105 protein-coding genes, 4 tRNA genes, 11 pseudogenes and 1 riboswitch (1 of these 121 running past the window's edge) are annotated in these 114953 nt (G+C 67.8%); of the genes and pseudogenes, 33 read left to right on the top strand and 87 right to left on the bottom strand.

The annotated features are described in order from the left end of the window. The 3 genes and pseudogenes from L1066_RS00675 to recC all read right to left on the bottom strand — a co-directional run. On the bottom strand, positions 1-1287 hold the 5' portion of the coding sequence (locus L1066_RS00675) for a 3'-5' exonuclease (protein ID WP_235734445.1). The gene continues 507 nt to the left of window position 1, outside the view; 1287 of the gene's 1794 nt are visible here — the first part of the coding sequence; its start codon is at positions 1285-1287; its stop codon lies beyond the left edge, outside the window. After that, positions 1173-2822: pseudogene (locus tag L1066_RS00670) on the bottom strand (UvrD-helicase domain-containing protein). Before L1066_RS00670 ends, L1066_RS00675 begins: the two are co-directional and overlap by 115 nt. A 25-nt stretch (positions 2823-2847) precedes the next feature. Next, entirely contained in the window at positions 2848-6213 is a 3366-nt protein-coding gene (gene recC, locus L1066_RS00665; RefSeq protein ID WP_235734444.1) for an exodeoxyribonuclease V subunit gamma, read from the bottom strand. 131 nt (positions 6214-6344) lie between these two features. Between recC and L1066_RS00660 the strand changes: the two genes are divergently transcribed. The 3 genes from L1066_RS00660 to L1066_RS00650 all read left to right on the top strand — a co-directional run bounded on the left by L1066_RS00660 (position 6345) and on the right by L1066_RS00650 (position 8444). Further along, positions 6345-7127, top strand: a complete 783-nt coding sequence (locus L1066_RS00660; protein ID WP_235734443.1) for a hypothetical protein — start codon at positions 6345-6347, stop codon at positions 7125-7127. A gap of 67 nt (positions 7128-7194) precedes the next feature. Further along, entirely contained in the window at positions 7195-7839 is a 645-nt protein-coding gene (locus tag L1066_RS00655; protein ID WP_235734442.1) for a copper resistance CopC family protein, read from the top strand. Continuing rightward, positions 7836-8444: a TetR/AcrR family transcriptional regulator gene (locus L1066_RS00650; RefSeq protein WP_235734441.1), complete on the top strand. Its 609-nt coding sequence runs from the start codon at positions 7836-7838 to the stop codon at positions 8442-8444. The genes L1066_RS00655 and L1066_RS00650 overlap by 4 nt, the downstream gene beginning before the upstream one ends. A gap of 11 nt (positions 8445-8455) precedes the next feature. Here L1066_RS00650 and L1066_RS00645 read toward each other — a convergent pair whose 3' ends face one another. From L1066_RS00645 to paaA, 5 genes are read right to left on the bottom strand one after another with little or no spacing between them, the layout of a single operon-like run. Then, a complete protein-coding gene (locus tag L1066_RS00645) occupies positions 8456-9490 on the bottom strand; it encodes a 2Fe-2S iron-sulfur cluster-binding protein (RefSeq protein ID WP_235734440.1) in 1035 nt (344 codons plus the stop codon). A 1-nt stretch (position 9491) separates the two neighbouring features. Continuing rightward, complete coding sequence (gene paaD / locus L1066_RS00640) at positions 9492-10028, bottom strand: 1,2-phenylacetyl-CoA epoxidase subunit PaaD (protein WP_235734439.1); 537 nt, start codon at positions 10026-10028, stop codon at positions 9492-9494. Then, positions 10025-10930 carry a 1,2-phenylacetyl-CoA epoxidase subunit PaaC gene (gene paaC, locus L1066_RS00635; protein ID WP_235734438.1) on the bottom strand — a complete coding sequence of 302 codons (906 nt, stop codon included), beginning with the start codon at positions 10928-10930 and terminating at the stop codon, positions 10025-10027. The genes paaD and paaC overlap by 4 nt, the downstream gene beginning before the upstream one ends. A gap of 7 nt (positions 10931-10937) precedes the next feature. Further along, the gene (paaB, locus tag L1066_RS00630) at positions 10938-11228 is read right to left on the bottom strand and encodes a 1,2-phenylacetyl-CoA epoxidase subunit PaaB (RefSeq protein ID WP_446499884.1); all 291 of its coding nucleotides are present in this window, start codon (positions 11226-11228) and stop codon (positions 10938-10940) included. Continuing rightward, the gene (paaA, locus tag L1066_RS00625; RefSeq protein ID WP_235734437.1) at positions 11225-12148 is read right to left on the bottom strand and encodes a 1,2-phenylacetyl-CoA epoxidase subunit PaaA; all 924 of its coding nucleotides are present in this window, start codon (positions 12146-12148) and stop codon (positions 11225-11227) included. The genes paaB and paaA overlap by 4 nt, the downstream gene beginning before the upstream one ends. Before the next feature lie 120 nt (positions 12149-12268). Here paaA and L1066_RS00620 point away from each other — a divergent pair, with 120 nt between their 5' ends. From L1066_RS00620 to L1066_RS00605, 4 genes are all read left to right on the top strand, one after another. Beyond that, positions 12269-13057 (top strand): SDR family oxidoreductase, encoded by a 789-nt coding sequence (locus tag L1066_RS00620; protein ID WP_235734436.1) that lies wholly within the window; start codon positions 12269-12271, stop codon positions 13055-13057. 15 nt (positions 13058-13072) lie between these two features. Beyond that, positions 13073-13252: riboswitch (cobalamin riboswitch) on the top strand. A 53-nt stretch (positions 13253-13305) separates the two neighbouring features. After that, positions 13306-14328: an ABC transporter substrate-binding protein gene (locus tag L1066_RS00615; protein WP_235734435.1), complete on the top strand. Its 1023-nt coding sequence runs from the start codon at positions 13306-13308 to the stop codon at positions 14326-14328. Positions 14329-14347: 19 nt separating this feature from the next. Then, the gene (locus L1066_RS00610) at positions 14348-15412 is read left to right on the top strand and encodes a FecCD family ABC transporter permease (protein ID WP_235734434.1); all 1065 of its coding nucleotides are present in this window, start codon (positions 14348-14350) and stop codon (positions 15410-15412) included. Next, a complete protein-coding gene (locus tag L1066_RS00605) occupies positions 15409-16167 on the top strand; it encodes an ABC transporter ATP-binding protein (RefSeq protein ID WP_235734433.1) in 759 nt (252 codons plus the stop codon). Before L1066_RS00610 ends, L1066_RS00605 begins: the two co-directional genes overlap by 4 nt. Here the strand turns inward: L1066_RS00605 and L1066_RS00600 are convergent. Beyond that, the gene (locus L1066_RS00600; RefSeq protein ID WP_235734432.1) at positions 16162-16833 is read right to left on the bottom strand and encodes a DUF998 domain-containing protein; all 672 of its coding nucleotides are present in this window, start codon (positions 16831-16833) and stop codon (positions 16162-16164) included. The genes L1066_RS00605 and L1066_RS00600 overlap by 6 nt on opposite strands. Positions 16834-16985: 152 nt before the next feature. Here L1066_RS00600 and L1066_RS00595 point away from each other — a divergent pair, with 152 nt between their 5' ends. Then, positions 16986-17648, top strand: a complete 663-nt coding sequence (locus L1066_RS00595; RefSeq protein WP_235734431.1) for a class I SAM-dependent methyltransferase — start codon at positions 16986-16988, stop codon at positions 17646-17648. Positions 17649-19108: 1460 nt separating this feature from the next. On the opposite strand, the gene L1066_RS00585 is transcribed toward L1066_RS00595, so the two are convergent. After that, a complete protein-coding gene (locus L1066_RS00585; RefSeq protein ID WP_235734430.1) occupies positions 19109-20548 on the bottom strand; it encodes an oxygenase MpaB family protein in 1440 nt (479 codons plus the stop codon). A 62-nt stretch (positions 20549-20610) separates the two neighbouring features. Between L1066_RS00585 and L1066_RS00580 the strand changes: the two genes are divergently transcribed. Next, positions 20611-21207, top strand: coding sequence for a TetR/AcrR family transcriptional regulator (locus L1066_RS00580; RefSeq protein WP_235734429.1), 597 nt, complete (start codon positions 20611-20613; stop codon positions 21205-21207). Positions 21208-21240: 33 nt separating this feature from the next. Here the strand turns inward: L1066_RS00580 and L1066_RS00575 are convergent, their stop codons facing one another. From L1066_RS00575 to L1066_RS00560, 4 genes are all read right to left on the bottom strand, one after another. Further along, on the bottom strand, positions 21241-22182 hold the full coding sequence (locus L1066_RS00575; RefSeq protein WP_235734428.1) for a calcium/sodium antiporter: 942 nt from the start codon (positions 22180-22182) through the stop codon (positions 21241-21243). Positions 22183-22227: 45 nt separating this feature from the next. After that, a complete protein-coding gene (locus tag L1066_RS00570) occupies positions 22228-23478 on the bottom strand; it encodes an arginine deiminase (RefSeq protein ID WP_235734427.1) in 1251 nt (416 codons plus the stop codon). A 46-nt stretch (positions 23479-23524) separates the two neighbouring features. Beyond that, positions 23525-24979: a basic amino acid/polyamine antiporter gene (locus L1066_RS00565; protein WP_235734426.1), complete on the bottom strand. Its 1455-nt coding sequence runs from the start codon at positions 24977-24979 to the stop codon at positions 23525-23527. A gap of 61 nt (positions 24980-25040) precedes the next feature. Beyond that, a complete protein-coding gene (locus L1066_RS00560) occupies positions 25041-25379 on the bottom strand; it encodes an SHOCT domain-containing protein (RefSeq protein ID WP_235734425.1) in 339 nt (112 codons plus the stop codon). Between the two features lie 257 nt (positions 25380-25636). Here L1066_RS00560 and L1066_RS00555 point away from each other — a divergent pair, with 257 nt between their 5' ends. Both L1066_RS00555 and L1066_RS00550 read left to right on the top strand, forming a co-directional pair. Next, positions 25637-27469 carry a hypothetical protein gene (locus L1066_RS00555; protein ID WP_235734424.1) on the top strand — a complete coding sequence of 611 codons (1833 nt, stop codon included), beginning with the start codon at positions 25637-25639 and terminating at the stop codon, positions 27467-27469. 573 nt (positions 27470-28042) lie between these two features. Next, a complete protein-coding gene (locus tag L1066_RS00550) occupies positions 28043-28546 on the top strand; it encodes a hypothetical protein (protein WP_235734423.1) in 504 nt (167 codons plus the stop codon). 121 nt (positions 28547-28667) lie between these two features. On the opposite strand, the gene L1066_RS00545 is transcribed toward L1066_RS00550, so the two are convergent. Then, a complete protein-coding gene (locus L1066_RS00545) occupies positions 28668-29051 on the bottom strand; it encodes an ATP-binding cassette domain-containing protein (RefSeq protein ID WP_312006644.1) in 384 nt (127 codons plus the stop codon). On the opposite strand from L1066_RS00545, the gene L1066_RS00540 reads away from it, so the two are divergent. Beyond that, complete coding sequence (locus tag L1066_RS00540; protein WP_235734422.1) at positions 29035-29364, top strand: hypothetical protein; 330 nt, start codon at positions 29035-29037, stop codon at positions 29362-29364. The two genes, L1066_RS00545 and L1066_RS00540, sit on opposite strands and share 17 nt — an antisense overlap. Here L1066_RS00540 and L1066_RS28275 read toward each other — a convergent pair. Together L1066_RS28275 and L1066_RS00530 are read right to left on the bottom strand one after the other, a co-directional pair. After that, positions 29354-32110, bottom strand: a pseudogene (locus L1066_RS28275) (FAD-binding and (Fe-S)-binding domain-containing protein). The gene L1066_RS00540 and the pseudogene L1066_RS28275 overlap by 11 nt on opposite strands. Before the next feature lie 54 nt (positions 32111-32164). Then, positions 32165-32252, bottom strand: a tRNA-OTHER gene (locus L1066_RS00530). 434 nt (positions 32253-32686) lie between these two features. Between L1066_RS00530 and L1066_RS00525 the strand changes: the two genes are divergently transcribed. The 3 genes from L1066_RS00525 (at position 32687) to L1066_RS00515 (ending at position 34562) form a co-directional block, all read left to right on the top strand. After that, positions 32687-32896: a DUF4062 domain-containing protein gene (locus L1066_RS00525; protein WP_235734421.1), complete on the top strand. Its 210-nt coding sequence runs from the start codon at positions 32687-32689 to the stop codon at positions 32894-32896. Positions 32897-33115: 219 nt separating this feature from the next. Next, entirely contained in the window at positions 33116-33511 is a 396-nt protein-coding gene (locus L1066_RS00520) for a hypothetical protein (RefSeq protein ID WP_235734420.1), read from the top strand. 496 nt (positions 33512-34007) lie between these two features. Beyond that, positions 34008-34562 carry an IS630 family transposase gene (locus tag L1066_RS00515; RefSeq protein ID WP_283095224.1) on the top strand — a complete coding sequence of 185 codons (555 nt, stop codon included), beginning with the start codon at positions 34008-34010 and terminating at the stop codon, positions 34560-34562. A 94-nt stretch (positions 34563-34656) separates the two neighbouring features. Here the strand turns inward: L1066_RS00515 and ltrA are convergent, their stop codons facing one another. Further along, entirely contained in the window at positions 34657-36099 is a 1443-nt protein-coding gene (gene ltrA, locus L1066_RS00510) for a group II intron reverse transcriptase/maturase (protein WP_235734418.1), read from the bottom strand. A gap of 607 nt (positions 36100-36706) precedes the next feature. Between ltrA and L1066_RS00505 the strand changes: the two are divergent. Further along, positions 36707-37273: pseudogene (locus L1066_RS00505) on the top strand (IS630 family transposase); the annotation flags it as partial. Between the two features lie 9 nt (positions 37274-37282). After that, the gene (locus L1066_RS00500; RefSeq protein WP_235734417.1) at positions 37283-38212 is read left to right on the top strand and encodes a hypothetical protein; all 930 of its coding nucleotides are present in this window, start codon (positions 37283-37285) and stop codon (positions 38210-38212) included. A 165-nt stretch (positions 38213-38377) separates the two neighbouring features. Here L1066_RS00500 and L1066_RS00495 read toward each other — a convergent pair whose 3' ends face one another. The 7 genes and pseudogenes from L1066_RS00495 to hutH all read right to left on the bottom strand — a co-directional run bounded on the left by L1066_RS00495 (position 38378) and on the right by hutH (position 46558). Next, complete coding sequence (locus L1066_RS00495) at positions 38378-38965, bottom strand: tyrosine-type recombinase/integrase (RefSeq protein WP_235734416.1); 588 nt, start codon at positions 38963-38965, stop codon at positions 38378-38380. Between the two features lie 159 nt (positions 38966-39124). Continuing rightward, the gene (locus L1066_RS00490; protein ID WP_235734415.1) at positions 39125-39358 is read right to left on the bottom strand and encodes a hypothetical protein; all 234 of its coding nucleotides are present in this window, start codon (positions 39356-39358) and stop codon (positions 39125-39127) included. A gap of 288 nt (positions 39359-39646) precedes the next feature. Further along, a pseudogene (gene hutI / locus L1066_RS00485) lies at positions 39647-40844 on the bottom strand (imidazolonepropionase). Further along, complete coding sequence (locus tag L1066_RS00480) at positions 40841-42124, bottom strand: formimidoylglutamate deiminase (RefSeq protein WP_235734414.1); 1284 nt, start codon at positions 42122-42124, stop codon at positions 40841-40843. The pseudogene hutI and the gene L1066_RS00480 overlap by 4 nt, the downstream one beginning before the upstream one ends. Then, on the bottom strand, positions 42121-43344 hold the full coding sequence (locus L1066_RS00475; protein ID WP_235734413.1) for an allantoate amidohydrolase: 1224 nt from the start codon (positions 43342-43344) through the stop codon (positions 42121-42123). The genes L1066_RS00480 and L1066_RS00475 overlap by 4 nt, the downstream gene beginning before the upstream one ends. A 2-nt stretch (positions 43345-43346) precedes the next feature. Further along, positions 43347-45002 (bottom strand): urocanate hydratase, encoded by a 1656-nt coding sequence (gene hutU, locus L1066_RS00470; protein ID WP_235734412.1) that lies wholly within the window; start codon positions 45000-45002, stop codon positions 43347-43349. After that, on the bottom strand, positions 44999-46558 hold the full coding sequence (gene hutH, locus L1066_RS00465) for a histidine ammonia-lyase (RefSeq protein WP_235734411.1): 1560 nt from the start codon (positions 46556-46558) through the stop codon (positions 44999-45001). Before hutH ends, hutU begins: the two co-directional genes overlap by 4 nt. Positions 46559-46621: 63 nt before the next feature. On the opposite strand from hutH, the gene L1066_RS00460 reads away from it, so the two are divergent. After that, positions 46622-47404 (top strand): IclR family transcriptional regulator, encoded by a 783-nt coding sequence (locus tag L1066_RS00460; protein ID WP_312006637.1) that lies wholly within the window; start codon positions 46622-46624, stop codon positions 47402-47404. 37 nt (positions 47405-47441) lie between these two features. On the opposite strand, the gene L1066_RS00455 is transcribed toward L1066_RS00460, so the two are convergent. The 21 genes and pseudogenes from L1066_RS00455 to L1066_RS00360 all read right to left on the bottom strand — a co-directional run bounded on the left by L1066_RS00455 (position 47442) and on the right by L1066_RS00360 (position 69762). Beyond that, positions 47442-48320, bottom strand: coding sequence for an ABC transporter permease (locus tag L1066_RS00455; protein WP_235734579.1), 879 nt, complete (start codon positions 48318-48320; stop codon positions 47442-47444). Positions 48321-48429: 109 nt separating this feature from the next. Next, complete coding sequence (locus L1066_RS00450; RefSeq protein ID WP_235734409.1) at positions 48430-49998, bottom strand: ATP-binding cassette domain-containing protein; 1569 nt, start codon at positions 49996-49998, stop codon at positions 48430-48432. A 1-nt stretch (position 49999) separates the two neighbouring features. Beyond that, complete coding sequence (locus tag L1066_RS00445; protein ID WP_235734408.1) at positions 50000-51061, bottom strand: sugar ABC transporter substrate-binding protein; 1062 nt, start codon at positions 51059-51061, stop codon at positions 50000-50002. 11 nt (positions 51062-51072) lie between these two features. After that, on the bottom strand, positions 51073-52653 hold the full coding sequence (locus L1066_RS00440; RefSeq protein WP_235734407.1) for a hydantoinase/oxoprolinase N-terminal domain-containing protein: 1581 nt from the start codon (positions 52651-52653) through the stop codon (positions 51073-51075). Next, positions 52650-53738 carry an S-methyl thiohydantoin desulfurase family protein gene (locus L1066_RS00435; RefSeq protein WP_235734406.1) on the bottom strand — a complete coding sequence of 363 codons (1089 nt, stop codon included), beginning with the start codon at positions 53736-53738 and terminating at the stop codon, positions 52650-52652. The genes L1066_RS00440 and L1066_RS00435 overlap by 4 nt, the downstream gene beginning before the upstream one ends. A gap of 310 nt (positions 53739-54048) precedes the next feature. Next, positions 54049-55304, bottom strand: a protein-coding gene (locus tag L1066_RS00430) for an IS3 family transposase (protein ID WP_235734405.1) whose coding sequence is annotated in 2 segments (ribosomal slippage) — positions 54049-55019 and positions 55019-55304 — 1257 coding nt in all. Because the reading frame shifts where the segments join, the coding sequence is not laid out codon by codon here. An 85-nt stretch (positions 55305-55389) separates the two neighbouring features. After that, positions 55390-56082 carry an aspartate/glutamate racemase family protein gene (locus L1066_RS00425; RefSeq protein WP_235734404.1) on the bottom strand — a complete coding sequence of 231 codons (693 nt, stop codon included), beginning with the start codon at positions 56080-56082 and terminating at the stop codon, positions 55390-55392. Between the two features lie 101 nt (positions 56083-56183). Further along, complete coding sequence (locus L1066_RS00420; RefSeq protein WP_235734403.1) at positions 56184-57728, bottom strand: helix-turn-helix domain-containing protein; 1545 nt, start codon at positions 57726-57728, stop codon at positions 56184-56186. Beyond that, complete coding sequence (locus tag L1066_RS00415) at positions 57725-58759, bottom strand: DUF917 domain-containing protein (RefSeq protein ID WP_235734402.1); 1035 nt, start codon at positions 58757-58759, stop codon at positions 57725-57727. Before L1066_RS00415 ends, L1066_RS00420 begins: the two co-directional genes overlap by 4 nt. Next, positions 58743-60236, bottom strand: a complete 1494-nt coding sequence (locus L1066_RS00410) for a hydantoinase/oxoprolinase N-terminal domain-containing protein (protein ID WP_235734401.1) — start codon at positions 60234-60236, stop codon at positions 58743-58745. The genes L1066_RS00415 and L1066_RS00410 overlap by 17 nt, the downstream gene beginning before the upstream one ends. Further along, complete coding sequence (locus tag L1066_RS00405; RefSeq protein ID WP_235734400.1) at positions 60163-60483, bottom strand: DUF6092 family protein; 321 nt, start codon at positions 60481-60483, stop codon at positions 60163-60165. The genes L1066_RS00410 and L1066_RS00405 overlap by 74 nt, the downstream gene beginning before the upstream one ends. Next, positions 60483-60935, bottom strand: a complete 453-nt coding sequence (locus L1066_RS00400; protein ID WP_376707625.1) for a nitroreductase family protein — start codon at positions 60933-60935, stop codon at positions 60483-60485. Before L1066_RS00400 ends, L1066_RS00405 begins: the two co-directional genes overlap by 1 nt. Positions 60936-61234: 299 nt before the next feature. Then, on the bottom strand, positions 61235-61828 hold the full coding sequence (locus tag L1066_RS00395) for a nitroreductase family protein (protein WP_235734398.1): 594 nt from the start codon (positions 61826-61828) through the stop codon (positions 61235-61237). A 730-nt stretch (positions 61829-62558) separates the two neighbouring features. After that, positions 62559-63920: pseudogene (lpdA, locus tag L1066_RS00390) on the bottom strand (dihydrolipoyl dehydrogenase); the annotation flags it as partial. Positions 63921-63992: 72 nt separating this feature from the next. Further along, positions 63993-64910: pseudogene (gene lipA, locus L1066_RS00385) on the bottom strand (lipoyl synthase); the annotation flags it as partial. Positions 64911-64923: 13 nt separating this feature from the next. Further along, positions 64924-65244 (bottom strand): hypothetical protein, encoded by a 321-nt coding sequence (locus tag L1066_RS00380; RefSeq protein WP_235734397.1) that lies wholly within the window; start codon positions 65242-65244, stop codon positions 64924-64926. Continuing rightward, the gene (locus L1066_RS27345; protein ID WP_312006628.1) at positions 65241-65912 is read right to left on the bottom strand and encodes a 2-oxo acid dehydrogenase subunit E2; all 672 of its coding nucleotides are present in this window, start codon (positions 65910-65912) and stop codon (positions 65241-65243) included. The genes L1066_RS00380 and L1066_RS27345 overlap by 4 nt, the downstream gene beginning before the upstream one ends. A 74-nt stretch (positions 65913-65986) precedes the next feature. Next, positions 65987-66556 carry a biotin/lipoyl-containing protein gene (locus L1066_RS27340; RefSeq protein WP_312006626.1) on the bottom strand — a complete coding sequence of 190 codons (570 nt, stop codon included), beginning with the start codon at positions 66554-66556 and terminating at the stop codon, positions 65987-65989. A gap of 14 nt (positions 66557-66570) precedes the next feature. Then, entirely contained in the window at positions 66571-67545 is a 975-nt protein-coding gene (locus L1066_RS00370) for an alpha-ketoacid dehydrogenase subunit beta (RefSeq protein ID WP_235734396.1), read from the bottom strand. A 1-nt stretch (position 67546) separates the two neighbouring features. Then, the gene (locus L1066_RS00365) at positions 67547-68671 is read right to left on the bottom strand and encodes a thiamine pyrophosphate-dependent enzyme (protein WP_235734395.1); all 1125 of its coding nucleotides are present in this window, start codon (positions 68669-68671) and stop codon (positions 67547-67549) included. Continuing rightward, complete coding sequence (locus tag L1066_RS00360) at positions 68668-69762, bottom strand: Glu/Leu/Phe/Val dehydrogenase dimerization domain-containing protein (RefSeq protein ID WP_235734394.1); 1095 nt, start codon at positions 69760-69762, stop codon at positions 68668-68670. Before L1066_RS00360 ends, L1066_RS00365 begins: the two co-directional genes overlap by 4 nt. Before the next feature lie 184 nt (positions 69763-69946). On the opposite strand from L1066_RS00360, the gene L1066_RS27335 reads away from it, so the two are divergent. After that, positions 69947-70480, top strand: coding sequence for an Lrp/AsnC family transcriptional regulator (locus L1066_RS27335; protein ID WP_235734393.1), 534 nt, complete (start codon positions 69947-69949; stop codon positions 70478-70480). A 124-nt stretch (positions 70481-70604) separates the two neighbouring features. Here L1066_RS27335 and L1066_RS00350 read toward each other — a convergent pair whose 3' ends face one another. The 21 genes and pseudogenes from L1066_RS00350 to L1066_RS00260 all read right to left on the bottom strand — a co-directional run bounded on the left by L1066_RS00350 (position 70605) and on the right by L1066_RS00260 (position 90247). Next, entirely contained in the window at positions 70605-71558 is a 954-nt protein-coding gene (locus L1066_RS00350) for an ABC transporter permease (protein WP_235734392.1), read from the bottom strand. Then, positions 71558-73140, bottom strand: a pseudogene (locus tag L1066_RS28270) (ATP-binding cassette domain-containing protein). The gene L1066_RS00350 and the pseudogene L1066_RS28270 overlap by 1 nt, the downstream one beginning before the upstream one ends. Positions 73141-73165: 25 nt before the next feature. Then, positions 73166-74233, bottom strand: a complete 1068-nt coding sequence (locus tag L1066_RS00335; protein ID WP_235734390.1) for a sugar ABC transporter substrate-binding protein — start codon at positions 74231-74233, stop codon at positions 73166-73168. 216 nt (positions 74234-74449) lie between these two features. Next, on the bottom strand, positions 74450-75973 hold the full coding sequence (locus L1066_RS27330; protein ID WP_235734389.1) for a PucR family transcriptional regulator: 1524 nt from the start codon (positions 75971-75973) through the stop codon (positions 74450-74452). 176 nt (positions 75974-76149) lie between these two features. Further along, the gene (locus L1066_RS00325; RefSeq protein WP_235734388.1) at positions 76150-76527 is read right to left on the bottom strand and encodes a RidA family protein; all 378 of its coding nucleotides are present in this window, start codon (positions 76525-76527) and stop codon (positions 76150-76152) included. Continuing rightward, a complete protein-coding gene (locus L1066_RS00320; RefSeq protein WP_235734387.1) occupies positions 76524-77372 on the bottom strand; it encodes an amidohydrolase family protein in 849 nt (282 codons plus the stop codon). The genes L1066_RS00325 and L1066_RS00320 overlap by 4 nt, the downstream gene beginning before the upstream one ends. Beyond that, a complete protein-coding gene (locus L1066_RS00315) occupies positions 77255-77698 on the bottom strand; it encodes an amidohydrolase family protein (protein ID WP_235734585.1) in 444 nt (147 codons plus the stop codon). Before L1066_RS00315 ends, L1066_RS00320 begins: the two co-directional genes overlap by 118 nt. Before the next feature lie 103 nt (positions 77699-77801). Beyond that, a complete protein-coding gene (locus L1066_RS00310) occupies positions 77802-79358 on the bottom strand; it encodes a hydantoinase/oxoprolinase N-terminal domain-containing protein (protein ID WP_235734386.1) in 1557 nt (518 codons plus the stop codon). After that, positions 79355-79957 carry an S-methyl thiohydantoin desulfurase family protein gene (locus tag L1066_RS00305; RefSeq protein ID WP_376707624.1) on the bottom strand — a complete coding sequence of 201 codons (603 nt, stop codon included), beginning with the start codon at positions 79955-79957 and terminating at the stop codon, positions 79355-79357. Before L1066_RS00305 ends, L1066_RS00310 begins: the two co-directional genes overlap by 4 nt. Beyond that, positions 79958-80233, bottom strand: a pseudogene (locus L1066_RS28265) (S-methyl thiohydantoin desulfurase domain-containing protein); the annotation flags it as partial. It lies immediately after the preceding gene. A 26-nt stretch (positions 80234-80259) separates the two neighbouring features. Beyond that, a pseudogene (locus L1066_RS28260) lies at positions 80260-80433 on the bottom strand (S-methyl thiohydantoin desulfurase domain-containing protein); the annotation flags it as partial. Between the two features lie 100 nt (positions 80434-80533). Then, positions 80534-80773: a biotin/lipoyl-containing protein gene (locus L1066_RS00300; protein ID WP_235734385.1), complete on the bottom strand. Its 240-nt coding sequence runs from the start codon at positions 80771-80773 to the stop codon at positions 80534-80536. Positions 80774-80775: 2 nt separating this feature from the next. Then, entirely contained in the window at positions 80776-81486 is a 711-nt protein-coding gene (locus L1066_RS00295) for a 2-oxo acid dehydrogenase subunit E2 (RefSeq protein WP_235734384.1), read from the bottom strand. Next, positions 81483-82493: an alpha-ketoacid dehydrogenase subunit beta gene (locus tag L1066_RS00290; protein WP_235734383.1), complete on the bottom strand. Its 1011-nt coding sequence runs from the start codon at positions 82491-82493 to the stop codon at positions 81483-81485. The genes L1066_RS00295 and L1066_RS00290 overlap by 4 nt, the downstream gene beginning before the upstream one ends. 2 nt (positions 82494-82495) lie before the next feature. Next, entirely contained in the window at positions 82496-83452 is a 957-nt protein-coding gene (locus tag L1066_RS00285) for a thiamine pyrophosphate-dependent dehydrogenase E1 component subunit alpha (RefSeq protein ID WP_235734382.1), read from the bottom strand. 177 nt (positions 83453-83629) lie between these two features. Continuing rightward, the gene (locus L1066_RS00280) at positions 83630-84472 is read right to left on the bottom strand and encodes a fumarylacetoacetate hydrolase family protein (protein ID WP_235734381.1); all 843 of its coding nucleotides are present in this window, start codon (positions 84470-84472) and stop codon (positions 83630-83632) included. A gap of 85 nt (positions 84473-84557) precedes the next feature. After that, on the bottom strand, positions 84558-86492 hold the full coding sequence (locus L1066_RS00275) for a thiamine pyrophosphate-binding protein (RefSeq protein WP_235734380.1): 1935 nt from the start codon (positions 86490-86492) through the stop codon (positions 84558-84560). 121 nt (positions 86493-86613) lie between these two features. Next, positions 86614-86835, bottom strand: a complete 222-nt coding sequence (locus L1066_RS28255) for a ferredoxin (RefSeq protein ID WP_376707622.1) — start codon at positions 86833-86835, stop codon at positions 86614-86616. Positions 86836-86887: 52 nt separating this feature from the next. Further along, positions 86888-88249 (bottom strand): hypothetical protein, encoded by a 1362-nt coding sequence (locus L1066_RS00270; RefSeq protein ID WP_235734379.1) that lies wholly within the window; start codon positions 88247-88249, stop codon positions 86888-86890. Further along, entirely contained in the window at positions 88242-89363 is a 1122-nt protein-coding gene (locus L1066_RS00265) for an aromatic ring-hydroxylating oxygenase subunit alpha (protein WP_235734378.1), read from the bottom strand. The genes L1066_RS00270 and L1066_RS00265 overlap by 8 nt, the downstream gene beginning before the upstream one ends. Positions 89364-89890: 527 nt before the next feature. After that, positions 89891-90247 (bottom strand): aspartate/glutamate racemase family protein, encoded by a 357-nt coding sequence (locus L1066_RS00260; RefSeq protein WP_235734377.1) that lies wholly within the window; start codon positions 90245-90247, stop codon positions 89891-89893. Between the two features lie 32 nt (positions 90248-90279). Here L1066_RS00260 and L1066_RS00255 point away from each other — a divergent pair, with 32 nt between their 5' ends. Then, complete coding sequence (locus L1066_RS00255; protein WP_235734376.1) at positions 90280-90423, top strand: hypothetical protein; 144 nt, start codon at positions 90280-90282, stop codon at positions 90421-90423. Continuing rightward, on the top strand, positions 90420-91085 hold the full coding sequence (locus L1066_RS00250) for a toprim domain-containing protein (protein ID WP_249223888.1): 666 nt from the start codon (positions 90420-90422) through the stop codon (positions 91083-91085). Before L1066_RS00255 ends, L1066_RS00250 begins: the two co-directional genes overlap by 4 nt. On the opposite strand, the gene L1066_RS00245 is transcribed toward L1066_RS00250, so the two are convergent. The 3 genes from L1066_RS00245 to L1066_RS00235 form a co-directional block, all read right to left on the bottom strand. After that, positions 91042-91713, bottom strand: a complete 672-nt coding sequence (locus L1066_RS00245; RefSeq protein WP_235734375.1) for a hypothetical protein — start codon at positions 91711-91713, stop codon at positions 91042-91044. The genes L1066_RS00250 and L1066_RS00245 overlap by 44 nt on opposite strands. Before the next feature lie 66 nt (positions 91714-91779). Next, positions 91780-91974, bottom strand: a complete 195-nt coding sequence (locus L1066_RS00240) for a hypothetical protein (RefSeq protein ID WP_235734374.1) — start codon at positions 91972-91974, stop codon at positions 91780-91782. Positions 91975-92282: 308 nt separating this feature from the next. Beyond that, a tRNA-Arg gene (locus L1066_RS00235) sits at positions 92283-92355 on the bottom strand. A 119-nt stretch (positions 92356-92474) separates the two neighbouring features. Between L1066_RS00235 and L1066_RS00230 the strand changes: the two genes are divergently transcribed. Beyond that, positions 92475-93497 (top strand): phospholipase D-like domain-containing protein, encoded by a 1023-nt coding sequence (locus L1066_RS00230; RefSeq protein WP_235734373.1) that lies wholly within the window; start codon positions 92475-92477, stop codon positions 93495-93497. A 121-nt stretch (positions 93498-93618) separates the two neighbouring features. Here the strand turns inward: L1066_RS00230 and L1066_RS00225 are convergent, their stop codons facing one another. The 3 genes from L1066_RS00225 to L1066_RS00215 form a co-directional block, all read right to left on the bottom strand. Further along, complete coding sequence (locus L1066_RS00225; RefSeq protein WP_235734372.1) at positions 93619-93756, bottom strand: hypothetical protein; 138 nt, start codon at positions 93754-93756, stop codon at positions 93619-93621. 185 nt (positions 93757-93941) lie between these two features. Beyond that, positions 93942-94032, bottom strand: a tRNA-Ser gene (locus L1066_RS00220). Between the two features lie 56 nt (positions 94033-94088). Then, on the bottom strand, positions 94089-94523 hold the full coding sequence (locus L1066_RS00215; RefSeq protein ID WP_235734371.1) for a hypothetical protein: 435 nt from the start codon (positions 94521-94523) through the stop codon (positions 94089-94091). 103 nt (positions 94524-94626) lie between these two features. Between L1066_RS00215 and L1066_RS00210 the strand changes: the two genes are divergently transcribed. Both L1066_RS00210 and L1066_RS00205 read left to right on the top strand, forming a co-directional pair. Further along, positions 94627-95001, top strand: coding sequence for a hypothetical protein (locus tag L1066_RS00210; protein ID WP_235734370.1), 375 nt, complete (start codon positions 94627-94629; stop codon positions 94999-95001). Positions 95002-95063: 62 nt separating this feature from the next. Further along, a tRNA-Ser gene (locus L1066_RS00205) sits at positions 95064-95151 on the top strand. 141 nt (positions 95152-95292) lie between these two features. Here L1066_RS00205 and L1066_RS00200 read toward each other — a convergent pair. The 3 genes from L1066_RS00200 to L1066_RS00190 all read right to left on the bottom strand — a co-directional run bounded on the left by L1066_RS00200 (position 95293) and on the right by L1066_RS00190 (position 97444). Further along, positions 95293-95520 carry a biotin/lipoyl-binding carrier protein gene (locus L1066_RS00200; RefSeq protein WP_235734369.1) on the bottom strand — a complete coding sequence of 76 codons (228 nt, stop codon included), beginning with the start codon at positions 95518-95520 and terminating at the stop codon, positions 95293-95295. A gap of 66 nt (positions 95521-95586) precedes the next feature. Continuing rightward, on the bottom strand, positions 95587-96615 hold the full coding sequence (locus L1066_RS00195) for a hypothetical protein (protein ID WP_235734368.1): 1029 nt from the start codon (positions 96613-96615) through the stop codon (positions 95587-95589). Between the two features lie 10 nt (positions 96616-96625). After that, positions 96626-97444 carry a carbon-nitrogen hydrolase family protein gene (locus L1066_RS00190; RefSeq protein ID WP_235734367.1) on the bottom strand — a complete coding sequence of 273 codons (819 nt, stop codon included), beginning with the start codon at positions 97442-97444 and terminating at the stop codon, positions 96626-96628. Positions 97445-97506: 62 nt separating this feature from the next. Between L1066_RS00190 and mobA the strand changes: the two genes are divergently transcribed. From mobA to L1066_RS00170, 4 genes are all read left to right on the top strand, one after another. After that, positions 97507-98091 (top strand): molybdenum cofactor guanylyltransferase, encoded by a 585-nt coding sequence (gene mobA, locus L1066_RS00185; RefSeq protein ID WP_235734366.1) that lies wholly within the window; start codon positions 97507-97509, stop codon positions 98089-98091. 67 nt (positions 98092-98158) lie between these two features. Further along, complete coding sequence (locus tag L1066_RS00180) at positions 98159-98497, top strand: DUF6457 domain-containing protein (RefSeq protein WP_235734365.1); 339 nt, start codon at positions 98159-98161, stop codon at positions 98495-98497. A 46-nt stretch (positions 98498-98543) separates the two neighbouring features. Then, positions 98544-99530, top strand: coding sequence for an NAD(P)H-quinone oxidoreductase (locus L1066_RS00175; RefSeq protein ID WP_235734364.1), 987 nt, complete (start codon positions 98544-98546; stop codon positions 99528-99530). A 68-nt stretch (positions 99531-99598) separates the two neighbouring features. After that, positions 99599-100396, top strand: a complete 798-nt coding sequence (locus L1066_RS00170; protein WP_312006605.1) for a bacterial proteasome activator family protein — start codon at positions 99599-99601, stop codon at positions 100394-100396. 542 nt (positions 100397-100938) lie between these two features. Here L1066_RS00170 and L1066_RS00160 read toward each other — a convergent pair. The 4 genes and pseudogenes from L1066_RS00160 to serS all read right to left on the bottom strand — a co-directional run bounded on the left by L1066_RS00160 (position 100939) and on the right by serS (position 104375). Continuing rightward, entirely contained in the window at positions 100939-101751 is an 813-nt protein-coding gene (locus L1066_RS00160) for an HAD family hydrolase (RefSeq protein ID WP_235734362.1), read from the bottom strand. Then, the gene (locus L1066_RS00155; protein ID WP_235734361.1) at positions 101748-102260 is read right to left on the bottom strand and encodes a GNAT family N-acetyltransferase; all 513 of its coding nucleotides are present in this window, start codon (positions 102258-102260) and stop codon (positions 101748-101750) included. Before L1066_RS00155 ends, L1066_RS00160 begins: the two co-directional genes overlap by 4 nt. Beyond that, a pseudogene (locus L1066_RS28250) lies at positions 102250-103057 on the bottom strand (HAD family hydrolase). The gene L1066_RS00155 and the pseudogene L1066_RS28250 overlap by 11 nt, the downstream one beginning before the upstream one ends. A 23-nt stretch (positions 103058-103080) precedes the next feature. Further along, positions 103081-104375 (bottom strand): annotated as a pseudogene (serS, locus tag L1066_RS00135) (serine--tRNA ligase). 90 nt (positions 104376-104465) lie between these two features. Here serS and L1066_RS00130 point away from each other — a divergent pair. Together L1066_RS00130 and L1066_RS00125 are read left to right on the top strand one after the other, a co-directional pair. Further along, positions 104466-105332 (top strand): phosphatase PAP2 family protein, encoded by an 867-nt coding sequence (locus L1066_RS00130; RefSeq protein WP_235734357.1) that lies wholly within the window; start codon positions 104466-104468, stop codon positions 105330-105332. Then, positions 105224-106051, top strand: a complete 828-nt coding sequence (locus L1066_RS00125) for a diacylglycerol/lipid kinase family protein (RefSeq protein WP_235734356.1) — start codon at positions 105224-105226, stop codon at positions 106049-106051. Before L1066_RS00130 ends, L1066_RS00125 begins: the two co-directional genes overlap by 109 nt. Before the next feature lie 170 nt (positions 106052-106221). Here L1066_RS00125 and L1066_RS00120 read toward each other — a convergent pair whose 3' ends face one another. Next, a complete protein-coding gene (locus tag L1066_RS00120) occupies positions 106222-108024 on the bottom strand; it encodes a DEAD/DEAH box helicase (protein WP_235734355.1) in 1803 nt (600 codons plus the stop codon). Positions 108025-108177: 153 nt separating this feature from the next. Further along, positions 108178-109146, bottom strand: a complete 969-nt coding sequence (locus L1066_RS00115) for an alpha/beta hydrolase (protein WP_235734354.1) — start codon at positions 109144-109146, stop codon at positions 108178-108180. A 146-nt stretch (positions 109147-109292) separates the two neighbouring features. On the opposite strand from L1066_RS00115, the gene L1066_RS00110 reads away from it, so the two are divergent. Continuing rightward, complete coding sequence (locus L1066_RS00110; protein ID WP_235734353.1) at positions 109293-109880, top strand: hypothetical protein; 588 nt, start codon at positions 109293-109295, stop codon at positions 109878-109880. A gap of 89 nt (positions 109881-109969) precedes the next feature. Continuing rightward, positions 109970-110563 carry a YceI family protein gene (locus L1066_RS00105; RefSeq protein WP_235734352.1) on the top strand — a complete coding sequence of 198 codons (594 nt, stop codon included), beginning with the start codon at positions 109970-109972 and terminating at the stop codon, positions 110561-110563. 65 nt (positions 110564-110628) lie between these two features. On the opposite strand, the gene L1066_RS00100 is transcribed toward L1066_RS00105, so the two are convergent. Beyond that, the gene (locus L1066_RS00100) at positions 110629-111396 is read right to left on the bottom strand and encodes an SDR family oxidoreductase (RefSeq protein ID WP_235734351.1); all 768 of its coding nucleotides are present in this window, start codon (positions 111394-111396) and stop codon (positions 110629-110631) included. Further along, positions 111380-111742 (bottom strand): thioredoxin, encoded by a 363-nt coding sequence (gene trxA / locus L1066_RS00095; protein ID WP_235734350.1) that lies wholly within the window; start codon positions 111740-111742, stop codon positions 111380-111382. Before trxA ends, L1066_RS00100 begins: the two co-directional genes overlap by 17 nt. Positions 111743-111775: 33 nt before the next feature. Here trxA and L1066_RS00090 point away from each other — a divergent pair, with 33 nt between their 5' ends. After that, the gene (locus tag L1066_RS00090; protein WP_235734349.1) at positions 111776-112429 is read left to right on the top strand and encodes a pirin family protein; all 654 of its coding nucleotides are present in this window, start codon (positions 111776-111778) and stop codon (positions 112427-112429) included. Between the two features lie 50 nt (positions 112430-112479). On the opposite strand, the gene L1066_RS00085 is transcribed toward L1066_RS00090, so the two are convergent. From L1066_RS00085 to L1066_RS00075, 3 genes are read right to left on the bottom strand one after another with little or no spacing between them, the layout of a single operon-like run. Further along, positions 112480-112866 carry a hypothetical protein gene (locus L1066_RS00085; protein WP_235734576.1) on the bottom strand — a complete coding sequence of 129 codons (387 nt, stop codon included), beginning with the start codon at positions 112864-112866 and terminating at the stop codon, positions 112480-112482. Beyond that, a complete protein-coding gene (locus L1066_RS00080; protein ID WP_235734348.1) occupies positions 112755-113375 on the bottom strand; it encodes a diacylglycerol/lipid kinase family protein in 621 nt (206 codons plus the stop codon). Before L1066_RS00080 ends, L1066_RS00085 begins: the two co-directional genes overlap by 112 nt. Continuing rightward, the gene (locus tag L1066_RS00075) at positions 113372-114931 is read right to left on the bottom strand and encodes an FAD-binding oxidoreductase (RefSeq protein WP_235734347.1); all 1560 of its coding nucleotides are present in this window, start codon (positions 114929-114931) and stop codon (positions 113372-113374) included. Before L1066_RS00075 ends, L1066_RS00080 begins: the two co-directional genes overlap by 4 nt. Positions 114932-114953: the final 22 nt, after the last annotated feature.

Genomic DNA, 114953 nt, shown 5'->3' with positions numbered 1-114953 from the left:
GATCCGGTCGACCGGATAGTCGGCGTCGTCGCCACCGGCCAGCGGCAGCTCGAACTCCATCTCACGCAACCGCCGCTGCAACCCGATGTCGACCAACCGCCGCCCGTGCGCGAGCGGGCCGAGCGGACTCTCACAGACCGTCACCAGCGCCGCGGCGAGTGCCTCGGGCTCCACTGGTGCCGGCCAACGTGGCAACTCCTCCTGCACCCGCGTCATCAGCTCAGTGGTGAAGTCGGGTGCTTCGGGGTCGGCGTGCTCCAGCACGGCGTGCACCAACGAGCCGAAGCCGGCACCGACCGGCAGGTCGGCCATCGGAGACGGCACGTCGGCCCCAACGGCGAGCCGCGCGACCTCCGACGCACCGGCCACCACCTCGACGGTGTCGGGCTCGTCGTCGCGCGGCGCCTGTTCCGGCTCGGAGTCGACCCCCGGCCTGGCCGCTGCGGCCGCGGTCTCGGCCGCCTTGCTCAACGCCGAGTAGGAGGTACGCCGCCACGTGGTGTCCACCTCCCGGGTGAACTGCCGCACCGAGAGCGCAGGAGGCGCGCCTGCAGGCAACGGCTCCGGCGGTGTCTGCGCGGTGGCCAACCGCCACACCGGCCCACCTCGCTCTCGCCACGCCTCGAAGAACTGGTGGGCGTCGGCGTCGGAGGGCAGCATCGACACGTCAGGGACCACAGCGGTGCCCGGGCCCCGGCCGATGAGCATGCGGTGCAACGGCGAACCCTGCGTGTTGTTGGTGGGGGCCCACCAGGCGACCAGTTGGCTCTTGGCCCGAGTCATCGCCACATAGAGCAATCGCAACGACTCACCGGCCTCCTCTGCCAGGTGGCGGGCGGAGTCGTCCTTCCACCGCGAGCCCTGGGGACCACCGACGTCGAGGCACCGCTGGTCGTCTGCCGTGTCATGGAAGCGCGGCATGTCGGGCTTCGGGGTCCACCTGTCGGCGATGAAGGGCAGGTGGACGATCGGGTACTGCAGGCCCTTGCTGCCGTGGATCGTGACGAGTTGCACGGCCGCCGCATCGCTGTCGAGGCGTCGGGTGCGTTCGGATCCGACCTCAGGCGCGTCATCGGCGATCTGCTCCCGCAGCCACTGGACCACCGCGACCAGACCGAGCCGTTCAACGGTGACCAGTTGGTGCAACGCCTGGCCCACGTGCCGCAGATCGGTCAGGTGTCGCTCACCCGCACTCCACCCGAGCACGCGCTCATGCAGCCCACCGACCACTGCCGCCTCCAGCACCGCGGCCACGCCACGGCGGGTGAAGAACCCGGCCCACTCCACGAACTGCTCGGAGAGCTGGTCGGTGAGGTTGGGATCGGCGTCGAGCTCGGTCGCTCCCCGACCGACGAAGGGGTGAGCGCCGCCGAGCGCACCCGGCTCGAGCGATGGGGTTGCTCCATCGCCTCCAGCAGCGCGAGCCACTCACGGGCGGCTGGGGTGCGGAAGACACTGCCTCCTCCGGCGATCACGGCAGGCACCCCCATCTCGGTGAGTGCCTCGTGCACCAACTGGAGCTGTGCTCCGGTGTGAGCCAGTACCGCGACGTCTCCCGGCTCGACCGGCTCGCCGTCGACTCGGGCGCCGGAGGCGAGGAGCGCCTTGATCTGCGCCGCGCAGTCGCGGGCGATCAGGGGTCTCACCATGCCGACCGCGAGGCCCTTGGCGCCAAGCTTTCCGAACATCGACCGGGTCGCCACCCGCACCGTGAACGGTTCGGTCTCGGGGGCGCCGACCAACCGTGACTCGGTGTGGGCGGCTCGCACGGGACGCACCAGGATCTTCGGGTCGCCGAGGGCAGCCCCTTCGAGCAGGACCTGCATGCGATCGAGCAGCGGCTGGTCGGAGCGCCAGTTGGTGGCCAGGGTCCGGCTCTGCGTCGCGGTCGCGGCGGCGGCGAGGTAGGTGACGACGTCACCTCCGCGGAAGGCGTAGATCGCCTGCTTGGGGTCACCGATCAGCACCATCGTGGCGTGGCCGGAGAAGGCCCGGTCGAGCACCTGCCACTGCACCGGGTCGGTGTCTTGGAACTCATCGACCAGCACGACCTTCCAGCGCTGCCGCATCCGCGCCCGGGCCGGCGCATCCGGTTGCGCCAGCGCGTGGGCGAGCTGGCTCAGCAAGTCGTCGTAGCCGAGTACGCCGAGGCGCCGCTTGCGTCGCGCGAGCTCGTTGCGCACCGCGCGCGCGAAACCGACCCGCCGTCCCGCGGGCGACGACGGATCGTCGGCGCCAGGCTCCAACCTGGCCTGCGGGTCGCCCACCGCACCGCGGGCCAGCTTGAGCGCCTCTCCGCGGGTGAAGAGCGGCTTGTCGTCGGAGTCGGCGAAACCACGGAGGTAGAGGTCGTCGACGACCTCCACCAACAAGTCGTCGAGGTCTTCGACCAACGTGGCATCGGCATCGGTGTCACCAGCCACCCCCAGGCTGCGCAGGACCAGCTGGCAGAACTGATGGGTGGTCGCGATCGTCGCCGCATCGAACTCCGCCAAGGCGTCCCGCACCCGTCGGCGCCGTCGCAGTCGCTCGTCGGCGTCGACGTCGAGCAGCAGGTCGACCACTTCGTTGGGCCGGCGCGGTGCCGTCGGGTCTGCGTAGGCCCGGTCGAGCTCGACCAACTGGGCGCGCACGCGTTCGCGCAGCTCCTAGCTCGCGGCGCGACCGAAGGTGACCACCAGCATCTCGTCGAGGCGCGCCTCTCCCTCGGCGACGAAACGGGCCACCAAGGCCCCGATCGTCCAGGTCTTGCCGGTGCCCGCACTCGCTTCCAGCAAGGTGGTGCCGGTCGGCAGCGGATCGCTGATCCGGAAGGGTTGCATGTCGTCGATCACGGCCTCTGATCGCTCACCAGCGCTCGGTCCGGTCACAGCGGACCCACCTTCCGAGGCCCTGCACCAGCAGCGGCCCCCACACCTGCCGGGAGAGCTGGTCGAGGCGGTGCACGGAGTCGGCTTCCGGCTCGTCGGGCACCACCGGCGCGGTGAGCCGTTCGAACGGTGCCGCGTCACCCCACACCAGCTTGTGGAAGGGATCGTCCTGGTCGCCGCTGGGGGCGTTGCCGCGGTTGCGGTCGGTCTCCCACTCGCGGCGGGCAGAGACCTCCGGATCAGCAGGGGCACCGGAGTCTGCGCGCGCCCGGGCCTCCGCCCACGCCATGCCGGTGCGCAGTGGCAACGGCAACGGGGCACACAGGCCGCGGTCGCGGATCTCGACCAAGGTGCGCAGCCACTCCACCGCCCGGTGGTCGACCGGACCGGCCAGGCTGCGTGCCGGGGCACCCTTGCCCTTGCCGACCACCATCGCGGTCCAGTGCTGGTCGGGGTGGCCGGCAGAGAGGGCCAGCAGGTTGATCCAGTTGTCGAGGCGCTGTCGAGCTCGCACCCCCGAGTAGCCGACGACCAAGCGCTGGTGCCCGCGTACGTCGGTGACCGTGCCGGTGAGTCGCCGCCCACCACCCAGGTCGATGTCGACGTCGACCGTCCGCGCCTCCTCGGCGCGCAGGCCGTGGGTGCTGGTGACGATCTCCTGCACCTTGGTCGTGACCTCGCGCAGGGTGCGGACGCCGAGCTGGCCCGGCGGCAGGAAACCGCGCAACTGCTCGGCGAACATGCTCGCCGAGGGGTCGCGGCCCTCGAGCACCGCCCGCAACAACCGGTCGCCGATGCCCCACGTGGCCAGGGCGTCGAGCTCGATCGGGATGGCCACCTCGGCCAGCTCGGCCTCCAGCGGCGTGGTGACGTCGAGCCGGTGTCGCAGGAACTCTCGCACCGGGTGGGTGTGGAAGCCGATCAGCTCGTCCAGCGACACGTCACCGGCGGGCAGCGCCGGAAGCGGGTCGGTGAGCAGCGGCGGGCGTTGCACCCGGTCGCGCACCGCCACCCGGGCTCCGGCGAGCGCTGCTGCATCGAAGCTGAACGGCCGGTCGCTTCCCGGCACCAGCCCGGGCACCAGGTTGCGGCGGTCGAACGACTGCAACGGGTGGTCGATGCGCACCTGCGCCTCGGGCGCGGTCAGCTCGGCGGCGTCGAGCAGCTCGCCGACAGGCACGGCGGGAGGACGCTCCGAGCCGGTGTGCTCGTTGGCGCCGCTGTAGGTGATCACCAGCTTCTCCGTGGCTGCCAGGACCGCATCGAGGAGCAGCTGCCGGTCTTCGCTGCGCAGGTCACGTTCTCCGGTCAACGGGTCGCGGCCGAGCAGGTCGTCGCCGTCGATCGTGCCAACCCGTGGAAAGGCCCCGTCGTCGAGTCCGACCAGGCAGATCACCTTGTGGGGCACCGAACGCATCGGCACCATCGTGGAGACGGTGAGGGTGCCGGTGCGGAAGTTGGCTCGAGTCGGTCGGCCAGCCAGCCGGTGCTGGAGCAGCGAGCGCACGTCGGTGAGCCGCAGCGCCGTCGTCCCGGAGGCGGCCGCCTGCCTGATCGTCGCCAGCTCGCGCTCGAACTGGGTCGCCTGCCAGGCCCGGTCGGCAGGAACCTTGGTGAGAGCACTGACTGCCTCCCCCAACGCGGCAGCCCACTGCTCCACGGCGTGTGCCGTCTGCAGGGCCTCGAGGGCAGCAGCGATCCGGTCGACATATTCCGTGACCTTGCCGACCAGGTCGATGTCACCGGAGGAGACGTCGTCGAGCGGCAGCGCGACCCCGAGTCGGCCATGATCGTCGTCCGCCATCGCGACGCCCAGCAACAACCGGTCGATGCCGGCGCGCCAGGTGTTCTGTCCGAAACGGTCGAGGTGGTAGTCGGCACGGGCTGCGGCGTCGATGCCCCAGCGCACCCCGGCGTCGGCAATCCAGCGGGCGATGCGGGAGTGGTCGTCGGTCTGCAAACGGAACCGCTCAGCGACTGCCGGGTTGGCCAGCAGATCGAGCACGTCCGTCGCGGTGACCCGGCCGCCGGCGAGCTCGACGAGCCGGGCAGCGACTGCAAGCAGCGGGTTGGTCGCGGCCAGGGAACGGTCGGCCAGGCGCACCCTCAACCGGTGGGCGGGGTGACCCTCGTCTGCGATCTCACCCAGACCGAAGCCGGCCTGGATCAGCGGCGCGTAGGTCTCGATGTCGGGACACATCACCAACACGTCGCGGGGCTCGAGATCGCGGTCGTCGGCAAGCAGCCCGACCAACACCTCGCGCAACACCTCGACCTGGCGCGACGGGCCGTGGCAGGAGTGCACCTGGAAGGAGTCGTCGCCTTCGACGACCGGGCCCGGACGCGGTGCCCGGTTGGCGCGGATGTCGGCCTGCAACCTTCCCAGCAGTGTCTGCGGGGCCTCGTCGGCGAGCGGGAGCGCGTGATCGTGGATCTCCCCGGCCTCGGCGAGGGTGCGTTGCAGCTCGCGGGAGTCGCGCCCGAGGCTGGCCAGCACCGGATTCTGCACGGACTCGGCGCTGTGGTCGTCGCGGCGGGGCACGGGCCCTGCAGCGGAGAGTTCACCGAGTTGCTCCCACAGGGCCAGCGACGGTTGCGGAAGCCAGAGATGCACGTCACGCACTCGGGCGAGCGCGCCGATGATCCGCACCTCGCTGCGCGTCAACCGGGTGTGACCGAAGAGGGAGAGCCGCCCGGGCAGATCGAGCGCATCGCCTCCGCGCGCAAGGCGCTCCAACGTGTCGCTCAGTCGGACGCCCGGCGAGGGCGCCCTGACCCGGTCCACCACCCGACGCCACAGCTCCGGTTGCCAGGCCAGGTCGTCGGGCAGCACCCGACCGGCACCGTCGGTCTCGTCGCCACGCTCCCAACCGACGAGCATGTCGGGCCGCTGCCCCGCCGCTGCGGCCAGCAGACCAGCCAGTCGGCGTGCGACCGAGTAGCGGCGGTTGCTCCGCACCTCCGCCTCCGGCCCCTCGAGTCCGTGGCCGAGGTGGGTCGCGAGGGTGTGGGCCCACGGTTCCCCCATCGCCTCGTCGATGGCTGCCAGCAGCGGCCAGACCAGACGGTCGGGGTCCCACGGATCGTCGCGGTCACGGTCGAGCAGCATCGACACCAGGGAGTGGGGCGACACGAAGCGCACCCCGGCGCAGACTCCGTCACCTCCGCGGGCCCCGACCCCGAGCCGGTGCGAGAGTCGCTGCCCGAGCCACCGCTCCACCCCGCGCGCCGGCACCGCCACGACCTCGTCGGCGAACGGGTCGGCAAGTGGAGTGCGCAGCACCTCGGCCAGCCCGTCGGCGAGCCGATCGGTGCGTTCTGCGCGGTGGAGCAAGAGAGCCATGGGTTGAGGTATACCTGCCCGGGCCGACAGACACGCCGTGGGACACCCTCGACCAGGCTCCGACGAGCGGTGTCCACGAGCCGTTAGCGCGGGCTCGCGGGGCGACGTACGCCGACGAGTAGCGTGCGCCCATGCGCTTCCGACGCCTCGTCCCCGCCGTGGCCTCGCTCCTGCTCGCCGTCTCCGTGACCGCGTGCTCCGACGGCGACGACGCCAGCGGCCGGCCCGACCAGGCCTGGCTCGAGCCGGCCCTGCTCACCGTGGAGGACCTGGGCTCCGGCTTCCAGGTCGCGCCCGACGACGAGCGCGACGGCGGTGGCGCCCCCGACTTCGGGTGCCTCTTCGACTTCGACGTGCCTGGTGCCGGCCAACGCGACAGGGACAACGATGACGGCGAACCTGAGGCGGAGTTCCAGGCCGTCGACGACCCGCAGCTGCCGATGGTGCTCCACAGCATCACTGACAGCGGCGACGGCGACAAGGCAGCCGAGCTGCTGCAGAAGCTGGGCGAGCAGACCGGGAAATGCACCGAGGTCGACGAGACCGACGAGTCGGGCATGCGTTGGCAGTTCGACGTCGAGCAGGACGAGGAGACGTGGGCCCCGGGAGCCGATCAGCAGCTGACCGTCACGGCATCGGGAACGGCTGCCCTCGCCCCGATGACGATCCCGATCTCCTTCGCGTTGACCATCGTGCGTACCGGCGACGTACTCACCTTCGTGATGTTCTTCGACATGGCCGACGACGTGACCGACGCCCATCGATCGTTGGTCGAGCGAGCGTGCGAGCGAGTCGACGCGGTCATCGCCGGTGGTCCGCTCCCCGACCGGGAGCCGTTGCTCGAGGACTACCCGATCGGCAAGTTCCTCAGCGATCTCCTCGGCGGCACGGCGACCGGCCCGCAGACCGCCTGAACCACTGCCCGCGGGCGACGTACGGCCGGGCGCCCGCGCACTTTCTCGGGTGGGCACAATGGGAGCCATGCGTCTGCAACCATCTCGTCGTCGCGGTCTCCGCGCCTCACTCCGAGCGGCGGTGCCGACCGCGCTCGCCGTCGGCCTGCTCGCCCTGGCGATGCCGGCCCAGGCCCACACCACGCTGCTCGACTCCGGGCCCGCTTCCGGCCAGGAGGTGAACGTCGGCACCGAGCTGATCGCCCTGCAGTTCGGTGAGGTGATCGATCCCAGTGGTGATCTCGAGGTCGCGGTGCTCGACAAGGACGAGAGCCCGCTCGAGGTCAGTGCCAGCCAGGCCGGTGGCGACGGAAGCTTCGTCTGCACCCGCGTCGAGCCTCTGGAGCCCGGCGTCCACACGGTCCGCTACGAGGTGACCTCTGCCGACGGGCACGTGGTACGTGGCAACTACCAGTTCAGCGTCGCCGAGGGCGGCGAGGCGGCCGACCCGCTGGCCTGCGAGATCGACGCGCTGCCCGAGCCGAGCGAGGCCAAGTCGCTCTCCGACCAGGACCAGAGCGACTTCCCCGAGTGGGCGCTGTGGACCATCGGTGGTGTCGTCGTGGTGACCGCCGCCCTGGCAGTCGTCGCCGTCATGCGCAGCCGCCGCGACGAGGACGAGGAGTCCGACTCCGACGACAACGCCTCCGGCGGCACCGGCCCGAACGCGTGAGCATCGACCCCGTGCCGCGCCGCGGCCGCCCAGGTCACGACCGGGCCGCGGTGCTGCGCGGGGCGATCGACCTCTTCACCGAGCGGGGCTACGACGCCACCTCGATGGGAGACCTCGCCAAGCGCCTCGGCATCAGCAAGGCCACTCTCTACCACCACGTGGACAGCAAGGAGCAGTTGCTGGTGGCCGCGCTCGAGGACGCGCTGACGGAGGTCACCGAGGTCGTCGCCGCGGCCGGTCGGCGCCTCGAGACCGGCGACGACCCGCTCGAGGTGCTCACCGACGTCCTGCGCCACAGCGTCGAGGTGCTCGTCGCCCACCAGCCGGCGGTCACGCTGCTGCTTCGGGTGCGCGGCAACAGCGAGGCAGAGGCCATCGCCCTCGAGCGCCGCCGTGACCTCGACCACCAGCTCGCCTCGTTGGTGCGCGCCGCCCGCGACTCCGGTCAGCTGCGCGGCGACGTCGATCCTGATGTGGTCAGCCGGCTCCTCTTCGGCATGGTCAACTCCCTGGTCGAGTGGTACCTGCCCGAGGGCGCGTACGACGCCTCCGCCATCGCCGAGACCGTCGTGGCGGTCAGCTTGGGCGGCCTCCTCCCCCGCTGACGGCCCGCTCGTCAGGCGTCGAAGTCGACGGTGACCCGCGCTCCTGTGGGCACGGCCTGACAGGTGAGCACGAACCCGTCCGCGAGTTCGGACGGATCGAGCGCGTAGTTGCGCCGCATCTCCACCTCGCCCTCGACGAGCTTCGCGCGACAGGTGCCGCACACGCCGCCCTTGCAGGCGAACGGGAGGTCGGCCCGAGTCGCCTGCACCCCGTCGAGCACCGTGGTGCCCGGCGCCACCTGCGTGGAGGTACGACGCCCCTCGAGCACCACCTGCACCTCGACGCTGTCGGTGGCGGGCGACTGCTGGACGCGGACCGGGGGCGGTGGCGGCTCGTCGACGAAGAACAGCTCCGCATGGGTGCGCTCACGCGAGACGCCGTGCGCCGCCAGCACCTCCTTGGCAGCCTCGACCATCGGCCACGGTCCGCACAGCCACGCGTGGTCGAATCTCGGCGGCACGATGTCGGTGAGCAAGCGCGCAAGCCGCTCGGCATCGATGCGCCCGGAGAAGAGCTCGGGGTCACGCGGCTCGCGCGAGAGCAGGTGGACCAGGTGGAACCGGCTCGGATGGGCGTCCTTGAGGTCGGAGAGCTCCTCGGCGAACATCACCGAGTCCACGCCACGATTGCCGTAGAGCAGCGTGACGGACCCGCCCGCGGCCAAGACCGTCGCGGCGATCGAGAGGATCGGAGTGATGCCCGAACCGGCCGCCACGCACAGGTGGCTGCCCTTCGGCTCGATCAACGCGAACCGACCGCTCGGCGCCATCGCCTCCACCTGGTCGCCGGGTCGCACCTCACGCACCAGCCACGGACTCACCGTCCCACCGGGCACCTCGCGCACCCCGATCCGCGGTTGCGCGTCCTCGGGAGAGCAGAGCGAATAGGTACGACGGTGCTCCACCTCGTCGACCGTCCTGCGGACGGTGAGCGACTGGCCGGCGACGAAGTCGAACCCCGGTGCCTCGTCGAACTCCACCGCCACCGCGTCGTCGCAGAGCCGGTCGACCCGGGCCACGGTCAGCGTTGCGAATCCCGTGGGCACCTCAGTGCTCCTTCACGTGCTCGAAGGGCTCTGCGCAGCCGAGGCAACGGGCCAGCATCAGGCACGGGGTGGGCCCGAACTCCGAGAGCACCTCGACCTCCGACGAGCCGCACCGCGGGCAGGTCAGCGCCGCCTCCGCCTCGGAGCTCGCCGCGAACCGCGTCGGCCCCAGCTCCAACCCCGTCGACTCGACACCTTCTGCCTCCTCGCGCCCGCCGACCGGCCCCGGTGGCGCGATCCCCGCCTCGCGCAACGCCTCCCGGCCGCGAGCGCTGATCAGGTCGCTGGTCCAGGCAGGCGTCGGATCGATCCGCACCTCGGCGTCGATGCCCGCCTCCGCAAGTGCCCGGACCACGTCGGCCCGGATCGCCCCCAGCGCCGGACAACCGGCATGGGTCGGAATGAGCCCCACCCTGATCCGGTCACCTGACTCCTCCACCCGCTGCAGGACGCCCAGGTCAGCGAGCGAGAGCATCGGCAGCTCCGGATCCGGTACGGCGCCCGCCACCTCCCAGGCCCGACGCAGCCGCGCGTTCACCAGACCCCCAACGGATGGGCGCGCGCGACCGACTGCATCTCCGCCAGCATCCGGGAGAGCGCCTCCGTGTGCGTTCCCGACCTCCCGCGCGCCCCGAACAGGGGCGCCGCGTCGGGCACCACGAGACCGCACGCGGCGACGAGACGCTCGAGGTCGGCGTACACCTGGGCGCCGCCGGCGGCGGGATCGACACCGAGGCCGGCGACCAGCACCGGATCTGGTGCGACGAGTTCGTCCAACCGGGGCCAGAGCATCTCGAGTGCCCCGGCAACGCGCCGGCGCGACTCCTCCGTGCCACCGGCGAGCACCCGGAACCAACGCGCTGCGAAGCCCTGGTGGTAGCGGACCTCCTTGCTCGCCCTGGCCGCGAGGCCAGCCAGCACCGGATCGGGGTTGGTCCGCAGCGCACCCAGCAACATGCGCCTGCTGGTGGCGAAGAGCAGCACCTTGACCACCACGTCGGCGAAGTCGCCGCGTGGCAGCTCGACGAGTTGCACGTTGCGGAAGTGGGGCGCATCCCGGAAGAAGGCAAGCCGGTCCTCGGGCGGCGCCGGGGAACCGTCGGGTACGTCGCGGGTCAACTCCGCGACATGGTCCGGGTCTGCTGCAGCGGCCCGGCCCAACAGCACCCGGGCCTGGCCCAACAGGTCGAGCGCGATGTTGGCGAGGGCGATGTCCTCCTCCAGGTCGGGGGCTCGGCTGCACCACTCGGACAGCCGGTGGGCGAACACCAGTGCGTCGTCGCCCAGCGCCAGGCATGCGACCGCGAACTCCCGCCGCTGACCGTCCGGGACCGTGACCGGCCGGTCTCCCAGCTCACTGACCGGGTCGACGAAGTCGGTGCCGAACGCCCAATGGCTCGGGTCGGTGCCGAGGAGGCCGGCATAGACGGAGTCGCTCACGCCGACCTCACAGGTGCGGGACGTCGTCGGGGATGTCGTAGAACGTCGGGTGGCGATAGACCTTGTCGCCCGACCGTTCGAAGAAGGCGTCCTTCTCGTCGGGGCTGCTCGCCACGATCTCGGCGGAGCGCACCACCCAGATGCTCACGCCCTCGTTGCGCCGGGTGTAGACGTCGCGAGCATGCCGTACGGCCAGCTCGGCGTCCGGCGCGTGCAGCGAACCGACGTGCACGTGGTTGAGACCGCGGCGCGCCCGCACGAACACCTCCCACAGCGGCCACTCCTCGGGCACCGTCACGCCGCACCTCCCCGCTCAGCCGCGTGGGCGGCGTACGCCGTCGCCGCTTCCCGCGCCCAGGCTCCCTCGTCGTGGGCAGCCTGCCTGTGGGCGATCCGCTGACGGTTGCACGGTCCGTGTCCGGAGACGACCTGGCGGAACTCCTCCCAGTCGGGCCGTCCGAAGTCGTGGTGGTCCCGGTCGGGGTTCCACCGCAGATCGGGGTCGGGCAACGTCACTCCGAGCGCGGCAGCCTGGGGCACCGTCATGTCGACGAACTTCTGCCGCAACTCGTCGTTGGTGTCGCGCTTGATGCCCCAGGCCATCGACTGGGCGGTGTTGGGCGAGTCGGCGTCGGGCGGACCGAACATCATCAATGCCGGCCACCAGAACCGATCGACGGACTCCTGCACCATTGCGCGTTGCCCTGCGGTGCCCGACATCATCGTGAACAGCAGCTCGAAGCCCTGCCGTTGATGGAAGGACTCCTCCTTGCAGATGCGCACCATCGCCCGCCCGTAGGGTCCGTAGGAGGTGCGGCACAACGGGACCTGGTTGCAGATGGCGGCGCCGTCGACGAGCCAGCCGATGGTCCCCACGTCGGCCCAGGACAACGCCGGGTAGTTGAAGATCGAGGAGTACTTCTGTCGCCCGGTCAACAGTGCGTTGGTCAGTTCCGCCCGGGAGACTCCGAGGGTCTCGCACGCCGCGTAGAGGTAGAGCCCGTGCCCGGCTTCGTCCTGCACCTTCGCCAGCAGGATCGCCTTGCGGCGCAGCGACGGGGCCCGGGTGATCCAGTTGCCCTCCGGCTGCATGCCGATCACTTCGGAGTGGGCGTGCTGGGCGATTTGGCGCACCAGCGTCCGGCGGTAGCCGTCAGGCATCTCGTCTCGCGGCTCGATCCGCTCGTGCTGCGCCAGGATGTCGTCGAAGTCGGCCATACGTCCCCGCTTTCCCTACCGATCGGTCGGTTATCAGTGTGGCAGCCGCCACATGCTCTGCCAATGGCCGTTGTGAGACTGTGACGACCACGCCACTGGCACCCGTCCCCCGGAGGTCCCATGTCACCCACCCGCCCCGCAGTGCTCATCACTGGCGCCGCCGCAGGCATCGGCCGCGCCACTGCGCTGCGGTTCGCCCGCGCGGGCTTCCTGGTCGGGGCGTACGACGTCGACGAGGTCGGGCTCGCCAGCTTGGCCCGCGACGGTGGCGACGGCATCCGCGCCGGTCGACTCGACGTCACCGACGCCGCCAACTGGGTCAGGGTGCTCGACGAGTTCACCGCGGAGAACGACGGCCGGCTCGAGGTGCTGGTCAACAACGCAGGCGTGTTGAGCTCGGGCCGGTTCGAGGAGATCGACCTCGCCGCCCAGCAGCGGATGGTGCAGATCAACGTGGGTGGCGTGCTCAACGGCTGCCACACGGCGTTCCCCCACCTGGCGCGGGCGACCGGTGCCAGGGTCATCAATCTCGCATCGGCCTCGGCGATCTACGGCCAGCCCGAGTTGGCGACCTACTCCGCCACCAAGTTCGCGGTGCGTGGCCTCACCGAGGCGCTCGATCTCGAGTGGCGCGATCACGACATCACCGTGCAGGCGTTGTGGCCACTCTTCGTCGCGACCGCGATGACCGACGGCATGCACACCCGCAGCACCGACACCCTCGGCATCCGTCTGACCGCCGACGACGTGGCCGACGACGTCTTCGCCACCGCGACCAGCACCCGCCGGTTCGCCGGCGTGCACCGCGCCGTGGGGGTGCAGGCGAAGGTGATGTTCGCTGCCGCCCAGGTCTCACCGGGCCGCGTGCTCCGCGGGGTCAACCGGTTCCTGGCAGCGCCGCGCGACTGACGCTCGGCACCGGTCGGCTAAGGTGCAGGTGCCAGTCACTCCGCAAGGAGTAGGGAACCCGGTGAGAATCCGGGACTGACGCGCAGCGGTGTGGGCGACGCCCGGAGCACCATGTCACTGGACCGCAAGGTCTGGGAAGACGCTCCGAAGCGGTTGAACCCGAGTCCGAAGACCTGCTGGCCCTCCGGCAACAGCCGTGAGGTCAGACACGGGCTCCGCGGACGGGCCCCGACCTCGAAGGACCCGACATGCGTCGCTCTGCCCACCTCTTCGCCGCTGCCCTGGCCCCGCTGCTGGCCCTCACCTCCTGCGGACTCGACTCCGCCGACGACTCCGGAGCCGCGACGGCCGAAGGATTCCCGATCACGATCGACAACTGCGATCACGAGGTCACCGTGAAGGCGCCACCGCAGCGCGTCGCCTCGCTCAACCAGGGGACCACGGAGGTCCTGCTGTCGCTGGGCCTGGCCGACCGCATGGTGGGTACGTCGGACTGGACCGACCCGATCCTGCCATCGCTGGAGGCAGAGAACGCCAGGGTCGACCGGTTGACCGACGGCAAGCCAGCGTTCGAGGTCGTCCTGGACAAGGAGCCGGACTTCGTCACCGCATCGTTCATCAGCCACCTGAGCGAGGGCGGCGTCGCATCGCGCGAGCAGTTCGAGGAGCTGGGGGTCGGCACCTACATCGCCCCGAGCTCGTGCGACGGGAAGAGCGTGATCTCCTCCGACGGCGCCCGTGACGAGCCGTTCGAGCTGGCGCTGGTCCACAAGGAGATTCGCGAGCTCGCGAAGCTGTTCGCCGTCGAGGACAAGGGTGAGGAGCTCATCTCCTCGCTGGAGCAGAAGGTCGCGGACGCGAGCGAAGTCGATGCGACGGGCACGACGGCACTCTTCTGGTTCGCCAACTCCGAATCGCCCTACATGGCGGGGTGCTGCGGGGCACCGGGACTGATCGCGCGCGAACTCGGCCTGGAGAACGTGTTCGACGATGCGTCCGACGAGTGGCCCCAGATCAACTGGGAGACGGTTGCCGAGCGCAACCCCGACGTCCTGATCATCGGTGATCTCACTCGCAAGAGCCAGACGGCCGAGACCGCCGAGGCAAAGATCGCGTTCCTGGAGTCCAACCCGGTGACCCGCGAGATGGATGCGGTGAAGAACAAGCGCTACATCCGGGTGACCGGCGCGGAGATGAATCCTTCGTTGCGCACCGTGTATGGCATCGAGAACGTCGCCGCCGGACTGCGCGAGCTCGGCCTGGCCGACTGAGCCCGAGGTGAGCAGCCAAGTGAACAGCCGAGCGGAGGACGCTGTCGGCGTGCGGTTGCGGACCGTCCCGGTCCGGGTCGGCGTCGCCGGTCTCTGGACGTGCGGCGTGCTGGTGCTCGCGGCGTCCGTGGCCGTGGCGGTCACCATCGGCCCCTCCGACCTGACCGCGAGCGATGTCGGCGCCGTCCTGTGGTCGAAGCTCACCGGTGCGGACTCCGGACTGACCCGGATCCAGGACGGCATCGTGTGGAACCTGAGGATGCCCCGGACCCTCCTGGCGGCGCTCTGCGGAGCCGGCTTGGCCGTGTGCGGTGTCATCCTCCAGTCGCTGCTGCGCAACCCGCTCGCTGATCCGTTCGTGCTCGGCATCTCGTCGGGCGCCTCCACCGGCGCCGTCTCGATCGTGGTGCTCGGGGTGGGGGCCGGTTCGATCGGGCTCGCCACGGGGGCGTTCATCGGCGCGTTGTGCGCCTTCGCGCTGGTGCTGGTGCTCGCGTTCGCTGCCGGAGGCACGACCGATCGGGTGCTGCTCGCCGGGGTGGCGGCCACGCAGCTCTTCGCCGCGCTGACCTCCTTCATCGTCTACATGGCAGCCGACGCCGAGCAGACCCGCGGGGTGCTCTTCTGGCTGCTGGGCTCGCTGGCGTCGGCGAGCTGGACGGACGTGATGGTGTGCGCCCTCCTGGTGCTGGTCGGTCTCGGCGTGTGCCTGGCCAACGCCTCGACCCTCGACGCCTTCACGTTCGGGCAGGACGCCGCGGCCTCCCTCGGGGTCAACGTCGCCCGTGCGCGGATCGTGCTGCTGGTGGTGACCGCGCTCATCACCGCCATCATCGTCAGCACGTCGGGGGCGATCGGCTTCGTCGGGCTCGTCCTGCCCCATGCGGCACGCGCACTGGTCGGCGTCAAGCACCGGCTGCTGCTCCCGACGGCTGCGCTGGCGGGCGCGATCTTCCTCGTCTGGGTCGACACCGCGGCGCGTACGGTGCTGGACCCGCAGGAACTGCCGGTCGGAGTGGCGACGGCGATCATCGGCGTCCCCGCCTTCATCGCGATCCTTCTCCGCAGGGAGCGTCGCGCATGACACTCGCAGCTCAGGACGTCTGCTGGTCGGTCGGAAGCGTGCGGATCGTCGAGGACGTCACCCTGACCGCCCCCGTCGGTGCGTCGGTCGGCCTGCTCGGGCCGAACGGCTCCGGCAAGTCGTCCCTGCTCCGGATGCTGGCGGCCATCCGGAGGCCGACCTCCGGCACCGTCACGGTCGAGGGTGATGACGCGGCGCGCCTGCCCCGTCGCCGGCTCGCCCAACGGGTGGCGCTCGTGGAGCAGGAGGTCAACACCGACCAGGACCCGCGGGTGGCCGACGTGATCGATCTCGGGCGGGTGCCCCACCGGCGCCCGTGGGACGGCGCCACCACTGCTGATCGGGACGCGGTGACGCGGGCAGCTCGGGCGACGAACGTGGCCACCCACCTGGATCGCCGCTACTCCACGCTGTCCGGCGGCGAGAGGCAGCGGGTCCAGTTGGCACGTGCCCTGGCCCAGGAGCCGTCTGTGCTGCTCCTCGACGAGCCGACCAACCACCTCGACGTACGCCACCAGATCGAGCTGCTGCGGTTGGTCCGCCAGGCCCCGGTGACGGTGTTGATGGCGCTGCACGACCTCAACCTTGCCGCCGCCTTCTGCGATGAACTGGTCGTGCTGGGACACGGGCGGGTCGTGGCGACCGGGCCGCCCGCCGAGGTGCTGACACCTGAGCTGATCGAGGAGGTGTACGGCGTGCGGGCCCGCGTCGTGCGCGACGAGGACGGACTGCACGTCCGGTTCCTCACGTCATGACGCGGTGTGGGAACGGGTCACCGAATGACCGGCGCCTGAACCCTCATCGGGAGCGAGTTGCGTCCACGCGAACCCGGCCAGCCCGATCAGCACCGGCCACAGGGCGAGGCGTTCGAGGGCGCCCGAAGCGGGGCCGTCACCGAAGAGCACGAACGACACGGCCGCCGTACCGGTCAGGACACCCGTTGCGAGGAGCGCCGCAGCTGGACGCGGGCGGTCATTCCGCAACCGGACGCCGAGAACGATCAGCGCGATCGGCTGCGCCACGAACAACGGGGCCGCCGCGATCGCATGCAGAGTGGCGTCCTGGTCGAGGGGCGCAAGGCCCGTCGCAACCGAGCTCAGGCCGGAGACCACCAACAAGCCCGTGACCCACGGCCCCAGCGGCCGCGAGAGCAGCACGGCGCCGCCGGCCAGCAGTGCGCCGAAGCCGATGAATGAGCCGTTCATCAGCTCGTGCCGCGGCGAGCAGTACGCCGCGGAGCACCCGATCTCACCGAGGCGGCTGACCGAGTCGGAGGCGAAGCTGTAGCCGCCTCTCGTTGCCGTCGCAACGAGGAACTCGGTCGCGATGTAGGCCGGTCGCACCAGCAGCGCCAATGCTCCCCAGCGCGCAGCCCGGACCCGGGTGACTCTCTGGAGCCATCGTCCTCGGGTTGGGGGCATCAGGTCACCGTAGACCGTGCTGGAGACATCTCCCAGCGTCGTCGCCAGCGGGATGGGCGTCGATCCACACGTATCCCTCGTGACCTTGGGCCATTTTTGCCACAACAGCAAAGAAAGTTGCTCTGTGGTGTTCCTGACCTCACGCTGGATCCATGACCGAGACCCACGATCACACCGACCACGATCCGGATGCCCCGGACTACTTCGAAGAGCCCGGCTGGGACGCGCGGTATTCCGGGTCCGACAAGATCTGGAGCGGCCGACCGAACCCGCAGCTTGTCGCGGAGGTGAGCGCGCTGACGCCCGGCACCGCCATGGACCTGGGATGCGGTGAGGGCGGCGACGTCATCTGGCTCGCACAGCAGGGGTGGACCGTCACGGGCGCCGACTTCTCGGCTGCGGGGCTGGCCCGCGCCGCCGAGCACGCCGAGGAGGCCGGTGTGGCCGACCGCACCGACTGGTGGCGGGTCGACGCTCGCACTTTCGAGGCGGCGGGTCGCCAGTTCGACCTGGTGACGACTCACTTCCTGCACCCCGGCAGCCCGATGGTGGACGTCGTGCGTCGTCTCACGGAAGCAGTCGCGCCGGGTGGCCACCTGCTCGTCGTCGGGCACGCGCCGTCGGAGGTGTTCGCCCAGCTGAGCGCCGACCAGCACCGCGCAATGTGGCACGCCGAGGACCTGCTGCCCGCCCTGCCCGACGGCTTCGAGCCGCTGGTCGTCGAAGAACGTCCACGAGTTGTCGAACGCGACGGAAAGACCGTCGAGATTGGCGACGCCACGCTGCTCGTACGGCGGGTCGGCACCGGCGGTTGACGGCATCGCAACGCTTGCCCGGGACAACATCGTCCCGCGCGCATCCGTCACGCACTTCGGCTCGTCTGATCCTCAGAGAAGTCTGGAGGGGCATCGACGCATTGACGCATCCAGTGGGATGGCCCTTGCACTCGATGAAGCGGTGACCGAGGTCAACGCGTGGATCACCGACGTTGCCAACTCCCGAGGGCGCCCCGGCACGACACGACGCGAACCAACGCGACGCACGATGGCCCCTGATCAGCGCCGATACGGTGCGACCTCGCTGGTCTGCTCAGATGTGCGTCCTGGCACGCCGCTCGGGAGCTTGCCTGTCGGCGTACGACGTGTGGTCGCTGGTGAACTCGGGCTTGCCGTATTCGCGCAACCGACGCTCGACCATCGCGACGAGGTAGCGGTCGAGCGGATCGGCGAACAGGGGAAGCTTGCGCAGCGCACCGACAGCAGCGTGACGTCCGACGATGAACGGGGTGGTCACGGCGATGCGGGCGGTGTCACCGAGGCCGTAGTCGACGCCCATCGAGCGGGCCACCTCCTTGTCACCGGCGGCGAAGGCACGCACGAAGAACGTCTTGCTCCAGCTCTTCTCGACGTCGTCGGCGATCCGGTCGAGCAGGCCGTTCCCGGAACGGAGGTGGGCAGACATCGTGGAGCGCACCAGCTCACCGCACGTCGCGTCATCGAAGCCGCCGCGGAGCACCGCACCCCAGGTGTGCAGCACCCGGACGATCTCCTCGGGACCGATCGGCAACAGCTCCTCCGGCATGCCGAGCAGGAACCCGCGGTAGCGGGTGAACTCGACCACCGCCCGCTCCGCCGGCGTGAAGTCGCGGCCGGCGCGCAGCACCTTCCGAGCGAGCAGGTAGGTGACGATGTAGTTGGCGGGCAGTTGGTCCGACTGGGGCACCGGCACCCCGAAGACCGCGGGGTCCCAACGCTGGGAGCGAGTGAGCGCATGCACGCGCACCATCGAGTGCATCAACCGCACCATCGCTGCGGCTCGGAAGCCGGGACCGTGACGTTCGAGCGCGCCCGGCTGGGTCGTGACCGCGAAGAAGCTGGAGGTCTCGTTGACCCGGTGGGCCGCGCGGGCACCGCTCAGGGCGCCGGTCAGCGCCATCGGCAGGGCTGCATAGGTGTTCATGAAGGTCGCGACGAAGGCACCGCGGGTGATGAACGGCGCCAGCAGCGCAGCCGTCAGCCGAGCCTCCCGCGCGCCCTGCTCGACCAGATCCATGTCGAGCCACTCGGGCACTCGCTCCATGTCGGCGACGAACGCCGCCAGTTCCGGCGGTGCCTCAGGCACCGACTCGATGCCGCCCTCGCAGGCGCGCACCAGCATCTCGACGAGCTCCTTCATCGAGTGGGAGGCGATCAGCGCCGCATAGGGGTCGGCGACCACGTCGCCGAGCATCGCCGTCGTGGTGAAGAGCTCGACGAGCGGCTCGTCGGCAAGCAGCTCACCACGGTCGACACCCACCCAGTCGGGCAGGAAGCTCTCGTCGTTGACGCCGAGCGCGAGTCGGTGCGGCAGCGCATCGAAGTCGATCCGGTCGTACGTCGCCTGCTCGCGTTGGCCGCGGACGCGTTCGGCCAGCGCGGGGTGGTGGAGCGTCGTCATGCCTCGACCTTTCCCAGACTCTGCTGCTCACCACGGTAGTAGCTGGCCAGCAGGCGCTGCGCTCGTCGGTCGCCCCACCGCGAGAGCCGGTCCTTGCCCCCGGCAACCGGCCGAGCAGGCGATAACGCACGGTGTTGAGCGGAGCGAGGTAGGCGTGCGCCCAGGGCAGTCGGACCGGCAGCCCGAGTTCGTGCATGCTCGTGGTGCCGAGGAAGACGGTGAGCATCGAGAGCAGGCGCTCCCGCTCGTAGGCACCGCGCAGTGGCTGCAGCGGTCGGGGCCAGCCTGGGTAGTGGCGTTCGAGCTGGGCGGCCACCACTGCCTGGGAGAGCAGCGGCCCGGCTTCGCTGAGCGGCCCCTGCGCCAGCAGGACGTGGTAGTTGATCCGGTGTCGCTCGCGCTCGCTGTCGACGAGGAAGTCGTCGGCAACACCCATCAACCACCCGACGTACTTCCACAGGTGCATGACCGCCCGCGAGTCACGGCGTGAGACCGGAACCCCCAGCGCACGGACACCGAGGAGGAGCACCCCGTCGAAGAGACCGAGCGTCGAGGCCTGGTCGGCCTGGTTGATCGGCAGCCCCCACTGCCCGGTGTCCCAACGGCCCGCATAGGCATGGTTGACCATCGCGTGCATCAACCGGACGTGGACGGTCAGCCGCCAGGCCTCGCCGGCACGGCGACCGGGGGCCGGGGGCCGAAGCTCGTGTTCGTCGGTGAGGCTGGCGCCCCACTTCTGGGTCTCGGCCAGCCGCCGCACCGTCTGCCCACCGGTGAGCCCGCCTGTCGCGACCAGCAGGTCGGTGGGCCCACCGAAGCGATAGCCACCGACCAGCGACAGCTGGAGCAACACGTCCTGGGCGTTCTGGCCGAACCTCCGGAAGGCTCGAGCGCCCTCCTCTGCCAAGGAGCGGTCGAGCCACTCGGGCTCCCGCTCGACCTCCGCGAAGAAGTCGCGCAGGGCCGGCGGGGCATCCGTCACGGAAGCGACTCCTTCGTCGAGGGCCTGCCGGAACTGCGTCATGGTGACTCGTCCGGGCTCACCTGCTCGCAAACGGATCGCATCGGCTAGGCGCGCACCCAGCTCGTCCCGTTCCCCCATCGCTCGTCCGATGCGCTGCATCAGCTGCTCATCGACCTCACCGATGCGGCCCACGGCTCGCAGCGGGCGCCCCAGCCGTCGGTTGCGCGCCTCCGCAGCACGGAACCGAGCGGGCGGGACGGCCACGTCGGGCGTCGAAGGACTCGCGACCTCGCGGGTGGGGATCTCTGCGCTCATACGTCGAGTGTGAAGCGAGCAATTGGTCGCATTCAACTCGCGATCCAGCTACGGTGGGATGCATGCGCAAGGTCCCCCGCCAGGCCCGGTCGAGGCAGATGGTGGAGCGGATCATCACCGCCGGTCGCGACGTGCTGGTCGCCGACGGCTACGACGCCTTCAGCACGAACCGGGTGGCGGCGCGGGCCGCCGTCAGTCCCGGATCGCTCTACCAGTACTTCCCCGACAAGGGTGCGATCCTTGACGTGGTGATCGCGCGGTACTGGGACGAGGTCGCCGAGCTCGTCGCCGCGTCACTGGCGGACCGCGTGGCCGAGACCGGCCCCACCTTGGTGCGCAGCATCGCCGACGCCCTGGTTGCCGCACTCGAGGCAGACCGCACCCTGCTGGCGGTGGTCGCACGGGAGCTGCCGCTGCAGCTCAACGGTGATCGGCTGGAGGCGCTGGAGCGGCAGATCCGTGTCCTGACCAGCGCCCTGCTCGGCGTACGGCCGGTTGGGATGCACCGCCCCTCGCCCCAGGTCGCGTCGTGGGTGGTGGTGATGGCGGTGCAGAATCTGGCACTCCGCTGGGTGCTCGACCAACCGGCCGGCATCACCCGCGAGCAGTTGGTCGACGAGATGGAGGCCCTCGTCGTGGGCTACCTGGCTCAGCCCTGACCCGCTCGGGCGGACGCTTCGGGCCGGGTGGGGTCAGGGCAGCTGGTTGCCGATCAACCACGCCACGTAGCCGAGGTACAGCGCGACTCCCAGCCCGCCCTCCAGACGGCTGATGCGCCTCCCCGACCAGAAGACCGGCACGCAGACGAGCGCCACGACGAGCATGAGGAACAGGTCGGCGTCCAGTGCCTGGTCGCTGATGTCGAGGCCTCCGGGCGCGACGATCGTGGTGATGCCCAGCACCAGCGCGATGTTGTAGATGCTCGAACCGATGAGGTTGCCGATGGCGACGTCTCGACTGCCTCGCACCGTCGACACCAAGGCGGTGACCAGCTCCGGTGCCGAGGTGCCGATCGCAACGACGGTGAGGCCGATCAGGGTGTCACTCACGTCGAGGCTGCGAGCCACCCGGACCGCGCCGTCGACCAGCAGGTCGGCACCGAACGTGATCACCACCAGGCCGACCAGCAGCACCAGCACGTCGACGGATGCCGATCCCTTGCTGGGAGGGGTCTCCACCACCTCGACCTCCGCGGCGCCCGCACCCGAGCGCCGAGCGCCGAGCAGCACCATCGCCGTGTAGACGAGCGCCAGGAGACACAGCAGTACGCCGTCCCTCAGGTCCAGGTTCCCGTCACGGGCAAACACCCACAACGCAAGGGCCGACAGGGCCATCAACGGCAGGTCGCGCCGTAGCGTCAGCCGCTGCAGTGCGATCGGCATGATGAGGGCGCACAGTCCGAGCACCAGCAGCAGGTTGACCAGGTTGGTGCCGACGATGTTGCCGACCGCGATCCCCGGATTGCCCTGCCGCGCGGCGTCGATCCCGACCGCGAGCTCAGGCATGCTGGTGCCCACCGAGACGATGGTCAGTCCCACGACCATCGGCGGTACGCCGGCACGTCGGGCCAGCGAGGTCGCCGACCGGAGTACCCACTCGGCGCCGAGGAGCAGGGCGACGAGGCCCCCGGCCACCAGGGGGCAGCAGTCATCAGCCGCCCGTCGCGACGGAGACGGGCATCAGAAGTCCACCGGGTCCCGGCTGATCGGGCAGGTCATGCAGTGGCCACCGCCACGACCGCGACCGAGTTCGGCGCCGACGATGGTGATCACCTCGATGCCGGCCTTGCGCAGCAGGGTGTTGGTCAGCGTGTTGCGGTCGTAGGTGAACACCACACCCGGCTCGAGCGCCACCGCGTTGTTGCCGCTGTCCCACTGTTGGCGCTCGGACTGATAGACGTCGCCCCCGGTCTCGATCACCCGCAGGGCGGGGAGACCCAATGACCGCGCCACCACGTCGACGAACGGGGTGGAGCCCTCGTCGATGACTGCCACGCCGGGCGCCTTGTCGCTCGGCACCAACGTGAAGGTGTGCACGGCGTCCATGATCGTCGGATAGAGCGTGACCACGTCACGGTCGACGAAGGTGAAGACGGTGTCGAGATGCATCGCAGCCCGCAACTTCGGCATCCCGGCGATGACCACCTTCTCCGCGGCACCCTGGTCGAAGAGTGCCTTGGCGACCTGCGTGATGGCCTGTCGCGAGGTGCGCTCGCTCATGCCCATCAGCACCACCCCGTTGCCCACCGGCATGATGTCGCCGCCCTCGAACGTGGCCTGACCCCACTCCTGCTCGGGATCTCCCCACCAGATCGTCGACCCGACGAAGTCGGGGTGATGTGCATAGATGGCCTTGTAGAGCAGCGTCTCGTCCTTGCGCGCCGGCCAATAGAGCGGATTCATGGTGAGGCCGCCGTAGAGCCAGCACGTGGTGTCGCGCGTGTAGAGGGTGTTGGGCAACGGCGGCATGAGGTACTCACGAGCCCCGGTGGACTCACGAGCGAGCGAGATGTAGTCGCTGCGGAAATCCTCGGGCAGGTCGTTGGTCGCGAGACCCCCGATCAGGTATTCCGCGAGCTGCCGCGGCTCCAGGGACTCGAGATAGGCGCGCGCTCCCTCGATGAGACCCAGCCCCACGTGGTTGGGCTCGATCTTGCGATCGAGGATCCAGTCTCGCGCCCCTTCCACCCGAAGGGTCTGCGCGAGTACGTCGTGCAGCTCGACGACCTCGACGCCGCGCTGCTCCAGCTTGTTGACGAAGTCGGCGTGGTCGCGCTGGGCGTTCTCCACCCACATCACGTCATCGAAGAGGAGGTCGTCGTTGTTGCTCGGTGTCAACCGACGGTGCGCCAACCCCGGCGAACACACGAGAACCTTGCGCAGTCGCCCGACTTCCGAGTGCACACCGTGGGTGGGTCCGGTCTCGCTCATGGGAATTTCCTTTCGCTGGATGATTGGCCAGGAGCTTGCATGCGGGTCAGATGGTGATGGTCTGGTTGGCGAGGAGCACGATGCCGGCGACGGCGGCAACCATCAGGCCAGCACACACGACCAACTCGACAGGCGTGAAGATCCTGGCGCGGTTCTCACGCCTGGCAATCACGTAGAGGATCGTGCCCGGCGCATAGACGATGCAGGAGACGAGCAGGAACTCCAGCCCGGCCGCATAGAGCAGGAAGAGCGTGTAGAGGGTCGCGATCACGCCGACGGCCAACTCTCGTCGACGCCCCTCCGGTCGTTCGTCGTAGCTCTCTCCCGAGAGCGCGATCTTGAGCGCGTAGGCCGCTGCCAGGAAGTAGGGGATCAGGGAGAGGCTGGTGCACAGATCGAGCAGGAAGTCGAGGGCGCTCTCCGAGAACAGGGCGACCACCAGCAGCACCTGCACCAGCAGGGAGGAGAGCAGCAGCGCGGCGAACGGCGCCCCCGCCGCGTTCTGGCGGGCGAGGAAGCGCGGCATGTCGCCCGCCACTGCCGGCGCGTAGAGCACCTCGGCAGCCATCAGCGTCCAGGCCAGGTAGGCCCCGAGGACGGAGACGACCACGCCGACGCTGATGAACGCACTGCCCCAGTCACCGACGACGTGGGCCAGGAGCGGTGCCATGGAGGGTTGCCGCAGATCACCGATCTCCTCGCGCGGCATCACGCCGTACGAGAGGATGGTGACGGAGGCGAAGACGCAGAGGACGCTCACGAATCCGAGCACCGTCGCCCGGCCGACGTCTTGGCGTCGGCGTGCATAGCGGGAGTAGACGCTGGCGCCCTCGATGCCGAGGAACACGAACACCGTGATGACCATGACGCCCGTCACCTGGTCATAGATGGCGGACAGCGAGTTGTCGCCACCGCCTCCGACGACGTTGTCGGCGAAGGTCCCCGGATCGAGGGCGAAGACCAGCACCACGATGAACACCAGGATCGGCACCACCTTGGCCACCGTCACGATCTTGTTGATCGCGGCGGCGTCCCTGACCCCACGGGCGATGAGGCCGGCGAACAGCCACACTCCGAAGGTGGAGAGCACCGTTGCCAAGATGGTGTCGCCCTTGCCCAGCGCCGGCCACAGCTTCCCGACCGTGGTCATGATGAAGACCCAGTAGAAGGTGTTGCCGGCGCAGGCGCTGGCCCAGTAGCCGAAGGCCGAATTGAAGCCGATGTAGTCCCCGAAGCCAGCCTTCGCATAGGCGAAGATGCCCGCATCCAGACGCGGTTTGCGGACCGCGAGGGTCTGGAAGACGAAGGCCAGCATCAGCATGCCCACGCCGGCTATCAACCAGGCGATGACTGCGGCATAGACGCCAGCCTCGGTCCCGAACCGCGCTGGCAGGGAGAAGACCCCCGCGCCGATCATCGAGCCCACCACCATCGCGGTGAGCGTGGGCAGGCTCATGCCTGCGGTGGTGCTGGGCGCCTGCTCACTCGTGGTGGTGCTCACCTGCTCCCCTCCCCGTGCTACGGGGGTCAGCGCCCAGCACGGACGCGGACCGAGTGATCACTCAGGCAAAGCTGAGCACCCGTGCCTTGAGGGCGTCGTACTCCTCCTGGGTGATGGCGCCCGAGTCGAGGAGCGCCTTTGCCCGCGCTATCTCGTCAGTGGGCGAGGTGCCGCCGCTGGCGACCGAACGGATGTAGGCCTCCGTCTGCTCCTGGGCGGCGACCGCGCTGCCGACGGCACGCTCCGCCATCCCCCGCCCACGGACGAGGAGATAGACCAGCGAGGTCAGCACCGGCAGGAAGATCAGGCAGAAGACCCACACTGCCTTGATGGCGCCACTGGTGGAGCGATCGCGGAACAGGTCGGTGAGGACCTGGAACAGCACGACCAGATAAGCCATGAGCAAGAAGAACGAAAGAATGAACCAGAAGAAATCCCAGAACTGTCCACAAATGCCCTCCGCACTGTGTCAGCAAGGCCGAAGTGGCGCTCGCACAATCGTGAGGCTAGTGGGAATCACCAATCAAAGTAAATGAATCCTGTCGTTCCCGGGAGAAAGCCTGATGCGGGTACCGCCGCCTGCCGACACCCGCTGCGTCCGCAGAATCCTGGGAGGCCGCCTCTCCCCTATGCTTCTGGACGACCTCGAGGAGTTTCATGGTGTCACGCACGCACGGACGGCTCCGCCGCATCTCGATCGTTCTCGCCGCGATGGCCGTCCCGATGCTGCTCGTCACCCCCGCGCATGCGGAGGAGGATCCGCAAGCGACAGCAGCCCCAGCCTCACCCGAGGCGGCACTCGCCGAGAAGTTCGCGCCGATCATGAGCCTGGTCGAGCAGACCGAGGCCTGCGGACCTGGCGAGCCTTATGTGCCCAGTGACGTCGACATCATGTTCGACAATCCCGCAGTCGCCCTGCGCGGCCCTTGGACGCAGCGCGATCTGGTCAAGGCGGCCCCGAGCATGCAGGACGTTGCCGAGGGCCTCCCCGGCTACTCGCTGGACCTGCCGGGTGATCCACTCGATCCCCAGTGCTCCTACGAGAAGTGGGCCAATGCCCAGTGGGGAAAGGAGCCGACGCCCACGATCTACGCGCGAGTGGCCTTCCAGGAAGGTCATGAGGGGCGTCTGGCCCTGCAGTACTTCTTCTTCTATCCGTTCAACGACTACAACAACAAGCATGAGACCGACTGGGAACGGATCCAGCTCGAGTTCAACGCCGAGTCAGCGGAGGAAGCCCTCGAGCTGACCCCGGAGCGGGCGGTCTACTCCCAGCACTACGGCTCCGAGTTCGCCACCTGGGGCGAGGACCCGGACGGGAAGCTCGAGATCGTCGATGGGAGTCACCCTGTCGTCTTCGTCTCCGCCGGCTCGCACGCCAACCAGTTCAGCAGTGGTGTGTTCATGGGCAACAATGCCGAGCTGGGCTTCGGGTGCGACAGCACTGCGGGTGACCAGCGCACGCTCCAGCCACTGGTGAAGACGATTCCGACCGATGAAGCGGCCGCCGCCGAGCAGTTCCCGTGGACGCAGTACGAGGGTCACTGGGGCGAAGTCGGCCCCCGCCGCTTCTACGAGGGGCCGACCGGCCCCAACCGCAAGCAGGCCTGGAACCGGCCCTTCAGCTGGTCGGACAAGGCCAGGGAGAGCAGCTTCGTGGTCCCGGGATCCGGGCACATCAACGCCCGCGTCACCGAGACCTACTGCTCGGTGGTGGGCACGGCCAGTGACCTCTTCCGGCGCTACGTGTCGTCACCCGTCTATGTCTTGTCCCTGCTCGGCGTGGCGCTGCTCGCGATGCGCTGGCTGATGCGGCGTACCTCTTGGGAGACCGAGGCCCTGCCCCTGCACCAACGCCGCTCCGCGGGACAGGTTGCGCATGCCTCCTGGCAGTTGTTCCGCGAGCACTCCCGCTTGTTCCTCAAGATCTCCGGGCCCATGATCGCGATCAACCTCCTCGCCACGGGCGCTCGGTCACTGGGATTCATCAATGGGGCGCCGTGGTGGTGGCAGGCACTCCTGATCGCGACCGCGTGCTGCGCCCTGCTCGCCGCTGCGGCGGCGAGCGTCCACGCGATCGGCGCCATCGCTGACGGACGGCCCGTCACGTTCCGCGGGGCGTACGCCGCATCGTGGCGCAGCGCTGTCGCCGCGGCCGGCCCGATGCTCCTGGCCGGCGCCGTCATCGTCTTCTGCCTCGGCTCCTTCGTGCTGACACCGATTGCACTCGCGCTGCTCGCCGGCTGGACCCTGCTGCTGCCACTCATCGTGCTGGGTGACGTCAACGGGTTCCGCGCCTGGTGGCGCAGCCTGATGTTGGCTCGCCGGGCCTGGCGCACCATCCTTCCCGTGACCGTGCTGGGGCTGCTGCTCATCGTCACGGCGGCCCTCCTGTCGGCCGCCGTCCTGTTCCTGATCTATCCCGCCCCGTTCGTGATCCTGAACGCAGTCCCCCGATCGTCGTGGCCCTCCTGTGGCCACTGGTCATGATCGCGTCGACCTACTGCCTGACGACCGCTCAGGCTGCCGATCGGGAGCACGAACCCACCCCGGCCTGACACCCACTGGCGTCATCGGCTTGTCGTGGGCCCGGGATCAGGCGGCTGTTCCCGTCGCGGCCGTAACCAGTCCAACCCGACCCATACCTTCGGTCTAGTGAGTCTCGTCGCCCTTGCGGAAGCGACCCGTCCACGGGACGATGGGCCGGCTCCTGCCCGTCCGATTCGGCGAGCAGCCCGCTAGGAGTTGCCAGGGAACCTCAGTCTCACATCGGGCGTCTCATCGAGCAACGTCACCATCGTGTTGGGGGTACAACCGTGCGGAGAATCGTCATTCTGGCAACAGTGTCGTTGTTGTGCGCCGCAGCCGCGTCGGGGATTTCGCAGGCTGATAGTGGTGATGACGACGCAGCGGACGGAAAGTCTTGGTAGCCGGCACCGCGGATCCTCTGAGCCGCTCCTCCATCGTGGTCAATGGCACCGGGCCGAAGCAGCGTCTGACGCCAGATGAGACCTACGACACCCGGGTCCGGACGAATCTCGACGTAACGATCCGCACGAACCCATGACGAGGATCCCCACCCGGTTGCCCGGTGTCCTCGCGGCCACCGCCTGCGTCGTCCTCGCCATGACGGCCTGCACCGGCGATACCACGCCCAGCTCCGATGAGGACGCGACCAAGGAGACGAGCGCGACGGCACCACCCACGGGTGGCCGAGCAACTGGACCGGGGACCCTTCTGACGAACGAACTCGCCGTGCCCGTCGCGTCCGATCCCGTCCGGATCCGCGGAGTACTCGGCATCAACCCACACGGTTGCTTCTCGATCGGGGAAGACCAACTCGTGGTGCTCGCGCCCGCCTTTTCAACGGTCACCAAGAGGGGGCGGGCGATCGAGGTCCCGCAGCAGGGCACGTTCGAGGTGGGGGAGCAGGTAGTCGTTCGGGCCGTCGTCGAGGACATTGCCATCTCCGTGATGGGAGACGGTTTCAAGCAGAACGAGATCCGTGACTGCCTCGGCCACCGAGACGGCCAGGTCGCCTCCGTCCTCGACATCCGCCCGGAGTGAGCCAGTTCCCTTCACGTGAGCTGGCTGCTCTCGCACGATGCCGCGAACACACCCCAACGTGGGAGCCGACGGCCCGAAGAGCTGCACCGACTCGCCGTCGTACCTCAGCGGAAGCAGCTCTTCAGCGCTTCTCGGGTACGACGAGGATTCCGTCGCCGATCGGATGGGGGACCACGTGCGCAGTGAGGCCGAAGACCGCGGCCAGGAGATCCGCCGTGAGGACATCGGCCGGCGCGCCCTCGGCCACGACGGCGCCCTCACTCATCACCACGAGATGCTGCGCGTACTGCGCCGCGAGATTGAGGTCGTCGATCGCATGGGCCAGATCGAGGAAGGTGGTGGGCACGTCCAGGAGCAGGATCTCGGCATCCTGTGCGAAGACGAACGCGATCCAGACGCGTTGGCGTTGTCCGCCCGGCGTGCGGGTGGGCAGCCTGCGGTTCTCCGCGCTCGCCTGCGCCACGGTGCTTGCGGCAGTCGCTGTCGCGGTGGCTGCGATCGTCATCGGCAGGACCGCAGCGGGGACGCTGCAGGGGGCGCTTGGGGAGCACCGAGCCGGACGGCGCGCGTCGGACGAGCCGAGGGATGACTCGACAACGGACACGAACGAGACGGATGCCGATCGCGCAGACGTGCACGCCGGCACTCCGTCGATCCCGTTGGTAGATGTGACACCGACGTTCAAGCCGCTCGTCACCGCAGCGGACTTCATGACGAAGATCAAGACGGCGGGCCTGATGGCCAGCATGAGCCCCAGTTCCTGGTCCAACAGCCCTCACGCGAGCTGCCTGTCCTTGCTGGATGCCGCTACCGCGTGACCCTGCTGGCGAACAGCTCGGCCAGGTGCACGGCCGGCCGCTGACCCAGGTCGGCGAGCTGCACCCGGCACGACATCCCGTCAGCGAGCAGGACTGCGTCGGGCTCGGACCGGACGGCCGGCAGCAGGTGGGTCTCCGCGACAGCGACCGACACCTCGTAGTGCCCCTTCTCCATGCCGAAGTTGCCGGCCAGCCCGCAGCATCCGGCGACCTCGGTCACACGCGCCCCCGCCCGCTCAAGCAGCCGCCGGTCGGCGTCCCAGCCGACGATGGACGCATGGTGGCAGTGCGGTTGCGCCACCACGCTCACGCCAGTGAGGTCAGGTAGCGGCAGGTCGAGTCGCTCGACGAGTTCGGCGAAGCTGAGCACGTCGAGCCTCGCACCCACCAGCTCGGCCGCATCGCTGCGCAGCGTCGCCAGGCAGGACGGCTCCAGCCCGACGACCGGTGATCCGGATTCGAGATAGGGGGTGAGCCTGGCAACGGTCCGTTCCAGGATCGCCCGTGCCTTGTCGAGTTGCCCCGTCGTGATCCAGGTCAGCGCACAGCACGCCTGCTCGTCGATCACGCGAGCTTCCAGGCCGCTGGTCGCCAGCCAGCTGATCGCTGCGTGCGCATTGCCCGGGAAGAAGTGGTCGCTGAACGAGTCGGCCCAGATCCACACGTCCGGCACCTCCGGACGCTCACGTCCACTCCGAGCCACCGAACGGCGCAGCGTCGTAGCCGCGAAGCGGGGATCGACCTGCGCTGGTCGATCCCAGCCAGGGCCTTGACCGCCCGCTGCACCACTGCGAACCGCATCGTCCGGTTGACGACGGGCGCCACCGGTGCCGCGAGCGCAGCCCAGCGTGGGAGCTGTCCGAGGAGGGCGTGGCTCCTCGGCCGCTTCTCCCCCAACACGTCGTGCAACTGGTGCAGCGTCTCTGACTTGTAGGTCGCCATGTCCACGCCGGTCGGGCAGTCGGAGACACATCCCTTGCAGGCAAGGCAGAGGTCGAGTGCTTCGGCCACCGCCGGGTCACCCAGACCGCGTACCAGGGTTCCGTCCAGGGCCTCCTGGAGCACCCGCGTCCGGCCTCGCGTGGAGTCCTTCTCCTCCCGTGTCGCGAAGAAGGACGGACACATCACCCCGGTCGTCGTCGGAGCCACGCACTTGCCCACCCCGGTGCACCGGTGCACCGCGTTCGCCAACTGCCCATCGTCATGCAGGAACCGCAACCCGGCTGTGACGGCCTGCCGCGGGCGTACGGCGCGGAGGTCGGCGTCGAGCGGAGCAGGTTCTACGATGTTCCCGGGATTGAGCAGGTTGTCCGGGTCGCAGATCGCCTTGACGGCCCCGAAGAGCTGCATCGACTCCGCGTCGTACATCAGCGGAAGCAGCTCCGATCGTGCCCGGCCGTCACCGTGCTCCCCGACAGCGATCCGCCGTGATCGCGAAGGCGCAGTGCACAGGCGGTGAGGAAGTCGCGGAAGACGGTGCTCCCGCTCGCCTCGCGCAGGGGGAAGTCGATCCGCACATGCACGCAGCCGTCGCCGAAGTGGCCGTAGGGCACGCCTTCCAGACCGTGTGCCCGGAGCAAATCGTCGAAGTCTCGCAGCCAGGCTCCCAGTCGTTCCGGGGGGACCGCGGCGTCCTCCCAGCCGGAGTAGGCGGGCGTCGCCAGGCTGCGCGCGGCGAAGCCGGCGCCGTCCTCGCGGATCCGCCACAGCGCTGCCGTCTCGGCCGCGTCGTCGACGACTCGGTGATCGAGCGCGTGGGCAGCGCCGATCGCGCGCGCCGCCACCTCCATGGCGTCCGGCCCGGCGACCTCCACGAAGAGCCAGCCCGCTCCCCGGGGAGTTGTGGCACCGCGCTGCCGCGCTGGCGGACCAGACCGACGATCCTGGCGTCGAGTCCCTCGCAGGCGATCATCCGGCCACCGGTCGCGGTGATCAGCGCCGGCACGGCGTCAGCGGCCTCGGCCACGGAGGGATAGCCGAGCACCACGAGTCGACGGTTCGGCTCGTCTGCCACCAGGCGCACGGTCGCCTCGGTCACCACCGCCAAGGTGCCCTCGGAACCGACCAGGAAGCGGTCCAGGGACCGCCCGTTCTCGGGCAACAGGTGCTCGAGCGAATAGCCGCTGACCTGCCGTGAGAACCGTCCGAACGACGTACGGATGTGTCCCAGGTGGGAGTCGACCAGTTCGGCCAGGCGGGTCTGGACGTCGTCGGCTCCCCGGGCCCACGCCACGGCGAGCTCGACCACGTTGTCGACCGTCCGCCCATGACCGAGTGCGCGCGAGCCGCAGGCGTTGTTGCCGACCATGCCGCCGATGGTGCACCGGGTATGTGTCGACGGGTCGGGCCCGAACCTCAACCCGTGCTGCATTGCGGCCCGCTGCAGGTCGGCATGCACCACACCCGGCTGCACCACCGCCGTACGTCGTTCGGGATCGATGGAGACGATCTTGCCGAGGTACTTGCGGGTGTCGACGACGATCCCCTCGCCCACCGCGTTGCCGGCGATCGACGTGCCGGCGCCCCGCATGGTCACGGGCACCCCCGTCGCGGCTGCTGCGTCGAGGATGGCGTGCAGCTCATCGCCGTGGCGTGGCCGGGCGACCACCTGCGGGACGACGCGATACAGGGAAGCGTCGGAGGAATGGAGCGCCCGCGTCAGGACGGAGTCGTCGCAATCGGCGACACCGCGACGGATCAGCTCCTCGAGGACACCCCTTGCCGGTTCAGCCACGCTACCCATCATCCCCGGAAATGACATGAACCCCGACCAGCCTGCCGGCCAATCGGGGTTCATCTGTGCGCCTGTAGGGATTCGAACCCCAAACCTTCTGATCCGTAGGGCTCTTGAGTCAAAATGCCTGGGGACTGATGCCGTCTCGGCACGCCTCACGACGACATCGACTGCTCATCAAAGTAGCAGGTCACAGCAGCAATTGGCCACCGCTTTCTGTCTTGTCGGCTCCAGGCGGAGACGTGCGGATTCAGACGTTGGCGAGCTCTCGGCTGAGGGTTATTGAGCCGTTATTGAGCCGAAACGTGATCACCCTGAGCTCGTCTCGAGCAGGCCGCCCGTGACGCATCACTTCAGTAACCCAGAATGACGCAGTATTTGGTTCGCGTCGCCACCCTCAGCACCTGCTCGGTCTGCAGCGTCCGTGTTGGGGTGCCCAGACTAAGCGTGGGCCAACCAGAAGGGGGCAATGTGCCGTACGGACTGCCTCATCTCGCGGAGCATCCCCGCCTCCCCGCCCCTCGGCAGCCGAGAACCGGCCCGCGTCGCTCGTACGAAGCGTCGGACCGTGCGCATAGGGTTCCCGTCATGGAGCGGCGCGAACAGGTCATCATCAGCTCGACCTACATTGACCTCGTTGATGAGCGGCAAGAAGTCATCCAGACGCTGCTCGAAGCGGATTGCATCCCAGCAGGCATGGAGCTGTTCCCTGCCTCGGACGATGACCGATGGGCGCTGATCGCTCGGCGGCCAAGTCGCCAAGAGCCTCATCCAAACTCGCAAGACGCACCCCGCTGAAGGGTGGGTGCGGGCCAGCAACGCGATGACTCCGGAGGTACGCCAGGAACTTGTCGAACTGCGGGCCAAGGTCGTGGAGCTCACGAGTGAACTCGTCTCAGAGCAGGCTCATCCCTCACCCATCCCGACGGACCTTCTGGCGCAAGGCTCCGACACCATCGGCCTTGAAGCGCTCGTGGAGTTTTTCCGCAACAGTTTGTCGCGGCCGAGGACTGGAACTTGCGCAACAAGGAGCGCACATATTACGGGGTCGAGCCATCGTGGGACGAGGTGTTTGCGGCGCTGGCACCCTCCATGATTGACGAGGCGACTGAGATCGGGCTGGACAACACTCTCGGGACCTTCATAACCGAGGTGACAAGAGCAGCTGAGAAGGACAGCGAGACCCCACTGGGATGGATCTCGTCGGCCAAGCCGGAGGAGAAGGCATTCGATGATGTGCGGGTGCAACTTCTCGCGCTGGGGTTGATCGAGCGGAGCGAACGCAAGCGCCACGTCAACGACTCCAACACCTACTGGACGCTCACGAATCAGGGCCGTGACCACATGATGCGACTCCGCGCTGTTCGTAAGGTGCCCGACCCGCAGGCGCCAGACAAACCTGCTGGGGAGTAGGCCGGTGGTAGATCGCACAACACACCTCTCGGACTTCGCATCGGCGCAGAGACATCGCAACCAAGTCCAGCAATCACCTCAGTGGAGGCGCCCCCGGGACTGCCGCCTGAGACGCCTGTGGGTCGTTCTCAGAGCGTTCCACGCGGCGCTCTCGGAGGCCCACGGTGTTCAACGACGCTCGAACGTTGGCTGCACCGTCGTCGTTGTTCCGGACGAACTCCGTCCGGATCTGACGCCAGGATGCGTCAGTCCCCGCGAGTGCATCCCGTGACACCAGGCGCTGCTCAGCGCTCAGTTAGGCGCCAGCGGCCCCCACTGCACCCGACGGTTCAAACGGTCCCGAGGAATCGGCACTGCCCTCCCCAGCGACTCACCTCTCTTGCTGGATTTCCGTTCGCGACAGTTGCCGAGCTGGTTCCAGACTTCAGAGCACGGAGGCACCTAGTGGTGCGCGTCGTTAGTTCTTGAACGCTTGGGTTTCTGAAATGATGGAGCCATGGCGAACCGACCTGCTCCGGCACTCCTGCTCCGCGATGGCGACCGAGAACAGCTCGAGGAATGGCAACGATCGCGGTCAGTGGGGTCGGGTCTGGCGAAGCGGGCCCGGATGATTCTTCTTGCCGCTGACGGGATCGGGAACCGTGCGATCGCGCAGACGGTCGGGGCGTCGCCGACCACAGTGATCGAGTGGCGCACCAGGTACGAAGAGCGTGGCTTGGCTGGGCTTGAAGATCGGGAGCGTTCGGGGCGTCCACGGATTGTGGACCATCGCGCGATCGTGGCTGAGACATTGAAGCCGCCACCGAAGAAGCTGGGCGTGACGCACTGGTCGAGCCGGTTGCTCAGTGAGCGACTCAAGGTCAGTCCGTCCGCGATCCAGCGGGCGTGGCGCTCGTATGGAGTGAAGCCGTGGAAAGCCGAGTCGTTCCGGTTCTCCACCGATCCCGAACTGGTCGGGAAGGTCACCGACATCTGCGGGCTCTACTTGACGCCGCCAGAGAACGCGATCGTGCTGTGCGTGGATGAGTTGGGTCGGACTGAGGCGCGTTGACGTCCTTACGGACGTTACGTTTCCTCAGCCCGCCCTCCGAACCGGACGTGCGTGTCTCCACGCATCCGGCTCTCCACGAGCCCATGCCTACTGGCTATGCGGCTGATCCTGATGTTCTCGTTCTCCTTGCCCATGGTGTGGCGATGTTGTCGGCCCGGTATCGGTAACGGGTGACCGTCATCGTCTGGGGCTGGAACAACACCACGCCGTCCTCGGTGGGACGCCAATCAGGTAGATAGCGCCGGAGCAGGACGGCCCACTTCGTCTTGTTGTGCCGTTTGCGGATCCACCGGACGACCCGATGCCAGACGTACTGGTCGAGGTAGCCGAAGGTCGCCTTCGACACGCCGTGTCGGAAGTAGGTACACCAGCCCCGCAGCACCGGATTGAGCTGGCGCAGCAGGACCGCAAGCGTCGGATGTGATGACCTCCGTGTCAGCGCGCGGACCCGCCCGATGATCGAGGCAAGTGCCTTCTTCGAGGGGTAGGTGTAGACCACCCGCTTGGTTGTGCCTCGCTTCCGTTTCCGCTGGATGCGGAACCCGAGGAAGTCGAAGCCCTCGTCGATGTGGCAGACCTTCGTCTTCGCCTCCGATAGGCGTAAACCCATCGGGGCCAGGACCGTCGCCACATCCTCCCGCAGGGCCTCCGCGTGCGCCTGGGTCCCGGCCACCAACACCACGAAATCGTCCGCGTAGCGCACGATCCGATAGTTGGCCAACCCGGCCCGGCGCCGCTTGGTCCGTTGGTAGGTGCTGCCGCTGTTCGCCTGCCACGCCTCGGCAAAATGCTCGTCGAGGACGGACAGGGCCACGTTGGCCAGCAACGGCGACAAGATGCCACCTTGGGGAGTGCCACTGGTCGTCTCACGCAGCAGACCATCCTCACCGAGGATGCCCGCGTGCAGGAACGATTTGACCAGCGACACGACGCGTTTGTCCCCGACTCGTCGCCGCACTCGGTCCATCAGGGCCGTGTGGTCGATGTTGTCGAAGCACGCCTCGATGTCACCTTCGAGCACCCACTCATACGAGCGGGAACTGAACTGGTGAATCTCGGCGATCGCGTCCTGTGCCCGCCGTCTCGGACGGAAGCCATACGAACATGGCTTGAAGTCCGCCTCGAAGATCGGCTCGAGCACCAACTTCAGGGCCGCTTGCACGGTGCGGTCCCGCGCGGTCGGGATACCCAGCATCCGGCGTTTGCTGCTGCCGGGTTTCGGGATCATCCGTTCCCGCACGGGCAGAGGGAGGAACTCCCGGGCCTTGAGATCTGCTCGCAGCCGCGGCAAGAACCCCTCCTCGGCAGAGAACACAGCGTCGGGTCGAAGCCCGTCCACCCCTGCCGACCGCTTCCCCTTGTTGCCCCTGACCCGCGCCCACGCCACCACGAGGACGGCCGGGTCACACACGAGGTTGAACAGGTCATCGAACCGGCGATCAGGATCATCGATCGCCCATTGGTGCAACTTGGTCTGGATCCGCAGTACCTGCGACTCGGCCCATTCACGCTCCGGCCACAGCACGTCGGTATTCACCGGCGATCTCCTACCCTTCCATTCCCGCTGTTGCGAACTCGCTGCCGCCCTTCGCCATGTGACCGGCTTTCCCGGCCTCGGACTACTACGACGGCTCCGCCACGCTCCGGACCACTTGGCCGACGACGAACCGACCCGCACGCTGGCCCGGATGACCAGCGGCGGGACCAGCCCGGGACGCTTCCCACGTTCACCACACACCGATCGGCGGGGTCGGTGCCCAACTTTGCCCCTGCGGCATCGCCACGAGTACGCCGCAGACATTCCTCGTGGCCTCCCTACCGGCGACTTCACCCGACATAGGAGTCGCCCCGCCCGATCACGATCGGACGGGCGTGCGCCGCACCCCGGCCCATATCCACCAGATTGGAGCCGGCGTATCTCTTGAGAGGCTTTACACGCTGGTTTCTCACGTACACCTTCCCGCCTTGCTAGGCAGACCCGGATCGTCTGGCAGTGCCGACCCGTCCTGTCGTTGTCAGGGCTGCTCCCACCCTTACCGGCGTCTCCCGGTTCGGGCTGCCCTCAGCTTCCCCAGCCTGCTGCGACAGACCAGAGATGGAGTCCTTTCACCTCCATTCGGTAATGCGGCGCCTCGTGGCGCACGAAGTCCCAGATCCAGGCCCTCGACCGAACGGTCCCGATCCTGCCCATGCAAGAAGGACGGATCGAACGACGCTCACACGACTACTACCGACACGGCACCACGACCCTGTTCGCCGCCCTCGACATCGCCACAGGGCGAGTGACTGGCGCATTGAAGCCCAGGCACCGCAACCAGGAATTCTTGGCGTTCCTCAAACAGATCGAACGGGCCTACCGCAACGTCACCGACGACGAAGGCGTCCCGATCGAACTGCATCTCGTGATGGACAACTACGCCGCCCATAAGCACTCGAACGTGAAGACCTGGCTGGCCCAGAACCCGCGGTTCAAGGTCCACTTCACGCCCACGCACGCGTCGTGGATGAACCTCGTCGAGGTCTTCTTCAGCATCGTCGAACGCCAGGCCATCCGCCGTGGCGTCTTCAAGTCCGTCAAAGACCTCAACACCAAGATCCGTGCGTTCCTCGACGGCTGGAACGACCACTGCCATCCCTTCGTCTGGACCAAGACCGCTGAAGAGATCCTCAAGAAGGCCAACCGTCCAACAACTTCAAATCCGCGCCACTAGATTGTGGCTATGCAGATTGAATCGGCTTGGACCGAGAACCCGGTGACACTCCTCCAGCAGCGCGTGTTGGTATCGATGTCAGATGACGAGATCGTTGAGGCAGTGACCGTCGCCGGGAAACTCGGGACTACACCTCAGGAGGTTGGGCACGCCTTCGACGTTCTGTCTCAAAAGGGCCTAGTGCAGAAGTTTAGCGCCTCTCTAGCCGCCACCTTCACAGAGGAGGCAAGCTGCACGCCCTCCGGCAAGTCCCTCGTTGCCACTTGGGAGGCTCAGAGGACTCCGGCGCGGATCAAGCAGTCCTGTACTGGTGCCATGCTGTCATGGCTCGCCGCGCACGAAGGGGAGCGAATCCTCAGCACTGAGGAGTTCGAGGGAGACGTACGGGCTCACTTCTTCGGCGTTCCGTTTTCGCTAGAGGTGCTGGCCGAGAGCGCTCGGGAGTTGGAGGTCCTCGACTTGATCAAGGGTGCAAAGACTTGGGGAGGTCCGGTCCTGCGTCCTTCAATTACCTCCTCTGGAAGAGTGGTCGCTGTACATCATGGAGGCGATCTAGTGGCTTGGGAGGTCAGCAAGGTGAGCGGCGGAAGCACGTTCAACATCACCAACTCAACCGGAGTCGCGGTTGCCAACAACTCACCTGGCGCAACACAGACAGTCACTGTCACGCAGGAGGGCGCGCGAGCAGCAGAAACCTTGGCGATCGCGCTGGAGCGTCTCCTCAAGAACGACCAACTGACGCTCGAGCCTTTGGACCTCGTCAATGCCTACGCCACGTCAGGCGAACTCCTAGAGGAGGCTCGATCCTCCGCCCCGGACCCCTCACGACTGCGCGGCCTGGTCGAAGCAGTCAAGGTGATCGGGGTCAATGCGGCAGGCTCCGCGACGGGGTCCGGACTCATCATGATGGCGGATCAGGCGCTAACCGCTCTGGGCTAATTCATGCTCTTGTGGCCTGCTCGAGCTGAGCTGGACTCTCCCATGCCGCCCTGAGGAAGGTTCGGTCCTTTGCGTCGCACCCCCGTCGAGCACCTGGACCGAGTCTGGCCAGACACCGATCCTGCAGTCGAGTGTCTAGTAGCCGCAGATGACGCGGCCCGCTCCTCACGCCTCGTCGGCGAAGCGGCACTGGTCGAGGTGGAAGTCGATCCGGTCGGCCACGTGGGTGTCGGTGCCGGGGAGCGCGTAGGAGTACTCCAGCAAGGTGGTGGCAGCATCCGCGTGACCGAGACGCATCTGGGCATCCAGAATCCGGCCGTCGCGCACCAAAGTGGTGGCCACGGAATGCCGGAAGCGGTGCAGGGTCGCGTCGGGAACACCTGCCTCGTCACGGATCCGGACGAAGCGGTGGCCGAGCACCTCCGCGCCCAGCCGGCGCTGATGGGCCAGGTCGGCGGTGAAGACCCACGGTCCCCAGCCCGGGTTCGCCCCGCTGGTTTGCTGGTCCTGCCAGCGTCGCTGCCAGCTCTGGGCCAACTGGTGCCACAGGTCCACAGTGTGGGTGCCCAACGTGAGTGCCCAACCCCGGTCGGACTTGGGGGTGGTGACCACTCCACCAGAGATCGCCCGGTCGACGTGGAGGACGCGTCCGTCAAGGTCGGGGTACCTCAGCCCTGCCAACTCACCCCGCCGTGCTCCGGAATCCGCCGCCAGCCGGATCAGCAGCAGGTCCTGTTCGGCTCGGTGCACCACCGCCCAGGACTGCCCCGGAGCGTGGTCGGCGTGAGCCTCGAGGAGCCGGACCTCAGCCGCAGTTAGCAGGGCACCGACGCGGCGTCCGGCAACGGGCGACGAGGCGCCACTCGCGCCGGGCCGCGCATGCCCTGCAGTGGATGGAGCGGCAGGATCCGCTCACCCCACGCCCACGACAACGCCGCACACAGCACCCAGAACCGGCCAGCTGTGGAGTGAGGCCGGCAGCACGTCGCTGCGCGAATCGTCGGCCAGGAACCGGGCCACGGAGCGGTAACCCACCCAGGTCGACGGCTTCCAATTGCGGTCAGCTTCCAGCCACGCCCGGAGCAGCCGGGCCAGGTTCGGATGGGCTGCCGACGGCAACCGTGCGGCGGCGTCCTCGGCCAGCACCCGGTCGCGATACCGCTCGGCATCGGCCGCCGTGCCGTGGACGGTGAAGGACCGCTGCCGCGGCGCCCGCGAGACCGGATCGCGACCGACCGTGATCCGTCGGGGACCGCGCGGCCAAAGTTGCCGGCCCCACCGATCACGGTGACGCTCCCCGCTTCGGCGTCGAACTCGACACCGAAGCGGGGAGCGAGGGCGGCGACGGCGGCCCTGTCGGACACGCCCTCGACGAGGATGGTGATGGGTTTGGGCAGGTGCCCATTGTCGTCGACGTCCACCGCGCCGCTGCGCTCAGGCTCGGGTGCCCTCTTCCGCCCGAGCGAGCGATTCATCGTTTCCGTGCGTGACTGAGTGCACTACCGGAACCCCAGGCCGGTAGGCGAGATGGAGATGTGACGGCGCGTCCAGCACCGCGAGGTCAGCGCGGGCACCGACCGAGAGCCGGCCGACGTCGGTGCGCCCCAGGGCGAGCGCGCCGCCTGCCGTGGCTGACCACAGCGCCTCGGCCGGGGTCAGTCCCATGTCGCGCACGGCCACCGCGATACAGAACGGTATCGAGGAGGTGTACGACGAGCCCGGGTTGCAGTCGCTCGCGAGGGCGACCGTGACGCCCGCGTCGCGCAGCCGGCGCCCGTCCGGGTACGGCGATCGGGTGCTGAACTCGACGCCAGGCAGCAGGGTCGCGACCGTGCCGGCGTCGGCGAGCGCCGCGACGTCGGCGTCGTCGAGGTAGGTGCAGTGGTCGACAGCGACCAGTCCGAGCTCGCAGGCCAGCTGCACCCCCGGCCCGTGCCCGAGCTGGTTGGCGTGCAGGCGTCCCTTGAGCCCGGCGGCCCGGCCGGCAGCGAGGATCGCCCGCGCCTGGTCGACGTCGAAGGCCCCGCGCTCGCAGAACACGTCGATCCACCGGGCGTGCGGGGCGGCCCCAGCGAGCATCGGCCCGGTCACGAGGTCGACGTACCCGGCGACGTCATCGGCGTACTCGGGCGAGACAACGTGCGCGCCAAGGAAGGTGACCTCCTCGGTGAACGCGCGAGCCACCGCCAGTGACCGCACTTCGTCGTCGACCGTGAGGCCGTAGCCGCTCTTGATCTCGACCGTCGTGGTGCCCTGCCGACGCATCTCGGCCACCAGACGGGCGACGTTCGCACTCAGCTGCTCGTCGCTCGCAGCGCGGGTCGCGCCGACGGTGGTCCGGATGCCGCCGGCGGCGTACGACTCCCAGCCATCCGGGCCGCGAACTCAGCGGCCCGGTCCCCGCGAAGACCAGGTGGCTGTGGCTGTCAACGAAACCGGGCACGACCGCACGACCCTCGAGGTCGCGCACCTCGTCTGCCCCTGGTGCGTCGTGGCGGCGGCCGACCCACGCGACGACGCCGTCCTCGACCACCAGCGCGGCGTCGTGGACCACCCCGAGTGCCGTGCCGTCGCCGAGCGCCGTGTCGTTGGTGACCAGCTCACTGATGCCGACCAGCAAGCGCGCCGTCATCGCAGCTCCCCTACGACGTCGGCGCCGGTCGCTGCGAAGACGACGGACTCCGGCGTGGCAGAGGTGCCACGCAGCCTCCACGACTCCAGGCCGAGCACCCGCAGGTCGGCATGCTGCCCGACGGCGATCCGGCCGGCGTCGGCGAAACCGAGCGAAGCATGGCCGGTGGTCGTTGCCGCGGCGAGCAGCTCGGCAGCACTCCAGTGCCCACGCTGCTGGGTGTGTAGCCGCTCGTGCATCTCCACCCCTCGCATCTCCTCGAACAGGTCGATCACCGCATGGCTGTCCGACCCGAGCGTGAGCCGCGCGCCGGTGTCGTGCAGGGCCCGCGACGGACCGATCCCGTCGGCCAGGTCGCGCTCGGTGGTAGGGCAGAAGCAGACGTGGGCACGCGCATCGCCGATCAGACTGATGTCGGTGGCCGTCAGGTGGGTCGCGTGCACGAGTGTGGTGTCCGGTCCGAGCACGCCCTCCTCGGCGAGCAGCTGGGTCGGCGTCAGCCCGTACGCCGCCACGCAGGCCTCGTTCTCCGCGACCTGCTCGGAGAGGTGCACGTGCAGCGGACGCCCAGCCGCGACCTCGGCGACGACGCCGAGCGCCTTGCGTGGAACCGCGCGAACCGAGTGGATCGCGACCCCGACCCGGTCGTCGTCGAACGCAGCAACGCGGTCCGCCCACCGGGTCGCGTCGCCGTCGCTAAACCGGACCTGGGCGCCCTCCGGCGCAGCACCGATGCCGGCGGCGAGATAGCAGGTGTCGAGCAGACGGATCCGGATGCCGGCGTCGTCAGCTGCCGCCAGCAGCGCCCGGCCCATCGCGTTCGGGTCGTCGTATGGAGTGCCGTCGGGTTGGTGGTGCAGGTAGTGGAACTCCCCAACCGCGCCGATCCCGGTGGCAACCATCTCGGCGTACGTCTGCCGGGCGAGCTCGTAGTAGCTGTCCGGGGTGAGCCGCGCGGCGACGGCGTACATCTGCTCGCGCCAGGTCCAGAACGTGCCGCGGTCGGTCTGGGTGCGACCGCGCAGGGCCCGGTGGAAGGCGTGCGAGTGGCAGTTCGCCAGCGCCGGGAGCGTCAGGCCCGCGACGCGTTCGACCGGGTCCGAGCGGCCGTCGGGACCGGTGCCGGACTCGGTGCACACCAGCTCCGTCGTCACATGGGTGATCACGCTGTCCTCGATCCCGACTAGGACCTCGGGCAGGACTTTGTCACCGACGAGCGCATACTCGAGCAGGTGCTCGGTGCCTGCGGAGGGCGGGATGCGCCCGTCTCGAAGGGTCATCGCGCCAACTCCGCCAATGCGTCCGCCAGCACCTCGACGCCGGTCAGGCAGTCGTCGATGCCGGCGTGCTCGGCGGGCGAGTGCGAGACGCCGGTGGGGTTGCGGACGAAGAGCATCGCGGACGGGATGCCGGCTGTCGCGAGCACCCCGGCGTCGTGGCCGGCCGCCGTCGGAATCACCGGGCGACCGCCTCCGAGGGCAGCGAGCCGTGCCGTCAGCGTCGCGTCGAAGTGCACCGCCGGTGCGACCGACTCTGCGGTGACGGTGAGCGCGGTGCCGTCGCGAGTGGCCCGCTCCTGCCCCTGCTTCTCGACCGCGGCGACCAGCTGCGCCAAGGTGGCGTCGGATTCGCAGCGCGCGTCGAGCCACCCGGTCACCCGGTCGGGTACGGCGTTGGTGGCGTTCGGGCTGACCTCGATCCGGCCGAACGTCGCGCGGCCGGTGTCGCTGCCACCGTCGGTCAGCAACCGGGCCTGCTTGTTCGCGGCGAGCGCCGTCATCGCGTAGGTGAGCATCGGGTCGTGCCGGTCCGCCATCGCGGTGGCACCGGCGTGGTTGGCCTCGCCGGTGAAGTCGAACCGGTATCGACCGTGCGGCCAGATCGCCGACGCCAGACCGACGGGGACCTCGCGGTGCACCAGATCACGACCCTGCTCGACGTGCAGCTCCAGGTAGCAGCCGACGTCACGCAGCAACGGACTCGGCCCCAGCTCCGGCTCGAGCCCGGCAGCGAGCATGGCGTCCTCGAGCCGGACCCCGTCCCGGTCCGTCAGCGCCCGAGCCCGCTCGGGGTCGAGAGCGCCCGCGGCCAGCTGGGAGCCGAGACAGGCGATCGAGAACCGCGAACCCTCCTCCTCGGCGAAGGCGGCGACACCGACCGTGCGGCTCGGCACGACGCAGCGCTCGCGAAGCAGGTCGATCGCGGCGAAGGCGGAAACCACGCCCAGCGGCCCGTCGTAGGCACCTCCGTCCAGGACGGAGTCCAGGTGCGAGCCGGTCAGCACCCGGGGCAGCGACGGGTCGCTGCCGTCCCACCACCCCACGGTGTTGGCGTTGCCGTCCTGCTCGACGCGCAGGCCGCGGGCGGCGCACTGCTCGAGGAACCAGGCATGGCACTCACGCTCGGCGCTCCCGAACGGCTGGCGGAAGTAGCCGCCCGAGGACGCGGAGCGACCGACGGGGGCGAGCGCCGCCCACATCTGCTCGAAGCCGTCGATCACCGTCAGCCCTCTGCCATCGGGATGCGGACGCCGCGCTCGGCCGCGACCTCGTCGGCGCGGCCGTAGCCGGCGTCGGCGTGCCGGATCACGCCCATGCCCGGGTCGTTGGTGAGCACTCGCTCGATCTTCTCCGCGGCCAGCTCGGTGCCGTCGGCGACACACACCTGACCCGCATGGATCGACCGTCCCATGCCGACCCCTCCGCCGTGGTGGATCGACACCCAAGTGGCACCGGACGCGGTGTTCACCAGGGCGTTCAGCAGGGCCCAGTCGGCGATCGCGTCGGAGCCGTCGAGCATCGCCTCGGTCTCGCGGTAGGGCGAGGCCACCGACCCGCAGTCGAGGTGGTCGCGACCGATCACGATCGGGGCCTTGAGCTCACCGGAAGCCACCATCTCGTTGAACTTCAGGCCGGCCAGGTGCCGCTCGCCGTACCCGAGCCAGCAGATCCGCGCCGGCAGCCCCTGGAACTGCACCCGCTCCTGCGCCATCCGGATCCACTTGTGCAGCCGGGCGTTGTCGGGGAACAGCTCGAGGATCGCCTCGTCGGTCTTGCGGATGTCCTCCGAGTCGCCCGACAGGGCCGCCCAGCGAAACGGTCCCCGGCCCTCGCAGAACAGCGGCCGGATGTACGCCGGCACGAAACCGGGGAACTCGAACGCGCGGTCGTAGCCACCCTTGCGGGCCTCGTCGCGAATCGAGTTGCCGTAGTCGAAGACCTCCGCACCGGCATCGGCGAACTCGACCATCGCGCGCACGTGCGCCGCCATCGAGGCCTGCGCCTGCTTGGTGAAGCCCTCGGGGTCGCGCGCGGCCGCGTCGTGCCAGTCGTCGAACGCGACGCCGGCCGGCAGGTAGGAGAGCGGGTCGTGCGCCGAGGTCTGGTCGGTGACGATGTCGATCGGCGCACCGGAGGCCAGCAGCGCCGGGAAATCGACGGCGGCGTTGCCCAGGACGCCGATGGACAGGGCCTTGCGGGTGTCGCGCGCCTCGACAGCCAGCTGCACTGCGTGCTCGAGCGAGTCCGCCTGGACGTTGAGGTAGCGGTGCTCGATGCGCCGGGTGATCCGGGACTGGTCGACGTCGATGCAGATAGCGACGCCTTCGTTCATCGTCACCGCGAGCGGCTGCGCGCCGCCCATGCCCCCGAGACCGGCGGTCAGGGTGATGGTGCCGGCGAGCGTCCCGCCGAACGACTTGTCGGCGATCGCGGCGAACGTCTCGAAGGTGCCCTGCAGGATCCCCTGCGTGCCGATGTAGATCCACGAGCCCGCGGTCATCTGACCATACATCGTCAGCCCGAGGTCTTCGAGCCGCCGGAACTCCTCCCAGTTGGCCCAGTCGCCGACGAGGTTCGAGTTTGCGATCAGGACTCGTGGCGCCCACGGGCTCGTCCGCATCACGCCGACGGGCTTGCCGCTCTGGACGAGCATCGTCTCGTCGTCGCCGAGCGTGGTCAGCGTGCGGACGAGGGCGTCGTACGCCTCCCAGCTCCGCGCGGCCTTGCCGGTGCCGCCGTAGACGACCAGGTCCTCGGGGCGCTCGGCGTTCTCCGGGTCGAGGTTGTTCATCAGCATCCGCAGCGGTGCTTCGGTCTGCCAGGAGCGGGCCGTCAGCGTGGCGCCGTGCGCGGCATGAATGGGGAGGCGGTCGTTCACTGAAGTTCTCCGATCGTGTCTTCTACTGCTGCCAGGACGGCTCCGCTGCGGACGAGCTCGACGCACATCTCAATCTCCGGCGACAGGTGCCGGTCCGGGCCCGGACCCTCGATGCCGCTCTCGCGAAGCAGTCGCACGACGGCACCGGTCGCCGGCGAGGGCTGCAGCGGCGCCCGGAGGTCGAGCGCCCGTGCCGCCGTCAGCAGCTCGATCGCCAGCACCCGGGTGAGCCCGTCGACCGAGCGGCGCAGCTTCCGGGCCGCCGACCACCCCATCGAGACGTGGTCCTCCTGCATCGCCGAGGACGGGATCGAGTCGACACTGGCCGGAGCCGCGAGCCGCTTGAGCTCGGAGACCACAGCGGCCTGGGTGTATTGGGCGATCATGTGCCCGCTGTCCACGCCGGGGTCGTCGGCGAGGAACGGCGGCAGGCCGTGGTTGCGCGCCTTGTCGAGGAACCGGTCCGTACGCCGCTCGCTGATCGAGGCGACATCGGCCGCGACGATCGCCGCAAAGTCGAGGACGTAGGCCACCGGGGCGCCGTGGAAGTTCCCGTTCGACTCGACCCGGCCTTCGCCGCCAGGTGTGCCCAGGACGACCGGGTTGTCAACCGCCGACTCCAGCTCCCGCGACGCGACCAGCCGACAGTGCGTCAGGGTGTCGCGCGCGGCGCCATGCACCTGAGGCGAGCACCGCAACGAGTAGGCGTCCTGGACCCGGTGACAGTCCGGTCCACGGTGCGACGCGACAACGCCGCTGTCCGCCAGCAGTGCAACCAGGTTGGCGGCCGAGTCCGCCTGTCCGGGGTGCGGGCGCAGGCTCTGCAGCTCGGCCGCGAAGACGCGATCAGTGCCGAGCTGGCCCTCCACCGACATGGCGGCCGCGATGTCCGCGGTCCGCAGCAGCAGGTCGAGGTCGGTCAGCGCCATCACCAGCATCGCGAGCATGCCGTCAGTGCCGTTGATCAGCGCCAGGCCCTCCTTCGGACCGAGCTCGACCGGGGCCAGGGCGGCTGCGGCCAACGCCCGGGCCGCGGGCAGCCGGGTGCCTTCGGAGTCCCGCACCCAGCCCTCGCCGATCAGCGCGAGGGCGCAGTGTGAGAGCGGCGCCAGGTCGCCGGAGCAGCCGAGCGAGCCATACTCGTGGACGACTGGGGTGAGGCCTGCGCTCAGCATCGCGGCCATCAGCTCGGCAGTCTCCAGCCGGATGCCTGTGTGGCCGGTCGCCAGCGTCGAGAGCCGCAGCAGCATGAGGCCGCGGACGACCTCTCGCTCGACCTCGGTCCCGGAGCCGGCCGCGTGCGAGCGCACCAATGACTTCTGCAGCTGGGCGCGCATCTCGGTCGGGATGTGCCGGGTCGCCAGCGCTCCGAATCCCGTGGAGATCCCATACACGGGAGTCTCACTCGCGGCAAGCCTCTCCACGATCTCGCGCCCGTGGTTGATTGCGTCCACCGCATCCGGAGCCAGCTGGACGCCGTAGCCCCGGCGAGCGACAGCCGAAAGCTCGGCGAACCCAACCGGTCCTACCCCAACTTGAATTGCGTTGTTGTCCATAGCTCTAGCGAACGCTGTTGGGATCGCTCGCGCTACCGGACGCTCCCCAAAAGAGTCTCAGATATGAGATTCATCTACCCTGTGAGCATGGGCCAAATGCCAGCCGCGACGAACGCCTTGCGTGTGCTCCGTTTTTTGGCATCGCAGCCAGACCCTGTTCCGCTGAGCCGGATCACCCAAGCGTGTGCACTTCCAAGGTCGAGCGCCTACCACCTGATGAACACCATGATCGAAGAGGGCTTCATCACTCATCTTGTTGATGAGCAACGGTATGGACTGGGGGTCGCCGCCTTCGAGGTCGGCAGCGGATACAGCCGTCAAGCGCCCCTTCAACGATTGGCTCGTCGACCCCTGGCTTCTCTGGCTGACGCGGTTGGCGAATCCGCCCATCTGGCAGTTCCTCACGGGCGGGACGTCCTCTACGTGATCGAGGAGCGTGCCCCGGGTCGACCACCGCTTGTGACCGACGTAGGCGTACGACTTCCTGCACATCTCACAGCCAGTGGACGAGCCATTCTCGCCGGACTCCCTGCAGCTCAGGTGCGCGCCCTCTATCCCGACCGGCAGTCCTTCGTCGAGAGACACGGCAACGGTCTCCGTTCGCTGAGCGCGCTTCGCATAGTTCTGGCCGAGACCCGCCAACGCGGATTCGCCATCGAGGATGGCGCAATCACGCCGGGGCTGGCTTCAGTAGCCGTGCCGATACTCGACCACAACGGCCTGCCACTGGCCGCAGTAGCGATCACGTACTCATCCGAAGCGGGGCCTGATCTGCACGCGCTCGTTGCCAGGGTCAAGCGCACCGCATCGGAGGTCACGCGGCGCGTCGGCGGAAGCTCAATCTAGCCTTCAGAGAAGGCATGGCTTCCTTGGTGTGACTTCGTCAGGCTTCTCGGCGGGCCTTGTCGACCGCAACTGCGATCAGCAGGGTCGCTCCCTGGACTGCGCCGATCCAGAACTGAGGCATCCCGCTGAGTAGGAGCATATTGGTTAGAAGCCCGAGGAATACAACGCCGAGGACCGTGCCGAAGAGCGATCCTTGGCCGCCTGAGAATCGGGTTCCGCCAAGCAGCACGGCGGTCAGTGCAAGGAACTCGTTCCCGAGACCTGCGCCAGGATCCGCAGCACCCAGATTTCCCACGAGCATGAGGCCGGCGATGCCCGCACAGAGTGCCGAGATTCCGTAGCAAGCGATCGTGACGAGACCGACTCGGACCCCGACCAGACGGGCCGCTTCCCTGTTGCTTCCGACGGCGTACACGTTTCGTCCGAAGACAGTCAGGTTCAAAACCACCCACAGGATGGCGAACACGATGACCGCCAGGACAACTTGGTTTCGCACGCCGAAGGTCGCCCCGTACGCGAGGGAGTCGAGCGCGGGGCTGGTCAGTGACTTCGATGAACCATCGAGGATGACCCGGAGGAGGCTCGGAAGGATCGTGAAGGTCGCCAGGGTGACGATGAAAAAGTTCATCTTCAACTTGGTGATCAGGAGCCCGTGAATGACGACGCCGATGAAAGCGGACACGGCGAGCGCCCCGACGATGACGAGACCGTCGTTCCAGTGCCATCCGACAAGTAGGTAAACCACCCCGCCGGTGAAGCCCTGAACCGCCCCGGTCGACAGATCGAAGCCAACCTGCAGGACCACAAGCGTCTGTCCGAATGCCATGATCGCAATCGCCGAGTACGCCGAGAGCTGAATCATCAGGTAGTTGCCATCGCGCATGGCGGGGATGAAGGCCAAGGCTCCGGCGAACATCAGCGCCACGACTCCTAGGAACATCCCCTGCTGCCGCAGAGCGACTCCACGGCGCCTCGGAGGTGCAGAGTGCGGATGTGACGCGACCACCGAAGGTTTCGTTGCAACGTCAGACATGTGAAGCTCCCTCAGTAGTGGACTCGAAGTCAGGGTCGGAGTGGTGGGCGCCGAGTGAGACTGCCAGGACGTCGTCTGCGGTGATCTCGTCGCGGTGGCCCTGCAGCACGATTTCGCCATCGCGCAGGACGACGATCCGGTCCGCGAGATCAAAGAGTTCGTCGAACTCACTGCAGACGGCGACGACGGCAGCGCCGCGGGAAGCTGCTTCGAACAGCCCGTCATGGATGATTTGGCGGGCTTCGCGATCGACGCCTTGCGTCGGCTCGTCGACCACAACCACTTCGGGGCCCCACGAGAGTGCGCGTGCGATGACCAGCTTCTGCTGGTTGCCACCGGAGAACAGGGCTCCTGGACGATCAGGCTCTGCCGGACGAACATCGAACTGTTCCATCAGCTGTAGAGCGTTGGCGCGCTCGGCTCGTCGTCTTCTGAACGGACCCCGGTGCAAATTGGCATCACGCCGACCGAGGATCATGTTCTGCGCGGCAGTCTGATTCGCCATCATCGCGCAGCCCTGGCGGTCCTCGGGTACGTACGCAACTCCGTGTGCCTTCGCAGAAGTCACACTCCCGAGACGGATCTCGCGGCCGTTGACCTGCACCTGACCCTCAGCCGAGTAGGCACCGCCGAGGATCGCCGCAAGACGCGAGCGCCCGCTTCCGCTTTGACCCGCGATGCCGACGATCTCGCCACTGCGCACAGACAGGCTGTCGATGTTGAGGCCTCGGAGCCCGCGAATGTTCATGGCTTGCAGGACGACGTCAGTAGGAGCCGTACGCTCAGTTGCAGCGCGCGGCTTTGCCTCGCTCGACATGAGCGTGAGGATCTCGTGCTGGCTGTGACTCGCTGCAGCACCGTTGTAGACAGCGTTGCCGGCTGCTAGAGCGACGATGTTGTCTGCAAGTTCGAGGACGTCGCGCAGTCGGTGTGACACGATCACCACTGATCGCCCCCTGTCGATCAGTCGGCGGATGAGCCGATGGAGAGCCTCGACGCCATCCTCGTCCAAGACTGCAGTCGGCTCGTCGAGGAGCAGCAACTCGGGCTCTTTGGCAATTGCTGCGGCGATCTGAATCAACTGCAGGGTCGATTTGCTCAGCGTCGACGCAGGCGCATCCAGAATCGATGCTGGGAGGAGGCCGTCGATCGCATCGGTTGCGAGCACCCGCGCATGGCGATCCCGCAAGAAGCCTCTCTGGCTCGCATCGCTTCGACCGAGCATGATGTTCTGCCAGACAGCGAGGTGCCCAGCTACTGTCGGTTCCTGCGGCACGAGCGCAATGCCCTCCGCCAAGGCCGTCGGGACGTTGGCCACGCGTCCGCCATGTGGCCCTACTATCCCGCCGTCCGTGGGGTTGAGGGCGCCGGCCAGCACCTTCAACAAAGTGGACTTGCCCGAACCGTTGGCTCCGACAATCGCTGTGACCTTGCCTCGTGCGAGGTCAAAGCTGACGCGGTTCAGAGCTGTCGTCTCCCCGAACTGCATGATGACGTCGCGAATCGCGGCCGCCGGGGCGCTGGGCCCCAGCACGCCGTCCAACAGGTGCGCTGAACTCATTTCAGAAGCCCGACGGGATCTTCACATAGCGGAAACGCTCAGCGGCCGGAACGTACTCGTCGGCGTTCTCCTCGGTGTAGAGCTTTCCGAGAGGAGCGTCGATGATCTTGTTCTCAAGCGTCTTGCCCTGAACGACGTCCGCAGCCAGGGGCCCGAAGGTGGTGCCGTACGCGTAGCCGTTGAAGTCGTACGCGACGGCGAGCTGGCCGCTCTTCAGCTGGTCGATGTTTGCATCCTCACCACCTAGCGTCCCGATGACGACGTCAGTCCGACCGAGCTGGCGCGCGGCCGCGATCGCGCCCGTTGCAGAGTTCGCGTTGAACACCATCAGTGCCTTCAGCTCGGGGTACTGCTGGAGGAGTGCAGTTGCAATCTCCTGGGCACCGGGAGCGTCGTCCTGCAGGTTGCGCTGCTCCTCCGAGTCACCGACGAGTGTCATGCCGGCGGCCTCTAGACCCTCCTCCGCTGCTTGAACAGCGTCGTCGATGTTCTGTGTCGCAACCCCGGAGATGACGGCCGCCTCGCCCGATCCCCCCGCAGCTTCGGCGAGAGCCTCGGCGGCCTCCTTGCCGCGAGCGGCGTCGGGCCATCGGAGTGCACCGTCGACATCTGGGAGATCACGGTTGGCTTCGATGGTGAAGATGGGAATCCCTGCGTTGCGCGCAGCATCGATCCCGGGCTTGGCGCCAGCACCTGCCGACGGAAACAGGATGATCGCGTCGACCTTCTGCGCGATGCCCTCAGTGATCCGCTGGTTGCCGGCAGCGAGATCGAACTGGTTATTGGCATTGACCTGGAATACGCGAGCGAAGTCAGCGCCTTGTGCGCTCAACGATGCATGGAGCCCCTGCGCGATTCCGTCGATCAGCGGGTTGCCAGGAACGGCGTCGACGTACAAGATCTTCTTGCCCTTGAGTGGACCGTCTGGAGCCTTGGTGGGCGCGGCGAGGGTGTTCGAATCGGATGCGGACGAGCCGTTGCCCGTCGATCCCGTGGAACAGGCTGCCATCATCGCGGTGGCGGCCAACGCGGCCAGTGTGGCCATCAACTTTCGAGCACGCATTCTTACTCCTCCTATTTCTTCGGGCTTTGGTCTTCGGAAGGACCGGAACCAGCCGAGGTGGCTGGTCCCACTGCCTTGACCACAACCCGAGTGGCGGCGTTCGGCATGTATGCGAGTGGGATCTCGACCAACTCGACGATCCGCACTAGTTCCCGAGCTGCTCCGGCGGCCACCGCAAGCTCTCGCGCTTCAGTTCGCGCTTGTTCGAGGCACTCCTCACGGCTCGACTCGTCGAAGGCGAAGACGCGGTCGATAGTGCCTTGAGCTTCTGCGACGGCGGCGCCGATGGCATTGGCGACCGTGGCGTGCTCGAACCGAAGCACTTCGCTCGCACCTGCGATCTCGTCTGCGATCAGGTGCGCCCCACCGCCGACAGCGATGACCGGGAGGTTCACTCGTGCGACCTTGATGCGATCGATGTTGGTGGCAATTTGGGCGTCAACCCAGCCGCTAACTGCGTCCACGAGTGATCCAGACATTGCGTCTGCAAGGTTTGGGTCGCCGATTTGGGCGCGGCCTGCCCCGACGGAGACGTCGGTCAACGTGGCCGTGGCTCCCCCGAAGACCAAGGCTTCGGTCACTAGGCGGTGTCCGACGCTATCGGGGCCGATCTGGTCGGCTGCCTTGACCACCGTCCCGCCGCCGAGCGCGATGGAGATGAGGTCCGGCATCCGGTAGTTCGTGCGGACCCCACCGATGTCAACTGCGAGCGCGGAGGCCCGCGGGAATCCATCGACAAGGAGACCGAAGTCCGTAGAGGTACCTCCGACGTCAACGACGATGGCGTCCTTGAGCCCCGAGAGGTGAGCGGCGCCGCGCATGGAATTCGTCGGTCCCGAAGCAATGGTGAGGATCGGCTTCTGCAGCGCGTCCTTGGCCGCCAGCAGCGTCCCGTCGTTCTGCGTGAGGTAACTACGAGCCTCGATGCCCAACCCGGCAAGAGCGCGATCCAATCCTTCGACAACCTCCCGACCGACGCTGGTCAGAGCGGAGTTCAGAATTGCCGAGTTCTCACGCTCGAGAAGGCCGAGACCTCCCACTTGATGACCAAGGGTCACCAGGGCGTCGTCGCCCAGAATGCCCGCCACGATCGCTCTGGCGCGAAGCTCATGCGCCGGGTTCGCAGGCGAGCTCACGCCTGTGATTGCGATGGCCTCAACCACCCCTTGGCAGGAGCGCGCAAAGGTCGCTACCGCGTCCTCATCGAGAGGACCGATCTCCGTGCCGTCGTACTCATGTCCGCCGCCAATGACCTCGACGGGTCCGCACACCGCATCCTTCAGGTCAGCTGGCCAGCCGGCAAAGGGAGCGATCGAGGTCGTGGCCGGCGCAGCGAGTCGCAAGGCGCCGACACGCGTGAGACCGATTCGCCGGACGATCGCATTCAGGGGGTGCGTACTTCCCAGGACGACGCACTCGATCGCCTCACGAGGAATCGTCTCGAGCAGTTGTGCAAGAACCGTGGTGATCCCATCGAACGGGTCGGGAGTCGTCGCAGTCTTGTGCCAAGCGAGGACCCCTCCCTTGCCATCGATTGCTGCGGCATCGGTGTGGGTTCCCCCGACGTCGATGCCAACGCGGAGGCCGGTCATGCGTGAACACCGAACGGCACGTAGTCCAGGTTGTACCCGAACGCACGCGGGCCAGCGAGCTCGAGTCCATCAGGAAGGAGCCATCGCTCTGCAGCGGGGAGTGCGAGCACATGTACCCGCTGCCCGTACCGGAGCGACTCCGTGGTCATCGGCGTCGCCGTCTCGATGTCGATCATGCTGATCAGGTCGGGGACCGTGACCACCGCGCGATCTCCCTCGAATGCAATCAGGTTCTCGTTCTGTATCTGGATGGTCATGAGCCGGGTTGGGTCCTCAAGGTGTTCGAGGGTGGCGACAGCTCTGGCCCACCCATCAGTCGTATTGCGAATCAGGTCAGTGACGGTGCCGGTGAAGACCACGTGCGCGTCCGCGAAGTCGAGGAAGGTCTTGAGAGCCTTCGGCACGCCGTCGCGGATCGCGCGGATGCGTCGGCCGAGTTCCAAGGCGTACTTGAGCGAACCCGTAGCGCCGTAGTCGGCGCACTGGCGACCACTCATCGGGTAGCTCGCGATGACGGCGTTCATCCCCATCTCCGTTACGGACGATCGAACGAATCGCTCGCTCATAGCGTTGTCGATGCAATCGAACGAAACGCAGTTGCCATAGACATCGGCCATCGCAATCGGCGTGGAGGAGACACCACCCAGCGTGAAGAGCGTTTGCTCTAGCCGTGGGAAGGCCCGGCGCATCCCGTCCGAGTCCACACACGGAAGCCCGAGCTCGGCCGCCACGACCAGGGGAAACAAGGCATTGAGCCCGCCGCTCTCCAAAGCGACGACTGCGGACGGAGAGACGCCGAGGCGTTGACTCAGGCTCCGCAGGACGATCTCGAACTCGCAGCCGTTCGGAAACTTCTCGACGACCACCGTTGGGGCCCCGACCATGGCGATCGGAAAGACCGCTGCATCCGGGTCGAGGCTGTCGGGATGCACCACACTGACAGGCCCGCACTTCTCGATTGCTTGCCGCAACATCAACATAGCGACGTGCGGGTCTCCTCCGCCGCCGGCACCCAGGACCACCGCGCCAAGAGCGAGGTCCTCGATGTCATCGACTCCGATGGTGTACATCACGTTTTCCGTCACAAGAGGAGGAAACCGCCGTTCATGGCCCTACGTCACTGGGCGCGGCGCGGATGTTTGTGGCCCTGACTGGGCGCTGTGCATGGTCGCCCAAAGTGTTTGCGCCGAAGCGTCTCAGTGTTCCTATGTTGCATTGGTCCGACCCCGCGATCAGCCAGGTAGCTCGCGCGCGTAGGCACGAGCGGCAGCACGAGGGTCTCGTCCTGGCCCAGGGCAGCGCTGCGCTCGGCACGATCCAGCCCGACGGGGTCTGCGGTCCGCACCGATCAAAGATGGCTCGCTTGACGAGGCTGAATCGCACTGGGTTTCGTTCCTATGCGTTCCCTTGGACAGCGAGTGCTGGCCGGGATGATTCTTGGGCAGCGTAGTACGCGGCCTCGACCTCGAGCGGGGTGCGCATGTCGAGCTCCCCGTGAAGGCGTTGGTTGTTCCACCACCACACGTACTCCAGCGTCGCGAGCTCGACCTGCTCGATCGTGCGCCACGGCCCGCGCCGTCTGATGAGTTCGGTCTTGTAGAGCCCGTTGACGGCCTCGGCCAGCGCGTTATCGAAGGAGTCGCCGACGGTGCCCGTGGAGGGCTTCGCGCCGAGTTCGCCGATTCGGTCGGTGTAGACGATCGAGAGGTAGTTCGAGCCGTGGTCGGCGTGATGGACCAGCCCGGTCAGATCGACCGCGCCCTCGCGCTTTGCGTCCCACGCGGCCATGTCGAGCGCCTGCAAGGGGAGGATGTCGGCCTTCAACGTCGCGGCGACGTTCCACCCGACGATCCGGCGTGAGTAGACGTCGGTCACGAACGCCACGTAGGCGAACCCCGACCAGGTCGCGACGTAGGTGATGTCGGCAACCCATAGCCGCCGCGGCGCGGGCGCGTGGAAGCGCCGTTGGACCAAGTCGGCCGGCTTCACCGCCGCCGGATCCGGCTTCGTGGTGAACACCTTCTTCGACCGCTTCACCCCACGAACGTCGGCGAGTTTCATCAGCCGAGCGGTCTGATCGCGACCGATCTCCCAGCCCTGGCGTCGCATCAGGGCGTGCATCTTCCGGACCCCGTAGACGCCGTAGTTCTCGACGTGCAACCGGGCGATCTCCGGCACCAGCAACTCGTCCTTCAACGACCGCGCCGACGGGGCTCTGGTCTTCGCGGCCCGGTAGCCACGGGAGGTGATGAACCCACGAACTGCCGGACGCAGCACCCGGCAGATGGCCTCGACCCCGAACTGATCCTTGTGCTCGTCGATGTAGCGGATCATCTCGTCGTGGGGCGGTCGAGTTCCTTGGCGAAAAACACTGAGGCGGACTTCAAGATCTCGTTCGCCCTGCGGAGCTCGGCTACCTCACGCTTGAGGCGCTTGATCTCCTCCGCCTCATCCGTCGTGGTCCCGGGCCGCTTCCCGGCGTCGACCTCAGCACGGTGGACCCACAGCCGCAGGGTCTCGACGTTCATCCCCAGCAACCCCGCGACGTGCCGCAACGCTGCCGTCTCGTGCGGGTGCTCCGGGCGGACCTCAGCGACCATCCGCACTGCCCGCTCACGCATCTCGTTCGTATACCTGGCCATCGTTCCCATCCTGACTGATCAAGCGGAACGAAACCCAGTGCGATTCAGGCCACCGCACACCTCCGTTACGGAAGGCGAACCTTCTCAGGCGGAGTCATGTAGGTCGCACGACTTGCCCGCAGGCCGAGGCGAACCTGCGTCTCCAGCCAATTGACTGCTGCGCCGGTCGGGTCGACGACGGGTACGAACGGCCCGCTGCTCGCGAGCTTCCCTGGAGGTTTGCCGCCACTTGGACCATGCCTGTGCAACCCAAGACGATGACGTCTGCACGATCTGACTCGATCGCTTCTTGCGCGGCGACGTAGAGACGGTCAACGAGGATGTCGTGGTCATCGAGAGCAAGCACCGGAATGTCGACAACTCGGATGTTCGAGTTGATCCGGGACTCAAGGCCATACCGACGTGTGAGTCCGTGGAGCATCGGAACGACGTTGGGCAAAACCGTGATGATGGTTACGCGTTCGCCCAGGCTCAGAGCGGTCAGGATGGATGGCTCGAATCCGCCGACAACAGGGATGTCGACGAGTTCGCGCGCTGCGTGGACTCCAGGGTCACCGAAGCAGGTGATGAAGACCGCGTCCGCTCCACCTTCGGCCGCCTCGGCGACCCGCTGGAGGATTGGCGGAGCCGCGAGGGCCTCGTCGTACTCGCACTCGACGCTGGCGGGGCCGCTGCTCAGGTAGACCACATCGATCTTGGTGCCTTGGCTCACGAACTCTTCGATCTCCGTCCGAGTTCCGTCGACGAACACATCCATCGAGCTCGGAATGATGACACTCAACTTCACAGCAGTCCTCCTTGTAGGGGCGTGGGGAGATCGTAGGGACGAACACGGGTGAGGTGACTGGGCGCGTTGCACGATCATGGGACTTTGACCTTGCGGCGTGACTACACACGCTCTCCACCCGCCTCCATTCGGCAGGCGAGGTGCAGCGCGAGGCGCTGGTCGGGATCGTCCAGATCAACGGACAGCAGGGTCTTGAGCCGAGCGACTCGCGCTGCGACCGTGTTGCGGTGCATACCTAGCGCGTTCGCCGTTGCCGAGAGCGACATGTTGCTCGCCATGAAGACGCGCAGCGTGTCCAGGAGGACTCCTCCTTCAACGTCGCGAAGCGGCTCAAGGATCGAATCGGCGAAGGTTCGAGCGGCATCAGATTCGCTCAGCCCCACCAAGAGCTGCGAGACGCCGAGTTCGTCAATGTGCTCGACGCTGCTTGCTTGGGGCCCGCTTCTAGCGAGAGCAGCACCGTCCCGCGCCTCCGCCAGCGTCAGTCCGATGCCAGTTGCGCCGGAGTGAGGGCGTCCGACACCTGCGTAAACGCCCCAAGTCCCGGGCATCTGTGCGACTAGCGCACGGAGGCGCTCGACGAAGTCGCGATTCCGCTGCGGTGCCGGCTCATGCTGCGTCGTCACCCACGCGGTCCAGCCGTCGGGCCGAGCGATGAGTGGTCCGGTAATGCCGCCGCCATTGAGAATCGGCCTGAGTTGTTCGAGGCGATAGAGGATCTCGTCCTGGTGCACACGCTCCCGAACCCCGAAGTGCACGCCACAGTGCCAGCCTTGAAGACGCCAACCAAGAGCGACAGCACGCTGCACTGTCTCGCGAGCCGGGGGCCCGCTCACGAGGAGCTCGGCGAGCACGTGGCCCTCGAATCGCGAGGTCCGCTCAGCGCCCAGACGGCGCTCTGCGATCCAAGCTCTCACCACCGGTTCCAGCACAGCCAGGGCGATGGCCATCGTCTCGACAGAGAAGTCAGACTGTGTGTCCGATGCGGTGATCAGCCAAGCGATCGTCTCTGCTCGGTCTACGAGCACCACTGGTTGCAGCACCGTGACGGCTTCACCGTCGCCCCGGACCTGTTGAGGCACATCCAAGTCCAACCGCGCGTCTGCGGGAAGGGCGAGATCGCTGCCCTCCAGCCGCGTGCCGTCCGAAGCGAGGATGGCGATCGGCTGAGCCAAGACGTCGCTGTAGGTCTGAAGAACAGCGTTCAGTGTTCGGCCGCGAGCGTTCAACTTTTGGATGAGGACCTGAATCGTGCGGGCTCGGTCGAGCTCTGGAGCACGAACGATCAAGGCAACCCGGTGAAGGAGATCAACGAGGTTGTCAGTGCTGGTGGCAAGAACTGGTAGGCCGACACGGTCAGCGATCCGCACGGTCGACGGCAGGGGTTCGGAGTCGGAGTCGTGGACGACGATGCCCGCTGCTTCACGGGATTTTGCACGACGCACGAGCGCTTCGAGCCGATAGGCCGGGGTGACTGTTGAGCGATCGCACACGATGAGATGTTCAGACACGTCGGTCAGGTCGCCGCCCTCATACCAGCTGACGTCCCGAACGGGCCGACCTAGGCCGGCGGCTCCGGCGATCAATCGAGCATCTGCCAGGACAGGCTGAGCGAAGAGAACCGCCACCGTCCACGTCTTCGTCATCTTCTGCCCTCCATCCCTATCGACTGCTCAAAGGCAACGAAACTCCCTGTGCGATCCCAGCGCTTGGACGAGGTCGCCCTGAGCACTGAAACGCGCTGCCCGACCCGAACTTCGTCTACTTGCGTAGGGCACAGAGTCTCCTCGTCCAAAACCACGATGATGTCGGGCACCTCGGCCACAATCTCACCATCAGTCGCTACGCGGACGTACTCGTTGATTGCGTCGACTCGGCCGATCCGGCCTTCAGGAGAAGCGTCATCGAGGACGATGGTCCGGAGCCCTCCAGGCGACAGCACGACGTCTAGAACCCTGCCGCTCAGGACGAGTGCGGCCCCAAGGGCATTGGCCGCCTTCGAGGAGGAGGCGCCCGCAGGAAGGCGGGCTAGTGCTTCGCCGGTTCGGATGGCACGAGTAACGCTGCCGAGGATGCCCACGGAGGACAGGGTCTCGACCGACATCCCGAACAGTGCGATTGCGGCCGATCCACCCATGCTCGAGACGCTGTTCGCGACGATAGCGTCGGCGTTCGTCCATTTCAATCCGTCAAGCAACACCGTCGTACCGACCGTTCCAACCAGCACCATCGCACCGGGCGCAGTTTCCGTGAGCGCCGCCGTGGTCTGGGTGAGCTGCGGGAACGCGCGTCCCATCAGGTCCGAATCGACGACTGGAACCCCAAGGTCCGTGGCCGCAAGGAACGGGACCAACGCATTGACCCCGCCGATCTCGAGCGTGCCGATCGCTCCGACACGCTGGCCAAGACGGGCAGCGAGCTCTCCTGCGGCGTGGGCGAACTCGTCGCCTGACGGGAGCTGTTCAGCTACTATCTCTGGCGACCCGAAGAGGGCGACGTGGACAACGAGGTCTGACGGCGACAGGGTAGAGACATCCACGATCTCAGTCGGTACCACGGCCTGTGCGGTGCGGTGCGCAGCCATTGCGTACCCAAGTTCGCAGTCGCCTCCTCCCCCGGAGCCGAAGAAGGATGCCCCGTCGGCCAGAGCACGGAGATTCTCATACGTCGCGAACACAGCCGACCCCGTCCGTCGGCGCGTCCAGCGAGAGGTCCCCGACCGCCTTCACGCGGATGCGTCGCGCGCGCACCATATATTTGAGCGGCGCTTGTTCGATTTGGGCGACCTGGACGGAATCGGGATCGGCACCTGCGGCGACTGCGCGGTCGATCGCTTCCTGCCGCGCCTCTGACAATCTGATGTCATCGGGCCCAGTGGCTTCGGGCACTACACGATCGACCTCTCCACCGGCCTGTGCCGAAGCTGCGCCTATCGCATGAGCAAAAGCAGCGTCCGCGGGCACCAAGACCTCCGAAGCGCCGTCGACTGACTTGGGCCCGAGAGATGCGCCCGTTCCGACAACGACCACCGGTAGTTCTCCGAATCCGGGCTTGACCCTTGCGATGAGTTCGGCGATGGCGTCCGCGATTACGCCTAGATAGCGTTTGCGGCCGGCCCCTCGGTGAGGTCGCAGGTCGCGCACAAGGACGTCTGGGGTGCGAAAGTTGGTCTGAACCCCGGCCACCTTGGTGCTGCCTGAGGTGATGCGAGGGAATCCGTGATCGAGGAGCCCGACACTCACCTGATCGTCTCTCAGGTCCGCCACAACGCAAGTCGCGTGGCCAGAGAGCACCGAGGCTCCCTTCATTGCGTTGGTCATGCCGGAGCCGAACGTCCTGATGGGGTAGCGCGTGGCGTAATCGATGTCGACGACGGTGCCATCATTTTGGCTGAGGAACACCGGCGCGTTAATTCCGACCGACTCCAGGCAGCTCCCAAGTTGCGCAAAGTAGGTCTCGGCGACGTCAACAAGCGCAGCGTTCAGAACGGTTGCGTTCTCTCGGCCAATGAGTCCGAGTCGACCAACCTCATGCGAAAGGCTGGTCCTCAGCTGTGGATACCTCATGCGAACGATCTCGGCTGCTAAAAGTTCTTCGCTTGGCCGGACCGGCGAGAACACCGACGAGATCGCCACCGATCGAGCACCCGCATCTACGAGTCGATCGAGCGCGGCGGTCACCTCGGCCATGTCCAAGGGCGAGATCTCGTTGCCATTGATGTCGTGGCCACCATGGCAGAGGTGGACATGGGAGCCAATTGCGCCGACAAGTTGGGCGGGCCAATTCATCATCGGAGGAACGGAGGCTGACGCCGGCAAGCCGAAGCGGATCACCCCTGTGCGGGCTACGCCCTCCACTCGGTCGAGGCAGTCGATGAGGAAGCGCGACCCAACGACGACCGCGCGGACGTCGCCCAGTGAGACCGTGTTGTTGCGCAAGTGCTCGAGGACCTCGACCACACCGGTGATTCCATCCGTGCCGCTCGGGGCCCGCAGATGGGCGCACCCGGTCGGACCGTCCAGCAGGACTAGGTCTGTGCTGGACGGTCCGACGTCGATGCCGATCCTCTTCAAACGCGACTCAGCTTCTGCCGGTTTCGTACCCTGCGACTGTTCGGCGCATCGTGTTCTCGGCGAACGCGCGGGAGTGTTCATCGAGCCAGTCCGCGAACGCCTGCTGGTCGGTCATCGCCAGACCGAAGTGGGTGTCGAACGCATGTCTCGCCGTCGCCAAGAACCCTTCATCGTCGCCGTCCATTGAACCACTGATGAGGAGGACGAGACGGTTGGCCGCGTCGACCATCCGAAAGGCAGCATGCGTTGGTGTCTCGTGCAGACTCAGAGCCGAGCTCATGACCAGGTGTGTCGCAACCCGGAGGATCTCGTCGTTGATCTTCTCCATCAGTGCTCCACCTTCACGAAGTCAGTGCCGTAGCGGTTGTAGTGCAGGGATGTCTTGAACCCCTTGGCCGGTTTCGGAGGCGTCTTGGGCACCCACCCCACTGCGGTGGTCACGTCCGGGCGGATGTGGTCGGGCAAGCCAAGAAGGGTTTTCACGATCGTCTCAGTCCAGCTCGTGATCGTGCACGTGCCGAGACCGAGGACCTGAGCCATGAGCGCGAGATGCGCGGCGGCGGCGCCAGCGTCGAGGCGCGTGGAGAGATCGATCGAATGCTCGCCTCCTACATCAGCCGCCTTCTGCAGATCGGTGCAGTGGACGATCATCACCGGTGCATTGTTCACCCATCCCGGAAGAAGTTGTCGCGCAGCGTCGAGCAGCTGCGGGTCGTCAACGACGACGATGTTGCGAACCCCGGAACGTCCTTGCTGTGCACGCTGGGCCGCCCAGACCATCTTCTCCACGATCTCGCGCGGGACCGGCCGATCCTCGTAGACGCGGTGCATCCTCCTGCGCCGCATCGCATCAACAACGTCGACCGACTTCAGCCCGTCTGCCGTCCTGCCGTCATGAACTTCGGTTCTCAAGGGTGATTCAGAGGCTTGCACTGCAGGATCCTTCCTTCGATTTGTCGTGCAGCGTTATGCGCACAAGAACTGGGACAACGGGCGTGGTGCACTCCGGCTCGTCGGGCCACGTGGTGCAGCGCCCAGTCGGGGCGGACGATTGCAAGCGGCATTGGCCCGGTGAGAGCTCACGGCTGACCTCCGAACGTGTGTCCGAACCGGTTGCTGTGAACCGGACCGGGCTCGTTGGATTCGCCGGCGACCTCGTCGCAGGACGCCTTCCACCCGACTGCGACAACGGCGTCGGGCCTGATGTGCTCAGGCAGGTCAATCCATTCGCGGACCGCTACCTCACGCCAGCCGCTCGTACGGCAGACGCCGAGGCCCAGAGCCTGCGCCATCAACCCCAGATGTGCACACGCTGCACCTGCGTCAAGCGGAGTCGAAGACTTCGCGTACTCGACGCCACCCAGCGCACGCGCCTGCTTGAGGTCTGTGCAGTGCACGACCAACGCGCCCGGAGTGCCGTCGAAGCCGGTGAGGAAGGCCTTGGACTGCTCGATCAGTCCCTTGTCATCGACTGCGACCATGTTCCGCACGCCCGACCTGCCCTGCTGAGCACGACGCGCTGCCCAAACCATCTGCTCGAGAACCTCTCGCGGGACTGGGATGTCTACGAAGTCGCAGTGGTCTGCGTTCGCGGTGATGGCAGCAACCACATCGACCGGCTTGAGGTGCCAACTCTGGTCACCTTCGGGGCCGGGAGCGCCAAGCTCTGTCATCTGGTTCGACTCCAATCTGAGGCTACGCACTACTTGCTAGCGCTACGTAAGCCCAGTTTGCGCTCAAGTTGACTATGCACTCCGCCTGATTCTCATCCTTTGACTGTGCATACCACCCAGTTCGCACCCCGATCTGCCGGCAGGCAGCTGAGTCGTGCGATGCGCTTCGACCGTCAGGCGGCACCGCCCACACGTCGGACGCATCGGCGCCCAGAGCTTCGAGGGAGTCCGCATACCGGCGGACCGACGCGAGCTTGACCTCCTCGTATCCGCGCGCGAGATCGGGGAGGTTGAGGATCTCGACCACAAGGCCGTTAGGAGTCCAGGGTGAGCGCCTTCACCATCACTCCCATAAGGGCAAGGTAGTGGGCTGCCAGGGCCCGTTCGACGCGACGGACGTGGGCGGCGTCGATTGCCTGTCTGAGGTCAGGGGGCTTCACCGGTCGCGTGGCGTGGTATCCGCAGATTGACGCCCACGACGACGACAGAATCGAACCACGTTCAACCATCGAACTCTTGCGCCCTGGGCCGAACTTTGATTTCGGCTCTGCCCTCGGCGACCACTTGGAGCCGGCGCACCCACTCGGCGACGAAGCCGGGTGGGTCTCCCAGTAGTACGGCCCCCGCTCGCGCCGCAGCAACACTTATCGCCGCGCCCCAGGTCATCGACCTACTTCGACACAGCCGACAACTCAGCCCCCACCGTGAGGCAAGAGTCGAGAATGTTGCGCTAGTGGGCGTGCAGCGGCTTGCCTGCCAGCGCCAGTGCTGCCTCGCCCAGCGCCTCGTTCTGGGTGGGGTGGGCGTGGATGACTGCCGCGACGTCGTCCGGGTGGGCCTGCCAGTTCACGATCAGCGCAGCCTCACCGACCTGCTCACCGAGACGGGACCCGATCATGTGGATGCCCACGATGGGGCCGTCCTTCTGTCGGACGAGCTTGACGATGCCGGCCGTCTGGAGGATCTGGCTCTTGCCGTTGCCGCCGAGGTTGTACTCCACGATCTCGACGTTGTCGTCACCGAACTTCGTCCGGGCTTGTGGTTCGGTGATGCCGACACTGGCGATCTCTGGCTCTCCGTAGGTCACTCTGGGGATGTGGGCGTCGACGACCGACTGCGGGGCGAGGCCCGCGATCTCCTCGGCGACGAAGATGCCGTGGGCGAATCCGCGGTGTGCGAGCTGGAGGCCGGCCACGAGGTCGCCGACCGCATACACGCCCTTGAGGTTCGTGGCGAGCCGGTCGTCCACCTTCACCCAGTCGTGGTCCATCGCGACGCCGGACTCCTCGAGCCCCAGGCCGCGGGAGCGGGGACCACGACCCACTGCGACAAGCACGACGTCGGCGTCGATCGTGTCGCCGCCGTCGAGGGAGACGACCACGCCGGAGTCACTCTGGACGACGCCGTTGAACCTGGTGCTGGTGCGGAAGGCGATCCTTCGCTTCCGGAACGCGCGCTCCAACTGCTTCGAGAGCGCTGGATCCTCTAGCGGCACCAGGGAGGGCAGCGCCTCGACGATCGTTACCTTGGCACCAAAGGATGCCCACGCGCTGGCGAGCTCGACGCCGATCACCGAGCCGCCGATGATCACCACCCGGTGCGGGACCTCGGACATTTGCAGGGCCTCGTCGGAGGTGACGACGCGGCCTCCGATCTCCAGACCGGGGAGGCTACGCGCATAGGAGCCGGTCGCGAGGACCACGTTGCGGCCGACGTAAGCCTGTCCGTCGACCTCCACCGTGCCGCCGCCCTCCGCGTTGGCGCCCACCAGGCGGCCCTCACCTTCAACGACCGTGATCCCTGCCGACTTGACCAGGCCCTGCAGACCCTTGTGCAGGCGGTCGACCACCCCGTCCTTGAACGCGTTGACGCCGTCCATGTCGATGCCCTCGAGGGAGGCCCGGACGCCGAAGGTTTGGGACTCGCGTGCGGCGTCGGCGATCTGGGCAGCGTGGAGGAGGGCCTTGGTGGGGATGCATCCCTTGTGCAGGCAGGTCCCACCGAGCTTGCTCTTCTCGATCAGCGCAACCGTCAGGCCGAGCTGGCTGGCGCGCAGGGCGGTGGCGTAGCCGCCACTCCCACCGCCGAGGATCACGATGTCGAAAGTGTCGTTCGTCATTTGTGCGCCTTTCTCGGGCTCATGGTGGTGGTGCATCTTGGCCTGACGGGCCTGGAAGGCTTGGTCATACAGGCGACCGGCTCGGTACGACGAACGCACCAGCGGTCCCGAGAGCACGCCCGAGAACCCGATCTCCTCGGCCTCGGCCGCCAGCTCGACGAACTCCTCCGGCTTCACCCACCGCTCTACCGGATGGTGCCGGGGCGAGGGGCGCAGGTACTGGGTGACCGTGACCAGCTCACAACCCGCCTCGTGCAGGTCGCGCAGGGCCTGGGAGATCTCTTCGCGAGTCTCGCCCATCCCCAGGATCAGGTTCGACTTAGTGACCAGCCCGAACGCACGCGCCCGGGTCAGCACGTCGAGCGAGCGCTCGTAGCGAAACGCCGGCCGGATCCGCTTGAAGATCCGCGGCACAGTCTCGACGTTGTGGGCGAGCACCTCGGGTCGCGACTCGAAGACCTCGGCCAACAACTCGGGGCGCCCGTTGAAGTCGGGGATCAGGTTCTCCACGCCGGTTCCGGGGTTGAGCTGGTGGATCGCGCGCACCGTCTCGGCGTACAGCCACGCGCCACCGTCAGGCAGGTCGTCGCGCGCTACACCGGTGATGGTGGCGTACCTCAACTCCATCGACTGCACCGACTCCGCGACCCGGCGCGGCTCATCACGATCCAGGGGCTGCGGCTTGCCTGTGTCGATCTGGCAGAAGTCGCAACGGCGGGTGCAGTGATCGCCACCGATGAGGAAGGTGGCCTCCCGGTCCTCCCAGCACTCGAAGATGTTGGGACAGCCGGCCTCCTGGCACACCGTGTGGAGCCCTTCGGACTTCACCAGGCTCTGCAGCGCCTTGTACTCCGGACCCATCTTGGCCCGGGTCTTGATCCACTCCGCCTTGCGCTCTACCGGGGTCTCGGAGTTTCGGACTTCGAGGCGGAGGAGCTTGCGCGGCCCGGGGCGGACACTCAGCGTCGCCTCATCCTCAGATGCGGAAGTCATGCTCTACCTTGTAGACGTCGACCACACGGTTGAGGTACTTGGTCAGCTGGTCCAGCTCGCTATCGCCATCGATCGAGACCACCACTGAGAGTCGCATAACGTCGCCTGAGACATCGGTGAGACCGCGGACCAAGGTGTGGTCGAACGTGGTGCAGTCTGCAACGAAGCACTCGACCCTGGCCTGCCGAAGTGCGAGAACCTGCAGGACGCGCGAGCACACGCCCAGATCGCTACGCGCGTAGACCGTGAAGACCACGAGCCCAGCGACCATTTCGTCTGCGTCGACGACGCCGCGCAGACTCATGCGAGCGCGAACGCTTCGCCGGGGTCGGCCAGCAGGCGACCGACAGTGGAAAGCACGTTGGAGCCGAGTTCTCCATCGACAAGGCGGTGATCGAAGGAGAGGGCGAGCTGGGTGACCTTTCGGACCGCGAGCCGACCGTCGACGACCCACGGCATGTCACGAACGTTGCCGAAGGCAAGAATGGCCGCCTCGCCGGGGTTGAGGATCGGCGTACCGGTATCGACGCCGAGGGCACCGATGTTGGTAATCGTGATGGTGCCGTGTGTGGTCTGCTCGGGAGAGGCCTTGCCAGCGCGAGCCGTGGTGACGAGCTCTTCGATCTGGTCGGCGAGACCCCGCAGGTCGAGCGCGTCGGCGTCCTTGATGTTCGGCACGATCAGTCCGCGCGGTGTGGCGGCCGCGAGGCCGAGGTTCACGTAATGGGCCTCGACGATCTCCTGGGCGGCCTCGTCCCATCGCGCGTTGATTCCCGGATACCGGCGCACGGCCAGCAGGAGCGCACGGGCGACGAGCACCAGCGGGGTCAGGCGTACGCCGTCCCAGGTCCGGTCGCCCTTGAGCCGTGCGAGGAGGGCCATGGTGGGTGTGACGTCGACGGTGAGGAACTCGGTGACGTGCGGCGCGGTGAAGGCCGACGCGGTCATCGCGGCAGCGGTCGCTTTGCGCACGCCCTTGATGGGGGTCCGTGTCTCGCGAACGCTCGGGGCCGCCGCCGCGGCGCCAGCAGAAGCAGAGGCCGAGGTCACCGCCCCCGGCGCGCGGCTTCCTCGACGTCCGCACGTGACAGGACAGAGCCGTCGGAGGGCCGCAGTGTCGCGAGGTCCACTCCGAGCTGACGGGCCAGGAGTCGCACGGGCGGCTTCGCGCGGACCACGTCCACCGGTGGCCTTGCAGCATCCTGACGCGGGTGGGCGGCGGGCCGGTTGATGGTGGGGCTACGCGGGGTCAGACGGCGGGTGCGGGCAACAGTCGGCGCCGGTCCAGTGCCGACGAGGATGACGGGCTTGCCCTCCTCGCCCTCGTAGCCGCCGTCGTCCTCTTCGGAGAGAGGCGTCGCGGGGACGCGGAGCCTCTCACGGCGATCGTCGATGGCGACGATGACGGTGCCGACCGGAACCGTCTGGCCGACCTCGGCGTGCAGAGCGCTGATCGTTCCGGCGGTCGGAGAAGGAAGCTCCACCACTGACTTCGCCGTCTCGATCTCCACCAGCGTCTTGTTCACCTCGACCACGTCGCCGACGGCGACGTGCCACTCGAGGATGTCGGCCTCAGTGAGGCCCTCACCGACATCGGGCAGCTTGAACTCGAACACGGACGTCTCCTCTCTCAGAATCGCAGGCTTGACTCGACCGCTTCGAGCACGCGGTCGACGTCGGGCAGGAACTCGCTCTCCAACTGAGCGGGTGGATAAGGCAGGTTGTAGGCGCCGACTCGCAGGACCGGCGCCTCGAGGTCGTAGAAGCAATCCTCGGTGATGGACGCCGCTATCTCCGCCCCGATCCCGAACAGGGTCGACGCCTCGTGCACGACGACGACACGGTGCGACGTCGCGGCGACCTTGCGCAATGTCGGCAGGTCGAGCGGTGAGATCGATCGCAGGTCGACGACACCGACCTCAAAGCCGTCCTCGAGGGCGGCATCAGAAGCGGCCAGCGCGGTCGCCACCGTCGGGCCGTGAGTGACCAGGGTGCAGTCAGCACCCTCACGCAGCACCGCAGCCTCGTGGAGCGACCGCGCCGGCGCGTCGTACACGTCGCCCTTGTCCCAGTAGCGGCGCTTGGGCTCGTAGAAGATCACCGGGTCGTCACACGCAATGGCCTGCTGGATCATGTGGAAGGCGTCGTCGGGGCTCGAGCACGACACGACACGCAGGCCCGCGGTGTGCGCGAAGTAGGCCTCGTTCGACTCCGAGTGGTGCTCGACAGCACCGATCCCGCCACCGGCGGGGATGCGGATCACGACAGGCAGCGTGAGTCGGCCCTGGGAACGGGCGCGCATCTTCGCCAGTTGGCTCACAATCTGGTCGAATGCCGGATAGACGAACCCGTCGAACTGGATCTCGCAGACCGGCCGATATCCGCGCAGCGCCAGGCCGATCGCCGTCCCGACGATCCCCGACTCGGCCAAGGGCGTGTCGACGACTCGTTCGCGGCCGAACTTGGCCAACAGACCGTCGGTGACCCGGAAGACACCACCGAGTGTGGCGATGTCCTGACCCATCACCACGACCTTCTCGTCGTGGGCCATGGCTGCGTGCAGGCCAGCGTTGATCGCCGCGCCCAAGGAGTGAGGAGTCGTCATGTCAGGCCACCGAGCTGGAGCGGCTGTGGAGCAAGGCCTTTTCGGTCGCCATCACCGGATGCGGCTCCGCATAGGCCTGGTCGAAGACAGCGCCAAGACCTTCGCCGCCCAGTGCCTTGCACTGCTCGCGGACTGCCTCGGCGAACGCGTTCTCGCGGGCCGTGAGGTCATCGAAGTAGGATGCGGCGACGCCGGATTTGCGCAGGAAGGACTCGACGCGTGTGACGGGGTCCTTCGCCTGCCACACAGCCAGCTCGTCATCGGTGCGATAGCGCTTCGGGTCATCGGAGCTGGAGTGCCCCGCGAGTCGGTAGGTCTGCGCTTCGATCAGCGTTGGCGGTCCGCCGGCACGCACACGGGCGACGGCCTCCCGCGTCACCGTATGCACGGCGAGTACGTCGTTCCCATCGACGTGATAGCCGTTCAGCCCGAAACCGGCTGCGCGGACATGCAGGGGTGTACGCATCTGAGTGCTGGTCGGTGTGGAGATGGCCCATTGATTGTTCTGACAGAAGAAGACGACTGGGAGGTTTCCGGCTGCGGCCCAGTTGAACGCCTCGTTGACGTCGCCCTGACTAGTGGCCCCGTCACCGACGTACGTCAGCACGACCTCGTCGGAGCGGTCCATCCGGATCCCCGTCGCGTAGCCTGTGGCGTGCAGGGTCTGGGTGCCGAGAACGAGCGAGTAGATGTGGACGTTCGACTCCGCAGGATCCCACCCCGAGTGCGCGACGCCCCGCCACTGCCGCAGGATGTCGCCCGGTGAGATTCGTCGGCACAGCGCGACGGCGTGCTCGCGGTAGCTCGGGAAGATCGCGTCCGAATCACGCAGTGCCCGCACGGAACCGACCTGGGCCGCCTCCTGTCCCCAGCTCATCAGCCACAGGTGCAGCTCGCCCTGCCGTTGGAGGGCGAGTGCTTCCCGGTCGAGCCGACGGGCCAGCACCATGTCGACGTACAGCTGTTGCACGAGGCCGAGATCGATCGGGAGGCGCTCGCCCGCAGGTGTCAGGTCGCCGTTCTCATCGATGATCTGGAACGGCTCGATCGGGTCGGGGCTGCGCTGGAGAGCCGTGAGCACCATGTCGGCGCCGTCGACAACAGTGCTGGTGAGAGTCGTCGTCATCGATCTGCCCGCCCAGCGACCAGGCGCTGGTTGACCACTTGGCGTGCTGCCTCGTAGGTCGTGACGTCGTGGTCCACCGCGTGGTGAAGGACTTCGCGGGTCGTCTCCTGGATGCCCCGCACTTTGGCCTCCACCTCGGCCCGCGAAGCCACTGTGAGCTCGCTGCCGACCTGGATCAGCCCACCAGCATTGGCGATGTAGTCCGGGACCCACTGGATCGAGCGCCGGCGGAGCAGCTCGGCGATCCCGCTGTGCAGCAGTTGGTTGTTCGCCGCGCCGCACACCACCCGGGCACTGAGGGAAGCGACGGACTCCGGGGTGAGGCTGGCGCCCAGCGCACAGGGCGCGTACACATCGAGCTCTTCACCCAGGACCGACGAGACCACCGTCAGCGCGGCATCCTTGCCCTCCAGCCTGTCGAGGGCCTTGGGGTTCGGGTCCGACACGACGGCCCGAGCGCCTGCGTCGAGGAGAAGGTCGACCAGGTGCCGGCCAACCTTTCCGACTCCTTCGACCCCGACCCGCTTGTCGGCGACACCGTTGTTTCCCCAGGTGAGAGACGCTGCGGCTTCGAGGGCCGAGAAGACACCGAGAGCCGTCGAGTATCCGCTGTCCCCGGATCCCCCGGCGGCTTGGGTTCGGCCGACGACGTACTTGCTGGTGCGACCGATGACGTCGAGGTCCATCGCGGTGGTGCCGACATCGGCCGCAGTGTAGTAGCGACCGCCCAAACCCTCGACGAAGCGGCCGTACGCCTCCAGCAGCGCCTCGCTCGCCGCTTCACCGGCCTCGCCGATGATCACGGCCTTGGCTCCGCCCAACGGCATGTTCGCTGCGGCGGCCTTGTATGTCATGCCTTCCGACAGTCGCAACACGTCGGTGAGGGCCGCCGCCTCGGAGGCGTAGGGGAAGTAGCGAGTGCCACCCAGCCCGGGACCCAAGGTCGTGTCGTGGAGCGCGATGATGGCGCGTAGTCCGGTGCGCCGGTCGTGGCAGAAGAGGACCTGCTCGTGGGCGGAGTCGCGCAACTCGTCGCTTCGGCTGAAGACGGCGAAGGGTGCGGACGACAGGTCTGGGACGTGGGTGCTCATGGCAACGCCTGCTTCCTTTATCGGTAGGGCTTGTGGCCCAATAAACTTCGAAGGCCCCGCGGATCTCGCTGGACGTTTCGCTCACTTATAATGAGGTCTTCAGCGCACTCAGGTCAACAGATGCGCGCTCAACTGTGCAGAATGATCGAATGTTGGCGAACGTAAATCAGAGGAGGTTGTCATCGTGGCAATTATCGACCGGCTCGACGCCCAGATCCTGAGGCTGCTCACCGAAGACGCTCGCGCCGGCGTCGCGGAGATGGCGACGACCCTTAGCGTCAGCCGCAACACCGTGCAGCTGAGACTGACCCGCCTGATGGAGGCTGGGATCTTGCAGGGCTTCCGACCGATCATCGACCTGGCCGCCATCGGCATGCCTGTGCAAGCGCTCGTGAGCGTGGAGCTCGACCAGCGCCTGCTCGGGCCGATCGTCCAGGGCCTCGCGCGGCTGCCCGAGGTCATCGAGGTCCGGATCCAGGCCGGTCGCGAGGACATCCTCGTCCAAGTCGCCATCGCCTCCCTCGAAGCCCTGCAGGAGCTGACGGCATCGGTCGTCGCCATCGACGGCGTCCGGAAGACGACGTCGACGTTCTCGGTCTCGACGCCTGTCGCGTTCCGGGTGCAGCCGCTGCTCAACAAGATCACCGAAGACGCCGGGTGGGGGCGCTCCACACCCGCTGCCCCGGACCCGCCGAAGAGTCGCCGTGCCCGCAACTGACTCGATGGACTCGTCCCCGACCGCTGGCGGCGTGCTGATGGGCGCTGGATCGCGGTGGTCACCTGAACGTCCGCGCCTCTCGCACCTCAGCCGTCCCTGCGCGCACGGTCAATTCCCACAGCGATTAGAAGAACGGTCCCCTGAATGGCACCGATCCAGAACTGCGCAACCCCACTGAGCAGCAGGATGTTGCCGACGATGACGAGGAAGAGCATCCCCAGCAGGGTGCCTGCCAGCCCCCTTGCCCGCCGGAGATGCGCGTGCCGCCGAGGAGAACGGCGGTCAGCGCGAAGAACTCGTTGCCCAGGCCGGACGCCGGGTCGGCTGCACCGATGCTCCCCACGAGCATGAGGCCGGCAAGTCCCGCGCACAGGGCGCAGATGCCGTAGCAGGCCATCGTGATGGCGTCCACCGGTACGCCCGCCAGGCGCGCTGCCTCCCGATTGCTGCCGGTCGCGTACACCTGTCGTCCGAACACGGTGGTGTTCAGCAGGATCCACAACAGTGCCATCACGGCGGCGGCCAGCAGGATCGGGGTTCGAACGCCCAGGACGGTGCCGTTTGCCATCCAGTCGAGCGCGGGGCTGTAGATCGGCTGGCTGGTTCCGGACAGCAGAATTTGGGAGATGCTCGGCAGGATGGTGAACATGGCCAAGGTGACGATGATGAAGTTGATCTTGAGCTTGGTGATCAACAGCCCGTTCACGAAGGCACCGAAGACGAAGGTCAGGACGAGGCAGCCGACGATCAGAGCTGGGTCGCTGACCTGCCTTTGGATCAGCACGAACACCAGTGCTCCGGTCAGTCCCTGCAATGCGCCGATCGAGACGTCGAAGCCGACCTGCAGGACCACGACCGTTTGCCCCAGGGCCATGATGAAGACCGCTGCGTAGGTGGCGAGCTGCAGGCTCAGGTAGTTCGGGTCGCGCATCTGTGGCAGAAACGGCATCGAGCCGAGGAAGAGCGCCAGCACGACAGCCCCGAAGACCAGTTGCTGCCGAACGGCGGGTGCGATCCTCGGGACCGACTGGATGGGGGTTTCGGCCCGTCCTGCGCCGTCCCTGGTGGTGATGGTCATCAGAGGTGTCCCTTCTTGGTGCGAAAGCCGGTCTCGGGCGGTGCCTCGGCCTCATCGTGGATGCCGAGCGAAGCGGCCATGAGCTGCTCGGGAGTGATCGAGTTGCGGGGACGGTCGAGGACGACGCGGCCGTTGCACAGGACCACGATCCGGTCGGCGATCTCGAACAACTCGTCGAAGTCGCTGCAGACCGCCACCACAGAGGTTCCTTCCGCGGTGGCCCGGAACAAGGAACGATGGATTGCAGCTCGTGCCTCGGCATCGACCCCCTGCGTCGGCTCGTCCGCGATGATGACCTTCGGTGAGCCTGCAAGCGCTCGCGCGACCACGACCTTCTGCTGGTTGCCACCCGACAGGAGACCTGTCGGCCTCATGATGTCTGCGGGGCGCACGTCGTACACGTCGACCAGCGACTGGGCCTCCCGGCGCTCGAGCGCACGCCTCCGAAACGGACCCCGGGCGATCGACCCGTCCTTGCGACCGAGCAGGATGTTGTGCTCAACGGACTGGTTGGCCATGATCCCCGACGCATAGCGATCCTCAGGAATGAAGGTAATCCCCGATGCGCGAGCCGAGCGCAAGCGACCGAGCCGCACTCGCCTGCCACCCACCGTGACTGCCCCCGGGCGGGATAGCGGCCTGCCAGCACCGCCGCGAGGCGCGAACGGCCGCTCCCGCTCTGGCCCGCAATCCCGACGATCTCCCCTGCGTGGACCTTGAGGTCGGCGATCTCGAGGCCTCGCCAGCCGCTGAGTTCACGTGCGACCAGCACCACCTCAGCTTCCGACGAGTCGCGCGGCGCGCGAGTCGCGTGTTCCTCGGCAGACAACAACCTCATGATGCTCGCCTCGGTGCTCTCATCGATCGGCATCGCCAGGTCGACACGACCGTTCCGCAGCAGGACGGCCTCGTCAGCCAGTGCCAGCACGTCCCGGAGCCGATGGGAGACGACCAGCACCGTCCCGCCCTTGGCGACGAAGCGCCGGACCAAGGCGTGAAGGGCACCGACTCCGTCCTCGTCGAGCACGGCCGTCGGCTCGTCGAGAAGCAGCACCTTTGGGCCGGCGGCCATCGCTGCCGCCAACTGGACGAGCTGACGTGTCGACTTGTTGAGCTCGCCCGTCGTTCGTTCGAGGACATCGACAGGCAGAAGCCCGGCAATGTGCTCCGCAGCACTCTCCTTCGCGCGGCGGTCGTGTCGAAACGGGCCGAATCGCCGCTCAGGATGAGTGAGCGTGATGTTCTGCCACACCTTGAGATGCGGCGCCAACGTCGGCTCCTGCGGCACGAGGACGACCCCCAGATCGTGTGCCTGCCGGATCGATCCGATAGGCCGGTCGCCCGGACCGCTCACCTGCCCGGCGGTCGGCGACAGACTTCCGCTGAGGACCTTGAGCAACGTGCTCTTGCCAGATCCGTTCGCGCCGACGACAGCAGTGACTTGTCCCTCGACGAAAGTCGCGCTGACGGAGTCAAGGGCTCTCGTCTCGCCGTAGAGCTTGGTGAGAGCATCGACCCGCAAGGCGTGCGGCCGGAGATCGGCACCGTCCTCGGGTGCCTGATGAGCGGATTCTCGGTTCACGAGCAAGCGCGCCACGACATCGAGCTCAGTACGTCGACGGGAGATTGACGTACTGGATCCGCTCACACCACGACGTGAAGTCCTCCACGTTCTCGGAGGTGTACAGCTCGCCCAGCGGCGCCTTGACCGTGCTCTGTTGCACGGAACCGGTTTCGAGGTAGGGCGCGATCAGTTCAGCAGCCATCGTCTGCCCGATGGCGATGCCGTTGAAGTCGAAGGCCATGCTGATCTGTCCATCCTCCACCTGGGCCATGTTGATGTCCTCGCCGGCCAGGGTCGCGATCTTCAGGTGGTCGGCGACACCCGCCTGCTTGGCCGCGGCGATGGCTCCGGTAGCCGACTCGGCGTTGAAGACCACCAGGCCGTCGAGATCCGGGTTCTTCGCGAGGATGCCCTGAGCGATCTTCTGCGCGTTGGCGGCGTCAGCGGTCATGTTCCGCTGGTTGTCGGCATCGCCGACGATGGTCATTCCGCCGGCCTCGAGCCCCCTTTCTGTGCCCTTGACGGCGTCATCGACGTTGTCGCTCGGCGGCCCAGAGATGATCGCCGCCTCGCCGCCGCCGACAACCTTCGCGAACGCCTCAGCAACTTCGCGGCCTCGCTCCTCGTCTGGGAAGGCCACTTTTCCGGTCGCCTCGACCCCGTCGATGTCCTGGAAGACAAAGACGGGGATGCCTGCCGCCTTGGCCTCCTCGATCCCCAGGCGCACCGAGTTTGCGTCGAGCGGGAAGAGCACGATCGCGTCGACCTTCTGCGCGATCGCCTCGCGCATCCGCTGATTGGCTGCACCGAGATCAAACTTGTTCTGGGCGTTCAACTGGTAGACACCGACCACGTTGGCGCCGAGCTCGTTGAGCGATGTCGCGAGCCCCTGGGCGATGCCGTCGAGAAGAACCACCCCCGGCACGCCACCGACGTAGGTGATGGTCTTCCCCGCCAGCGGACCCGAGCTGTCGACCGTCGGGTCGGTCGGGGTGCAGGAGATCGAACGATCCGTCCCTGCCGTTGACGTGGTGCCGCTGCACGCCGACAACGTCGCCGCGGTGAGGACTGCTGCAGCACCGATTGCTGCAACGGACAATCGTGTGGCCATGAGAACTCCCTGGTCGAGGCGAAGAGCAGTTGAAGTGAACGGAGTCAAGCACCGCTCGCGGATGCCTGCAGCCGCCGAATGTCACATCGCAGAGCCGTTCAGATGTGCGATGTGACATTCGTGCGATCGGACGCGTCCCCGCACCGCGAGAGTCCCCAGCTACGCCAACGGCAGGAATCGGAGGTCCCAGGCTCAGGTTGTCGTCAAACGACAAGCTCAGGCAGATCCGTCCTGGTCCGTGAGTTGCTCGGCACGGGTTGCGAGATGGGCAGCCAGCCTGTCGATCGGATCCGTCAGGTCGATGCCGAGGATCGATCGAATCCGGCTCAGTCGTTGCACGATCGTGTTGCGATGCACACCGAGCACTGCGGCCGTGTCGGTCGCTGAAGACTCATAGTCCAGGTAGCACCCTAGGGTGCGCACCAGTTGGCCGGAAGGATCAGCCTCACGCAGCGGCTGCAGCACTGACATCGCAAGGTCACGGGCCGGCCGGTACGAGTACCACGCGAAGAGCACCCTGCTCAGCCCCACACGGTCGGTCCGCTCGACGGCCGCCATGGTCTCGCGCGACGCCGCCAGCAGACCTGACCGCCGGGCCTCTCGCAGTGATTTGGCGAGACCGTCCGGCCCCTGCGCGGGGGCACCGATGCCGGCGCACAGCCGGGTGCCCTCGTGCTCCGACTCGATGGCCAGCAGGGCCTGCCGCACCTTGCCGGCCAGCGCCTTCGTGTCCGCCGCTTCTGGAGCGACTTCACTCGTGAGCCAGCACACCCAGCCGTCCGGCCGGTCGACGAGGGACGCGTCGACACCAACTTCCAGCAGCGCTGCCTCGAGGTCGCGGCCCAGACCGGGCGACGCGTCGGCCGGGTCACCGTTCGCGAGCGAGATGTGGACGACTGAGTGCCACCCGAACAGCGGCCAGCCGAGTAGGACAGCTCGTTCCGCGGTCCGTCTGGATATCGAATCCGGATGCTCGAGGATCTCCGAGAGCAGCATCGCCCGATGCCGGCTTTCCCGCTCTGTCGCCAACGACCTCGTCGCCAGATGAGCCGTGAATGCCCACACTCCGATGGACAACGCCTGCCGCACTGTGTTCCGAAGCAGACCGGCACTGGTGGGGACGTAGATCCCGAACCACAGTTCTGCACGGGTTCGTGGCGGGACGACCACGGGATGCAGCACAAGGAAGCCGTTCGTGCTCAAATCGATGCTCTGGGCCGCGGGATGTGACGCGGACAGCGCTCTCAGAAGCGCTTCGGGGACGACAGAGAGCGACTCTTCACTCACGCGGAGGTCGACGAACAGGTCATCCCCCTCAATGACTCGACCAGAACCGTCGAGGAGTCCTACGTGAGTGGAAAGGACCTCGCGCAGCGCGCCCAGCACGGTCGGTGCGTCCCCGCCTCTGCGTTCGAGACGTTCGAGTACGCCGGCGACGAGGCTGGACCCGACGACCTCGGGCGCACGCACGTCGGCGTCCAGCGCGTGGACGACGGCGCTCTGGTCGATCCTGTCGACCGTGATGATGGGCAGCTGGTGGCGGTCGGCCAGTCGAATCGTCGACAGAGCCACGTCGTGAACCGGTGTCTCCGCGACGATCCCGGCCGCGGCTGCAGCGACCGCGAAGCGGACCGCGAGGTCGGCGGTCGGACTGTCCAGAGCCAGTTGCTCGCGAGTGAAGACGACCAGGCTACCGACAGGAACGGAGCCGAGCGTGGCGACGCTCTCGCCGGGCCGCACCCCCGCTACTTTCGACTCCAGGCCCCCTCCCCGGCGATCACCGCGTAGCGGCCGAGATGTCCCAGCGCCAGGAGTTGGCTCAGCACGACTGCCATCTGCTCACCCCTGTCTTCGGCACTGTCTGTCGAGTATCCCGCGAATCAGGTCACCGCGCGCGTGGTTCTCAGGACTCGTGGTCAGGTGCGAAGGACCGCAATCGCATCCATCTCGACCAAGATGCCCATGATCAGGTCGGAGCCGACCGTGATGCGTGACGGGTACGGCGCCGGCATTACGGCGGAGTAGGCGTCGTTGTATGCCACGAAGTCCCCCTCCAGGTTCCGCAGATGGACGGTGACCTTCACGACGTCACTGAGGTCCAGTCCTGCCTCGGCCAGCACCAGGGTCAGGTTGGCGAGTGTCGCGCGCGTCTGCTCCTCGATCCCATCCGGCACCCCTCCCGTCGTGGGATCCTGGGGCCCGAAGCCCGACACGAAGAGGAAGCCGTTGGCCATGACTCCGGGGCTCAAAGGGACCGGATACTTCATGGTCGGCGGCCTGACGGGCGTCTTCATGCCGATCCCCGCTGCGCGCCAACGAGGTCCGGTGTCGAACGTCCCGCGTCGGCTCCCTTCCACTGTTGGCCCGCCCGCCAAACATTGGTGACGTGCTCAGGACCGGCAAGGACCCGGAGATTCGCTAACGGGTCAGCGTCGAGGGTGATGACGTCCGCGTCGTAACCGACCGCAAGGACGCCGCTGCGAGGAGCCTGCGCGCCGAGTGTGAGGGGTCCGTTCGCCGTCGCCGCCTCGATGGCCGCGAGCGGCGACAGTCCGGCGTCCCCGAGGAGGCCGACTTCCCGACCGTGGCAGCCCCAGGACAGTCCCCCAGCGGAGACGTTGAAGACCACGTCACTCCCGGCCGCGATCTGCACTCCGCCTTCGATCGCCAGCCGGACCGCGTCCTCGTGCTGCGCGGCGACGGCCGCTCCCTTCCGCTGCGCGAACGCAGGCAGGGGTAGATCACGGAGCGCGTCGATGACGCTTCGGGTCGGGACCAAGATGGCATCGGCCTCGCGCATGGCGACGACGCATTCCTCGTCGAGGTAGGTGCCGTGCTCAATCGTTCGGACGCCTGCCTCCAGGGCGGCCATGATGCCTGCCTTCCCGTGACAGTGCGCGGCAACCGAGCGCTCCGCCATGCCTGCGATCTCGACGATCATGCTCAGTTCGGCATTCGTGAACTGCTGATGCATCGGGTGGTCGACCTCCGAAAACACGCCCCCCGACGCGCAGACCTTGATCACCTTGGCGTTGCGTCGCAGTTGCTCGCGCGTCGCTGCTGCGACGTCAGCTGTGCCATTGCACGGACGCAACTCGCCTGCGCGAGAAGCGAGCTCGTGCACCCACTCGAGCGGCATCTCGTGCAGGTCCGCGTGTCCCCCGTCGGACTCAGCCAGGCACCCGCGGCGTAGATCGCGGGGCCCTCGATCACACCCTCTTCGACCGCCTTCGCGAGAACGATGCCGAGTCCGCCGAGCTCGCGGACCGATGTCACGCCGGCATCGAGAGCGGCACGCAGGTCGGGCACCGCCCGTGCGCCCCGGAGGGCGAGGTCGGTGAAGGCGAACTGGCTGCTTTCGATCCCGGTCAGGCCGGTGAGGTGAGTGTGACAGTCCCAGAGGCCCGGCATCACGACAGGCGCCACGACGACGGTCGCGCCTGGCGTCGGCGGCGCGTCGCCCATCGGCCCAGCGAAGACAATCGACGGACCGTCGAGGACGACGACACCGTCAGTGATCGGCTCCCCCGGCCCTGAATCAGCAGATCGGCTTCGATCCGGTACGCCGTCAACGTGCTGCGTCCGTCCGGAGCAGCTGTCCGACCGCCTTGACCTCGACACGGACACTGCCGCCAGGGACGTAGCTCATCGGGATCTCGGAGATCCGGGTGATGCGCACCTGGTTCGGGTCAGCACCTGCACGAACAGCTTCAGCGGTCGCTGCCTGCCGCGCCTCGGCCAGGCACTTTTCCCGGCCGTGGTCGTCATAGGAGTACACCCGCTCAATCGCTCCCGAGGCTTCTGCGATGGCAGCGCCCACCGCATTCGCGACAGGGGCGAGGTCGTGGCGGACCACCTTGGAAACGCCCGGCATCTCGTCAGGAACGAGGTGTGCTCCTCCTCCGACGGCGATCAGGGGCAGCTCTCCTCGGGAGGTCTTGATCCGATCAGCGAGGACGCCGAGTTGTTCGCCGACGTGACGCAGTGTCTCGTGCACAGCGTTGTCCGTGACGTCCACCCGGGATGGGTCCCCGAACTTGGCACGCCCAGCGGCCACACTGATGTCGCTGAGTGTGAGCGTGCTGCCACCGAAGACAAGGGCGTCTTCGGTGATCCGGTAGCCGACGCTGTCCGGTCCGATCTCAGGCGGGCTCGTGGAGCCGACGATCGTGCCTCCACCGATGCCGACCGAGATCAGGTCCGCCATCCGATAGTTGGTGCGAACGCCGCCGACCTCGACGGCCAGCGCTGACTCACGGGGAAAGCCTTCGACGAGGAGCCCCACGTCAGTTGACGTGCCCCCGACATCCATGACGATGGCATTCTCGACACCGGAGAGGTGGGCTGCTCCACGCATCGAGTTGGTGGGTCCGGATCCGATGGTCATCACCGGACGGCGTACAGCCTCGTCCGCCGTCAGCAAGGTCCCGTCGTTCTGGGTGAAGTACATCTCCGCCGTGATCCCGTATTCGGACAAAGCAGCGGTGAGACCGTCGCGCACAGTGCGCGCGACGTCGGCGAGGGCGCTGTTCAGGATCGCGGAGTTCTCGCGCTCCAAAAGACCCAAGCCGCTGACCTCATGTCCGGCCGAGATCATGACGTCCTCGCCGAGGATTTCACGGATGATGGCGACGGCCTTCTGCTCGTGATCAGGATTGATCGGCGAGTTCAGACCGACCACCGCGACACCGTCGACGTCGCGGCAGCGCGCCGCGAACCGCTGCACGGCATCGGTGTCGAGGTCCACGAACTCCCGCCCGTCGACCTCGTGGCCTCCCCGGATCACCTCGACCGGGCCGCGTACGACCTCGACCAGCGCGTCCGGCCATTCCGCGAACGGCTGGATCGCCAGAGTTGCCGGAGCGCCGATGCGGAGGAGTCCGACCCGGCCGAGACCAGATCGCCGGATGATCGCGTTCACGGGATGCGTGGTGCCGAGCATGACCTGTCCTACCTTGGAGCTGTCGATCTGGGCGAGCACGCCCGCCAAGGCGCCCCTGATCCCCTCGAAGACGTCGGATGAGGTGGGCGCCTTGTGCCAGGCGAGGACGGTTCCGTCCTGGTCGACGACGGCCACATCGGTGTTCGTCCCGCCGACGTCGATGCCGATCCGTAGCGTCTTCATGCCTTGACTCCCTCAAAGAAGTGGACGTAGTCCAGGTCGTATCCAAAGGCCCGAGGGCCGACCAGCGCGAGCGCCTCGGGCGTCAGCCACCGTTCATGTGCCGGCGTCGCCAACACATGCAGCCGCTGTCCGTAGGCAAGTCCCTCGGTGAGAACCGCCTGGGCGGTCTCGACGTCGAGCGTCGTGATCAGGTCTGGGCTGGTGACGACGGGACGTCCGTCGTCCAGTGCGACGAGATTCTCGTTCTGGAAGTCGATGCGCATGATCCGGTCCGGGTTCTCCAGGCTCTCCAAGGTCATCGTGCCAAGGTTCCAGCCGCCCTCAGTTCGCCGCTCGAGGTCGATCACCTTGCCCGTGAACACGATCTCGCCGTGGCAGAAGTCGAGGAGATCGGCGTATCCGCTCGCCGCGCCGGAGCCGGCTGCGCGCAGCCGCTTCCCGATCTCATAGCAGTAGGTGAGCGAGCCGTGAATCGAGGTCTCGCGGACTCGTTGGACCGACATCGGATACATCGCTGCGACGCCCATCATGCCCATCTGGACGAGCGAGGCGCGGGTGATCCGCTCCACCTCGACGTTGTTCACGCCCTCGATGAGCACCACGTTGCCCTTGGTGTCGGCCAGGACACCCGGCGATGCGGGCACACCTTCCAGAGTCCACAGGGTCATCTCCACCTTCGGGAAGCAGCGACGCATCCCGTCGGCGTCGATGACGGGCAGGCCCAGCTCGGCCGCTGCCGCCACCGGCATGACCGCGTTCCCACCCCCGAGCTCGACGGCCATGAGCGCCACCGCGGTGCGGCCAAGGTACTTCTCCAGCGTCCGCACGGCGACACTCCATTCGGAGCCTTCGAAGAACTTCTCAATGAGGGCGGTCGGCGCACCCCTGCCCCGACCGGAATCACCAGCCCGTCGTCAGGCAGCTCCGCCGGATCCACCACCCGAACCGGGCCGTGCCTGCGCAACGCATCCTTGACCATCAGCATGGGGACATACGGATCCGCCCCACCGCCCGCGCCCAGGACCGCTGCCCCGGCCGCGAAGTCGTCGATGTTGTCGATCGTCACTTCTTTCATGAATCCTCCTTGTGTGACGCCAGCCAACCAACTTGCGCCTGGCTGCACATCGGTCACGAACCCCATGCGGGTATTCCGTTCAGTGCACTCTGTCCATTGGTCAGGCACGTTCCAGGACGGCGATCGGCTGCCCGACCTTCACCCTGCTGTCCGCGTCGACCAGAATCTCCGTGACGGTGCCGGCGGCCGGGGCCGGAATCTCGACGTTCGACTTGTCGGTCATCACCTCGACCAGTGCGTCGCCCTCGTCGATCCAGTCCCCCGTCTTCTTGAGCCACTCGACGACGAAGCAGTCCGTGACACCATCGCCCAGGTCCGGGACCTCGACTTCCATACGCATCTTCAATCTCCCTTCTCGCGGGTTGCACCCAGCTCGGTGCAGAAGTCGTTCAGGAACGCCGACATGGCGGCGCCGTTGACGACACGGTGATCCACCGTGACGCTGATCGGCAGCACGGGCGCCACGACGAGCTCGGCACCCTCGACGACGGGTCGGTCAACCATCCCCGACACCAGGACCACGGCTGTCTGGTCCGGCGGGACGACCGGAGTGCCGAATACACCCGAGATCATCATGCCGACGCTCGACAGCGTCACGACTGCTCCCCGGGTGTCCTCCGGCCGCAGCTTGCGGCGCTCGGCTCTGTCCCGCAGGTCAGATATCCGCGCACTGACTTCGTTCTCGTCACAGCGGTCGGCATCGCGGACGACTCCGACGACCAGGTCCGTCCCGGCGCCGGCGATCGCCATCCCGAGATTGACGCCGGGCCAGGACACTCGGTCCTCACCATCGATACGGCAGTTCACGGCGGGATGGCGAGCCAGCACCGAGGCCAGCCTCGTGGCGATGATCGCGGTCAGGCCGGGGCGAACACCCTTCTCGGCAAGGTGGGCGCGCCGCGACAGGAGACCTCGGGCATCTACCTCGGTCATCAGGGTGGCGGGCACGGTCGTCTGCCAGCCGACCTGCAGGCGCTCGGCCGTGATCTGCTGGATCGGGCGCAGCCGCTCCCGGATCTCGTGCGAAGGCCAGTGGTCCGAGGTGGGACTCATCCCCTCATCACCTCACAAACGGCCTCCAGAATCCGGTCCGCCGTGGGCAACGTCGCGTCCCGAAGCCCGGGCGCCCACGGGATGGGGATGGCCGGCGCGCCCACCCGGGCCGGCTGGCGGCGCAGCTCAGAAAAGCACTCGGCAGTGACCCTGGCGACGATCTCGGCTCCGAGTCCGCCGACCTCCCAGGCCTCGTGGGCGACTACGAGCCGTCCGGTCCGCCGTACCGAATCGGTCACCAACTGCTCGTCCCAGGGGTGGAGCGTGCGCAGGTCGATCACCTCGACGCCAACTCCGTCCTGGGCCAGCATCTCGGCGGCTTGCACCGCGCTCCGGACCGACCGCCCATAGGTGACGACGGTGACGTCGTCACCCGTGTGGACGATGGCGCCGCGGCCGAGTTCCACCAGGTGTTCATCGAGCGGCACGACCTCGCGCACGGCGTTGTACAAAAAGATGTTCTCGATGAAGATAACTGGGTCGTTGCTCCGGATGGCACTACGCATCAGACCGTGCGCGTCACGCGGATTGCTGGGCTCGACGATCGTCAGCCCGGGTGAGTGGGCGAAGATCGCCTCGTAGTTTTGCGGGTGGGACCGGTACGGGCCGTCTCCGCCCCGGGTCCGCACCACGAGCGGCACCTCCACCGCGCCGTCCGTCAGGTAACGCAGGCTAGCCGCCGTCTGGATCAATGGCACCGCCACGAGGGGCAGCATGTCCGAGAACATCAGGTCGACCACCGGGCGCAATCCCGAGACCGCACCACCCACTGCCATCGACATCATCGACGACTCACAGATGGGCGTCTCCACCAGCCGGTCCCCGCCGAACTGGTCGAGGAGACCGGCGGTGCACTGCAGCGGTCCGCCGAACGCACCGATGTCCTGCCCAAGGAGGACGACCGAGGAATCGGTCCGCATCTCAGCAGCGATCGCGGCGATCACTGCCTCCCGGATCGTCTGTGGTGAGCTCTCCCCGGCTTCGCGGACGGCGTGATCGTTGGCCATGCTCATCGGTCGTACACCCCTGTCAGGTCGAGGTCAGCTGCGGTCAGCTCACGATCCCGCTTCGCCGTGTCCAGTGCCTCTGCCACGAGCTCGGCGGCGCCGCGGTCGATGCCGGCGATCCGGTCCGCGTCGACGCCGTGCTTGGCCGTCAGATGCTCGGCGAACCGGACGATCGGGTCCGCCGCTTCGGCGCGCTCGAGATCGCTCCTCTCGCGGTAGCGCGCGGGGTCGGCCGCGAAGTGGCCAGTGCGCCGGTAGGTGCTGAGCTCGACGAAGGACGGCGATCGTTCAGACCTTGTGTGGTCAACTGCCTGCCCGACAGCATCAGCGACTGACACGAGATCGTTGCCGTCAACCTTCACGCTCGGGATGCCATAGCCTGCGGCCCAGTCGGCGACGGAGGTGCCGGACAGCGCAGCCGAGGCCGGCGTCGAGATCGAGAACTGGTTGTTCTGACAGACGAAGACCACCGGCAGCGCGAGACCAGCCGCCATGTTCAGGGTCTCGTGGAAGTCCCCTGTGCCGGCGGTCCCGTCACCGAAGGCGCAAATCGCGATCTCCTCCTGGCCACGCTGGGTCAGGGCCCATGCCGCACCGGCTGCCATAGCGATGTTCGGGCCGAGCATGATGCTCGCGAACGGCATGACCTGGCCGGCTGCATGCCCGTCAAACGGGGCGGCGTGCCGACCCTTGGTGGCTGCTCCATCGCGGTGGAGCATCACTCTGAAGATGTCTTCGAGCGGCCGTCCGCGCATCCATTGCACAACCAACGAACCGCGGTAGTGCGGGTACAACACGTCCCCGGGCGCGGCGCTGGAGAAGGTCCCGATAATGGCGGCCTCCTCGCCGATCGACGGATACCAAAGCCCGGAGAGCTTGACGCACTCCTGCTCGATCGCGCGCGACACTGCCATCGCGCGGTAAGCCTCGATCCCGTCCTCGACGGTGTGGACGCTCATGGAAGCCAGCCCCGACCTGCATTGGATTGCCTGCGCCAGTCGCCGGACACAGGGGTGAACGACAAGTAGTTCTTCATGACGTGAAGTCTCGGGCTTTGTCCGGCGGTCGTCAGTGGTCGGACTGCACACTGCGGGACGCCAGAATGGACTGTTTCGTCAGATCGGCACGGCACCATGTCAGGCTCGCCTGAATTGCTGCGAGATCTCACCTATTCCCTCGATGGTGCTGACGAGGACGTCACCCGGCTGCAGATAGACAGGGGGTGTTCGCGCCACCCCCACACCGGCTGGCGTTCCCGTGAAGATGAGGTCGCCGGGAAGCAGGGTAAGGACTGCGGAAAGGTGCTCGATGAGCGAGGGGACATCAAAGATGAGGTCCGACGTCCGGCCAACCTGGACGACGTCGCCGTTGAGGCGGCACTCGATGGCCAGGTCGGTCGGGTCTTCCAGCTCGTCCAGAGTGACGAGCTCTGGTCCGATCGGGGTGAAGCCCTCGTAGGATTTGCCGAGGCTGAACTGCGGGACCGGGCCCACCATCTGTCGCTGACGCTCCGAGAGGTCCTGACCGACGGTGAAGCCAGCGACGTGGTTCCACGCTGCCGCGGCACTCACGTTGCGCGCCTCCGCGCCGATGACGACGACGAGCTCCACCTCCCAGTCGGCAGTGCCGGTAGCGGGGAGGGCGACCACGGCGTCGGGGCCGGTGATCGACGCAGGAAACTTGGTGAAGACGGCCGGCGCCGCAGGCGGATCGATGTTCGCCTCGGCGGCGTGCGCACCGTAGTTCAGGCCGATCGCGAACACCTGCCGGGGATGGGGAATCGGTGGTCCGAACGCATGTCCGGCGACCGGGGTGCGCGAGTCGCGGTTCACCTCGCGGGCCCATTGGAGGAACTCCTGCCAGCGGTCGAGGACCGCGAGCGGGTCCGGACCAAACTGGCCGCTGCTCGCCTCGGCGACGTCGATGCTTTCAGTCCCGTTGAGGATGACGAATCGTCCTCCGATGTTTGCGCAACGCATGTGTTTCCTTCACTGTTGTCGGGCCAGCGAGAGGCCCGGTGGTGGGCGCCACCCACGTGGTGGCTGGCGCCCACCGTTTTGGGGGTCAGTAGCGGTAACCCGTGGCGGTGGCCAGCTCGAGCAGCTCGGCCTCCGCATGGCCGCAGAGCTCGGCCATGAACGACATCGGGATCCGGGTGCCGTTGTCCAGAGCCGACTTGTGCAGGCGCAGCGCCTCCACCTTCGAGAGCACACGGAAGTGCCGCACCAGGTCGTCAGACAGGTCCTCGATGCCGCGGGAGTAGAACTCACCGATCTTCAACCGCAGCCAGGGCACCGACGCCTCGATGCTCTCGCAGTCCGCGACGACGTTGACGACCGCGACCTTGCCCGAGTCGAACGACCTTCGGAGGGCGGGACGGAGCTCAGCAGCATCCTCGACGTGCTCGACGTGGCACCCGAAGGGCGCAAACACACGGTCATAGCGAAGGTCTGGTGTCATGTCCCACGAGCCGATGTCCGGTTGGATGTCCTCCCGCATGAGCGAGTTGCCGCCCCACGAGCTGTTGTTGAGGACCACGAGCACCGCGGGGATTTCATAGCGCACGAGTGTCTCGATGTCCATGCCAGCAAGCCCGATGCCGCCATCACCGATCAGGCTGACCACCTGACCACCCGGCCGCGCCACTCCTGCCCCGAAGGCCATCCCCACGCCCTGGCCCAATGCCACCCGCGGGCCGGCGTCGAGGACCTGGCTCGGTCGCACGGCCCGGACTGCGTCAGTGAGATACAAGGAGCCCTGGTAGGAGTCATAGATGATGGTCGCGTCCCTGTCGGCCTCGTCAGCGATCGCCTGGGCGAGCTCGTAGGTGTGGATCGGGCTGCGATCACGCACCTCGGCGAGCTTCGTGTGACGGTTGGCGTCGAACGCAGCGCGCGCCGCTTCGAGCCGCCCGGTCCATTCTGGCCGCGGCACGGGGAGCTCCGCGCGTCTGCGGCGAACCGCCTCGAGGAGCTGCTGAAGGACAAGCTTGCTCGAGCCGACCACATTGACCCTCGCATCGAGTCCCCACCAGAGGTCCTCTGCGGTGTCCTGTGCCTGGATGTACGCCGTCCTCGCTGCGGTTGGCCAGTCCGGCGGCTCGAACCAGGACTCAAGCTCACCGGCACGAAGTCCGACGACAAGCACGACATCGGCCTCACGCAGCATCGACCCGCGATAGCCGGACGCGAGCGCGAGGGGGTGCTCTTCACTGATGGCGCCTCGTGCCGTCCGCCGCGCGCCGGTCGGGGCGTTCAGGGATTCCGCGAGCGCGACGAGCTCAGCCGAGCCGTTCGACCAGTACACGCCGTCGCCCGCCAAGATGACGGGCCTTTCCGCACCGGCGAGGAGGTCGGCAGCCTCCTCGATGCGTGATGGGTCGGCCTGGGTCTGCGGCAAGACTGGGGTCTCGCCCGTCCCGGTGAGGTACTTGCGCTGGACCGCGTCACCGTGCGCCCACTGGTTGTTGAGCGGGATTTCGAGCACGACCGGTCCAGCCGGGTAGGTGACCGAGTCGGTGATCGCCTTGTGGACCCAGTGAGCATTCAGCTCCCAGTCGGTGAGCCGCCGAGTCCACTTGGCGACGGTCTCGAAGCAGTCGGCGGCGTAGCCCTCCTGCAGGATGCCGAGCTGGTCGCCGGCGGTCCCGTGCTGTCCGACGAGCAGGATCATCGGGCTTCTGGTCCCGATGCCCTGGGAGAGCGACGAGAGCGCATTCGCCATTCCAGCAGACGCGGAGACGAAGAACACGCCCGGCTTCTTGGTGATCCTTCCGTAGGCCTCTGCAGCGAAGCCTGCAGCCTGCTCATGGCGGAAGTGCCACATCCGGGCGCCGAGGCGCACTGCCTCCTCGATGACGGGATTGATGTATCCGTGAATGCCGAATAGGTCGGTGACTCCGTTCTCAATGAGTGCCTGAGCGACCTCCCGAGCACCGGTCCGGTGCGGATGTCGAACGAGGAGGTCACCGGGCGTCGGCGGACTTTCGATGGCGGTCATGTCTTCTCTCCTTCTGGTCCGCGGCACAGCGCCGCGGACCGTCGTGCTGCTCGACGGACCCCGTACGGGCGCGTCGGTCTTTGAGTGGTTGTCCGGGGAGGAAGTCGAACGTTCGAGAACTTCAGTCGGAGCGGTTACGGTCCTGGTCTGCGGTGTCGATCCACCGGATGGCGTCGAACGGGCACGCCGCGATGGCCGCATCCACCGCGGTGCGGTCGGCTGAGTAAGACGGACCATTGGTGGCCCACGCGAGTCCCCAGTCGTCGGTGGCGAAATGCCGATCTGCTATCTCGTGGCAGACCCCGTAGCCGCGGCACCGCGTCGGGTCGACATGAGGTCTCATGCGCTGGCACCTCCCGATTCGTGCCGGCCCTCATCAACGGACCAAGGAACCTCTACGGCGGACACGGAGACCAGGTCGCGCCGACGAATCGTCGAAGGCGCCCACGGCTCAGCGTGGCTGCCCGGGTGCTGGCCGCGCGCCCGCTCGGTCCGGGACAGGTGGCTGCGCAGCTGCTCTGGATAGTGCTGCATGGCCGTGCGGAGCAGCGTCGCCACACCGTCGGGCACCGCACAGGCCCCCGCCCAACGAGCTGCGTGCTCCAGCGGGTCAGCTCCTGCTCCGGATCCCCTCCCAAGTTGCGCAGCCGCCCCGAGGGTGGGGCGAAGTCGGTGAGGTGATGGGCGATGTCTCTCGTGGCGTTCATGCAGACTCGGCACTGACCAGCATTGTTCCGGGCGTAGTAGGTGGCAACCTGGGCGACCACGCCTGGCACCTCCGCGGCGTCCGGGATGATGTAGAGCGAGCAGCATCCGAGACCACCACCATGGTCTGCGAAGGAGTCCCACGAGCAGGCCAGGTCGTCTGAAAGTGGCAGGACACCACCGAAGAACCCGCCCGCGAGAAGAGCTGGTGCCGTTGATCCGCCAGCGATACCGAACCGGTTCAGGACGGTGGCGACCGAGAGCGCCTGGGGCACCTCAACAAGGATCGGCGCTGCGAGCGCACTCGTCAGGGTCAGCAGGACGGGCGCGTCGCCGTGCGGTGGATCTTCGAGAAGCGCCCGTGCGACCCGGGCGAGCGTCTCCACGTTGGAGACCACTGTCGGCGCATCACCGAGACCGACCTGATGCGGTCGTGGGGGTCCCGCCGTCGGCCTGGCGATGCCTGATGTGATGGCGCGCACCACAGCACTCGACTCACCCGAGACGTAGGTTTCCTGGGCCGCGTGGACCTGGACATCCAACCCCAGCCTGGTTCCGACCTCGTCGAGCGCACGCCGGAGGGTCTCGCGCGACACCGGGTCCGCCACGTAGAGATGTGCGACAGCTGCGCCCACAGCGGCTGCGGTCAGCGCCAGTCCGTCGAGCACGAGATGAGGACGGTGACGCATGAGGTAGCGGTCCTTGACGCTCAAAGGCTCGCCCTCCGCGCCGTTTCCGACCACGACCGGCGTCCGTCCCGTGCGTCGCGCCGCACTGCGGACGCTCACGATCTTGTCCCAGTAGCGGAAGCCGGCACCACCTCTGCCCCGGAGCTCGCGGACGGCCGGGCTATCGGCCAGCTGGCCATGGACCCGCTGTCGTCCCGAGCTCGACAGCGCCCGATATCCCCCCGCAGAGAGGTAACTCGACAGCTGCTCCAGACGTTTGGGATCGGGCAAGATCACGCCGTCGACAACTCCGGACCAGCTAGCCACCGAGGTCCCGCTCTTCACCATCTTGATGGCCGACGTCGAGGTGGCGGTCTCAACCATCGCTGCCCCGACTCAGCATGAAGGCGAGGTACCGCTGCAGATGCAGCACCGGGAACTCCTGGTCGTGAAGAACCCCACCCGTAGCCCAGGCCGACGACATGTTGGCCTGGACCCGGCCGTTGACGGCCGAGTCCTCCGCCTGGACCGGATCGATGTATTGCTGGGAGAGATCGGCCAGCTCCTCTGTGATGCCTTCGGGAAGGTTGCTGATGTGTGCGAGCCGATGCATGATCAACCGGTGTGTCCCGACCGACGTAGGCAGGACTTGGAGCCAGGTCGACCAATCAGCACGAGCGGCGAAGACCGTCATCGGGAATCGGGTCACAAGCAAGGTGCCGCCGCGGTGGTAGCCGTCGAGGCCGGGTGCCGGAGGCAATGACACCGGCGCGATCAAGTGTCCATCCTCCTCACCTTCCGCTGCGGCTGCGCTGACCGGCATCCGGCAGGTGTAGAGGTGCACCCCGGCAGCTCCGTCCCCGACTTCCGCGGTGAGGCCTGGGAGCATCTCCTCCAAGGTGTGCTGGTGCGCCCCGAGATGGTGGTAGAACTCCATCGCGTTCTCGACGACCGGCTTCCAGCCCGCGTCGAGTTCACCCCAGTCCTTGGACGAGACAACCCGCCAGTCTGACAGGTCATATTGCCCCAGGAAGTGATCGACGGGCTCCATCCCGAGCGGGATCGTGGTCTCCGCGTCCAGGTTCACGAAGATGAAACCCTGCCAGATCTCACTGCGAACCTCGGGCAGCGAGTACAGCGCCGGGTCGAACTCGGACCGGCGCTGCATGTCGACGGCGTTCAGGAGTGAACCGTCCAACCGGTAGGTCCACATGTGATACGGGCACTCGAACCGTTCGATCGTCCCGCAGGCTGGCACCATGCCGGACCGATCGGCGGTCACATCGGCGTAGCGATGTCGACACACTCGCGAGAGCACTCGCACCGCCTCGTCGGTGCCGCGCACCACGACCAGCGGCTCGCCGAGGAGGTCGACAGTGATGAAGTCACCCCGACCGGGGACCTGCTCCACCCGTGCTATCGCGTGCCAGTCCTTGCGCAGGATTCGGTCGACCTCCAGCTCGTAGAACGCAGGATCCGCGTATGTCTGCGCAGGCAAAGGTGTCGCCTGCTCGAGCGGTCGGGAGGTTTGTTCGCGCAGACGTTCCATCAACTGCGGCAGCGGAGCCCAGTCGCCGCGCGACGAAGCGGGTGCGCAAGGGTGTGTCGCGGCGGAAAATCGAGCTTCTTGGCATTCATTTTCAGACATCAGGACGCTCCTCTCAAGCACCTGATACAGATGCTTCACTCTCGTCGGTCGGCGTCCTATGGCGTCTTTGCCCACTGGCCGCGGACAGATTGGTTGTTCGGCACACTCGACACTCCAGCGACTCTGCCCGGCAGGGGAATCGGGAAGGGGTGAGCTCCAGCCACGAGCAAGGCACGGACGGGCAAGTCCCACGCTCTGCCGGGGATCAGGTGGGAGAAGGGAGAAGCCTCGTTGCCTTCTACCTCGGCGCGTGAGGACTTTCGTCGCCACGACAAGGACCCGCTCTTGCGCTACTTCCTCGGTGGCCCAGGTGCGAGTGCGGAACGGCGAAACTACGCTCGTTGCCTGTGTCGGGCGAGCCGGTCACCGGCAGGACGTCACGACAGCCGCGTCTTCTTCGGCGGCGTCAGATACGTCACTCGGCTCGCTCGGAGGCCCAGCCGGACCCGCGACTCAAGCCACGTGACTGCGGCACCGGTCGGGTCCACGACCGGGACAAACGGCCCTGTGCTGGCGAGCTTCTCCTGAACGGTCGCCGCCACCTGGTTCATGCCCGTGCATCCGAGCACGATCACATCCGCGCCATCTGACTCGATAGCCGACTGTGCTGCAACGTAGAGGCGATCCACGAGGAGGTCATGGTCATCCAACGCAAGCACGGGAATGTCGACGACCCGGATCTGGGAGTTGACCCGAGATCCGAGACCGTAGCGTCGGGTGAGTCCGTGGAGCATCGGCACGACGTTAGGCAGAACGGTGATGATGGATGCTCGAGATCAACGACCTCACCCAAGACTTCTTCGAAACCCAATTCACCGATTCGTGGGGCCGCGACTACCTCACCAGCCGCCTCAGCGCCGACATCGCCGGTGACCCCCGGTTCCGGCCCGGTCAGGAACCGGCCGGCTGATCGACCGGTTCCGCGACCGGGTCACCTTCCCGGTCATCCACCGCGGCGAAGTGCTCGGCTTCGTCGGCCGCCGGCGCCCCGGCCTCGTCGACACCGACAAGGCCGGGCCGAAGTACCTCAACACCGCCGACACCGCGCTGTTCCACAAGGGCGCCCAACTCTTCGGGATCATCGACGACCTCGTGGTCGACGGGGCGGTGCCGGTGATTGTTGAAGGACCCATGGACGCCATCGCGGTCACCCTCGCCACCGGAGGCCGCTACCTCGGCGTCGCCCCCTTGGGCACCACGCTCACCGACGAACAAGCCCGCCAACTCTCCGCCATCGGCCGCGACCCGATCGTGGCCACCGACGCCGACTTCGCCGGACAAGTCGCCGCCGAACGCGACTTCTGGATCCTCACCCCCACGGCCTGGACCCCGGCCACGCCCGCTTCCCCGACCGACTCGACCCCGCCGAAGCGAAGGGGCGGTCGGGGCCGCAGATGCCGCCGGGAACTCTCCGGACGGGGCGTCGGGGGACGATGGAGACTGCAGGTCAACAAGGGTCGGGGCCATCACCCATCGTCAACCCCAACCCGACGACCAGGCAAGAAACCAATCCGCGCAACGCTCCCCCTCACGACCGTTGACAACAGCCACGACGGGCTACTCCGTCGTTGACAGCCGATCGCCGGTCACGATCCTTGAACTTGTCGCTGTAGATCGGAACCGAATCCGGCGGGATGAGGGCGGCAGCCAACGCAAAGACCTCCTCATCCGACAATGCCTCGTCCTCGGGGAGCGTCAGACCCATCCATCCGTCCTCGGCACGAGCGTCACCTTCCACGACGATGTCGACGCACATGACCTGCCGTCCGTTGCGCCACGTCACCATCTCTTCGCGGCCCGGGTGCGTTCGGGCGCGTTCCAGGAGTTGCTGGCCGGTAGCCAGCAGCCGGTCGAAGAAGGCGTCGGCGTCATCGGCAAAGAAGTCACTCCAGTCCTTCTCGGTGGGCAGGAGTTCTCCTTGGCCGTAGAGCCCGAGGAAGACTTCGTAGGCGTCGTCCGGCTCGCCGTTGCGGTGGTAGTCATTGAACGCGAGAAGCCAACAAACCGCCGCCTGCTCATCCCATGTGGTCACCGCACGGGCACTGCCCACGTGAAGTGAGCAGATCAGGCCACGCGGAAACGGCCCGTAGATCGGCTCCGCGAGATCGGGCGCAGCTCCTCGCATGTCGACGAACATCGTGACGGCTCGGTGCTCGTCCTGGAAGTCGCGGGCGTCGTGGTAGACGAGACCCTCATCCAACCCAAGGTCGTCTCGCAGGCAACGCCGAGTGACCCGAAGGTTCGGAACGTCCACCGACGCGAATTGTCAGGAGTCGTTGCGAAGACGTGCAGCAGCGGCCCGGGCCCGCTCCAACCGAGCAGCGCGCTTGGCCTCGGTGCGCTCACGAGCGGCTTGGAGAAGTTCCGCATGCTCTTCTTGGGAGTAGGAGTCCAAGCGCGCAACAACCTGCTCAGCCGCGGTGGCAGGTGCCTGCTTGCGGTGCTTCAGGGTGGGTGCCACAACGTCCTCCATAGAACTCCGAGTGACTACCACGGTAGCCGAGGAAGAGAAAACCATCTCGCAGATGTGATTCGTTCGTCAATCCGATGCGCGTGCAGACTGCTCCCCGGCTCAGCAACAACCCGGCACGACATCGTGGCTGTCGGCCTCGCAGCGACCACCCCAACCCCCGACGTACGGCGACGTGGAACCACTCCAGGAATCGCGGATGACCACTCAACCCTCAAGGATGGGATGACGGTAGGGATGCGGGCCCGCAAATGCCAGCAGGTCAGACCCGAACCCGGGCCTGACCTGCGAGGACTGTGTGCGCCTGTAGGGATTCGAACCCCAAACCTTCTGATCCGTAGTCAGATGCTCTATCCGTTGAGCTACAGGCGCTCGTCGAACTGACTGGATGAGAATAGCCGATGTGCGCCGGCAGTCGAAATCGGGGCGTGGGGCGCATCCACGAACAGGGCATACTGGTCGCAGTTTCGGGGGATGGAAGGTGGAACCAGGTGGACAGGTTGGCTCCTGACGGTCGGAGGCAACTCTTCGAGGAGACCGCTTCCCCGCTCTTCGAGGAGATCGCCAACCGCGGTGGCGTCCCTCACGACGACCAACTCGTCCTCGAGGAGGAGGAGTCCGTGCACCTCCTCCTCGAGATGGGACTGCTCCGTGACGAGGACGACCGCTACGTCGTCGTCGACCCGCAGTCGGTGCAGACACAGGTGGTCGCACCACTGAGCAAACGCGGTGCGGAACTCATCGAGGAGTCCAGCGCCTGGGCGCGGGTCTTCGACAACCTCGGCCAGGCCTACCGGCGCTCGCCGTCCACCCACAGCGGGCAGATCAGCGAGCTGCGGGGCGAGGAGATCGAGCAGTTCCTCGCCGCCGTCGTCCCCAGCGCCCAGCAGGAGCTGCTCACTGCGCAACCGCAGACCGGCCGCGATGCCGCCCTCCTGAAGCACGCAGCCGAACGCGACGTGAGCGCCGTACGGCGCGGGGTCACCATGCGCACGATCTATCAGCACGCAGCACGCAGGAACCGGGCCACCCGCGCCTACGTCGCGGAGGTGACGGAGGCAGGAGCCGAGGTGCGCACGCTCGACGAGTTCTTCAACCGGCTGATCGTGGTCGATCGTTCGGTGGCCGTCATCCCGCACGGGGAGAACCTCGGCACCGCCCTGGCGATCCGCGACACCGGCCTGATCGCCTACCTGGTCGACATCTTCGAACGGTCGTGGGAACGCGGCCGCCCCTTCACCAACCGTGACTCCGACCTGGTGAAGGGCATCGCGGAGGAGCAGCGGGCGATGTTGATCCGGATGCTCAGCGAGGGGCACTCCGACGTCACCTGCGCCAAGCGGCTCGGGGTGAGTCCACGCACCTATGCCGGCTACGTGGCCGACCTGAAACGCGAGTACGAGGTGGAGACACGCTTCCAGCTGGGCTTCGTGCTCGGCCAGGAAGCGGTCCGGACCGGCGTGGACCCGAAGCAACCACCCACCGAGGGAGCCGAGCGCAACCCTCGGAAATGACGCGAGGGCAGCGACGATGCGCTGCCCTCGCTACTGAGACGGGCCGGGGGGATGGCTCTGGGACCGAACATGTGGGGGGATGAGTTGGGTCCTCGTCTCAGGTCTTTGTGGAGTTGTCTCCTCAGTGACTCGCGGAAGAGGTGGGTGCGGGCTTGACGATGTAGCCCCAGCTGGTGTCAGCATTCGCGGGGGCAGCTCCGGCCCCGACGGCGATGCCGACGGCGATGGCCAGCGCGGCCAGACGACGTGTGAAGCGCATGAGTTCCCTCCCAAGAATCTTCCCCGTGTCAACCAGTCTGCCCGGTCCGACGTGGGTCCACCAGTCCCTTGCCCTGCAAAAGTATGCATTGCAAGAAAGTGCAGACCTTTGGGACATCTTGGCCAAATGACCGAGGCCCGGGTCCCTCACCGGGACCCGGGCCTCAGGTGCCTTGCGGCACGACGCGGAGGCGGAGGGATTTGAACCCTCGATGGGGTTTTAGCCCCAAACCCGCTTAGCAGGCGGGCGCCATAGACCAGACTAGGCGACGCCTCCATCGATCGCGGACACTCTAGCGGCCCGTGGTCACGGGTGCAGAATCGGCCCCGAATTCAGGGGCGGGAGGTGAGGTGACGACCGACCTCGCGGACGAGTTCCTCACGGTCGCCGGCGATCACCTCGACGGGCAGGACCGTCGCGTCCCCACCGCGAAGACGGAAGATCAGGCAAGGAGCGCCGGCGACGGTGTCGGTCGCCAACTCCTCGACATCGGACCAGCGAGCCTGCTTCACGCCCGCCCCGCGCACGAATCGCACCTGATAGCCGTCGTCGGTCAACCGCAGCACCCAGCCCCTGCTGGTGAGCTTCGTGCCCACCACGAAGATGCCGATCACGGAGACGATCACCGCGACCGAGAGCAACCAGACGGGGGCGGCGACGAGCACCACGATCGCGGTCACGACAAAGATCAGCGCGCCGAAACAGAGCACCGTGATCCCCAGCAACCGGGCAGCAACAGCGGGGGCCAGTCGATAGTCGGACGCCATGGGCCCATTCTCCCCGAACGCCGCCGGGCGTCCCCACCCACCCCTTGCCTCCGCCTGTGATCGGCGTCACACTCGAACCCCAGCTCGCACATCGGAGGCCCCCATGCACGATGCGTGTCACGGCACGATGCTCGAACTCAGCCAACTCCTCGACGCCCCCAGGCAGCACGGCACCGCCTTGGGCAACTGGCGGTGGACCGTCCGCCAGCGCCTGTCCAGCCTGCGCGAGCAGCTCGCCAGCGAGGCCTCCCACGCCAGCGACGGCTGGCTGGCCGCGCGGCAGGCCTCGGTGCTCCGGGAGCGCAACGAGCTGATGGGCCGCATCGCCGTCTTCAGCCCACAGGTGCTCAGCAATCCCGACATCGACGACGTGAGTCAGATGCTGCGTCGACTGCTGGCCGACGTCAGTCATCACCGCCAGCGCCTCCACGACCTCGTCTATGACGACGTGGAGCTCGAACTCGGCGGATCGGAGTAGCCCGCCAGCCCGCGCAGCAGCCCGCGTAGACTGCCTCCTCGTACTCGTCTCGGCGGGTGCGAGGAGGGGTGCCGGAGTGGCCTATCGGAACCGCCTTGAAAGCGGTCGTAGGGAGACCTACCGCGGGTTCGAATCCCGCCCCCTCTGCCAAGAGTCACCGACATGAGCCGGTGACCACGCGCGGCACCGACTGTGTCACGTAATTGCATGCTTGGTGTGTGTGGCTACGGCCCACAGGAACCCATTTCCCCGCCCGGGCGGGGAATCTTGACCGCCACCGGGGCGCGCGGGTCAGCCCAGCGTCAGCATGATGTCGCCCTCCTGGACGACGTCACCCACGGCCACCCGGACCTTGCGCACCGTGCCGGGGTGCTCGGCGAGCACGGGGATCTCCATCTTCATGGACTCCAGCAGGATCATCTGGTCCCCTGCGGCCACCTTGTCGCCCACGGCGACGTCGATGCTCATCACGTTGGCCACCATCTCGGCGACGATGTCAGTCAACTGTTCCCGCACCATGGCGGTGACGCTACTCCCGGTGTCGGGTTACCCGGAAGTACGCGTCCCGGCGGCAGCCGCAACGGCTCAGAGAAGGGCCTCGAAGCGTCCGGCCTCGGGGCGTACGGCGCGCGCCTCCTCGTCGCGACGGGCGCGCCGTCCGCGGGGACCGGTGAGTGCGAGGTCGAGCCGGATCGCGACGTACCCGAGGACCACCCCGGGCGGGAGCGAGTAGAGGACGATCAGGGCTGCCTCGAGCCACCCGGTCTCGGGATTCATCAGCACGGTCGCGTAGCTGACGGTCAGGCAGGCGCCGAACGCGGTGACCCACCAGCCCTGGCGCCGGCGCGCACGCATGTGACAACCCCAGACGATGGCCGGCGCGCCGATGAACAGCACCGTCGGCCGCGGGACGGCGCCGAGATGGTCCCGGTGCCAGCGGACCGCATCGAAGACGTGGCCGAGCAGGCCGGGCGGGCCGTAGCGACGCAGCAGCTCGGCGTAGGCGATCAGTGCCACGACCGCCACCGCACCGCCGACCACGACGACGAGGCCACGCCGGCCGAGACTGTTGAAGCCCGAGCCGAGGCGATAGACGAGGACCAGGGTGAGGGCGAAGGCGAGCCCCAGCGAGACGTAGTCGAATGCGTCGATGGAGACGGTCGGTCGATAACCCACCACGCCGAAGGCGCCGATCACCGACACCGCCGTGGCCACCCCGAGCTCACGCACGGCGAGAACGAAGCGTGGCGCCGGCGCCGTCAGGATCACCGCGAGCACACCCGTGGCGACCGCGGTGATGCAGGCCGCGCCGGCGCGGAGCATGCCGATGTCACCGACCACCGCCGCCGTACCGAGCAGGGCCGCGAGGGTGCCGAAGATCCACGGTCGTCCGCCGGCGCGCGCCGACAACGACATCGCGATCACGGTGGAGAGCACCACCGCCGCGACCTGGTCGCACCAGGAGGGACCGACGTCGAACGCCGCGAGCAGCGCGAAGGCGAGCCCGACCGCCGTCGCGCCCAGTCCGGCCACCACCAATGTCCGCCGCGAGAAGGTACGACGCGGACGGGGTTCAGCACGCATGGCGCGACGACCGGGGGCAGGGCGGGACACGTGGGTGAGGTTACCGGGGCCTGCGCCGTCGGTTGGCGAGGGACGGGTTCGCCTCGCGAGCCTCGTGGAGCTGCTCACGGCGCAGGTCGGCGGTGATCACGTCGCGGTCGGCGCCCGCCTCGACCACCACCTGCCCGTCGGGGCCGACGACCATGCTGTGGCCGGTGTAGCGCGGGCCCGGCTGGCCGACGGCGACCACGTGACAGACGTTCTCGATGGCTCGGGCCCGCACCAGCGTGCGCCAGTGCTCCACCTTGAGCGCACGCTCCTGCGGTGTACGACCGGCCACCCAGGCGGCCGGGACGACGAGTACGTCGGCACCCCTGTCGACGAGGTCGCGAGCAAGCTCGGGGAAGCGCAGGTCGTAGCAGGTCATCAGGCCCAGCGTGAAGCCGCCGAGCGCCACGGTGACCGGGTCCCACTCGCCAGCGCTGAGACGGTCGGACTCTCGGTAGCCGAAGGAGTCGTAGAGGTGGATCTTGCGATAGTCCGCTCGTGCGCGGCCCCGCACCAGGAGTGTGTTGAAGGGCGGCCCGTCGGAATTGTGCTCGAACATGCCGGCGATGACGGTGCGATCGGCGCCGGCCAGGTCCGTCACCGCACGGGCGAAGGCCCCATCGGTCGGCTCGGCGTGGGGCGCGAGGTCGTCGGTGGGCTTGCCGAAGTCCCGTGCGAAGGCCTCGGGGAGGACCACCAGCTCCGCGCCGCGGAGCCCGGGGTCGTCGGCCAGGGCGGTCACGGCGGCACGGTTGTCGGAAGGGTCGAGCCCGGCCGGCAGCTGGGCCAGGGCCACCCGCAGTGTGGCGGGGGCGTCGTCCGAGGTGCGCATGCCTCCAGCCTGCCAGACGCTCACCCCTCGGACACACGGCTCGGCTGCGGCAGGATGGGGACATGACCGGAGCTTCCCCTCTCGCGCTCGGCGCCGTGATCCTTGCCGGCGGTACCGGCGCCAGGATCGGCGGCGCCGACAAGGCCTCCATCGAACTCGGTCCCCGCACCCTGCTCGCCTGGTGCCTCGACGCCGTCATCGACGCGGGCGAGGTCGTGGTGCTCGGCGACTGGGTGCACACCGAACGGCCGGTCACCTTCACTCGGGAGGACCCGCGCGGCGGCGGCCCGGCTGCCGGGCTGCTGCACGGCCTCGACTCGTTCGCCCGCCCACCTCGCGAGGTCGTGGTGCTCGCCGTCGACATGCCCAACGTCACGATGGGCACCATCGGCCGACTCCGCGATGCGGCCCGGGGTCGCGACGGCGCAGTGCTCTGTGACCTCTCCGCACGCCGCCAACTGGCGATGGTGCTCGACGCAGGGCGCCTCGCGAAGCACGCTCCGCCGTACGACGCGAGGCACGGGCTGCCCCTACACCGCCTGCTGGACGGCCTGGACCTCGTCGACGTGCCAGCCCTGGCTGACGAGGCACACGACATCGACAGTTTCGCTGACCTGGCCGAGGCGCGACGCCGCTTCGAGTCGTGACTGCCGATTCGCTGCAGATCCGGCCGGCGGGGTTGTCACGGCCCGTTCGAGCGGACACTCTGGAGGAGTGAACCTGCACGACTGGATCGATGAGCTCTGCGACGCGCTCGACATCGAGGCGGAGTTGGACGAGGCCTTGGTGCTCGACGTGGCCCGGGTGGCTGCCCACGCCGTCCAACGCCCCGCGGCACCGATCACCACCTTCCTGCTGGGTTACGCCGCTGGCCAGACGGGTGCCGACGCCGCGGCGATCGAGGAGTTGGCCGAGCGGGCCAGCCAACTGGCGACCAACTGGGACCGGCCGGCCGACGCCCCCGACCCGGTCGACGTCGACGAGGAGATCCCCGACGACAGCGCGGTCGACCACACCGCCGACGTGGCCGACGTGGCCGACCTGCAGCACTGACGGGCTGATCGCTGGCGCGCGTGCTGCCGGTCGCTACCGTGGCCCCATGCGCGCTGTCATCGCCACTGAGCCCGGAGGGCCCGAGGTCCTCGCCATCACCGAGGTCGAAGCTCCCACACCGGGGCGGGGCGAGGTCGTCATCGACGTCGTCGCGACCGCCGTCAACAAGGCCGACACCCTGCAACGGCGCGGGTTCTACCCGCCGCCTCCTGGCGAGTCCGACGTGCTCGGCCTCGAGTGCAGTGGCCGGATCGCGGCCGTGGGCGAAGGTGTCGACGGGCTGGCCGTCGGCGACAAGGTCTGTGCGCTGCTGGCCAGCGGCGGCTATGCCGAGCAGGTGCTGGTCCCGGCCGGGCAAGTGATGCCGGTGCCCGAGGGCATCGACCTCGTCTCGGCCGCCGCGCTGCCCGAGGTCGCCTGCACGGTGTGGTCCAACGTCTTCATGCTGGCCGGGCTACAGCCGGGTGAGCGCTTCCTCGTGCACGGTGGCGCAGGTGGCATCGGCACCTTCGCGATCCAGCTGGCCACCGCCCTGTCGGCCAAGGTCTTCACCACCGCCGGTTCGGAGGAGAAACTGCGGGTCTGTCGCGAGCTCGGTGCCGACGTGACGATCAACTATCGCGACGAGGACTTCGTGGAGGTGCTCCGCGAGCACGGCGGTGCGGACGTCATCCTCGACAACATGGGTGCGAAGTACCTGCCACGCAACGTGGACGCGTTGGCCACCCAGGGCCGGCTCGTCGTCATCGGCATGCAGGGCGGCTCCCAGGGAGAGCTCGACCTCGGCAAGCTGCTGAGCAAGCGGGCCGCCGTACTCGCCACGTCGTTGCGCGCTCGGCCGGCCGAGGAGAAGGCGGCGATCTGCGCCTCCGTCGTCGAGCACGTCTGGCCCCTGGTCGCAGAAGGTGCGATCAAGCCGGTGATCCATGCGGTGCTCCCGCTCGAGCAGGCCGGTGCCGCCCACACGCTGGTCGACGAGAGCAGCCACATCGGCAAGGTCCTGCTGACCACCATGAGCTCGCTTCCCGACTGATCGCTGCGCAAGAGCTGCTGCCTCGGCGCGCAAGAGGTGCTGCTTCGCGGGGTTTGTAGGGTGGGGCCATGAGTGAGAACACCGGCGAGGAGCAGCACATCGTCATCGTGGGTCCCGACGGGCAGCCGGTGGGGAGCATCCCCGCCGACGCCCTGGCGGCTGCCCAGCAGGAGGTCGAGGACGCCGATTCAGCTGGTCCCGGTGGCCTGGCCGACCTCGTCGAGCAGCCCGCGAAGGTGATGCGGATCGGCAGCATGATCCGCCAGCTCCTCGAAGAGGTGAAGGCAGCGCCCCTCGACGAGGCGAGCCGCAACCGCCTCAAGGAGATCCACCAGTCCTCCATCAAGGAGCTCGAGCAGGGCCTGGCTCCCGAGCTCGTCCAGGAACTTGAGCGGCTGTCACTGCCGTTCGCCGAGGGCACGCCCAGCGACAGTGAGCTGCGCATCGCGCAGGCCCAGCTGGTCGGGTGGCTCGAGGGTCTCTTCCACGGCATCCAGACCGCGATCTATGCCCAGCAGGTCGCCTCCCGCGCGCAGCTCGAGCAGATGCGTCGTGCCCTCCCCAGGCGATGGCCGCCCGCGCGCAACAGGCACAGCAGGGCGAGCAGCCTCCCGGCGTGGCCGGGCCAGGACAGGTACCGACCAGCGGCGATCCTGCGACCGGCGGCATGTACCTCTGAGCGTTCGTCCCTGACGGTCGCGGCGCGGAGGTCAGCGCGGGCGGCGCCCCAGGAAGGCGCCGATCCCGAAGACCACCAGCCCGACCAGCACCACCACGACCGGCACGGTGATCGACTCCATCACGCTCGGCGCCTCGGAGTCGTCGAGCACCGTCGGGGTCGTGGAGACCTCGGGCTCCTCTGCTGACGGAGACACCGGCTCCTGCGCCTGCACCCCGGTCAACTGGTTCAACCGGCGCACGGTGCGGTTGTCGGCCTCCCGGGTGCCTTGGTTGCTCAGCGCGAGCACCTGACCATCGTCACCCTCGCTCCCGAAGAAGACGTAGGTCTGGGAGCCCTTGCGCACCCCGCGCAGACCACAGTCGGCCGCCGACTTCGGGGAGGCCACCCGAACCCGTTCCGGCAGGTCGCCGCGCCACCAGCGGTCGACCTTCACCGTGTAGATGCGGGTGACCACGCCGTCCTTGGCCGACTCGGCGACGTCGGAGACCGTGCCGGTGAAGACGTAGGGCAGCTCGGCCTGCTGGGCCGGTCGGAGCCCCGCGTCAGCGCATGCCTCGATGGCCTGGGCCGCGGGCGCGGTGACCACGGGCGCCGAGAGCGACAGGCCCACGACAGTCATCGCCGCCACGAGCAGGCGTCGCCCTGTCCGCGCGCGCTCTGACTTCACGCAGGTCACCTCCGGTCGCTGTTGCATCGCGTCAAACACTCTCACAGGCTCCCCAAGAGTCAGGGCTGCCGGAGGTCCTCGAGTCGGAAGAGGTCCGCGAGCACAGTGGCGACCCCGTCCTCGTCGTTGCCGGGCGCGACGTCGGTGGCCACCCGGCGTACGTCGTCGTGGCCGCCGGCCATCGCGAACGAACGCCCGGCCCACTCGAGCATCGCCATGTCGTTGGGCATGTCACCGAAGGCGACGACCTCGTCGGGGCGGATGTCGAGCTCGGCGCACAGCCGAGCCAGTGTGGTGGCTTTCGTGACGCCGAGGGCCGACATCTCGAGCAACGCGAACTGGGACGACCAGGTCACTTCCACGATCTCTCCGACGAGCTCGTGCGCCTGCCGCCAGTAGCTCTCGGGGACCGCTTCGTCGTGGAGGGCGAGCAACTTGACGACCTGGTCGTCGAAGATCGACTCCAGCTCCCCGGTGGGGATGTCGGCGGATCCCGGGTGGCGGCTGGCGAAGGTGCCCTCGCGAGCGAAGCCGTTGGTCTTCTCGAGCGCGAACGACGTGCCCGGCACCTCGTGGCGCAGTGTCTGAGCCACGCCCAGCGCCAGGTCCCGGGGCACCGTCAGGGCATGGCGCACCTCGCGCCGGGTGACGTCATAGACGATCCCGCCGTTGGAGCAGACCGCGAGGCCGTGGCCGCCGACATCGCTCCACAACGCATCCATCCAGCGGATCGGGCGGCCGGTGACGAAGACGACCGGGACGCCGCGCGCATCGAGCTCCCGCAGCACCCGACGGGTCCGCTCGCTCACCGTTCCGTCGGGTCCGAGCAGGGTGCCGTCGAGGTCGGTGGCGACCAGCCGCGGGAGCTTCAACCGACGCCTCCCGGCCGGACCATCACCAGGTGCCCGTCCTCGTTGCTGCCGCGCAGCTGGGTGAAACCGCTCTTGGCCAGCACGCGCAGGCTGGCGGCGTTGTCGGGGACCACGCTCGCCCGCACCCGGACCCCGACCCGATCAGCGGCGTCGCACACGGCCGAGAGGGCCTCGGTCGCGACGCCACGGCCGCGGGCGTCGGGCACCAGCCCGTAGCCGACCTCGACCTCGGCGATGCCGTCGACAGCGGTCGGCGGGCCGTAGAAGCCGATGCTTCCGCAGACGAGCCCGTCGACTCCACGCACGATCAGCCGCGACCCCCAGGGCGTGAGCTCCTTGATCATGCTGCAGGCATCCAGGTCGTCCTCACGAGGGAAGCCCTCGGCGAAGCTCGGATGGCGGACGCCGGCCCGCAGGTCGGCGGCCTGGGCCGGGGTGATCAGGGGCAGCACGAGACGGGTGGTGCGCAGCGGGGTGAGCGGCAGCTCGCCGGTCGGTTCAGTCGACATCGCCGAACCACCGGTCGAGCTCGACGGCGGCGCCGTGCTCGTCGACGGGCAACGTCACGTGGTCGGCGGCCGCCAGCACCTCGTCGACGGCCTGGCCCATCGCGACAGCACGGCCGGCCCAGTCGAACATCTCCAGATCGTTGCGGCCGTCGCCGATGGCGAGGGCGTCAGCGGCGGTGAGGCCGAGGTCGGCAGCGACCTTGGCAAGACCGGAGGCCTTGGAGATCCCGATCGGCGCCAGGTCCATCCACGCGGTCCAGCCGATGACGTAGTCGGTGCCGTGCAGGCCGAGCTCCTCCGCGAGCAGCTGGAAGTCCTCGACCGTCGCGTCGGGGTCGCGGATGATGACGCGGCTGACCGGCTCGGACACCATCTCCTCGATCGGAGTCACCACCATCTCGCCGCCGAGCTCGCCCGGGGGAAGGGTCGGTTGACACGGTAGCCCTTGCCACGCTCCTCGACGCCCACCAGCGCCTGCGGGTGCAGGCGCAGCACGTCGTGCACGACGGCGGCCGCATCGAAGGTCTCCTCGTGCACGACCTCGACGGGCGGGTACTCGACGATCACCGCGCCGTTGGAGGCGACGATCCAACACTTCTCGCCGTTGAGGGAAGCCCGAGCTGCTCCGCGATCGGGATCATGCCGTGGATCGAACGGCCACTGGCCAGCACGATCTCGGCACCTGCCGCAGCGGCCCGGCGTACGGCGTCCCTCACCACCGGGTCGACCTCACCGTGCACCGCGCCCGAACCGGTCACCCAGCGCAGCAGGGTGCCGTCGATGTCCAGCGCGACCAGCTTGGGCCGCCAGGTGGCCTCGCTCATGAGTTCACCGGGGTGAGGAACTCGCGACCACCCAACCAGGGTTGGAGGGCCTTCGGGACCCGGACCGAACCGTCGGCCTGCTGGTGGGTCTCGAGCAGCGCGACGATGGTGCGGGTGATCGCGGTGAGGGTGCCGTTGAGCGTGGCGACCGGGCCCGTCGTCGTGCCACCGTCGTGGCCGGGGAAGCGTCCCCTGGTGTCAAGTCGGCGGGTCTGGAAGTCGGTGCAGTTGGAGGTCGAGGTGAGCTCGCGGTACTTGCCCTGGGTCGGGATCCAGGCCTCGCAGTCGAACTTGCGGATCGCCGAGGCCCCGAGATCGCCGCCAGCAATGTCGACCACCCGGTAGGCGAGCTCGAGCTTGTCGAGGAACTCCTTCTCCCAGGCCAGCAACCGCTGGTGCTCCTCCTCGGCCTGCTCGAGGGTCGTGTAGATGAACATCTCCACCTTGTCGAACCAGTGCACCCGAATGATGCCCTTGGTGTCCTTGCCGTGGGAGCCTGCCTCCTTGCGGTAGCAGGGGCTGAACGCGGCGTAGCGGCGCGGCAACGTCTCGGCGTCGAGGATCTCCTTGGAGTGGTAGGCCGCCATCGGGACCTCCGAGGTGCCGACGAGATAGAGGTCCTCGCCCTCGATGCGGTAGATGTCCTCGCCACCACCCTGGTCGAGGTAACCGGTGCCCTCCATCGCCTCACCACGCACCAGCGAGGGGGCGATGACCTGGGTGAAGCCGGCGCTGCGGGCCTGCTCCGTCGCCAGGTTGATGAGGGCGAACTCCAGCTCCGCGCCGACGCCGGTGAGGAAGTAGAAGCGGCTGCCACTGACCTTGGCGCCACGCTCGAGGTCGATGGCCCCGAGGCGCTTGCCGATCTCGATGTGGTCGAGCGGCTCGAATCCCTCTGCGGCGAAGTCGCGGGGGTGCCGATCTCCTCGATCACGACGAAGTCGTCCTCGCCGCCGGCCGGAGCAGCGTCGGCGACCACGTTGGGGATCGCCTTGAGCGCGGTGAGCCACTGCTGCTCGGCGGCATCCTGGGCGGCCTCGAGATCCTTGACCTCGGCGGCCAGGGCCTTCACCTGCTGGAGCAGTGCCTGCTTCTCCTCACCCTTGGCCTGGGCGACCTGCTTGCCGAAGGCCTTCTGTGCGGCGCGCTTCTCCTCGAAGGCCGCGATCGTGGCGCGCCGGGAGCTGTCGGCCTCGAGCGCCCGGTCGACCACGTCGGGGGACGCCCCACGCTTGACCTGTGAGGCGCGGACGCGGTCGGGTTCGTCACGGAGCAGGCGGGGGTCGATCATGACCCAAGGCTATCGGGGCGACCCGCCACCATGGCGGGAGGCATACTCTTCCCTGCCCCTTCCCACCCCCGAAGGAATCGACGCCTCACCTTGATCGACCGCTCCCGCGCCTGGCTGCTCTCCTGGTCCGCGCTCTGCCTTGTCCTGCTCGCCGCGACCACCACACTGGTGGCGACCGAGTGGCAACCCCTGTGGGAGTTCGACCGCGAGGTCACCCGCGATGCCGCGAACTGGACGCGTGGGCACGACGTGTTGGTCGACGTGCTCCATGTCATCGAAGTGGCCGGCGACACCCTGGCGGCCACGCTCATCTCCGTGGCGGTCGTACTGCTGCTGTGGTTCAAGGGTCACCGACGGGCAGCGGTGTACGGCGCCATCGTGATGCTCGCGTCGTTCGGCCTGACCCAGCTGCTCAAGAGGATCTTCGAGATCGACCGCCCGGAGTGGTCGGTGCTGCCGGAGCAGTTGACCAGCGGCTCCTTCCCGTCGGGGCACTCGTCGTGGATCACGTCGTTCGCCGCGGTCCTGATCGTGCTGACGCACATGCTGGTCCGTCGCCAGGGCCTGCGCCGGGCCGCGACCACCGGCCTGGTGCTGCTGTGCCTGGTCGTCTTCGCCGATCGGATCCTGCTCGCGCGTCACTACCCCAGCGACGTCCTCGGTGGTGCCCTGCTGTCGATCACGGTCGCGCTGTTGGTGCTCGCCCTCTACTCCCCCAGCCCCGCAGCATCACGGCGACCGCGGATCCGATCGTCACCAGCGTGCCGGCGTCGAGCCGGGACCTTCACGTGGTGCTCAACCCGATCAAGGTCGAGGACGTCGGCCAGTTCCAGGCAATCGTGGGCGCGATGGCCGCCGAGGCCGGCTGGCGGGAGCCGGTCTGGCATCTCACCAGCGTCGAGGACCCCGGCACCGGTCAGGCCCATGCCGCCTCGGTCGGCGGCGCCGACCTGGTGATCGTCTGCGGTGGTGACGGCACGGTGCGCGAGGTGTGCGCCGAGCTCGCCGGCACCGGCATCCCGGTGGGCATCATCCCGGCAGGAACCGGCAACCTGCTGGCCCGCAACCTCGACGTGCCCCTCTACATCCGCTCAGCGATCGACGTGGCCCTCAACGGGCAGGATCGCGCCATCGACATGGTCGAGGTCTCCGGCGACGGGGGCCTGGCCGACACCCACTTCATGGTGATGGCCGGCATGGGCTTCGACGCCGCGATCATGGAGGGCGTCAACGAGGAGATCAAGAAGAAGGTCGGCTGGCTCGCCTACGTGCTGTCAGCGCTGAAGTCGCTGATGTTCCCGGCCGTGCGCCTGGAGATCTCCGTCGACGACGGCCCCTTCACCCGTCACCGCGCCCGCACTGTCGTGGTCGGCAACGTCGGTTTCCTGCAGGCCGGGATGCCGCTGCTGCCCGACGCCGCGATCGACGACGGCGTGCTCGACGTGGTGATGCTCCATCCCAAGCGCTTCCTGTCGTGGCTGCCCATCGTGTGGCGGGTACTCGCCAAGCGCAGCCACACCGACGAGACCCTCGACCGGATGACGGGGCGCAAGGTCGTCATCCGCGCCGCCACCGACACCCCGCGCCAGCTCGACGGCGACTCGATCGGTCTGGGCAAGGAGCTCGTCATGGAGTGCGTCCACGGCCGGCTCCTGGTCCGGGTCCCGCCCCGCTGACCGCGAAGCGACACCGCTTGGGCAGCGAGAGCGGGATGGTCTCGACAGGCTCGACCAACGACGCACGGCTCGACCAACGGCTAGCGGGATGGTCTCGACAGGCTCGACCAACGACGCACGGCTCGACCAACGGCGTACGGCGCGCAAGTGGCGACGTACGCCGGGCTGGGTCAGCCCTCGTGGCGCTTGCCCTTGTAGCCGCCGCCCTTGTAGCCGTCGCGACGCTCGCCACGCGGCTTGCTCCCGCCGTAGGAGCGCTTCGGCCCGTTGTCGACCTGGATCTCGATCAGCTTGCCGGAGATGCGGGTGTTGGCGAGCAGGTCGAGGGTGCCGGCCGGAAGGCTGCTGGGCAGTTCGACCAGCGAGAAGTCCGGGCGAATCTCGATGCGGCCGAAGTCACCACGGCTGAGGTTGCCCTCGTTGGCCAGTGCGCCGACGATCTGGCGCGGCTCGACCTTGTGGCGCTTGCCGACCTGGAGCTTGTAGGTGGTCATGGGTACGTCGCTCTGGCGACCACGCTGCGAGCGCGGGCCACGCTCGGGGCGGCCACGGTCGCCGCCGCGGTCCTCGCGGAAGCTCTCCTGGCGGACCGGCTTCTCGGCCTTGGGGTCGAGCAGCATCGGCTCGTCGCCCTGCAGCACCAGCGCGAGTGCCGCGGCCACGTCGACCTCGGGCACGTCGTGCTCGTTGACGTAGTGCGAGACCACGTCGCGGAAGAAGGTGACCCGCTCCTTGCCCAGCGCCTCGGTGATCGCGTCGTCGAAGCGGCTGAGGCGGGTGCTGTTGATGTCGTCGACCGTGGGCAGTGACATCTGCGTCAGCTGCTGGCGAGTGGCCTTCTCGATCGCCTTGAGCAGGTAGCGCTCACGCGGGGTGATGAAGGAGATCGCGTCACCGGACCGGCCGGCGCGGCCGGTCCGGCCGATGCGGTGCACGTAGGACTCGGTGTCGGTGGGGATGTCGTAGTTGATGACGTGGCTGATGCGCTCGACGTCGAGACCACGGGCGGCCACGTCGGTGGCGACGAGGATGTCGAGCTTGCCGGCCTTGAGCTGGTTGACGGTGCGCTCACGCTGCACCTGCGCGACGTCACCGTTGATCGCCTGCGCGGAGAAGCCGCGGGCGCGGAGCTTCTCGGCGAGGTCCTCGGTGGCCTGCTTGGTGCGGGCGAAGATGATCATCGCCTCGAAGTTCTCGACCTCGAGGATCCGGGTGATCGCGTCGATCTTCTGCGGGAACGAGACGATCAGATAACGCTGGGTGATGTTGGAGGCGGTGGTGGTCTTGTTCTTGACCGTCACCTCCACCGGCTCGTTGAGGTACTTCTTCGAGATCCGACGGATCGACGAGGGCATCGTGGCGGAGAAGAGCGCCACCTGCTTGGTGTCGGGGGTGTCGGCCAGGATCGTCTCGACGTCTTCGGCGAAGCCCATGTTGAGCATCTCGTCGGCCTCGTCGAGCACCAGGAAGCGCAGCTGGGTCAGGTCCAGCGTGCCCTTCTCGAGGTGGTCCATGATCCGACCCGGCGTGCCGACCACGATGTCGACACCGCGACGGAGCGCGGAGAGCTGCACACCGTAGCCCTGGCCGCCGTAGACAGGCAGCACGCTGACGCCGTTGAGGTTGGCGGCGTACTTCTCGAACGCCTCGGCCACCTGGAGCGCGAGCTCACGGGTGGGGGCGAGGACGAGTGCCTGCGGGGCCTTCTGGCCGCGCTCGAGGCGGGAGAGGATCGGCAGCGCGAAAGCTGCGGTCTTGCCGGTGCCGGTCTGGGCGAGACCGACGACGTCCTTGCCGTCCATCAGCGCCGGAATGGTCGCTGCCTGGATGGGGGACGGGGTCTCGTAGCCCACCGCCCGCAGCGCCTTCAACACCTTGTCGTCGAGGCCCAGGTCGGCGAAGGTGGGCGCCTCGGGCGTGGTCTCGGTCTGCGGCTCGGTGTTCTCGGCGTCTTGCGGGGTTGTGTCACTCACCCTCCAACGGTAGTGCTAAAGGACGCCCAGCGGGGATTTCCGGGCACCCTTGCACGCCCCTTTGGGAGCGAACTCACAGGTCAGCCGCCCGAATCGAGGACAACACGGGCCTGCGCCGGCGCAGTTCAGCACGGCTCCCGGGCCAGCCGTGGGTCAGGAGGCGACGTCGCCGACCGCGCGCAGGTGGCGTCCGCCCTCGGCGACGCCGACGTGCTCGCGGATGAACTCGCAGGCGAGGCCGAGGGCCTCGTCGCTCTCGGGAACGAGCCCGGCGAGCACCGGGAAGGCATGGACCTGCCCTTCCCAGCCGTGCAACGCCACCGGCACTCCCGCCGCGCGCAGGCGCTTGGCGGCGATCTCGGAGTCGTGACGCAGGATCTCGTCGGTGGAACAGATCAGCAGGGTCGGCGGCAGGCCACGCAGCTTGCCGTTGACCGGCGAGAGCGACGGCTCGATGATCGGCTGGCCGGTGACCAGCTGGGCAATGCGGTCGAGCCGCTTGGCCGGCAGATAGGACTCACGGACCGCGTAGGGGGCGGCGATCCGGACGGTGTTGTCGAAGTCGAGCCACGGCGAGAGGCCGACCAGGCCGGCCAGGGCAATGCCGCGGTCGCGGAGTGCCATCGCGACGGCGAAGGCGATGTGGCCGCCGGCCGAGTCCCCGGCAAGCACCAGCCGCTGGGGGTCGTAGCCCTGGGCAAGCATCCACAGCACCGCGTCGAGACCGTCGGCAACCGACTCACGCACCGTGCCGCGCCCGTGCTGTCGGTAGTTGACGCTGAGCACGGGAACGCCGGTGCGCAGCGAGAGCTGCTCGACGACCTTGCGGTGGGTGGCGGTGCCACAGAAGAGGAAGCCGCCGCCGTGGAAGTAGACGATCGCCGCGGTGCCGCGCTTCGTGCCACGCGGTCGGACGAGTTCACCGTCCCAGTGACCGTGCTTCACCTGACGCACCCGCACCTTGCGGCTGCGCGGCTGCACGTGGGCGACCAGCTCGATGGCGTGTCGTCCGGCGGAGAGCGGTCCACGTGCCGGATAGAGCGCCAGCGCGGGCCTGATGACTGCGCGGGCCACTCCGGCCAACACCTTCGCCTGAGCGCTCCCACCCTCGTGCACGATCATTTCCCCAGCCTCTTCTCTGTCTCCCCGAACAGGTAATGGGACCATAACCCCAGATGAGACCCGGGTCACGGTTCTTCCGGATACAAAGTTCAACAATCCCTCGGTGGAACCTGTTCCTGCGCGGACGTACGCGGCACGATGTGGGCATGCCACACGCCGAGCTCGGCCCCGCCCCAGCAACCTATGAGCAGTTCGGCCGCGACTTCTTCCGCCTCGCGGTGACCCCGAACCGGATCCTCGCCGCGCTCGACGCCCTCGCCGGCGAGCCCATCTCCTTCGGCCCCATCGGCGTCGGACCGGGCCGCTTGGCGCGGGTCACCGCCGAAGGCGTGATCGAGCAGGCCACCGCCGCGCCCGTCGAGGACGAGCTGGTCCGGCTGCTCGTCACCTTGCCGGTGAGCCTGCGCTTCGAGCTCGACCTGCAGGTGGAGCGCCAGCGCTTCGACGCTCGGCTGTCCATTCCTGTCGAGCTGACCGCTCGCGCGCTCGCCGACTGCCACGTCTTCATCGACGTGATCCCGCCGCGGGGCGACCAGATCAGCGTGGACCTCCGCGGCCAAGGCCTGCGAGCCTCCCTCCTGCAGCGCGTGGCGGGCATCGAGGGCGAACTCACCCGGTTCGTCGCCAAGTACGTCGCCCGCGAGCTCGAGAAGCCCGCCATGCGCGATGCCCGACTCATCGACGTGGCCGACGCCATCGACCGGGCGTGGTCGGGGGCCGGCATCCGGAGGTGACGGGGATCACAGATCGCCGGGGAAGCATTGCCGTAGAGTGTTGGTTGAAACTTAAACCAAGCAGGAACCATCTACGTGAGGACACCCCCATGAGCATCTTCTCCCGCAAGACCGCGCAGCCCGTCTTCGACGCCGGCACCCAGGCCATCGCCGACATCACCGGCGACTACACCATCGACCCGTCGCACACCGGCATCGCCTTCCAGGCCCGCCACGCGATGGTCACCAACGTCCGCGGCGCCTTCAAGGAGTTCCAGGGCACCGCCCACATCGACTCCGCCAACCCCGCTGGCTCCCGGGTCGACCTGACCATCGCCGTGGACAGCGTTGACACCGGCTCCGCCGACCGCGACGGCCACCTGGCCTCGGCCGACTTCTTCGACGTGGAGAACCACCCGACCATCACCTTCACGTCGACCTCCGTCGAGGCCGACGGTGACGACTGGGCCATCACCGGCGACCTGACCATCAAGGGCGTCACCAAGTCCGTGACCGTCCCCTTCGAGTTCGTCGGTTCCGCTCAGGACCCCTTCGGCAACACCCGCGTCGGCTTCGAGGGCGAGGTCGCCGTCAACCGCAAGGACTGGGGCCTCACCTGGAACGCCGCCCTCGAGACCGGCGGCGTGCTCGTCTCGGAGAAGATCAAGCTCAAGTTCGACGTCTCCGCGATCAAGAACGCCTGACCCACGGCTCGTCCCACACGTCCGCGCCCCGGGCTGCCTCGGCAGCGCGGGGCGCGCGTGCGTTGCTAGCGCCCTCCGGCCACCCGCAGCGTCGTCGCAGTGACGTAGGCAGCCTCGTCACTCATCAGCCAGGCCACCGTGCCGGCGATCTCGTCGGGCGCTCCGGCTCGGCCCAGTGGGATCTGCGGCGCCATCCGGGCCACCCGCCCCGGGTCGCCGGTGGTGGCGTGCAGGTCGGTGTCGATCAGACCTGGTGCGACGCCCACCACCCGGATGCCCGCTGCGGCGACCTCGAGGCCGAGGCCCCGGGTCATCGTGTCGAGGCCCGCCTTGGCGGCGGCGTAGTGCACGTATTCGCCGGGTGACCCCAAGGTGGCCGCGCCCGAGGAGATGTTGACGATCACGCCACCTGCGCCCCCGAACTCGGTGCTCATCGCGAGCACCCCCGCCCGAGCGACGAGCAGTGGCGCGGTGAGATTGACCGCGATCGTGCGCTCCACCGACTCCACCGGGGTGGCGGCGAGCGGCGCGAACTCGTAGGTGGCGCCAGCGTTGTTGACCACGCCGGTGAGCTGACCGCACTTCGCAGCCGCAGCGAAGAGCGCGTCGACGTCGGCCGCGCGGGTGAGGTCGGCGCGCACCGCATCCGCACTCGCACCGAGGGCACGCACCCGCGCCACCGTGGCGGCCGCCGCGTCGACGTCGGAGCGGTAGCCGAGGACCAGGTCGTGGCCGGCACCAGCGAGGCGGGCTGCGATCGCCGCACCGATCCCTCGCGTGCCGCCCGTGACCAGGGTCAGCGGCCGCGTCTCGCCGCTACTCGGCCTGCTCACCCTGGGCGGCCTTCACTGCTTCCACGTCGAGTTCGCGGAGCGCGGTGATGAACTGGCTGAGCGCGTCTGCCGGCATCGCCCCGGGCTGGCGGAAGACGAGCTCCCCGCCCTTGAACGCCATGAGGGTGGGGATCGACGTGATCTGGGCCGCAGCCGCGAGCTGCTGCTGCTCCTCGGTGTTGATGCTGCCGAAGACGATGTCTTCGTTGGCCTGCGAGGCCGCCTCGTAGATCGGTGCGAACTGCTGGCACGGGCCGCACCAGGACGCCCAGAAGTCGACCAGCACGATCGCGTTGTCGGTGATGGTCGACTCGAAGTTCTCGGCAGTCAGCTCGATGGCACCCATGCCCACGAGCGTAGGCGCAGGCACAATGGCACGGTGATCGAGGTACGTCGCGCCGCCGACCGGTTCCGCACCGTCGCCGACGGGCGCGACACCAGGCACTCGCTCTCCTTCGGCCCCCACTACGACCCGGCCAACCTCCGTTTCGGTTTGCTGGCCTGCCACAACGACGACCTCGTCCAGCCGGGCCACGGCTATCCCGACCACCCGCACAGCAACCTCGAGATCGTCACGTGGGTGCTGTCCGGGACGCTGCACCACGCGGACTCGCGCGGGCACTCGGGCGACATCACCCCCGGCCTCGTGCAGACCATGTCCGCCGGCTCCGGGGTGGTGCACGCCGAGACCGTCGACCACGCCTCCGGTCCGACCCGCTTCATCCAGGCGTGGGTGCTGCCCGACGAGCCCGGCACCGAACCCGGCTACTCCTCCGGCACGATCGCCGTGGCGGAGGAGTGGACCCCGGTCGCCTCGGGCGCCGGCCACGATGCGGCGGCCCGGATCGGCGCCAGCGGGGCCACCTTCTGGGCGGCCACCGTGCCCGTCGGCTCGGTGCTGACGGTCCCCGATCGCCCCTTTGCGCACCTGTTCGTCGCGGAGGGCAGTGCCGACCTGACCCCCGCGCAGGGCGAGGTGGTGCACCTCGGGGCGAGTGACGGCGTACGGCTCCGGGGGAGGGGGCGGTGCTGACGGCGACGAAGCCGGCGCACCTCCTGCTCTGGACCTTCTCCTGACCCGCGTCAGACGAGGAGGGAGAGCGCGCCGGGAAGGACCCGGATCTGCCAGGACTCCCCGGGAGCCAGGGTGCCCAGGGGTTCGCCGTCACCGCCGACCTCGACCGCCCGATCGACCGTGAGCGTGAGCTGCCGCCCTCGGAGCAGCGTGACCTCGTCGCGGTCGACGTGGCCGCCGCTGTAGACGGACGGCAGGGCGCGGATCAGGTCGAGCTTGCCGGCTGCGGCGATCACCACCACGTCGAGCTCGCCGTCATCGAGGACCGCGGGCGGGGCGATCTTCATCCCGGAGCCGTAGTAGGCGGAGTTGGCGACGACCACCGTGGCCGCCCGAACCTGGTGCTGGGCGCCGTCGACGGTGACCGTGCCGGTGACCGGTCGGAAGGCAGCCAGCGAGCGGACGCCGGCGATCGGGTACTGCAGCTTGCGGGGGTCCAACGCATGCGGTCGACCATCGCGGCGGCGTGGGCGTCGACGCCGGCATAGACCGAACCCGCCACCACCCGCTTCGTGCCGTTGGGGTGGGTGACCTCGATGAGGTCGATCGAGCGCGGGGACGCCTCGAGGAGCACCTTCGCCACCGCCTCGGGTTCGTCCGACAGCCCGAGCATGCGCGCGAAGTCGTTGCCCCGGCCCGCGGGCACGATGCCCAGCGTGCCGCCGCGGGCGGCAACCTCACCGGCGACCGAGGAGAGCATTCCGTCACCACCCACGGAGACGACCACCTCGCCACGGGAGACGGCGTCGCCGACGAGCGCAACGGTTGCCTTGGGCCCGGGTGAGTAGGTGACCTCGACGGCCGCTCCGGCGTCCCGCAGCAGCCGGGCGACGGGGACGACGGCCTTCGGTGCGGCACCGCCGCCGGAGGTCGGGTTGACCAGGAAGGTGAAGGCGCGCGTCACGGGACCATCACACCCGGGTTGAGGATGCCGGCAGGGTCGAGCTCGCGCTTGACGGCGCGCAGCACCTGCACGCCCACGGGACCGATCTCCTGGGCGAACCACGGTCGGTGGTCGCTGCCCACCGCGTGGTGGTGGGTGACGGTCGCACCGGCGTCGATCATCGCCTGGGTGGCGGCAGCCTTCGCCTCGGCCCAGGTCTCGAGCGGGGCGTCGCCGCCCGGTGCCGCGACCGTGAAGTAGAGCGAGCACCCGGTCTCGTAGACATGGCTGATGTGGCACAGCGCCAACGTCTTCTCGCCGAGCGTCGCCGTCAACGCCTGCTTCACCGCGTCGTACAACCGCTCGCGGTTGCTCCAGAACGTGGCGGTCTCGAGCGTCTCGACGAGCACTCCGACGTCGAGCAGCGAGTCGCGCAGGTACGGCGCGTGGAAGCGTCCCGCCTCCCAGGCCCGACCGCGCTCCTCGCCCAGGTTGGCGCCACCGAGCTTCTCGAGCTGCCCGGTGACCAGGCCGCGACGGGCCTCGACCAGCTCGGGGTCGGTGCCCTCGTGGCCGACGATCATGAGGCACCCGGTGGGCGCGGCACCGCCGACGTCGGACTGGCTCGCCAGGTTGATCGCGGTCTCGGCCTCGTCCGAGAGGCGGATGACCGTGGGCAGCAGGTTGGCCTGGGCGAGGCCGCGCATCGCGTCCGAACCGCTGGCGAAGGAGTCGAACTGCCAGGCCTCGTAGACCTTGACGGTCGGCCGGTGCCTCACCCGCACCCGCACGGCGGTGATCACGCCGAGGGTGCCTTCGGAGCCGAGCACCAGCTGGCGTAGGTCGGGACCGGCAGCGTTGGCCGGCGACGAGCCGAGTTCCAGCGTGCCCTGCGGGGTGGCCACGGTGAGCCCGACGACGAGCGCGTCGAAGCGTCCGTAGCCAGCACTCGACTGACCGCTCGAGCGGGTCGCCGCGAAGCCCCTGATCGTCGCGTACTCGAAGGACTGCGGGAAATGTCCCAGGGTGAGGTCGTGCTCGGCCAGCAGCGCTTCGGCCTCGGGGCCTCGCAGACCGGGCTCGAGCACGACGGTCATCGAGACCTTGTCGACCTCGCGCAGCGCCTTGAAGCGGCACAGGTCGAGGGAGAGCACGCCGGCGAAGCCTTCGCGCCTGGCGACGAGGCCGCCGGTGACCGACGTACCGCCACCGAACGGGACGACGGCGATCCGATGGCGCACGGCGAGGTCGAGGACCGCCGCCACCTCGTCGTGGCTGCCGGGACGCACCACGACGTCGGGCGCATCGGTGAGGTCGCCGGCGCGGGCCCGGAGCAGGTCGGGAGTCGACTTGCCGCGGGTGCGCAGCCGCCGGGAGTCGTCGTCGAGGACCACCTGGTCGTCGCCGAGCAGGGCACGGAGCTCGGCGAGCACCTCCTGCGAGAGCGACGAGCCGGGCAGTTCGACGGACTCGATCGCCGGGGAGTCGCGGACCCCGAGCACGAGTTCGACGAGGTCACGCGTGGCCTGCGGCAGGAGTGCGGCCTCGGCCGGGTCACCCCATCGGGTCGGGTGCATCTCTGTGGTCACGTGTTACAGT

The organism is Nocardioides alcanivorans, from assembly GCF_021555175.1.
Classification (GTDB): Bacteria; Actinomycetota; Actinomycetes; order Propionibacteriales; family Nocardioidaceae; genus Nocardioides; species Nocardioides alcanivorans.
The sequence above is the reverse complement of the archived record's forward strand: the minus strand, read 5'-3'. Positions and strand labels throughout refer to the sequence as shown.

Coding starts and splice junctions, on each gene's coding strand:
- recC (WP_235734444.1), bottom strand. CDS start 6,213: ATGGCTCTCTTGCTCCACCGCGCAGAACGCACCGATCGGCTCGCCGAC.
- L1066_RS00660 (WP_235734443.1), top strand. CDS start 6,345: ATGCGCTTCCGACGCCTCGTCCCCGCCGTGGCCTCGCTCCTGCTCGCC.
- L1066_RS00655 (WP_235734442.1), top strand. CDS start 7,195: ATGCGTCTGCAACCATCTCGTCGTCGCGGTCTCCGCGCCTCACTCCGA.
- paaA (WP_235734437.1), bottom strand. CDS start 12,148: ATGGCCGACTTCGACGACATCCTGGCGCAGCACGAGCGGATCGAGCCG.
- L1066_RS00620 (WP_235734436.1), top strand. CDS start 12,269: ATGTCACCCACCCGCCCCGCAGTGCTCATCACTGGCGCCGCCGCAGGC.
- L1066_RS00615 (WP_235734435.1), top strand. CDS start 13,306: ATGCGTCGCTCTGCCCACCTCTTCGCCGCTGCCCTGGCCCCGCTGCTG.
- L1066_RS00605 (WP_235734433.1), top strand. CDS start 15,409: ATGACACTCGCAGCTCAGGACGTCTGCTGGTCGGTCGGAAGCGTGCGG.
- L1066_RS00600 (WP_235734432.1), bottom strand. CDS start 16,833: ATGCCCCCAACCCGAGGACGATGGCTCCAGAGAGTCACCCGGGTCCGG.
- L1066_RS00595 (WP_235734431.1), top strand. CDS start 16,986: ATGACCGAGACCCACGATCACACCGACCACGATCCGGATGCCCCGGAC.
- L1066_RS00585 (WP_235734430.1), bottom strand. CDS start 20,548: ATGAGCGCAGAGATCCCCACCCGCGAGGTCGCGAGTCCTTCGACGCCC.
- L1066_RS00580 (WP_235734429.1), top strand. CDS start 20,611: ATGCGCAAGGTCCCCCGCCAGGCCCGGTCGAGGCAGATGGTGGAGCGG.
- L1066_RS00570 (WP_235734427.1), bottom strand. CDS start 23,478: ATGAGCGAGACCGGACCCACCCACGGTGTGCACTCGGAAGTCGGGCGA.
- L1066_RS00560 (WP_235734425.1), bottom strand. CDS start 25,379: ATGGCTTATCTGGTCGTGCTGTTCCAGGTCCTCACCGACCTGTTCCGC.
- L1066_RS00555 (WP_235734424.1), top strand. CDS start 25,637: ATGGTGTCACGCACGCACGGACGGCTCCGCCGCATCTCGATCGTTCTC.
- L1066_RS00550 (WP_235734423.1), top strand. CDS start 28,043: ATGACGAGGATCCCCACCCGGTTGCCCGGTGTCCTCGCGGCCACCGCC.
- L1066_RS00545 (WP_312006644.1), bottom strand. CDS start 29,051: ATGACGATCGCAGCCACCGCGACAGCGACTGCCGCAAGCACCGTGGCG.
- L1066_RS00525 (WP_235734421.1), top strand. CDS start 32,687: ATGGAGCGGCGCGAACAGGTCATCATCAGCTCGACCTACATTGACCTC.
- L1066_RS00515 (WP_283095224.1), top strand. CDS start 34,008: ATGGCGAACCGACCTGCTCCGGCACTCCTGCTCCGCGATGGCGACCGA.
- L1066_RS00500 (WP_235734417.1), top strand. CDS start 37,283: ATGCAGATTGAATCGGCTTGGACCGAGAACCCGGTGACACTCCTCCAG.
- L1066_RS00480 (WP_235734414.1), bottom strand. CDS start 42,124: ATGACCCTTCGAGACGGGCGCATCCCGCCCTCCGCAGGCACCGAGCAC.
- hutH (WP_235734411.1), bottom strand. CDS start 46,558: ATGGACAACAACGCAATTCAAGTTGGGGTAGGACCGGTTGGGTTCGCC.
- L1066_RS00460 (WP_312006637.1), top strand. CDS start 46,622: ATGAGATTCATCTACCCTGTGAGCATGGGCCAAATGCCAGCCGCGACG.
- L1066_RS00455 (WP_235734579.1), bottom strand. CDS start 48,320: ATGTTCGCCGGAGCCTTGGCCTTCATCCCCGCCATGCGCGATGGCAAC.
- L1066_RS00450 (WP_235734409.1), bottom strand. CDS start 49,998: ATGAGTTCAGCGCACCTGTTGGACGGCGTGCTGGGGCCCAGCGCCCCG.
- L1066_RS00445 (WP_235734408.1), bottom strand. CDS start 51,061: ATGCGTGCTCGAAAGTTGATGGCCACACTGGCCGCGTTGGCCGCCACC.
- L1066_RS00440 (WP_235734407.1), bottom strand. CDS start 52,653: ATGACCGGCCTCCGCGTTGGCATCGACGTCGGGGGAACCCACACCGAT.
- L1066_RS00420 (WP_235734403.1), bottom strand. CDS start 57,728: ATGACGAAGACGTGGACGGTGGCGGTTCTCTTCGCTCAGCCTGTCCTG.
- L1066_RS00410 (WP_235734401.1), bottom strand. CDS start 60,236: ATGAACACTCCCGCGCGTTCGCCGAGAACACGATGCGCCGAACAGTCG.
- L1066_RS00405 (WP_235734400.1), bottom strand. CDS start 60,483: ATGGAGAAGATCAACGACGAGATCCTCCGGGTTGCGACACACCTGGTC.
- L1066_RS00400 (WP_376707625.1), bottom strand. CDS start 60,935: ATGGTCTGGGCGGCCCAGCGTGCACAGCAAGGACGTTCCGGGGTTCGC.
- L1066_RS00395 (WP_235734398.1), bottom strand. CDS start 61,828: ATGACAGAGCTTGGCGCTCCCGGCCCCGAAGGTGACCAGAGTTGGCAC.
- L1066_RS00380 (WP_235734397.1), bottom strand. CDS start 65,244: ATGAGTCTGCGCGGCGTCGTCGACGCAGACGAAATGGTCGCTGGGCTC.
- L1066_RS00370 (WP_235734396.1), bottom strand. CDS start 67,545: ATGACGACTCCTCACTCCTTGGGCGCGGCGATCAACGCTGGCCTGCAC.
- L1066_RS00365 (WP_235734395.1), bottom strand. CDS start 68,671: ATGACGACGACTCTCACCAGCACTGTTGTCGACGGCGCCGACATGGTG.
- L1066_RS00360 (WP_235734394.1), bottom strand. CDS start 69,762: ATGAGCACCCACGTCCCAGACCTGTCGTCCGCACCCTTCGCCGTCTTC.
- L1066_RS00350 (WP_235734392.1), bottom strand. CDS start 71,558: ATGACCATCACCACCAGGGACGGCGCAGGACGGGCCGAAACCCCCATC.
- L1066_RS00335 (WP_235734390.1), bottom strand. CDS start 74,233: ATGGCCACACGATTGTCCGTTGCAGCAATCGGTGCTGCAGCAGTCCTC.
- L1066_RS00325 (WP_235734388.1), bottom strand. CDS start 76,527: ATGAAGACGCCCGTCAGGCCGCCGACCATGAAGTATCCGGTCCCTTTG.
- L1066_RS00320 (WP_235734387.1), bottom strand. CDS start 77,372: ATGCCGCTCGAGTGGGTGCACGAGCTCGCTTCTCGCGCAGGCGAGTTG.
- L1066_RS00315 (WP_235734585.1), bottom strand. CDS start 77,698: ATGGGCGACGCGCCGCCGACGCCAGGCGCGACCGTCGTCGTGGCGCCT.
- L1066_RS00310 (WP_235734386.1), bottom strand. CDS start 79,358: ATGAAGACGCTACGGATCGGCATCGACGTCGGCGGGACGAACACCGAT.
- L1066_RS00300 (WP_235734385.1), bottom strand. CDS start 80,773: ATGCGTATGGAAGTCGAGGTCCCGGACCTGGGCGATGGTGTCACGGAC.
- L1066_RS00295 (WP_235734384.1), bottom strand. CDS start 81,486: ATGAGTCCCACCTCGGACCACTGGCCTTCGCACGAGATCCGGGAGCGG.
- L1066_RS00290 (WP_235734383.1), bottom strand. CDS start 82,493: ATGGCCAACGATCACGCCGTCCGCGAAGCCGGGGAGAGCTCACCACAG.
- L1066_RS00285 (WP_235734382.1), bottom strand. CDS start 83,452: ATGAGCGTCCACACCGTCGAGGACGGGATCGAGGCTTACCGCGCGATG.
- L1066_RS00280 (WP_235734381.1), bottom strand. CDS start 84,472: ATGCGTTGCGCAAACATCGGAGGACGATTCGTCATCCTCAACGGGACT.
- L1066_RS00275 (WP_235734380.1), bottom strand. CDS start 86,492: ATGACCGCCATCGAAAGTCCGCCGACGCCCGGTGACCTCCTCGTTCGA.
- L1066_RS28255 (WP_376707622.1), bottom strand. CDS start 86,835: ATGAGACCTCATGTCGACCCGACGCGGTGCCGCGGCTACGGGGTCTGC.
- L1066_RS00270 (WP_235734379.1), bottom strand. CDS start 88,249: ATGGTTGAGACCGCCACCTCGACGTCGGCCATCAAGATGGTGAAGAGC.
- L1066_RS00260 (WP_235734377.1), bottom strand. CDS start 90,247: ATGCTCCACGGACTCACCCGACGCTACGGTCTCGGATCTCGGGTCAAC.
- L1066_RS00255 (WP_235734376.1), top strand. CDS start 90,280: ATGCTCGAGATCAACGACCTCACCCAAGACTTCTTCGAAACCCAATTC.
- L1066_RS00225 (WP_235734372.1), bottom strand. CDS start 93,756: ATGCGCTTCACACGTCGTCTGGCCGCGCTGGCCATCGCCGTCGGCATC.
- L1066_RS00215 (WP_235734371.1), bottom strand. CDS start 94,523: ATGGCGTCCGACTATCGACTGGCCCCCGCTGTTGCTGCCCGGTTGCTG.
- L1066_RS00210 (WP_235734370.1), top strand. CDS start 94,627: ATGCACGATGCGTGTCACGGCACGATGCTCGAACTCAGCCAACTCCTC.
- L1066_RS00200 (WP_235734369.1), bottom strand. CDS start 95,520: ATGGTGCGGGAACAGTTGACTGACATCGTCGCCGAGATGGTGGCCAAC.
- L1066_RS00190 (WP_235734367.1), bottom strand. CDS start 97,444: ATGCGCACCTCGGACGACGCCCCCGCCACACTGCGGGTGGCCCTGGCC.
- mobA (WP_235734366.1), top strand. CDS start 97,507: ATGACCGGAGCTTCCCCTCTCGCGCTCGGCGCCGTGATCCTTGCCGGC.
- L1066_RS00175 (WP_235734364.1), top strand. CDS start 98,544: ATGCGCGCTGTCATCGCCACTGAGCCCGGAGGGCCCGAGGTCCTCGCC.
- L1066_RS00170 (WP_312006605.1), top strand. CDS start 99,599: ATGAGTGAGAACACCGGCGAGGAGCAGCACATCGTCATCGTGGGTCCC.
- L1066_RS00155 (WP_235734361.1), bottom strand. CDS start 102,260: ATGTCGACTGAACCGACCGGCGAGCTGCCGCTCACCCCGCTGCGCACC.
- L1066_RS00125 (WP_235734356.1), top strand. CDS start 105,224: ATGGCCGCCGAGGCCGGCTGGCGGGAGCCGGTCTGGCATCTCACCAGC.
- L1066_RS00115 (WP_235734354.1), bottom strand. CDS start 109,146: ATGATCGTGCACGAGGGTGGGAGCGCTCAGGCGAAGGTGTTGGCCGGA.
- L1066_RS00110 (WP_235734353.1), top strand. CDS start 109,293: ATGCCACACGCCGAGCTCGGCCCCGCCCCAGCAACCTATGAGCAGTTC.
- L1066_RS00105 (WP_235734352.1), top strand. CDS start 109,970: ATGAGCATCTTCTCCCGCAAGACCGCGCAGCCCGTCTTCGACGCCGGC.
- trxA (WP_235734350.1), bottom strand. CDS start 111,742: ATGGGTGCCATCGAGCTGACTGCCGAGAACTTCGAGTCGACCATCACC.
- L1066_RS00075 (WP_235734347.1), bottom strand. CDS start 114,931: ATGCACCCGACCCGATGGGGTGACCCGGCCGAGGCCGCACTCCTGCCG.